Source organism: Streptomyces sp. NPDC002776 (assembly GCF_053592195.1).
This window is the reverse complement of the sequence record NZ_JBSFVG010000002.1, coordinates 1-112,857: the sequence shown is the minus strand read 5'-3', so window position 1 is coordinate 112,857 and position 112,857 is coordinate 1. Positions and strand designations below refer to the sequence as shown.

The 112,857-nt window shown below is 72.1% G+C and carries 107 protein-coding genes, 2 pseudogenes and 1 riboswitch (1 of these 110 only partly in view); of the genes and pseudogenes, 53 read left to right on the top strand and 56 right to left on the bottom strand.

Annotated elements, in window-relative coordinates; genetic code table 11:
- The 7 genes from ACWD11_RS04630 to ACWD11_RS04600 form a co-directional block, all read left to right on the top strand.
- Positions 1-342 carry the 3' end of a DUF6807 domain-containing protein gene (locus ACWD11_RS04630; RefSeq protein WP_451281857.1) on the top strand. Its footprint begins 504 nt before the window's first position, so 342 of the gene's 846 nt are visible here — the last part of the coding sequence; its start codon lies off the left edge, out of view; its stop codon occupies positions 340-342.
- Entirely contained in the window at positions 339-1,841 is a 1,503-nt protein-coding gene (locus ACWD11_RS04625) for a family 43 glycosylhydrolase (protein ID WP_451281269.1), read from the top strand. Before ACWD11_RS04630 ends, ACWD11_RS04625 begins: the two co-directional genes overlap by 4 nt.
- A gap of 33 nt (positions 1,842-1,874) precedes the next feature.
- Positions 1,875-2,936, top strand: coding sequence for a pectate lyase family protein (locus ACWD11_RS04620; protein WP_451281267.1), 1,062 nt, complete (start codon positions 1,875-1,877; stop codon positions 2,934-2,936).
- Positions 2,937-3,006: 70 nt separating this feature from the next.
- Entirely contained in the window at positions 3,007-4,350 is a 1,344-nt protein-coding gene (locus tag ACWD11_RS04615) for an ABC transporter substrate-binding protein (RefSeq protein WP_389418762.1), read from the top strand.
- Positions 4,351-4,456: 106 nt separating this feature from the next.
- Entirely contained in the window at positions 4,457-5,245 is a 789-nt protein-coding gene (locus tag ACWD11_RS04610; RefSeq protein ID WP_389418763.1) for a rhamnogalacturonan acetylesterase, read from the top strand.
- Positions 5,246-5,279: 34 nt separating this feature from the next.
- Entirely contained in the window at positions 5,280-6,596 is a 1,317-nt protein-coding gene (locus ACWD11_RS04605; protein ID WP_451281264.1) for a pectate lyase family protein, read from the top strand.
- A 59-nt stretch (positions 6,597-6,655) separates the two neighbouring features.
- Complete coding sequence (locus ACWD11_RS04600) at positions 6,656-7,786, top strand: pectinesterase family protein (protein WP_451281262.1); 1,131 nt, start codon at positions 6,656-6,658, stop codon at positions 7,784-7,786.
- Between the two features lie 92 nt (positions 7,787-7,878).
- On the opposite strand, the gene ACWD11_RS04595 is transcribed toward ACWD11_RS04600, so the two are convergent.
- From ACWD11_RS04595 to ACWD11_RS04585, 3 genes are all read right to left on the bottom strand, one after another.
- The gene (locus ACWD11_RS04595) at positions 7,879-8,709 is read right to left on the bottom strand and encodes a pectate lyase (RefSeq protein WP_451281260.1); all 831 of its coding nucleotides are present in this window, start codon (positions 8,707-8,709) and stop codon (positions 7,879-7,881) included.
- 84 nt (positions 8,710-8,793) lie between these two features.
- Entirely contained in the window at positions 8,794-9,537 is a 744-nt protein-coding gene (locus ACWD11_RS04590) for a hypothetical protein (protein ID WP_451281258.1), read from the bottom strand.
- A complete protein-coding gene (locus tag ACWD11_RS04585) occupies positions 9,534-10,100 on the bottom strand; it encodes a SigE family RNA polymerase sigma factor (protein WP_451281256.1) in 567 nt (188 codons plus the stop codon). Before ACWD11_RS04585 ends, ACWD11_RS04590 begins: the two co-directional genes overlap by 4 nt.
- Before the next feature lie 172 nt (positions 10,101-10,272).
- Between ACWD11_RS04585 and ACWD11_RS04580 the strand changes: the two genes are divergently transcribed.
- A complete protein-coding gene (locus tag ACWD11_RS04580; protein ID WP_451281254.1) occupies positions 10,273-11,724 on the top strand; it encodes an NCS2 family permease in 1,452 nt (483 codons plus the stop codon).
- 11 nt (positions 11,725-11,735) lie between these two features.
- Here the strand turns inward: ACWD11_RS04580 and ACWD11_RS04575 are convergent, their stop codons facing one another.
- From ACWD11_RS04575 to ACWD11_RS04555, 5 genes are all read right to left on the bottom strand, one after another.
- Entirely contained in the window at positions 11,736-13,187 is a 1,452-nt protein-coding gene (locus ACWD11_RS04575; protein WP_451281252.1) for a peptidoglycan D,D-transpeptidase FtsI family protein, read from the bottom strand.
- 82 nt (positions 13,188-13,269) lie between these two features.
- The gene (locus tag ACWD11_RS04570) at positions 13,270-13,926 is read right to left on the bottom strand and encodes a response regulator transcription factor (RefSeq protein WP_451281250.1); all 657 of its coding nucleotides are present in this window, start codon (positions 13,924-13,926) and stop codon (positions 13,270-13,272) included.
- Positions 13,923-15,182 (bottom strand): sensor histidine kinase, encoded by a 1,260-nt coding sequence (locus ACWD11_RS04565; protein WP_451281248.1) that lies wholly within the window; start codon positions 15,180-15,182, stop codon positions 13,923-13,925. Before ACWD11_RS04565 ends, ACWD11_RS04570 begins: the two co-directional genes overlap by 4 nt.
- A complete protein-coding gene (locus ACWD11_RS04560; RefSeq protein ID WP_451281247.1) occupies positions 15,179-16,162 on the bottom strand; it encodes a hypothetical protein in 984 nt (327 codons plus the stop codon). Before ACWD11_RS04560 ends, ACWD11_RS04565 begins: the two co-directional genes overlap by 4 nt.
- 86 nt (positions 16,163-16,248) lie before the next feature.
- Positions 16,249-17,022 carry an IclR family transcriptional regulator gene (locus ACWD11_RS04555; protein WP_389418774.1) on the bottom strand — a complete coding sequence of 258 codons (774 nt, stop codon included), beginning with the start codon at positions 17,020-17,022 and terminating at the stop codon, positions 16,249-16,251.
- A 131-nt stretch (positions 17,023-17,153) separates the two neighbouring features.
- Here ACWD11_RS04555 and ACWD11_RS04550 point away from each other — a divergent pair, with 131 nt between their 5' ends.
- Together ACWD11_RS04550 and ACWD11_RS04545 are read left to right on the top strand one after the other, a co-directional pair.
- The gene (locus ACWD11_RS04550) at positions 17,154-18,683 is read left to right on the top strand and encodes an aldehyde dehydrogenase (NADP(+)) (RefSeq protein WP_389418775.1); all 1,530 of its coding nucleotides are present in this window, start codon (positions 17,154-17,156) and stop codon (positions 18,681-18,683) included.
- A 4-nt stretch (positions 18,684-18,687) separates the two neighbouring features.
- Entirely contained in the window at positions 18,688-19,296 is a 609-nt protein-coding gene (locus tag ACWD11_RS04545) for a DUF1349 domain-containing protein (RefSeq protein WP_389418776.1), read from the top strand.
- Here ACWD11_RS04545 and ACWD11_RS04540 read toward each other — a convergent pair.
- Positions 19,262-20,635 carry an MFS transporter gene (locus ACWD11_RS04540; RefSeq protein ID WP_451281244.1) on the bottom strand — a complete coding sequence of 458 codons (1,374 nt, stop codon included), beginning with the start codon at positions 20,633-20,635 and terminating at the stop codon, positions 19,262-19,264. The genes ACWD11_RS04545 and ACWD11_RS04540 overlap by 35 nt on opposite strands.
- A 70-nt stretch (positions 20,636-20,705) precedes the next feature.
- Between ACWD11_RS04540 and ACWD11_RS04535 the strand changes: the two genes are divergently transcribed.
- From ACWD11_RS04535 to ACWD11_RS04525, 3 genes are all read left to right on the top strand, one after another.
- Positions 20,706-21,677 (top strand): GlxA family transcriptional regulator, encoded by a 972-nt coding sequence (locus ACWD11_RS04535; protein ID WP_451122440.1) that lies wholly within the window; start codon positions 20,706-20,708, stop codon positions 21,675-21,677.
- A 63-nt stretch (positions 21,678-21,740) separates the two neighbouring features.
- Positions 21,741-22,454 (top strand): DsbA family oxidoreductase, encoded by a 714-nt coding sequence (locus ACWD11_RS04530; protein ID WP_389418779.1) that lies wholly within the window; start codon positions 21,741-21,743, stop codon positions 22,452-22,454.
- A 96-nt stretch (positions 22,455-22,550) separates the two neighbouring features.
- Positions 22,551-23,603 (top strand): aminotransferase class V-fold PLP-dependent enzyme, encoded by a 1,053-nt coding sequence (locus tag ACWD11_RS04525; protein ID WP_451281241.1) that lies wholly within the window; start codon positions 22,551-22,553, stop codon positions 23,601-23,603.
- A gap of 82 nt (positions 23,604-23,685) precedes the next feature.
- Here ACWD11_RS04525 and thpD read toward each other — a convergent pair whose 3' ends face one another.
- The 5 genes from thpD to ACWD11_RS04500 form a co-directional block, all read right to left on the bottom strand.
- Positions 23,686-24,582: an ectoine hydroxylase gene (thpD, locus tag ACWD11_RS04520; protein ID WP_451281855.1), complete on the bottom strand. Its 897-nt coding sequence runs from the start codon at positions 24,580-24,582 to the stop codon at positions 23,686-23,688.
- Positions 24,583-24,594: 12 nt separating this feature from the next.
- Positions 24,595-24,999, bottom strand: coding sequence for an ectoine synthase (locus ACWD11_RS04515; protein ID WP_451281239.1), 405 nt, complete (start codon positions 24,997-24,999; stop codon positions 24,595-24,597).
- A 19-nt stretch (positions 25,000-25,018) separates the two neighbouring features.
- Positions 25,019-26,290, bottom strand: a complete 1,272-nt coding sequence (gene ectB, locus ACWD11_RS04510) for a diaminobutyrate--2-oxoglutarate transaminase (RefSeq protein ID WP_389418782.1) — start codon at positions 26,288-26,290, stop codon at positions 25,019-25,021.
- A 29-nt stretch (positions 26,291-26,319) separates the two neighbouring features.
- Positions 26,320-26,826 carry a diaminobutyrate acetyltransferase gene (gene ectA, locus ACWD11_RS04505; protein WP_389418783.1) on the bottom strand — a complete coding sequence of 169 codons (507 nt, stop codon included), beginning with the start codon at positions 26,824-26,826 and terminating at the stop codon, positions 26,320-26,322.
- 250 nt (positions 26,827-27,076) lie between these two features.
- Positions 27,077-28,147: a pyridoxal-phosphate-dependent aminotransferase family protein gene (locus ACWD11_RS04500; protein ID WP_451281237.1), complete on the bottom strand. Its 1,071-nt coding sequence runs from the start codon at positions 28,145-28,147 to the stop codon at positions 27,077-27,079.
- Positions 28,148-28,323: 176 nt separating this feature from the next.
- Here ACWD11_RS04500 and ACWD11_RS04495 point away from each other — a divergent pair, with 176 nt between their 5' ends.
- The 5 genes from ACWD11_RS04495 (at position 28,324) to ACWD11_RS04475 (ending at position 32,957) form a co-directional block, all read left to right on the top strand.
- Complete coding sequence (locus ACWD11_RS04495; protein WP_389418785.1) at positions 28,324-29,175, top strand: transporter substrate-binding domain-containing protein; 852 nt, start codon at positions 28,324-28,326, stop codon at positions 29,173-29,175.
- Between the two features lie 4 nt (positions 29,176-29,179).
- A complete protein-coding gene (locus tag ACWD11_RS04490; RefSeq protein WP_389418786.1) occupies positions 29,180-30,013 on the top strand; it encodes an amino acid ABC transporter permease in 834 nt (277 codons plus the stop codon).
- Positions 30,010-30,801, top strand: coding sequence for an amino acid ABC transporter ATP-binding protein (locus tag ACWD11_RS04485; RefSeq protein WP_451281234.1), 792 nt, complete (start codon positions 30,010-30,012; stop codon positions 30,799-30,801). The genes ACWD11_RS04490 and ACWD11_RS04485 overlap by 4 nt, the downstream gene beginning before the upstream one ends.
- Before the next feature lie 21 nt (positions 30,802-30,822).
- On the top strand, positions 30,823-31,914 hold the full coding sequence (locus ACWD11_RS04480) for an amidohydrolase family protein (RefSeq protein WP_389418788.1): 1,092 nt from the start codon (positions 30,823-30,825) through the stop codon (positions 31,912-31,914).
- Between the two features lie 155 nt (positions 31,915-32,069).
- A complete protein-coding gene (locus tag ACWD11_RS04475) occupies positions 32,070-32,957 on the top strand; it encodes an SCO1860 family LAETG-anchored protein (RefSeq protein WP_389418789.1) in 888 nt (295 codons plus the stop codon).
- A gap of 9 nt (positions 32,958-32,966) precedes the next feature.
- Here ACWD11_RS04475 and cobC read toward each other — a convergent pair whose 3' ends face one another.
- The 6 genes from cobC to cobM are packed head-to-tail and all read right to left on the bottom strand — an operon-like array spanning position 32,967 to position 39,236.
- Positions 32,967-34,028 (bottom strand): Rv2231c family pyridoxal phosphate-dependent protein CobC, encoded by a 1,062-nt coding sequence (gene cobC / locus ACWD11_RS04470; protein ID WP_451281231.1) that lies wholly within the window; start codon positions 34,026-34,028, stop codon positions 32,967-32,969.
- Entirely contained in the window at positions 34,018-34,938 is a 921-nt protein-coding gene (locus ACWD11_RS04465; RefSeq protein ID WP_451281229.1) for a sirohydrochlorin chelatase, read from the bottom strand. Before ACWD11_RS04465 ends, cobC begins: the two co-directional genes overlap by 11 nt.
- Positions 34,935-35,522, bottom strand: a complete 588-nt coding sequence (locus ACWD11_RS04460; RefSeq protein ID WP_389418792.1) for a precorrin-8X methylmutase — start codon at positions 35,520-35,522, stop codon at positions 34,935-34,937. Before ACWD11_RS04460 ends, ACWD11_RS04465 begins: the two co-directional genes overlap by 4 nt.
- Positions 35,519-37,192, bottom strand: coding sequence for a precorrin-3B C(17)-methyltransferase (cobJ, locus tag ACWD11_RS04455; RefSeq protein ID WP_451281227.1), 1,674 nt, complete (start codon positions 37,190-37,192; stop codon positions 35,519-35,521). Before cobJ ends, ACWD11_RS04460 begins: the two co-directional genes overlap by 4 nt.
- Positions 37,189-38,421: a precorrin-6y C5,15-methyltransferase (decarboxylating) subunit CbiE gene (cbiE, locus tag ACWD11_RS04450; RefSeq protein WP_389418794.1), complete on the bottom strand. Its 1,233-nt coding sequence runs from the start codon at positions 38,419-38,421 to the stop codon at positions 37,189-37,191. Before cbiE ends, cobJ begins: the two co-directional genes overlap by 4 nt.
- Positions 38,418-39,236 carry a precorrin-4 C(11)-methyltransferase gene (gene cobM, locus ACWD11_RS04445; RefSeq protein ID WP_389418795.1) on the bottom strand — a complete coding sequence of 273 codons (819 nt, stop codon included), beginning with the start codon at positions 39,234-39,236 and terminating at the stop codon, positions 38,418-38,420. Before cobM ends, cbiE begins: the two co-directional genes overlap by 4 nt.
- A 119-nt stretch (positions 39,237-39,355) precedes the next feature.
- Here cobM and ACWD11_RS04440 point away from each other — a divergent pair, with 119 nt between their 5' ends.
- Entirely contained in the window at positions 39,356-40,084 is a 729-nt protein-coding gene (locus ACWD11_RS04440; protein ID WP_389418796.1) for a ZIP family metal transporter, read from the top strand.
- A gap of 17 nt (positions 40,085-40,101) precedes the next feature.
- Here the strand turns inward: ACWD11_RS04440 and cobI are convergent, their stop codons facing one another.
- The 9 genes from cobI to ACWD11_RS04395 form a co-directional block, all read right to left on the bottom strand.
- Positions 40,102-40,848 carry a precorrin-2 C(20)-methyltransferase gene (gene cobI, locus ACWD11_RS04435; protein WP_389418797.1) on the bottom strand — a complete coding sequence of 249 codons (747 nt, stop codon included), beginning with the start codon at positions 40,846-40,848 and terminating at the stop codon, positions 40,102-40,104.
- Positions 40,833-42,182: a cobyrinate a,c-diamide synthase gene (locus ACWD11_RS04430; RefSeq protein ID WP_389418798.1), complete on the bottom strand. Its 1,350-nt coding sequence runs from the start codon at positions 42,180-42,182 to the stop codon at positions 40,833-40,835. The genes cobI and ACWD11_RS04430 overlap by 16 nt, the downstream gene beginning before the upstream one ends.
- Positions 42,182-42,781, bottom strand: a complete 600-nt coding sequence (gene cobO, locus ACWD11_RS04425; RefSeq protein WP_389418799.1) for a cob(I)yrinic acid a,c-diamide adenosyltransferase — start codon at positions 42,779-42,781, stop codon at positions 42,182-42,184. The genes ACWD11_RS04430 and cobO overlap by 1 nt, the downstream gene beginning before the upstream one ends.
- On the bottom strand, positions 42,781-44,769 hold the full coding sequence (locus ACWD11_RS04420) for a putative cobaltochelatase (protein ID WP_451281223.1): 1,989 nt from the start codon (positions 44,767-44,769) through the stop codon (positions 42,781-42,783). Before ACWD11_RS04420 ends, cobO begins: the two co-directional genes overlap by 1 nt.
- Positions 44,766-48,419, bottom strand: a complete 3,654-nt coding sequence (cobN, locus tag ACWD11_RS04415) for a cobaltochelatase subunit CobN (RefSeq protein ID WP_451281221.1) — start codon at positions 48,417-48,419, stop codon at positions 44,766-44,768. The genes ACWD11_RS04420 and cobN overlap by 4 nt, the downstream gene beginning before the upstream one ends.
- The gene (locus ACWD11_RS04410; RefSeq protein WP_389418802.1) at positions 48,416-49,927 is read right to left on the bottom strand and encodes a cobyric acid synthase; all 1,512 of its coding nucleotides are present in this window, start codon (positions 49,925-49,927) and stop codon (positions 48,416-48,418) included. Before ACWD11_RS04410 ends, cobN begins: the two co-directional genes overlap by 4 nt.
- On the bottom strand, positions 49,924-50,865 hold the full coding sequence (locus ACWD11_RS04405) for a cobalamin biosynthesis protein (protein WP_451281218.1): 942 nt from the start codon (positions 50,863-50,865) through the stop codon (positions 49,924-49,926). The genes ACWD11_RS04410 and ACWD11_RS04405 overlap by 4 nt, the downstream gene beginning before the upstream one ends.
- A gap of 122 nt (positions 50,866-50,987) precedes the next feature.
- Positions 50,988-51,127, bottom strand: a riboswitch (cobalamin riboswitch).
- A 207-nt stretch (positions 51,128-51,334) separates the two neighbouring features.
- The gene (locus ACWD11_RS04400) at positions 51,335-51,556 is read right to left on the bottom strand and encodes a hypothetical protein (protein WP_389418804.1); all 222 of its coding nucleotides are present in this window, start codon (positions 51,554-51,556) and stop codon (positions 51,335-51,337) included.
- A gap of 31 nt (positions 51,557-51,587) precedes the next feature.
- Positions 51,588-52,820, bottom strand: a complete 1,233-nt coding sequence (locus ACWD11_RS04395) for an inorganic phosphate transporter (protein ID WP_389418805.1) — start codon at positions 52,818-52,820, stop codon at positions 51,588-51,590.
- 252 nt (positions 52,821-53,072) lie between these two features.
- Between ACWD11_RS04395 and ACWD11_RS04390 the strand changes: the two genes are divergently transcribed.
- The 3 genes from ACWD11_RS04390 (at position 53,073) to ACWD11_RS04380 (ending at position 57,308) form a co-directional block, all read left to right on the top strand.
- Positions 53,073-53,774 carry a class II aldolase/adducin family protein gene (locus ACWD11_RS04390; RefSeq protein ID WP_451281216.1) on the top strand — a complete coding sequence of 234 codons (702 nt, stop codon included), beginning with the start codon at positions 53,073-53,075 and terminating at the stop codon, positions 53,772-53,774.
- A gap of 833 nt (positions 53,775-54,607) precedes the next feature.
- Entirely contained in the window at positions 54,608-55,735 is a 1,128-nt protein-coding gene (locus ACWD11_RS04385; protein ID WP_451281214.1) for an alpha/beta hydrolase family protein, read from the top strand.
- A 172-nt stretch (positions 55,736-55,907) separates the two neighbouring features.
- Positions 55,908-57,308 carry a hypothetical protein gene (locus tag ACWD11_RS04380; protein ID WP_389418808.1) on the top strand — a complete coding sequence of 467 codons (1,401 nt, stop codon included), beginning with the start codon at positions 55,908-55,910 and terminating at the stop codon, positions 57,306-57,308.
- Here ACWD11_RS04380 and ACWD11_RS04375 read toward each other — a convergent pair.
- On the bottom strand, positions 57,305-57,718 hold the full coding sequence (locus tag ACWD11_RS04375) for a VOC family protein (RefSeq protein WP_389418809.1): 414 nt from the start codon (positions 57,716-57,718) through the stop codon (positions 57,305-57,307). The two genes, ACWD11_RS04380 and ACWD11_RS04375, sit on opposite strands and share 4 nt — an antisense overlap.
- 100 nt (positions 57,719-57,818) lie before the next feature.
- A complete protein-coding gene (ypfJ, locus tag ACWD11_RS04370) occupies positions 57,819-58,709 on the bottom strand; it encodes a KPN_02809 family neutral zinc metallopeptidase (protein WP_389418811.1) in 891 nt (296 codons plus the stop codon).
- Between the two features lie 181 nt (positions 58,710-58,890).
- Here ypfJ and ACWD11_RS04365 point away from each other — a divergent pair, with 181 nt between their 5' ends.
- The 4 genes from ACWD11_RS04365 to ACWD11_RS04350 all read left to right on the top strand — a co-directional run bounded on the left by ACWD11_RS04365 (position 58,891) and on the right by ACWD11_RS04350 (position 62,748).
- A complete protein-coding gene (locus tag ACWD11_RS04365) occupies positions 58,891-59,604 on the top strand; it encodes a PQQ-binding-like beta-propeller repeat protein (protein WP_389418812.1) in 714 nt (237 codons plus the stop codon).
- Between the two features lie 91 nt (positions 59,605-59,695).
- Positions 59,696-61,294: an ABC-F family ATP-binding cassette domain-containing protein gene (locus ACWD11_RS04360; RefSeq protein WP_389418813.1), complete on the top strand. Its 1,599-nt coding sequence runs from the start codon at positions 59,696-59,698 to the stop codon at positions 61,292-61,294.
- 335 nt (positions 61,295-61,629) lie between these two features.
- Positions 61,630-61,848 carry a helix-turn-helix domain-containing protein gene (locus ACWD11_RS04355; protein ID WP_019758351.1) on the top strand — a complete coding sequence of 73 codons (219 nt, stop codon included), beginning with the start codon at positions 61,630-61,632 and terminating at the stop codon, positions 61,846-61,848.
- 108 nt (positions 61,849-61,956) lie between these two features.
- Positions 61,957-62,748 carry an enoyl-CoA hydratase/isomerase family protein gene (locus ACWD11_RS04350; protein WP_451281210.1) on the top strand — a complete coding sequence of 264 codons (792 nt, stop codon included), beginning with the start codon at positions 61,957-61,959 and terminating at the stop codon, positions 62,746-62,748.
- Between the two features lie 4 nt (positions 62,749-62,752).
- Here ACWD11_RS04350 and ACWD11_RS04345 read toward each other — a convergent pair whose 3' ends face one another.
- The gene (locus tag ACWD11_RS04345) at positions 62,753-63,475 is read right to left on the bottom strand and encodes a nucleopolyhedrovirus P10 family protein (RefSeq protein ID WP_451281208.1); all 723 of its coding nucleotides are present in this window, start codon (positions 63,473-63,475) and stop codon (positions 62,753-62,755) included.
- Positions 63,476-63,563: 88 nt separating this feature from the next.
- Between ACWD11_RS04345 and ACWD11_RS04340 the strand changes: the two genes are divergently transcribed.
- The 5 genes from ACWD11_RS04340 to amaP are packed head-to-tail and all read left to right on the top strand — an operon-like array spanning position 63,564 to position 65,895.
- Positions 63,564-64,040, top strand: coding sequence for an Asp23/Gls24 family envelope stress response protein (locus tag ACWD11_RS04340; RefSeq protein ID WP_389418816.1), 477 nt, complete (start codon positions 63,564-63,566; stop codon positions 64,038-64,040).
- A 31-nt stretch (positions 64,041-64,071) separates the two neighbouring features.
- Positions 64,072-64,263, top strand: coding sequence for a hypothetical protein (locus ACWD11_RS04335; protein ID WP_389418817.1), 192 nt, complete (start codon positions 64,072-64,074; stop codon positions 64,261-64,263).
- 5 nt (positions 64,264-64,268) lie between these two features.
- Positions 64,269-64,637 (top strand): Asp23/Gls24 family envelope stress response protein, encoded by a 369-nt coding sequence (locus tag ACWD11_RS04330; RefSeq protein WP_389418818.1) that lies wholly within the window; start codon positions 64,269-64,271, stop codon positions 64,635-64,637.
- Complete coding sequence (locus ACWD11_RS04325; RefSeq protein ID WP_389418819.1) at positions 64,634-65,311, top strand: DUF6286 domain-containing protein; 678 nt, start codon at positions 64,634-64,636, stop codon at positions 65,309-65,311. The genes ACWD11_RS04330 and ACWD11_RS04325 overlap by 4 nt, the downstream gene beginning before the upstream one ends.
- Positions 65,312-65,316: 5 nt before the next feature.
- Entirely contained in the window at positions 65,317-65,895 is a 579-nt protein-coding gene (gene amaP, locus ACWD11_RS04320) for an alkaline shock response membrane anchor protein AmaP (protein ID WP_389418820.1), read from the top strand.
- Between the two features lie 33 nt (positions 65,896-65,928).
- On the opposite strand, the gene ACWD11_RS04315 is transcribed toward amaP, so the two are convergent.
- The 5 genes from ACWD11_RS04315 to ACWD11_RS04295 form a co-directional block, all read right to left on the bottom strand.
- On the bottom strand, positions 65,929-66,684 hold the full coding sequence (locus ACWD11_RS04315) for an SDR family oxidoreductase (protein ID WP_451281205.1): 756 nt from the start codon (positions 66,682-66,684) through the stop codon (positions 65,929-65,931).
- A 5-nt stretch (positions 66,685-66,689) separates the two neighbouring features.
- Entirely contained in the window at positions 66,690-68,471 is a 1,782-nt protein-coding gene (locus tag ACWD11_RS04310; protein ID WP_389418822.1) for a glycoside hydrolase family 15 protein, read from the bottom strand.
- 64 nt (positions 68,472-68,535) lie between these two features.
- Positions 68,536-69,333, bottom strand: coding sequence for an SURF1 family cytochrome oxidase biogenesis protein (locus ACWD11_RS04305; RefSeq protein ID WP_451281203.1), 798 nt, complete (start codon positions 69,331-69,333; stop codon positions 68,536-68,538).
- 49 nt (positions 69,334-69,382) lie between these two features.
- A complete protein-coding gene (locus tag ACWD11_RS04300) occupies positions 69,383-69,616 on the bottom strand; it encodes a hypothetical protein (protein WP_389418824.1) in 234 nt (77 codons plus the stop codon).
- 79 nt (positions 69,617-69,695) lie between these two features.
- On the bottom strand, positions 69,696-70,682 hold the full coding sequence (locus tag ACWD11_RS04295) for a DEDDh family exonuclease (protein ID WP_451281200.1): 987 nt from the start codon (positions 70,680-70,682) through the stop codon (positions 69,696-69,698).
- Between the two features lie 253 nt (positions 70,683-70,935).
- Between ACWD11_RS04295 and ACWD11_RS04290 the strand changes: the two genes are divergently transcribed.
- The 3 genes and pseudogenes from ACWD11_RS04290 (at position 70,936) to ACWD11_RS04280 (ending at position 73,518) form a co-directional block, all read left to right on the top strand.
- Positions 70,936-71,796, top strand: a complete 861-nt coding sequence (locus ACWD11_RS04290; RefSeq protein ID WP_389418826.1) for a sterol desaturase family protein — start codon at positions 70,936-70,938, stop codon at positions 71,794-71,796.
- Complete coding sequence (locus tag ACWD11_RS04285) at positions 71,793-72,452, top strand: lysoplasmalogenase (RefSeq protein ID WP_451281198.1); 660 nt, start codon at positions 71,793-71,795, stop codon at positions 72,450-72,452. The genes ACWD11_RS04290 and ACWD11_RS04285 overlap by 4 nt, the downstream gene beginning before the upstream one ends.
- A 22-nt stretch (positions 72,453-72,474) precedes the next feature.
- A pseudogene (locus ACWD11_RS04280) lies at positions 72,475-73,518 on the top strand (alcohol dehydrogenase catalytic domain-containing protein).
- 25 nt (positions 73,519-73,543) lie between these two features.
- Here ACWD11_RS04280 and ACWD11_RS04275 read toward each other — a convergent pair.
- The 4 genes from ACWD11_RS04275 to ACWD11_RS04260 form a co-directional block, all read right to left on the bottom strand.
- Complete coding sequence (locus ACWD11_RS04275; RefSeq protein ID WP_451281196.1) at positions 73,544-74,542, bottom strand: CopD family protein; 999 nt, start codon at positions 74,540-74,542, stop codon at positions 73,544-73,546.
- A gap of 100 nt (positions 74,543-74,642) precedes the next feature.
- The gene (locus tag ACWD11_RS04270; RefSeq protein ID WP_451281194.1) at positions 74,643-75,992 is read right to left on the bottom strand and encodes a CoA transferase; all 1,350 of its coding nucleotides are present in this window, start codon (positions 75,990-75,992) and stop codon (positions 74,643-74,645) included.
- Between the two features lie 111 nt (positions 75,993-76,103).
- Positions 76,104-77,600, bottom strand: a complete 1,497-nt coding sequence (locus tag ACWD11_RS04265; protein ID WP_451281192.1) for a S8 family peptidase — start codon at positions 77,598-77,600, stop codon at positions 76,104-76,106.
- Between the two features lie 25 nt (positions 77,601-77,625).
- Complete coding sequence (locus tag ACWD11_RS04260) at positions 77,626-79,152, bottom strand: S8 family serine peptidase (protein ID WP_389418831.1); 1,527 nt, start codon at positions 79,150-79,152, stop codon at positions 77,626-77,628.
- Between the two features lie 303 nt (positions 79,153-79,455).
- On the opposite strand from ACWD11_RS04260, the gene ACWD11_RS04255 reads away from it, so the two are divergent.
- The 3 genes from ACWD11_RS04255 (at position 79,456) to moaA (ending at position 82,568) form a co-directional block, all read left to right on the top strand.
- On the top strand, positions 79,456-79,812 hold the full coding sequence (locus tag ACWD11_RS04255; RefSeq protein ID WP_451281190.1) for a DUF485 domain-containing protein: 357 nt from the start codon (positions 79,456-79,458) through the stop codon (positions 79,810-79,812).
- A complete protein-coding gene (locus tag ACWD11_RS04250; RefSeq protein WP_451281188.1) occupies positions 79,809-81,431 on the top strand; it encodes a solute symporter family protein in 1,623 nt (540 codons plus the stop codon). The genes ACWD11_RS04255 and ACWD11_RS04250 overlap by 4 nt, the downstream gene beginning before the upstream one ends.
- Positions 81,432-81,578: 147 nt before the next feature.
- Positions 81,579-82,568: a GTP 3',8-cyclase MoaA gene (moaA, locus tag ACWD11_RS04245; RefSeq protein ID WP_451281186.1), complete on the top strand. Its 990-nt coding sequence runs from the start codon at positions 81,579-81,581 to the stop codon at positions 82,566-82,568.
- Positions 82,569-82,572: 4 nt separating this feature from the next.
- On the opposite strand, the gene ACWD11_RS04240 is transcribed toward moaA, so the two are convergent.
- Both ACWD11_RS04240 and ACWD11_RS04235 read right to left on the bottom strand, forming a co-directional pair.
- The gene (locus ACWD11_RS04240) at positions 82,573-82,791 is read right to left on the bottom strand and encodes a hypothetical protein (RefSeq protein ID WP_389418835.1); all 219 of its coding nucleotides are present in this window, start codon (positions 82,789-82,791) and stop codon (positions 82,573-82,575) included.
- Positions 82,792-83,013: 222 nt separating this feature from the next.
- On the bottom strand, positions 83,014-83,412 hold the full coding sequence (locus tag ACWD11_RS04235) for a DUF3099 domain-containing protein (protein ID WP_389418836.1): 399 nt from the start codon (positions 83,410-83,412) through the stop codon (positions 83,014-83,016).
- A 245-nt stretch (positions 83,413-83,657) separates the two neighbouring features.
- Between ACWD11_RS04235 and ACWD11_RS04230 the strand changes: the two genes are divergently transcribed.
- Entirely contained in the window at positions 83,658-83,936 is a 279-nt protein-coding gene (locus tag ACWD11_RS04230) for a GlsB/YeaQ/YmgE family stress response membrane protein (RefSeq protein ID WP_389418837.1), read from the top strand.
- Between the two features lie 54 nt (positions 83,937-83,990).
- Here the strand turns inward: ACWD11_RS04230 and tyrS are convergent, their stop codons facing one another.
- The 3 genes from tyrS to ACWD11_RS04215 are packed head-to-tail and all read right to left on the bottom strand — an operon-like array spanning position 83,991 to position 88,230.
- The gene (tyrS, locus tag ACWD11_RS04225) at positions 83,991-85,259 is read right to left on the bottom strand and encodes a tyrosine--tRNA ligase (protein ID WP_389418838.1); all 1,269 of its coding nucleotides are present in this window, start codon (positions 85,257-85,259) and stop codon (positions 83,991-83,993) included.
- Positions 85,260-85,315: 56 nt separating this feature from the next.
- On the bottom strand, positions 85,316-86,710 hold the full coding sequence (locus ACWD11_RS04220) for a metallopeptidase TldD-related protein (RefSeq protein WP_389418839.1): 1,395 nt from the start codon (positions 86,708-86,710) through the stop codon (positions 85,316-85,318).
- Positions 86,707-88,230 (bottom strand): TldD/PmbA family protein, encoded by a 1,524-nt coding sequence (locus tag ACWD11_RS04215; protein WP_451281183.1) that lies wholly within the window; start codon positions 88,228-88,230, stop codon positions 86,707-86,709. The genes ACWD11_RS04220 and ACWD11_RS04215 overlap by 4 nt, the downstream gene beginning before the upstream one ends.
- A 243-nt stretch (positions 88,231-88,473) precedes the next feature.
- On the opposite strand from ACWD11_RS04215, the gene fabG reads away from it, so the two are divergent.
- The 3 genes from fabG to ACWD11_RS04200 all read left to right on the top strand — a co-directional run bounded on the left by fabG (position 88,474) and on the right by ACWD11_RS04200 (position 90,465).
- The gene (gene fabG / locus ACWD11_RS04210) at positions 88,474-89,178 is read left to right on the top strand and encodes a 3-oxoacyl-[acyl-carrier-protein] reductase (RefSeq protein ID WP_389418841.1); all 705 of its coding nucleotides are present in this window, start codon (positions 88,474-88,476) and stop codon (positions 89,176-89,178) included.
- Positions 89,179-89,183: 5 nt separating this feature from the next.
- Positions 89,184-89,951, top strand: a complete 768-nt coding sequence (gene fabI, locus ACWD11_RS04205) for an enoyl-ACP reductase FabI (RefSeq protein ID WP_389418842.1) — start codon at positions 89,184-89,186, stop codon at positions 89,949-89,951.
- Positions 89,952-90,138: 187 nt separating this feature from the next.
- A complete protein-coding gene (locus ACWD11_RS04200; protein WP_389418843.1) occupies positions 90,139-90,465 on the top strand; it encodes a hypothetical protein in 327 nt (108 codons plus the stop codon).
- On the opposite strand, the gene ACWD11_RS04195 is transcribed toward ACWD11_RS04200, so the two are convergent.
- Positions 90,446-91,135, bottom strand: a complete 690-nt coding sequence (locus ACWD11_RS04195; RefSeq protein ID WP_451281180.1) for a FadR/GntR family transcriptional regulator — start codon at positions 91,133-91,135, stop codon at positions 90,446-90,448. The genes ACWD11_RS04200 and ACWD11_RS04195 overlap by 20 nt on opposite strands.
- A gap of 70 nt (positions 91,136-91,205) precedes the next feature.
- Between ACWD11_RS04195 and ACWD11_RS04190 the strand changes: the two genes are divergently transcribed.
- The 4 genes from ACWD11_RS04190 (at position 91,206) to ACWD11_RS04175 (ending at position 93,837) form a co-directional block, all read left to right on the top strand.
- A complete protein-coding gene (locus tag ACWD11_RS04190) occupies positions 91,206-92,693 on the top strand; it encodes an MFS transporter (RefSeq protein WP_451281178.1) in 1,488 nt (495 codons plus the stop codon).
- A 49-nt stretch (positions 92,694-92,742) separates the two neighbouring features.
- Complete coding sequence (locus ACWD11_RS04185; RefSeq protein WP_284048361.1) at positions 92,743-92,862, top strand: SGM_5486 family transporter-associated protein; 120 nt, start codon at positions 92,743-92,745, stop codon at positions 92,860-92,862.
- 184 nt (positions 92,863-93,046) lie between these two features.
- Positions 93,047-93,253 (top strand): hypothetical protein, encoded by a 207-nt coding sequence (locus ACWD11_RS04180; RefSeq protein WP_451281176.1) that lies wholly within the window; start codon positions 93,047-93,049, stop codon positions 93,251-93,253.
- A 65-nt stretch (positions 93,254-93,318) separates the two neighbouring features.
- The gene (locus ACWD11_RS04175) at positions 93,319-93,837 is read left to right on the top strand and encodes a SixA phosphatase family protein (protein ID WP_451281174.1); all 519 of its coding nucleotides are present in this window, start codon (positions 93,319-93,321) and stop codon (positions 93,835-93,837) included.
- A gap of 54 nt (positions 93,838-93,891) precedes the next feature.
- Here the strand turns inward: ACWD11_RS04175 and serB are convergent, their stop codons facing one another.
- Positions 93,892-95,100 carry a phosphoserine phosphatase SerB gene (gene serB / locus ACWD11_RS04170; RefSeq protein WP_389418848.1) on the bottom strand — a complete coding sequence of 403 codons (1,209 nt, stop codon included), beginning with the start codon at positions 95,098-95,100 and terminating at the stop codon, positions 93,892-93,894.
- Between the two features lie 1,555 nt (positions 95,101-96,655).
- A pseudogene (locus ACWD11_RS04165) lies at positions 96,656-98,069 on the bottom strand (streptophobe family protein); the annotation flags it as partial.
- A 240-nt stretch (positions 98,070-98,309) separates the two neighbouring features.
- On the opposite strand from ACWD11_RS04165, the gene ACWD11_RS04160 reads away from it, so the two are divergent.
- Positions 98,310-100,826: an ABC transporter ATP-binding protein/permease gene (locus ACWD11_RS04160; RefSeq protein ID WP_389418849.1), complete on the top strand. Its 2,517-nt coding sequence runs from the start codon at positions 98,310-98,312 to the stop codon at positions 100,824-100,826.
- Positions 100,827-100,904: 78 nt separating this feature from the next.
- Here ACWD11_RS04160 and ACWD11_RS04155 read toward each other — a convergent pair whose 3' ends face one another.
- The 3 genes from ACWD11_RS04155 to ACWD11_RS04145 form a co-directional block, all read right to left on the bottom strand.
- Entirely contained in the window at positions 100,905-101,651 is a 747-nt protein-coding gene (locus ACWD11_RS04155) for a transglycosylase SLT domain-containing protein (RefSeq protein ID WP_389418850.1), read from the bottom strand.
- A gap of 298 nt (positions 101,652-101,949) precedes the next feature.
- Positions 101,950-103,035, bottom strand: a complete 1,086-nt coding sequence (locus tag ACWD11_RS04150; protein WP_451281171.1) for an S-adenosylmethionine:tRNA ribosyltransferase-isomerase — start codon at positions 103,033-103,035, stop codon at positions 101,950-101,952.
- Positions 103,032-103,730, bottom strand: a complete 699-nt coding sequence (locus ACWD11_RS04145) for an SDR family NAD(P)-dependent oxidoreductase (protein ID WP_451281169.1) — start codon at positions 103,728-103,730, stop codon at positions 103,032-103,034. Before ACWD11_RS04145 ends, ACWD11_RS04150 begins: the two co-directional genes overlap by 4 nt.
- Before the next feature lie 199 nt (positions 103,731-103,929).
- Between ACWD11_RS04145 and ACWD11_RS04140 the strand changes: the two genes are divergently transcribed.
- The 3 genes from ACWD11_RS04140 (at position 103,930) to chpE (ending at position 106,113) form a co-directional block, all read left to right on the top strand.
- The gene (locus ACWD11_RS04140) at positions 103,930-105,075 is read left to right on the top strand and encodes a GAF domain-containing sensor histidine kinase (RefSeq protein WP_389418853.1); all 1,146 of its coding nucleotides are present in this window, start codon (positions 103,930-103,932) and stop codon (positions 105,073-105,075) included.
- The gene (locus ACWD11_RS04135; RefSeq protein ID WP_389418854.1) at positions 105,068-105,709 is read left to right on the top strand and encodes a response regulator; all 642 of its coding nucleotides are present in this window, start codon (positions 105,068-105,070) and stop codon (positions 105,707-105,709) included. The genes ACWD11_RS04140 and ACWD11_RS04135 overlap by 8 nt, the downstream gene beginning before the upstream one ends.
- 155 nt (positions 105,710-105,864) lie before the next feature.
- On the top strand, positions 105,865-106,113 hold the full coding sequence (chpE, locus tag ACWD11_RS04130) for a chaplin ChpE (protein ID WP_389418855.1): 249 nt from the start codon (positions 105,865-105,867) through the stop codon (positions 106,111-106,113).
- Positions 106,114-106,251: 138 nt separating this feature from the next.
- Here the strand turns inward: chpE and ACWD11_RS04125 are convergent, their stop codons facing one another.
- The gene (locus ACWD11_RS04125) at positions 106,252-107,040 is read right to left on the bottom strand and encodes a hypothetical protein (protein WP_451281165.1); all 789 of its coding nucleotides are present in this window, start codon (positions 107,038-107,040) and stop codon (positions 106,252-106,254) included.
- Positions 107,041-107,177: 137 nt separating this feature from the next.
- On the opposite strand from ACWD11_RS04125, the gene ACWD11_RS04120 reads away from it, so the two are divergent.
- The 3 genes from ACWD11_RS04120 (at position 107,178) to ACWD11_RS04110 (ending at position 109,555) form a co-directional block, all read left to right on the top strand.
- Complete coding sequence (locus tag ACWD11_RS04120) at positions 107,178-107,969, top strand: ABC transporter ATP-binding protein (RefSeq protein WP_389418857.1); 792 nt, start codon at positions 107,178-107,180, stop codon at positions 107,967-107,969.
- Positions 107,970-108,023: 54 nt separating this feature from the next.
- The gene (locus tag ACWD11_RS04115) at positions 108,024-108,455 is read left to right on the top strand and encodes an NfeD family protein (protein WP_389418858.1); all 432 of its coding nucleotides are present in this window, start codon (positions 108,024-108,026) and stop codon (positions 108,453-108,455) included.
- A gap of 155 nt (positions 108,456-108,610) precedes the next feature.
- A complete protein-coding gene (locus tag ACWD11_RS04110) occupies positions 108,611-109,555 on the top strand; it encodes an SPFH domain-containing protein (protein WP_389418859.1) in 945 nt (314 codons plus the stop codon).
- A 124-nt stretch (positions 109,556-109,679) separates the two neighbouring features.
- Here ACWD11_RS04110 and ACWD11_RS04105 read toward each other — a convergent pair whose 3' ends face one another.
- The 3 genes from ACWD11_RS04105 to ACWD11_RS04095 form a co-directional block, all read right to left on the bottom strand.
- Positions 109,680-110,186, bottom strand: a complete 507-nt coding sequence (locus tag ACWD11_RS04105) for an HNH endonuclease (protein WP_451281162.1) — start codon at positions 110,184-110,186, stop codon at positions 109,680-109,682.
- Positions 110,187-110,332: 146 nt separating this feature from the next.
- The gene (locus tag ACWD11_RS04100) at positions 110,333-110,872 is read right to left on the bottom strand and encodes a YbhB/YbcL family Raf kinase inhibitor-like protein (RefSeq protein WP_389418861.1); all 540 of its coding nucleotides are present in this window, start codon (positions 110,870-110,872) and stop codon (positions 110,333-110,335) included.
- Positions 110,873-110,912: 40 nt separating this feature from the next.
- Positions 110,913-111,695 carry a sporulation protein gene (locus tag ACWD11_RS04095; protein ID WP_389418862.1) on the bottom strand — a complete coding sequence of 261 codons (783 nt, stop codon included), beginning with the start codon at positions 111,693-111,695 and terminating at the stop codon, positions 110,913-110,915.
- A 138-nt stretch (positions 111,696-111,833) separates the two neighbouring features.
- Between ACWD11_RS04095 and ACWD11_RS04090 the strand changes: the two genes are divergently transcribed.
- A complete protein-coding gene (locus ACWD11_RS04090) occupies positions 111,834-112,484 on the top strand; it encodes a DNA-3-methyladenine glycosylase (protein ID WP_451281159.1) in 651 nt (216 codons plus the stop codon).
- Positions 112,485-112,857 lie beyond the last annotated feature (373 nt).

Sequence of the window (112,857 nt, the reverse complement as noted above, 5' to 3'; positions counted from 1 at the left end):
GGCTTCTTCTGGCGGGCCCGCAAGGAGGCCTCCGCTCCCGACGTCCTCACTCCCGACGCCGAGGGCGAGGAGCGGGCGCACGGCAGCCGCGCCGACTGGGTCGCCCTCGTCGGCTCCTGCTGGACGCTGGTGTTCGCGGGAGCCACCGAACGGACCCGCCAGGACCCGTGGTTCGTACGGACCGTCGAGTACCCGGGGGTCGGTTCCTCGCTCGCCCACCGCGACCGGCTGCCGGTCACCCCCGGCGACACCGTCGTGCGCCGGATCGTCACCGTGGTCGCCGACGGCCGCCTGGACCGGGAAGCGGCGGCGGCCCTCGTCAAGAAGGCGGTGAGCCAGTGACGACGTACACGAACCCGATCCTCGACGCGGACTGGTCCGACCCGGACGTGCTGCGTGTCGGCGACGACTTCTACCTGACCGCCTCCAGCTTCGGCCGCGTCCCCGGACTGCCGCTGCTGCACTCCCGCGACCTGGTCAACTGGACCCTGGTCGGGCACGCCCTGGACCGCCTGGAACCGGCGGCCGAGTTCCGCACCCCACGGCACGACTGCGGGGTCTGGGCACCCTCCCTGCGCCATCACGCCGGCCGCTTCTGGATCTTCTGGGGCGACCCCGACCAGGGCATCTACCAGGTCAACGCCCCCGCGATCCGCGGCCCGTGGAGCCGCCCGCACCTGCTCAAGGCGGGCAAGGGCCTGATCGACCCCTGTCCGCTGTGGGACGAGGAGACCGGCGAGGCCTATCTGGTGCACGCCTGGGCCAAGTCCCGCTCCGGCGTCAAGAACCGGCTCACCGGCCACCGGATGCACCCCGACGGCACCGAACTCCTCGACGAGGGCAAGGTCATCGTCGACGGCGACCGCATCCCCGGCTGGTTCACCCTGGAGGGCCCCAAGCTCTACCGGCACGACGGCTGGTTCTGGATCCTCGCCCCCGCCGGGGGAGTGGAGACCGGCTGGCAGGGCGCCTTCCGCTCCCGCGGCTTCTTCGGCCCGTACGAGGAGAAGATCGTCCTCGAACAGAAGGACACCGGCGTCAACGGCCCCCACCAGGGCGGCTGGGTGCGCACCCGGTCCGGCGAGGACTGGTTCGTCCACTTCCAGCAGCGCGGCGCCTACGGCCGGGTCGTGCACCTCCAGCCGATGCGCTGGGGCCCCGACGGCTGGCCGGCGCTCGGCGCCGACGGCGCCCCCGTCGCCGTGCACCGCAGGCCCGACCTGCCGCCGCAGCCGCCCGCCGCGCCCGCCACCGACGACGACTTCCCCGGCGGCCGGCACGGCCGGCAGTGGCAGTGGACGGCCAATCCCCGCGAGGGCTGGTCCACCCAGCACTCCGCGGACGGGCTCCGGCTCACCTGCGTCCGCTCGGCCGACGCGCACGACCTGCGCAAACTGCCGAACGTCCTCACCCAGCGGCTGCCCGGCAGGCCGGCCACCGTCGAGGTCGGCCTGCGCCTGGACAGCGAGGAGCCGGGGGCGCGGGCCGGGCTCGCGGTCCTCGGGGACGCGTTCGGCTGGATCGGCCTGCAGCGCGGCACCGACGGCAGCGTCCACCTCGTCCACCGCTTCGCCGAGGCCGTCGCCGAACGCGAACGCGACGCGGGCCACCCCCGCCCGGCCCCCGAGGGCCGCGCCCGGCTGCGGATCGAGATCACCTCCGGCGCCCGCTGCCGCTTCCTGTACGACGTCGGGGACGGCTGGACGCCGTCCGGTCCCGTCTTCGCCGCCACGCCCTGGCGCTGGGTCGGCGCCCTGCTCGGCCTGTTCGCCCTCGCGCCCACCGGCCAGGGGCACGCCGGGGCGGCGACCTTCACGCACTTCACGGTCACCGCCTCGTAACCCACCTCCTCCGTACGCCTGTTGGGAGCCGCAATGACGCACCTCCGTGGCAAGCGCTTGCCCGGGGCGGGCAGCACCCTGGCCGCCGTCCTGGGACTGGTCGCCGCCCTCGGGCTGGGGGCGGTCGGCGAGGCGGACGCCGGGTCCGCCCCCGGCGCGGCGGCCGACCGCTTCGCCGACCGCCCGCACGGGTTCGCCTCCCTGGCGGGGGGCACCTCCGGCGGGTCCGGCGGCAAGGTCGTCACGGTCACCGACCAGGCGTCGCTGGCCAGGTACGCGGCGGCGGCCGAGCCGTACGTCATCCGCGTCCGGGGCACGATCACCGCCGAGCCGTTCGGGGCGGTCATCGAGGTCGCTTCCGACAAGACCATCGTCGGGGCCGGCCGCAGCGGCGAGCTGGTCCAGGGCGAGCTGCACCTCGCTCCCGGCACCCACAACGTGATCATCCGCAATCTGACGATCCGTGACTCGGCGGTCGAGGGCGACTGGGACTGCAAGAACACCGACTTCGACGGCATCCAGATGGACACCGTCCACCACGTCTGGGTCGACCACAACCGCTTCTCGAACATCTGCGACGGACAGCTCGACATCCGCAAGGACAGCGAGTACGTGACCGTCTCCTACAACCGGTTCGAGAACAACAACAAGACCTTCGGCCTCGGTTGGACCACCAACCTCAGGACCCAGATCACCATCGACCACAACTGGTTCGCCCACACCAAGCAGCGCAACCCGTCCGTGGACAACGCCGCCTACGCGCATCTGTACAACAACTACCTGACCGCGCAGGCGGATCCGGGCGACCCGGTGTGGACCTACGGCAACTGGTCCCGCGGCCGGACCCGGATGGTCATCGAGAACAGCTACTACCAGGACGTCCAGCACCCCTACCAGGCCGACGCCACGGCCGAGCTGGTGCAGCGCGGATCGATCCTGAGGAACACCACCGGACGCCATGACACCCGGGGCGCCGCCTTCGAGCCGCGGGAGTTCTACGACTACCGGCTCGACCCGGCCGCCGCCGTGCCCGCGCTGGTGCAGCGCTTCTCGGGGCCGCAGGAGCACATCGGCCGGGCCCGCCCCGCCCAATGACCCCACTCATCGCCCCCACTGACCCCCACCACCGCATGTCCCGCAGGATCCAGAAGAAGAGAGCCGACCAATGAAGATCAGCATCCGTAGAAGCAGGCGCGCCGCCATAGCCGTCGCCCTGGGCTCCGTGCTCGCCCTGACCGCCACCGCCTGCGGCGACGACGGCAGTGGCAGCGGCGGGGACAAGGGTTCCGAGGGCTCCGGCAAGGGCGAGATCGTCTTCTGGGACAACAACGGCGGTGTGCGCACCGACATCTGGAAGGAGATCATCGCCGACTTCGAGAAGGCGAACCCCGACATCGACGTCGAGTACGTCCCGATCGCCGCCACCGAGGTGCAGTCCAAGTACGACACCGCCATCCAGGGCGGCGGACTGCCCGACGTCGGCGGTGTCGGCGCGGCGATGCTCGCCGGGATCGCCGCGCAGGACGCGCTGGAGCCCGTGGAGACCCGGCTCGCCGAGTCCGCCCTGAACGGCAAGCTCAACGAGGACATGGTCGAGTCGGTGAAGGTGGCCGGCGGCTCCGAGGAGCACATGTACTCCATCCCCACCTCCGCCAACAACGGCGTTCTGTACTACCGGACCGACCTGTTCAAGAAGGCCGGCCTGGAGGAGCCGACGAGCTGGGACGCCTTCTACGAGGCCGCCGAGAAGCTCACGGACTCGGGCAAGAACGAGTTCGGGTACACCATCCGCGGTGGCGCGGGGTCGATCGCGCAGGCGCTGGACGTGATGTACGGACAGAGCGGGATCACCTCGTTCTGGGAGGGCGACAAGACCACCGTCAACGACCCGAAGAACGTGGAGGCGCTGGAGAAGTACGCGGGCCTCTACAAGAAGGTCACTCCGGCCGCCGACCTCAACAACGACTTCACCAAGATGGTCGCCCAGTGGGACTCCGGCACCATCGGCATGCTCCACCACAACCTGGGCTCCTACCAGGACCATGTGAAGGCGCTCGGGGTCGACAAGTTCCGCGGCATCCCGCAGCCGGTCGGCTCCACCGGCAAGCGGGTCCAGGTGTCCAACCCGGTGGACGGGCTGGGCCTGTTCAAGAGCTCCAAGAACAAGGACGCGGCCTGGAAGTTCATCGAGTTCGCGGCGTCGCACGAGGCGAACTCGAAGTGGAACGAGTCGGCGGGTGCGATTCCGTCGAACACGGAGGCGGCGAAGGACGCGTGGATCAGTGAGGCGGAGCCCACGAAGCTGGCCGCCGCCTCGTTGAACGACGGGTCCACGACCATCGTTCAGCTTCCCTACTACCTGCCGGACTGGAACACCATTTCCAAGGCCGACAACGAGCCGAACTTCCAGAAGGTGCTGCTCGGGAAGATGAGCGCGAAGGACTTCCTGGACACGATCGCCGAGCAGCTCAATGCGGCTCAGGCCGAGTGGAACGAGCAGAAGTCCTGACAACCCGGGGGTCGTTGAGCGTGGGGGGCTGCCGGTCGGTTGTGGCCGGTCGCGCAGTTCCCCGCGCCCCTGAGGAGTCCCCTTCCGTTGCCTGTAAGGAGATGGTGTGTCACTTTCCCGTAGGCAGGTCGCCGGTGCTGTCGTCGCCGCCGTGCCTCTCGGCTTCGGTACGGCTCACGCCGGTGAGCGGCGCGGGCGTACCGTCTTCATCGCCGGGGATTCCACCGCCGCCCAGAAATACGCGGACGCCGCGCCCGAGACCGGGTGGGGAATGGCTCTTCCCTTCTTTCTCCACAAAGGGCTCGCTGTCGCCAATCACGCGGTGAACGGGCGCAGTTCGAAGAGTTTCGTCGACGAGGGCCGGCTCGATGTCGTTCTCGGGGCCATCCGGCCCGGGGACCTGCTGGTGATCCAGTTCGCGCACAACGACGAGAAGGCCACGGACCCGGCGCGCTACACCGAGCCCTGGACGACGTACCAGGACTATCTGCGGCTGTACATCGAGGGTGCCCGTTCCCGGGGTGCCCGGCCCGTGCTCGCCACCGCGGTGGAGCGGCGGCGGTTCGACGCTCAGGGCAACGCCCGGCCCAGCCACGGCGACTACCCGGCCGCCATGCGCTCGCTCGCCGAGGAGGAGCGGGTCCCCCTGCTCGACATCCAGGCGCGGTCGCTGGAGTTGTGGCAGTCGCTGGGGGCCGAGGAGACCAAGAAGTACTTCAACTGGACCGCCACCGAGCAGGACAACACCCACTTCAACCCGCCCGGGGCCATCGAGGTGGCGCGGCTCGTGGCGCGGGAGTCGCTGCGGACGCGGGTGTTGCGTCCGCAGGATCTGCGGCGGCTGGACGAGGTGATCCCGCAGTCCTGGATCACCTGGCCGGACGCCGCTGCCTGACCGTACCTCCACGCTCAGAGAAGAGAGCCGCATCATGAACGCATACAAGTGGCATGGGCATGCCATGAAGAGGGCCGCCGTGCTGGCCGGCTGTGTCTCGCTCGTCCTCGGGGTCACCGGTGCCGGGACCGCTCAGGCGGGGCCGGCCCGTGACCTCGCGCGGGAGGTGCTCCCCGCCGGGGACGGCTGGGCGTCCGAGGGCGCGGGGGCCACCGGCGGGTCGGCCGCCGACGCCGCGCACGTCTACACCGTGACCACCTGGGCGGAGTTCAGGGCCGCCCTCGCGGACGGCGGCACCGCGCCCCGGATCATCAAGGTCAAGGGCATGCTCGACGCCGTCTCCGAGGGCTGCGACGCCCTCGCCGCCGAGGGGTACGACTTTGAGGAGTACCTCGCCGACTACGACCCCGCGGTGTGGGGCAACGACACCCCGGTCAGCGGCGAGCAGGAGGACCTGCGGGCCGCCTCCGCCGCCAACCAGGACAGGATGATCAAGGCGAGCGTGCCGTCCGACACCACCATCGTGGGCGTCGGCCGGAACTCCGGGATCCGGGGCGGCAGCCTGCAGATCCGGGGCGTCGACAATGTGATCGTCCGGAACCTCACCATCGAGGCCCCGCTCGACTGCTTCCCGCAGTGGGACCCGACGGACGACAACAGGACCGGCGCCTGGAACTCCGAGTACGACGGTGTCGTCGTCTACGGCTCCACCCATGTGTGGATCGACCACAACACGCTCACCGACGGGCGCTATCCCGACAGCTCCCTGCCGGAGTACTTCGGCAAGGTCTACCAGCAGCACGACGGCCTGGTGGACGTGGTGCGCGGCGCCAACCACGTGACGGTGTCCTGGAACTCGTTCGAGGACCACGACAAGACCATGCTGATCGGCAACAGTGACGGCGCGGGCTCCACCGACTCCGGCAAGCTCAAGGTCACCCTCCACCACAACCGCTTCGAAGGCATCGTGGAGCGGGCGCCGCGCGTCCGGTTCGGGCAGGTCGACTCGTACAACAACCACTTCGTGGTGACCGCCGGCCAGAAGTTCGGCTATGTCTTCGGCATCGGCGCCTCCTCCCAGCTGTACGCCACCCACAACGCCTTCTCGCTGGCGCCCGGGGTGAGCACCGGCAAGGTGCTGAAGAAGTGGAGCGAGGCCCCTCTCACCGCCGCGCACAACTACGTCAACGGCAAGCTCACCGACCTGATCGCCGTCCACAACGCGGAGATCCCCGGCGAGACCCTCCAGTCCGGGGCGGGATGGACGCCCACGCTGCGGACCCGGGTCGACCACCCCCGGGCGGTCCCGGGCATCGTCGACCACCGCGCGGGTGCCGGCCGCATCTGCTGACCTGTCGCGGGGACCGGGGCCCGGCCCCGGCCCCCGTCCGCCTGTGAAGGAGCACCCGCATGCCCTCGCCCCACCTCCGACCGCCCTTCTCCCGCAGGGGATTCCTCCTGGCGAGCGCCGGAGCGAGCGCCGCCCTCGGGCTCGCCGCGGCCCCCGCGCGGGCCACCGCCCCGGGCCGCCCGTTCGGCCGGTACGGCTCACCGGCCGCCCGCCTCACCCCGAGCACGCTCTACGTCGACCCGCGCGGCCGCGGTGACTTCACCACCGTCCAGGCCGCCGTGCACGCCACCACCGGCAGCGGCTGGATCCTCGTCCTCGCACCCGGCACCTACCGGGAGACCGTGAGCGTCGACCCCACCCGCACCGAGATGACCTGGCTCGGCGCGGGCGACGACCCCCGGGACGTCGTCATCGTCTACGACAACGCCGCCGGCACGCCGAAGCCCGACGGCTCCGGCACCTACGGCACCACGGGATCGGCCACCACCACCGTGCGCGCCGACGGATTCACCGCCCGCCGCATCACCTTCGCCAACGACTGGCTGCGCGCCGACCACCCCGGGATGAGCGGCACCCAGGCCGTCGCCATCAAGGTGACCGGCGACCGCTCCGCCTTCCACCACTGCCGTTTCCTCGGCCACCAGGACACCCTGTACGCCGACACCAACGCGCTGACCGTCTTCGCCCGGCAGTACTTCGCGCACTGCTACGCCGAGGGCGACGTCGACTTCGTCTTCGGCCGGGCGACGGCCGTCTTCGAGCACTGCCACTTCCGCACGCTGACCCGCACCGACCTGGCCTCCGCACCGTACGGCTTCGTCTTCGCGCCCTCTACGGCGGGCGCCAACCCGCGCGGCTACCTGGTCACCCGGGGCCGGATCACCAGCGAGGCCCCGGACGCCTACTACAAGCTGGCCCGCCCCTGGGTGCCCAGCTCCGACCGCACCGCCCGTCCCATGCTGACCGTCCGGGAGACCTGGCTCGGCCCCGGCATCGACGCGGCGGCGCCCTACGCGAACATGTCGGACGCCTACCCGTGGCAAAACCAGCGGTTCGCCGAGTACCGCAACACCGGCCCCGGGGCGGAGATCACCGTGCCCGCCGACCGCCCCCAGCTCTCCGCCGAACAGGCCGCTTCGGCGACCCGGGCGGCCTACCTCGGGGACTGGCGGCCGTGGCGCACGGACTGACCCAACGGCACAAGGAACGCCCCCGCCGGTCGTCACCGGCGGGGGCGTTCCGCTGCTGACCGAGGGGGGCTCAGGTCAGCAGGTCCATGGGGTTACTGGTACGTGATGTCAGACGCCGTGAAGCGGCACGACGTTGCGTCCGGGCCCACACCGAGCTGGGTCGGCTCGGCACCGGTGTTGTTGCCCTTGAAGCGGACACACGTCTTGATCTTCTTGGAACTGTCGCCGTGGATGCGGACCTTGCGCAGCGCCGCCGTGTCCCCGTAGTTGGTGTTGATGCCCACGATGGAGTTCATCGGCGCGGTGACATCCACGTCGCTGATGATGACCGTGCGCTTGTACTGCGTGGAGCAGTTGCCGCAACTGCGCACCAGCTTGCCGGAGTTCGCCACCTGGAACTTGCTCACGACCAGCTTGCCGGCGCCGTTGAACTGGAGAACCTTGTCCGAGGCGTTCCTCGCGCCGCCGCCGTACACCGTGTACACGGCGGAGGCGGACTTGCCCTTGAAGGTGGCCGCGTCCTCGCCGACGTCCAGCCACCACACGTTCTGCAGCGTGCAGGAGCCCAGGCAGTGCACGCCGTCCGCGGCCGGGTTCCCGATGATCACGTTCTTCAGGACCGCGCCGTCGGCGAGCTGGAACACCGGGTCCTGGCCCTCGTCCTGGCTGTCGCCGCCGAGCGCGCCGCTGCCGTAGAACTTCTTGTAGCCGCCGTCGTAGGTGCCCGAGACCTTGATGGTGCCGGTCACGGCCTGGCTGCCCTTGGCCGTCGGCCAAGGGGACGCGGCGCCGGCGGTGGACAGCATCGTCGTGGTGACGATCGCCGCGCCGGTGATGCCGAGGGCGGAGGCTCCGGCGATCACCGCTCGCCGCTTGGTGACCTTGCGGCGGTGGCGGACGCGCTGTTCAGCTGGTGCAGTCATGCTCGTTCCTTGCGTGGGGAGAGGTGTCTTGCGCTACCTGGTCGCCACCGGCCGGGAAAGGGTTGCCACGCTTCCGGAAATTTCTTATGAGCGCGGCGCGAAGTCGCCCGCCACGGTGAACTCCTGGTCTCCCGCGCGGGCCGTCGCCGCGTAGTCGTCGTCCTTCGCGTCCCGTCCGCCGCGTTCATGGTCGTACTGCCCCGCGAACACCCACTCGCCCGGCGGGACGGTACGGCCGTCCTTGAGCCGCCAGGTGTAGACGAGGAAGCCGTCCCGCTCGGCGACCGTCAGCGCGAAGTCGTCCTCGGGCAGTGACCGCCAGGCGCCGGTGGAGGTGACCCCGCCGGTCTGCGCGACCGTCAACTCGACAGTCAGCGCGGCAAGTTGGCGGCCGGTTTTCAGGGTCACATTGCTCTGGGCCCAGAACTCGTTGCTGTGCGGGTCGACCGAGCCGTCCGACCAGAGCGGCCCGTCCTCCTCCGTCGGATCCGCGGGCGGAGCCGGGGGGAGGGGGGCGCGGCTCGTCGCGTCCGGTGACGGCGTGGGCGTGGGCGAAGTGGCCACCGTCTGCTGCGCGGTGTCCTCCTTGACGGCCGACGCCACCGCGTAGCCGCCGACGGCCAGCACACCCGCGACCGCGGCCGTGGCACCGGCCACCCGCATCCAGCCGAACACCGGCGGACGGGTCGCCCGGTGTTCGGGACGGGCCTCTTCGGCCATGCCGCGTTCGATCCGGGCGAGGATGCGCTCGCGGTCCGGCTCGTGCGCCCCGGCCGCCTCGAGCAGCCGGGCGCGCAGCTCGTCGTGCACGTCCCGCCGCATCGTCATCGGTCCCTTCCCGCGGCGTCACCGGTCCGCGCCATCGCCGCGTGCATCCTGAGCGGTGCCGCCTGGGGGCCCAGCAGCCGCTGGAGTTCCGCCATGCCCTTCGAGGTCTGGCTCTTCACCGTACCCACCGAGACACCGAGGGTCAGGGCGGTGTCCTTCTCCGAGAGGTCGAAGGCGTGCCGCAGCACCACACAGGCGCGTTTGCGGAACGGCAGTCTACGCAGCGCCTCCTGCACATCGACCACGCCGGCCACGTCGGGGTTCTCGGCCCGCTCCTCGCGCTGCGACCAGAACAGGGCGACCCGGCGCCGCTCGCGCACCGCGCCGCGGATCCGGGTCCGGGCCAGGTTGGCGACCACGCCCCGGGCGTAGGCGACGGGGTGGTCGGCGGCGCGGACCCGGTCCCAGCGGTGCCACAGCGCCAGCAGGGCATCCGCCGCGAGATCGTCGGCGGCGTCCGCCTCACCCGTCAACAGATGGGCCAGGCGGGACAGTTCGGCGTAGTGGCGTTCGAAGAAGGCATGGAACTCCACGGAGGCGGCGTCGTCGACGACTGTGCCCACGACCTCTCCTGACGGTGTCTCTGTATTCGTACGGAACTTCGAACACTGTATGGCATGCCGCACATGAGCAGGCCGATTCCGTAACACGGGGAAAACCTGCACCGGGTTCGACACGGGAACAATCCAGCCAGCATCCGCACACCGATCATTCAGGCACCGAGGAGCCGCAGTCATGTCCGAGACCCAGCAGGCCGTCGACCGGCCGGAGGGCACGCCTCCCCCCGTGAGCAGCGTCGACCGCTTCTTCAAGATCTCCGAACGAGGGTCCACGCTCGGCCGGGAGATACGCGGCGGATTCGCCACGTTCTTCACGATGGCCTACATCCTTGTCCTGAATCCGATCATCCTCGGCAGCGCGAAGGACAAGTTCGGCGAGACCCTCGACCCGGCCCAGCTCACCACCGCCACCGCTCTGGTGGCCGCCGTCATGACGATCATCATGGGCGTCGGCGGCAATCTCCCCCTCGCGCTCGCCGCGGGCCTCGGCCTGAACGCCGTCGTCGCCTTCCAGATCGCCCCGTTGATGAGCTGGGACGACGCGATGGGCCTAGTCGTCCTCGAGGGCCTGCTGATCTGCGTCCTGGTGGTCACCGGGTTGCGCGAGGCGGTCATGCACGCCATCCCGCAACCGCTCAAGCAGGCGATCAGCGTCGGCATCGGCCTGTTCATCGCCTTCATCGGCTTCGTCGACGCCGGGTTCGTCAGCCGGATCCCGGACGCGGCGAACACCACGGTTCCGGTGCAGCTCGGGGGCACCGGCAGCCTCACCGGCTGGCCGATCCTGGTCTTCTGCCTCGGCGTGCTGCTGACGATCGGCCTGCTCGCCCGCAAGGTCAAGGGCGCGATCCTGATCAGCATCGTGGTCATGACGCTGGTCGCGCTCGTCATCAACTCCCTGGCCGACGTCAAGAGCTGGGGCCTGACCACGCCCGAGTGGCCCGAGAAGCTGGTCGACACCCCCGACTTCGGGCTGCTCGGCCAGTTCAGCCTGTTCGGCGCGTTCAGTGAGACCACCGTCATCACCGTCGTGCTGCTCGTCTTCACGCTGGTGCTGTCCGACTTCTTCGACACCATGGGCACGGTCGTCGGCATCAGCGCCGAGGCGAACCTGCTGGACGAGGAGGGCAAGGTCCCCGGCCTCGGCCGGGTCCTGCTCATCGACGGCGCGGCGGCGGTCGCGGGCGGCGCGGCGTCCGCGTCCTCCGCGACCTCCTACATCGAGTCGGCGGCCGGCGTCGGCGAGGGCTCGCGAACGGGCTTCTCGAACCTGGTCACCGGCGGCCTGTTCACCCTCGCCCTCTTCCTGACCCCGCTGCTCACCATCGTCCCGCTCCAGGCCGCGGCACCCGCCCTGGTCGCGGTCGGGTTCCTGATGATGACGCAGGTCAAGCACATCGACTGGGACAGGTACGAGATCGCGATCCCGGCCTTCCTGACCATCGCCGTGATGCCGTTCACCTACTCCATCACCAACGGCATCGGGGCCGGCTTCGTCGCCTACGTCGTCATCAAGGCGGTGCTGGGCCGGGCGAAGGAGGTGCACTGGCTGCTGTGGGGCACCTCGGCGCTGTTCCTCGTCTACTTCGCCATCGACCCCATCGAGCAGATCCTCGGCGTCAAGTAGCGCGGCCCGCCTCAGTTCTCGAGCGCGGCCTGCATCATCGCCCTCGCCACCGGCGCCGCCAGCCCGTTGCCACTGACCTCGGAGCGGGCGGCGTCGGACTGCTCCACCAGCACCGCCACGGCGACCTGCTGGTCACCGGCGGTCGCGTACGAGGTGAACCAGGCGTACGGCGTCTCGCTGTTGTTCTCGCCGCGCTGGGCCGTACCCGTCTTGCCGCCCACCGTCGCGCCGGAGATCCGCGCGTTGGTGCCCGTGCCCTCGGAGACCACCGTCTCCATCGCCGACCGCAGCTGCTTGGCCGTCGAGGCGCTCACGATCCGCTCGGTGTCCGCGTCGGAGTCGTAGTCCCGCAGGACGTCCCCGCCGCCGTCGGTCACCTGCGCCACCATGTGCGGCGAGACCAGCTTGCCGCCGTTGGCGAGGGCCGCCGACACCATGGCCATCTGCAGCGGGGTGGCCGTGACGTCGAACTGGCCGATGCCCGTCAGCGCGGTCTGCGCCTCGTCCATGCCGGAGGGGTACACGCTGGCGTACGCCCGCACCGGCACGTCCTGCGCGTCGTCGTTGAAGCCGAACTTCTCGGCCGTCGCCCGCACCTTGTCCTGGCCCAGGTCGTAGGCCATCTTCGCGAAGACGTTGTTGCACGAGTACTGGAGCGCCACCCGGATCGAGGCGTTCTCGCAGGGCGCCGACTTGTTCTCGTTCTCCAGCACGGTGACCGTGCCCGGCAGCGTGTACGGGTCCGGGCTGTCCGTCTCCTCGTCGACCGAGGAATACAGCCCGTCCTCCAGCGCGGCCGCCGCCACGACCAGCTTGAACGTCGAACCCGGCGCCACCGGCTGCCGCAGCGCGCGGTTGGTCAGCGGCTTGTCGGCGTCCTTGGTGAGCTGCTTCCAGGCCGCCCCGGCGGTGTTGGCGTCCGTCAGCGACGAGGGGTCGTACGACGGGGTCGACGCGACCGCCAGGATCCTGCCGGTGGCCGGGTCGATCGCGACCGCGGCCCCCTTCTTGTCGCCGAGCGCGTCGTAGGCCGCCCGCTGCACCTCGGGGTCGATCGTGGTGACGACGTTGCCCGGCTCGGCCCGCTGGTCGGTGACGGTGTCCAGCACGGTCCGCAGCCGGCTGTCGGTGCCGTTGAGGACGTCCTGGTAGATGCCCTCCAGCTGGGTCGGCGCATACGCCTGCGAGGCATAGCCCGTCACCGCGGCGTACAGCTCGCCGTCGGTGTACGTGCGCTTGTACGCGAGGTCGCTGCCCTTCGTCCGCGCCGAGCCGGTGATCGCCTCCCCGGCCACGATGATGTTCCCGAGCGGTGCCGCGTACGTCTCGATCGCGTTCCGCCGGTTGTCCGTGTCGTCCGCGAGTGCCCGGCCCTCGTAGAACTGCACCCAGGTGGCCCTGACCAGCAGGGCCAGCACCATGAGCAGGGTGAAGACCGATGCGCGCCTGATCGTCTTGTTCATTGCACCCGTCAGGACGAGCGAAAGGGGGCACATCGTTCCCCGGTGGCATTTTTCTCATCGGGCGTTCATGAAAACCGGGCGTTCATGAGAACCGGGAGTTCATGAGACCGGCCTCGTACGCCGCGATCACCGCCTGGGTGCGGTCCCGGGTGCCGGTCTTCGCCAGGACGGCCGCCACATGCGACTTCACGGTGGCCGGACCGACCGCCATGCGCTCGGCGATCTCCGCGTTGGTCAGCCCGCCCGCCATCAGCCGCAGCACCTCGCTCTCCCGGCCGGTGAGCCGCGCCACCCAGGGCGGCGGCGCCGGGTACGCGCGCGCGTGCTCGGCCGCGAGGGTGCGTACGGCCGCCGGGAACAGCAGGGTGTCGCTGCGCGCGACCAGCCGTACCGTCTGCGCCAGCGTGTCGGCGTCGGACCACTTGAGCAGGAACCCGGCGGCTCCGGCGCGCAGGGCGTCGTAGACGTAGGAGTCGTTCTCGAAGGTGGTGACCACGACGATCCTCGGCGGCTCGGCGAGGGTGGCGAGGATCTGCTCGGTGGCGCGGATGCCGTCGGTCTCCGGCATCCGGACGTCCATCAGGACGACGTCCGGGGTCAGCTCCCGGACGACGGACACCGCCTCGGCGCCGGTCGCCGCCTCGCCGACGACCTCCAGGTCCGGCTCGGCGGAGAGGATGGCGCGCAGGGCGGTGCGGACCATGAACTCGTCGTCGGCGACGACGATACGGATCGTCATGCGGGTCCCTTCAGGGGCAGTCCTACGTGCAGTCGCCACACCCCGTGCGCGGCGCCCGCCTCCACCGTCCCGCCGAGCAGCCGGGCACGGTCGGCGATGCCGCGCAGGCCGTGCCCGCCGCCGGGACGGCAGGCGGAGGTGGAGGTGGAGGTGGCTGAGACGGGATTCTCCAAGGTGATCTCCAGGTGTCCGCAGGTCACCGCGATCCGCAGCAGCACGGGCCTGCCCGCGTGCTTGAGGGCGTTGCTCAGGCCCTCCTGCACGATGCGGTAGGCCTCGCGGGACAGGACGGGCGGCAGGCTCTCCGGGTCGGCGTCGATCGTCGCGGTCACCCGCAGCCCGGACGCCCTCGTGCGGTGCAGCAGTCCGTCCAGATCGGCGGCGAGGGTGGGCGCGGGTGCCGTGCCGGGCGCGTCGCCCTCCCGCAACACCCCCAGGAAGGCGTCGAGTTCACCGACCGTGCGCCGGGTGGTCTCCTCGATCGCGGTGAGCGCCGCACGGACGAACTCCGGGTCGCGGTCGAGCAGTCGGCGGGCCGCGCTCGCCTGGAGCGTGACCGCGCTCAGCGCGTGACCCACGGAATCGTGCAGCTCGCGCGCGAGCCGGTTGCGTACGGCGAGATCGGCGGCGCGCGCCTCGGCCGCCGCGAGCCGGTCCTCGGGGGTGGGCCCGAGCAGCGCCGGGGCCCACCGGGCGAGCAGACCGCCCGCGACGGCCGCGCACGCCGCGAGCGCCACCAGGCAGGCCGCCCCCGCGACCGGCATGAGCGCCAGCACCCAGCCCCGGTCCAGGGCCTCGGGCAGGCCGAGCAGGTCGTCGCGGACCACGGCGACGACCGGCAGGGCGATCAGCGTGGCGGCGAACGGCGGCAGCGCCAGCGACATCCCCGAGACGATCCCGCCGAGGCCCAGATGCAGCGTGAACCAGGCCGCCGCGCGCCCCCTGGCGGCCCGGCCCCGGGCGGGGGAGGAGGAGAGCCGCTCCGCGCCGACCCCGCACAGCGAGCGCACCGCCCCCGCCTCCAGCGGACGGGTGAGCGGGAACAGCGCCGCGGTGAGCGCGGCCAGCGGCAGCGCGACGGCGAACGACAGCAGCTGCGCGAGGAGATCGGCGAACACATAGCGGGCGTGCACGGCCGGGCCGACGACGATCTGGCCGACGAAGACGTACGGCATGGCGAGCGCGCCGCCGAGGATCAGATGGATCCACCGCCGGCGCGTCCGCCGCCCGAGCAGGAACCGGGCGAACTCCCTCACGTGCGGCGCCGGGGGAGGACGGCGGCCCGCCGCGCGAGGAAGTGGGCCCCTACGACCGCCACCAGGACGCCGGTGAGCATCCGGCCGGCGTAGGCGAGGTGCATCGGCCCGGTCACGGACCCGGGGTCGATCAGGGAGGCCAGGGTGAGCCACGCTCCCCAGCAGGCCGCGGCGGCGGAACCGACCCAGGCCAGGGCGAGCGGGACACGGACGGGCAGCACCGGGACGCCCCGGAAGGCGAGCAGCAGGGCGCCGCCCACGGCCGCGAGGAGGAAGAGGGCGTCCAGCGCCTGGAGGACGTGGAAGTCGGCGGTGCGGGCCTTGTCCGGTCCGGCGCCGACCCCGCAGGCCCACAGCAGGTGCAGGGTGAGCGGGACCAGGGCGACCGCGGCGGCCGCCACCGCGCCGACCCGCTGGACGGTGCCGACACGGGCGCGGGGCAGCTCCCACACCCGGCCCCGCCACAGGTGGCCCCAGCGGTCGCGGGCGTACAGCGCGAACAGGGTCCCGAGCGCCAGCCCCTGCACGATGAATCCGCCGTACACCACCGCGAACACCCAGTCGTGGAGGAAGGGTTCGCCTCCGGTGTCCCCCGCGGAGTTCACGGTGCCGCCGCCCAGCTTCACCAGGAGCTGGAGCGGGAACCCGGTCATGATCGGCGCGAGCAGCCCGGTGGCGACCCACAGGGGCACCACCAGCAGCCAGGCCGGTACCCGCAGCCCCCAGGGCCGGGTCAGCACCAGCGCGAGCACGATGACACAGGCGTCCATCAGCAGCGTGACGCCGTTGGCGACGGCCACCGCGGCCCGGTGCTCCAGCAGGGAGCTGCCCTCGGGGATCCCGGTCTCGCTGCCCGCGAGCCACGCGGCCTTCAGCCCGAGGTACGGCAGACAGGACACGATCGCGACGGCGCGCAGCAGCACACGCCGCCCGGAGGGATCGAGGGCGCCGGCGGGCCGGGCGAGGAGTGACTGCGTCATGCGTACACGCTCTCGCGGAACCCGCCGCCGGCACGTCCTGCCCAGCGACGATCCCACTCCGCCTGACGGGGGAGAAGGGGCTCGGCCTAGAGCCGGCGCGTGGCCAGGGTCAGCCGGTCGCGGGCGTCGAACAGGGCGTCCTTGACCAGCTGTTCGTGGGCCGGGGTCAGCCGGGCCACCGGGACCGAGCAGCTGATCGCGTCGCGGGCCGGGGTGCGGTAGGGGATCGCCACGCCGAAGCAGCGCAGGCCCAGGGTGTTCTCCTCGCGGTCCACGGCGAAGCCCTGCTCGCGGACCTGGCGGAGCTCCTCGATGAGCCGCTCGCGGTCCGTGATCGTGTTCTCGGTCAGCGCCGGAAGGGTCTCGGGGAGCATCTTGCGGACCTGCTCGTCGGTGAAGGTGCTGAGCAGCGCCTTGCCGAGGGAGGTCGAGTGGGCGGGCAGCCGGCGGCCCACGCGGGTGAAGGGGCGCAGGTAGTGCTGGGACTGGCGGGTGGCCAGGTAGACCACGTTCGTGCCGTCCAGGCGCGCCAGGTGGATGGTCTCGGTGGTGTCGTCCGACAGCCGGTCCAGCGTCGGCCGCGCCGCCGCCACCACCTCGTCGCCGTCGATGTACGAGGTGCCGACCAGCAGCGCCCGCACCCCGATGCCGTACCGCGTGCCCGTCGCGTCGGTCTCCACCCAGCCCAGCTCCACCAGGGTCCGCAGCAGCATGTACAGGCTGGACTTGGGGTAGCCGACGGCCTCCTGGACCGCGGCGAGGGAGTGCATGCCGGGGCGTCCGGCGAAGTACTCGAGCAGTTCAACCGTCCGCACGGCGGACTTGACCTGCGCCCCGCCCCCCGTCTCGCCTGCCGACATCGTGCTTGACCCCTTCGTTCGGCGGGAAATAGTCTCGCAAGCATATTCACCATGCGGGACAGCGTTCAGTATATCGAACAACCCTGGTGAATGACCCCCGTACTGCGGCAATACATGTGGAGGGACCCGCGGTGGCAGCAGCACCAGTCTGGAGTGTCGACCCCCGAACCGGGAAGCAGCGCGAGCAGGTTGCGGTGGAGGCCACAGCCCAGGAGGTGGACGCCGCCGTCCGCGCCGCGCAGGAGGCGCGCGGCGCCCTCGCCGACCGGACGGTCCGCGCGGCCTTCCTGCGCACCGCCGCGGACCGGCTCCAGGACGCCAAGGACCGGCTCGTCGAGGCCGCCGACGCCGAGACCGCGCTCGGCCCGGTCCGGCTGACCGGCGAACTCGCCCGCACCTGCTACCAGCTGCGCGCCTTCGCGGACATCGTGGACGAGGGCGCCTTCCTGGACATCGTCATCAACCACCCCGACGACACCGCGACCCCGCCCGTCCCGGACCTGCGCCGCTACAAGGTGCCGCTCGGCGTCGTCGCCGTCTACTCCGCCTCCAACTTCCCCTTCGCCTTCTCGGTCGCGGGCGGCGACACGGCGAGCGCCCTCGCCGCCGGCTGCCCGGTGGTCGTCAAGGCCCACCCCGACCACCCGGCCCTGTCCGAGCTGGTCGCCCAGGTCCTGCGGGACGCCGCCGCCGAGCACGGCATCCCCGAGGGAGTCCTCGGCCTGGTCCACGGCTTCGAGGCGGGCGTCGAGCTGATCAAGCACCCGCTGGTCTCCGCGGCCGGTTTCACCGGTTCGGTACGCGGCGGGCGGGCCCTCTTCGACGCGGCGGCGGCCCGGCCGGTGCCGATCCCGTTCCACGGCGAGCTGGGCTCGCTGAACCCCGTGCTCATCACGGAGGCCGCCGCGGCCGAGCGGCCCGACGCCATCGGTACCGGGCTCGCGGGCTCGATGACCATGGGCGTGGGCCAGTTCTGCGTGAAGCCGGGGCTGGTGCTCGCGCCGGCCGGTGACGCCGGGGACCAGCTGGTCAAATCCCTCACGGACGCCGTGAGCGGCGTCGACGCCGGGGTCCTGCTCGACCACCGGATGCGGGACAACTTCGTCGCCGGGGTCGCCGAGCGCGCCGAACTGCCCGAGGTGACCTCCCCGGTGGCCCCGGGGGCGGGCGGCGAGCACACGGTGAGCCCGGGCTTCCTGACCGTCCCGGCGGCCCGGCTGGCCCAGGAAGGGGCGCACGACCTGCTGCTGGAGGAGTGCTTCGGGCCCGTCACCGTCGTCGTGCGCTACACGGACGAGTCCGAGGCCAAGGCGGTGCTGTCGCGGCTGCCCGGCAACCTGACGGCGACCGTCCATCTGTCCTCGGAGGAGGCCGCCGGTCAGGGCCGCGGCCCCGAACTGCTCGCGGAACTCACGCCGTTGGCGGGGCGCGTGCTGGTGAACGGCTGGCCGACGGGCGTCGCCGTGGCCCCCGCCCAGCATCACGGCGGCCCCTACCCGGCCACGACCTCCACGTCGACCTCGGTGGGCGGTACGGCCATCGAGCGGTGGCTGCGCCCGGTCGCCTACCAGGGCGCGCCCGAGGCACTGCTGCCGCCGGAACTGAGGGACGGCAATCCGCTGGGACTGCCGCGCAGGTTCAACGGCCGTCTGGAACGCTAGGACGATGGAACTGAAACTCCCCGAACTGCCCTTCCCGCTGCGCACCTACGGCCCCGACGGCCACTGGTCCTACGAGGACGGGGTCCTCACCGGATGGGCCGGCGCAGGGCAGGACCGGTTCGTGCCGCCCACCGGTGACGCACTGGACCCGGCCACCGACGCGCCCCGCCTGCTCGGGGCGCCCGAGGGGGAGTTCCAGCTCATCGCCCGGGTGACCGTCGGGTTCGCCGGTGCCTTCGACGCCGGGGTGCTGTACGTCCACGTCGGCGAGCGGGCCTGGGCGAAGCTCTGCCTGGAGAACTCCCCGGACGTGCCCACCGTCTGCACGGTGGTCACCCGGGGACACTCCGACGACGCCAACTCCTTCACCGTGGAGGGGAGTTCGGTGTGGCTCCGGGTCAGCCGCACCGGACGTGCCTTCGCCTTCCACGCCTCCCGCGACGGCGAACGGTGGACCTTCGTCCGGCTGTTCACGCTCGCCGACGAGCAGGAGACCGGCGCGGCCCTCGTCGGCTTCATGACCCAGTCGCCGCTCGGCGAGGGCTGCGTCGTGACGTACGACCACATCGCCTTCCGGCCTACCTGGCCGCGCGATCTGCGAGACGGAAGCTGAGCACGAAGGTCACCGCGAGCAGCCCCGCGCTGATGCCGACGGCCAGCCGCATCCCGGTCACGAAACCGTCGGAGATCAGCGCCCCGAAGACCGCGATCCCGAGCGCTCCGGACACCTGACGCGCCGCGTTCAGGACACCGGCCGTCAGACCCGCCCGCTCCGCCGGCACGGCGTCCATCATCGCCGCGGTCAGCGACGGCACCGTGAGCGCGCAGCCCAGCGCCATGGGGACCAGCAGCACCGCCAGCAGACCCGGCGGCGTGTCGGCGTCGACGTACAGCAGGAGGAGCAGTCCCGCGACGGCCAGGCCCTGGCCCAGCAGCATGGGCAGGCGGGTGCCGTGGCGGCTCGCGAGCTTGCCCGCGATCACGTTCGTCCCCGCGATCAGGCCGGTCATCGGCAGGAACAGCAGACCCGTGTGGAGCGCGCTCAGCCCCTGGACCTGCTGAAAGAAGAGCGAGAAGACGAAGACCATGCTGTAGAAGGCGACGCTGATCGCCGCTCCCGCCGCGACCGCCGCGGTCACCGCCCGGTTGCGGAACAGGGCGAGCGGCACGACCGGATGCGGATGGCGCGCCTCGATGCGCAGGAACGCCGCCGCCGACACCACGGCCACCCCCAGCGCGGCCCAGCCCACCGTGCCGCCCTCGATCACCGCGAACGCCAGCGAGGTCAGCGCCAGCGCCGCCGTCACCTGGCCCGGGACGTCCAGCGGCGCCGGACGGCGGTCGGAGCGGGGGGCCCGGCGGAGCAGGACCACGATCAGCAGGCCCACCGGCAGGTTCACGAAGAAGATCCCCCGCCAGTCGAGGGCCGTCGTCAGCGCCCCGCCCACCACCGGGCCGAGCGCCACCGCCACCGAACCGCCCGCCGCCCACGCGGCCACCGCCCGGGCCCGCCCCGCGGTGTCGGGGTACGCCTGCCGCACCAGCGACAGCGAGGCCGGGAGCACGACCGCCGCCGCCATGCCCTGCGCCACCCGCGCGCCGAGCAGCACCGGGAGGTTCGGGGCCAGGCCGCAGGCGACCGAGGCCAGCGTGAACACCGCGGTGCCGAGGGCATACGCCCGGCTCGCGCCCACCCGGTCGGAGAAGGCACCGGTGGAGAGCATCAGCGCGGCGAGGGGCAGCATGTACGCGTCCACCACCCACTGCAGTCCCGACATGCCGCTGCCGAAGGAGTCGCCGATCGCGGGCAGGGCGACGTTCACCACGGAGGCGTCGAGGCAGATCAGCCCGAAGCCGAGGAGCGCCGCGGTGAGGGTAAGCGCGGGAGAGGGCCGCTCGAGGTGCGACGGGGTGCCGGTGCCCGTCGGTCCGGCGGTCTGCTTCGTTGACATGCCCCCATCCTGCGGATCTTGGGCGGCGTACAGTAGTGGCCCGAATGCCATACGTCCGGAGGTTCTGGCCATGCACCGCGTCGCCGTCATCGCTCCCTTCCGGGTGTCGATGTTCAACCTCGCCATCCCGGAACTGTTCTTCGAACGGACGCTCGTCGACGGCGCGCCCGGGTACGAGGTGACCGTCTGCACCCCGGAACCGGGGACCATCGTCACGACCGGCGGCCTGGACCTGCACGTCGGCCGAGGTCTGGAGGTCCTCGACGACGCCGACACCGTGCTCGTCGCCGGCACCGGGGAGCGGTTCGCGCCCGAGCCGCGCACCGTCGCCGCCGTCCGCCGGGCCGCGGCCGCCGGCAAGCGCGTCGCCTCCATCTGCAGCGGCGCCTTCGTGCTCGCCGAGGCCGGACTGCTCGACGGGCGCAGCGCCACCACCTACTGGCAACTGACCCGGGAACTGCGCGAGCGCTACCCGGCGCTCGACGTGCAGGGCGACGTGCTGTACGTGCAGGACGGCCAGATCCTCACCGCGTCCGGCTACGCGGCCGGTATCGACATGTGCCTGCACATCATCCGCACCGACTACGGCGCCGCCGTCGCCAACGAGGTGGCCCGCCTCGCCCTGGTCGCGCCGGTCCGGCCCGGCGGGCAGACCCAGTTCACCCAGACCCCGCTGCCGCCCGAGCGCGGCACCGCCTGCGCCGACACCCGGGCCTGGGCCATGCGCAACCTCGACAAGCCGCTCACCCTCACCGACCTGGCCCGGCACGCGGGGGTGAGCGTGCGCACCCTCAGCCGCCGGTTCCACGCCGAGAGCGGGGTGAGCCCGCTGCAGTGGCTGCTCCACCAGCGCGTCGAGCGGGCCCGGGAACTGCTGGAGACCACCACGCTGGCGATGGACCAGGTGGCCCGCGCCTGCGGCCTGGGCACCGCCGACTCGCTCCGCGCCCACCTGGTCCGCCGTACCGGACTGACCCCGAGCGCCTACCGGGCCCAGTTCAGCCGCCTCGGGACGGCCCAGGGAATGAACCCGGCCGCTTGAACGTTCACATACTTTCGCGGAGGGTGTCTCCGCGCCCGCCCGAACCGGAGAGAGCCGAGAACCATGCGCGTCGAGATCTGGAGCGACATCGCCTGCCCCTGGTGCTACGTGGGCAAGGCCCGCTTCGAGAAGGCGCTCGCGGCCTTCCCGCACCACGACCGGGTCGAGGTCGTGCACCGCTCCTTCGAGCTGGACCCGAACCGCGCCAAGGACGACACCGGCCCGGTGGTCCCGATGCTCGCGAAGAAGTACGGCATCAGCGAGGCGCAGGCCCAGGCCGCGGAGGACAACCTCGGCACCCAGGCCGCCGCCGAGGGTCTCGCCTACCGCACCCGCGGCCGCGACCACGGCAGCACCTTCGACATGCACCGCCTGCTGCACTTCGCCAGGGAACACGGCCGCCAGGGCGAGCTGATCCAGGCCCTGTACGAGGCGAACTTCGCCGAGGAGGACTCCGTCTTCGGCGACGACGAGCGGCTCGTACGGCTGGCCGCCGCCGCCGGTCTCGACGCGGACGGCGCACGCACGGTGCTCGCCGACCCCACCGCCTATGCCGACGACGTCCGCGCCGACGAGCGCGAGGCCGCCCGGCTCGGCGCGACCGGTGTCCCCTTCTTCGTCATCGACCGCACGTACGGCATCTCCGGCGCACAGCCCGCCGAGGTCTTCACCCAGGCCCTCACCCAGGCGTGGGGCGAGCGCTCCCCGCTGACCCTGATCGACCAGGGCGGGGCCGAGGCCTGCGGGCCCGACGGCTGCGCGGTGCCGCAGAGCTGAAAAGCGCAGGTCGGGCCGGACCTATAAGGACCGCTTAGCGAAACCACGTAAATATTCGCAATGGACGGGGAGTTCCAGGGGCCGCAGAGTGGTCCCATGGAGACCTTCGAGAGCCTCGTCCGTGCCGAGTTCGCCCCGGAGCACACCTTCCTCAACACTGCGAGCAACGGCCTCCTGCCGGCCCGCACCGTCACCGCCGTACAGGAGGCCCTGCGGATGCGGGCCGAAGGGCTGCCGATCGGCTCCCTCTACGAGGACGCGGAGCGCGTCCGGGCCGCGTTCGCCCGGCTGGCCGGGGTGCCGGTCGAGCGGGTCGCGATGGGGGCCTCGGTCGCCGAGTACGGCGGGCTGATCGCGGCCTCGCTGCCCGCCGGAGCCGAAGTCCTCACCGCTGAGGCCGACTTCGCCTCCCTGGTGAATCCCTTCCACATGCGCGGCGACCTCAAGGTGCGGGCCGTGCCGCTGGAGCGGATCGCCGAGTCGGTTCGGCCGGGCACCGCGCTCGTCGCGGTCAGCGCGGTCCAGTCCGCCGACGGGCGCCTCGCCGACCTGACCGCGGTACGCGAGGCGGCCGGTACGCACGGCGCCCGGACCTATGTCGACGCCTCCCAGTCCGCGGGCTGGCTGCCCATGGAGGCCGGCTCCTACGACTTCCTCGCCGCCGTCGGCTTCAAGTGGCTGATGGGCCCGCACGGGAACGCCTTCTTCGTCACCCCCGAGGACTTCGGCGGTCTGACCCCGCTGCTCGCGGGCTGGGTCGCGGGCGAGCTGCCCTGGGAGAGCTGCTACGGCCCGGTCCAGGAACTCGCCCACTCCGCACGCCGGTTCGACGTCAGTCCCTCGCTCCTGACCTACGCCGGCCTGGCCGCGTCCCTCTCCCTCATCGAGGAGCTCGGCATCGACGCCGTGCACACCCACGACGTCGCCCTCGCCGACCGCTTCCGCTCCGGCCTCGCCGACCTCGGCCACACCCCGCTCCCGTCCCCGGGCTCGGCGATCGTCTCGGTCCCGCAACTCGGCCACCGCCAGGCGGAGTTGAGCGAGGCGGGCATCGAGGTCTCCAACCGCGCGGGCAACCTGCGCGCCGCCTTCCACCTCTACAACACCCCTACCGACGTGGACCGCCTGCTGACGGCTCTCTCGTCCTGACGGGTGCCACAGGCGACGCGGCCGTCTCCGGAACGTACGGGAGACGGCCGCGTCGACGGCGTGGCGGTGATGCGGGGCGGGACTACTTCACCGGTGTGAAGTCCCGGGCGCCGATGAACTCCGGCCGCCGTACCGGCGCCGCGAACGGCTCGACCGCCTTGTTCTCCACGCTGTTGAACACGATGAAGACGTTGCTGCGCGGGAACGGCGTGATGTTGTCACCCGAACCGTGCATGCAGTTGCAGTCGAACCAGGTCGCCGAACCGGCCCGGCCGGTGAACAGCCGGATGCCGTGCTGGGCGGCCAGCGAGGTCAGCGCCTCGTCCGAGGGCGTGCCCGCGTCCTGCATCTGCAGGGACTTCTTGTAGTTGTCCTTCGGCGTGGCCCCCGCGCAGCCGAGGAACGTCTTGTGCGACCCCGGCATGATCATGAGTCCGCCGTTGGTGTCGTAGTTCTCGGTCAGCGCGATCGAGACGGACACGGTACGCATGTTCGGCAGGCCGTCCTCGGCGTGCCAGGTCTCGAAGTCCGAGTGCCAGTAGAAGCCGCTGGCGCCGAACCCGGGCTTGACGTTGATCCGGGACTGGTGGACGTACACGTCCGAGCCGAGCAGCTGCCGGGCCCGCCCGACGACCCGCTCGTCGCGCACCAGCCGGGCGAACACCTCGCTGATCCTGTGCACCTCGAAGACCGACCGGATCTCCTTGGACTGCGGCTCGATGATCGAGCGTTCGTCGGCGCGGATCTCCGGGTCGGTGACCAGCCGCTCCAGCTCCTGCCGGTAGACGGCGACCTCGTCGTCGGTGATGAGCTGGTCGACGGCGAGGAAGCCGTCGCGCTCGTACGCCTGGAGGTCCGGGTCCGAGATCGGTCCCGGTGTGCCGGGCGGGGACCAGACGACCGGGTCGCGGCGGGGGGTCGTCACCTCGGTGGCGCCTCGGCTCGGGTACAGGTCGGTCATCTCAGTCGTCTCGGTCATCGTCATGATGCGTCACACCTCCTCGTCCTCGGTGAGCAGCGGATACACGCCGTTCTCGTCGTGGTCCTCCCGGCCGGTCACCGGCGGGTTGAAGACACAGAGGCAGCGGAAGTCCTGCTTCACCCGCAGCGTGTGCCTCTCGTGGCCGTCCAGGAGGTACATGGTCCCGGGCGTGATCGAGTGGGTCAGCCCGGACTCGTGATCGGTCAGTTCGGCCTCGCCCTCGACGCAGACGACCGCCTCGATGTGGTTCGCGTACCACATCGACGTCTCCGTCCCCGCGTAGAGGATCGTCTCGTGCAGCGAGAAGCCGACCCGCTCCTTGGCGAGGACGATGCGTTTGCTCTCCCATGTGCCGGACGCGGCCTTCACATGCCGGTCGGTGCCTTCGATGTCCTTGAACGAACGGACGATCACGGTTCTGGACGCCTCCTGATCAGATGGTTTCTCGTACGGACCGGGCGAGGACGCTCAGGCCCTCGTCCAGCTCCTCGGGGGTGATGGTGAGGGCGGGCAGCAGCTTGACGACCTCGCTCTCGGGGCCGGACGTCTCGATGAGCAGCCCGAGTTCGAAGGCGCGCCGCGCGATGCGCTCGGCACGGGCCTTCTCGTGGAACTCCAGGCCCCACACCAGGCCGCGGCCCCGGTACTCCTTCACATCGGCGAGGTTCTCCTCGGTGATGGAGATCAGCGCCTGCTCGACCTGCTCACCGCGGGTCCGGGTCTGCTTCTCCATCGCCGAGCCGTCGGCCCAGTAGGTCTCCAGGGCGGCGGTGGCGGTGACGAAGGCGGGGTTGTTGCCGCGGAAGGTGCCGTTGTGCTCGCCCGGCTCCCAGATGTCCAGCTCCGGCTTGAACAGGCAGAGCGACATGGGCAGTCCGTAGCCGCTGATGGACTTGGACACGGTGACGATGTCCGGGGTGATGCCCGCCTCCTCGAAGGAGAAGAAGGCACCGGTACGGCCGCATCCCATCTGGATGTCGTCCACGATCAGCAGCATGTCCTGGCGCTCGCACAGCCCGGCGAGCGCGCGCAGCCACTCCGCGCGGGCGACGTTGATGCCGCCCTCGCCCTGCACGGTCTCCACGATCACCGCGGCCGGCTTGTTGAGCCCGGAGCCCTGGTCCTCCAGCAGCCGCTCGAACCACAGGAAGTCGGGGACCTGGCCGTCGAAGTAGTTGTCGAACGGCATGGGCGTGCCGTGCACCAGCGGGACACCGGCGCCGGCCCGCTTGAAGGCGTTGCCGGTGACGGCGAGCGAGCCCAGCGACATGCCGTGGAAGGCGTTGGTGAACGAGACGATGGCCTCGCGCCCCTTCACCTTCCGCGCCAGCTTCAGCGCGGACTCCACGGCGTTGGTGCCCGTCGGCCCCGGGAACATGACCTTGTACGGCAGATCGCGCGGCCGCAGCACCAGGTCCTGGAAGGTCTGCAGGAAGGCCCGCTTGGCGGTGGTCGACATGTCGAGCCCGTGCGTGACGCCGTCGCGCTCCAGGTAGTCGAGCAGCGCCCGTTTCAGGACCGGGTTGTTGTGCCCGTAGTTCAGTGATCCGGCGCCGGCGAAGAAGTCCAGGTACTCGTGGCCGTCCTCGTCGTACATACGGCTGCCGCGCGCACGGTCGAAGACGGTGGGCCAGCCTCGGCAGTAGCTGCGCACCTCGGACTCCAGGGTCTGGAAGACGCTGAGGTCGGGCTGGGTGATGGTCACGACGAATCGCTCCTCGATGCGTGGGGGGTTCAGTGGGGGAGGGGACCGATGCGGTACAGGACTTCCGGGTCGTGCGGCCCGTCGGGGAACAGGCCCGTCTCGAACAGCACCTCGCGCTCCAGTGCGGCGCCGTGCCGTTCGGCGAACGAGGTGAACAGCCGCTCGGAGGCGGTGTTGCCGGGTGTGATGGTGGTCTCGACGCGGGTGACGCCGTACTCGCCGCCGACCCGGGCGACCAGACCGTCGAGCAGGGCGGCGGCGAGACCGCGTCCGCGGTACGCGTCGTCCACCGCCACCTGCCAGACGAGCAGGGTGTGCGGACGGTCCGGCCGTACGTAGCCGGTGACGAAGCCGACCGGCTGCCCGTGCTCGTCGCGGGCGACCGCCGAGGTGCCGGCGAAGTCGCGGCACCACAGCAGATAGCTGTAGGACGAGTTCAGGTCGAGGGCTTTGGAGTCCCGGGCGATCCGCCACAGCGCGGCGCCGTCGGCCACCGTCGGCCGGTCGATTTGCAGGTCTGCTTGTGCGGCAGTCATGCGAATTGAACTTACCGATGGCAATTGAAAAATGCATGGCCGTGCGGGGTTCCATGGCGTGGCCGGATATGTTATCCGCGCGAGGAGGGAAACACCCGATTTGCCCGAGAGAAAAACCGCAAAAGGGACGCGATGTGTAACGCGTCACAACCGTTTAACCTGCACGAAATCTTTGCGTTTAGCTCAAAAAAAACAGGGCAGAAGAGAACGGTAAGCTGCCCGTGAAAAAGAATTCAGAATTACCTTGAATTCAGCATTCGGTAACTCGGTGGATGTCCTCGTGCGTCATTGCGGCCTCCAGCGCCGCCAGGCACCGCCGTACCGTTTCCGGGGTCGCGTCCGTGCCGTAGTGGCTCACCCGGATCATCTCCTTGGCCAGCGCGCCCCCGCCCGCGGCGAGCGGCAGCGTGGGGTCCAGGCTCAGGGCCCTGGCCACCACCCCCGAGGCGTCCACCCCGGACGGGGTCCGCAGGGTCGTCGCGACCGGCGCCGCCTCCGCCGCCCGGTGCACGTACGGCTCCAGCCCGCCGCCCAGGGCGACCGCACCCGCACGGGTCGCCGCCGCGGCCGCCGCGTGCCGGGCCATCACCGTGTCCAGGCCCTCCGCCTCGATGCGCTCCACGCACGCGTCCAGCGCCAGCATCTCCAGCTGGGCCGGGGCGTGCAGCAGGGCGCGGCGGCCGCCGTCGATCCACCTCTCCTTCCAGTCCAGCAAGGAGAGGTACGAGCGGCGCGGGGCCTGGGCGTTCGCGGCCATCCGCGCCCACGCCCGCTCGCTCACCGACACCGCCGACACTCCCGCCGGGCCGCCCATCGCCTTCTGCGCCCCGATCACGCACAGGTCGACGCCCCACGCGTCCGGCAGCACCGGTTCCGCGCCGATCGACGCCACCGCGTCCAGGTAGAACAGGGCGCCGTGCGCGCGGACGACCTCCCCGATCTCCGCCACCGGGTTGGTGTTGCCCGTCGCCGCCTCCGCGTGGACCAGGGAGACGAAGTCGATCTCCGGGTGCTCGGTGAAGGCCTCGGAGATCTGCGCGGCCGTGACCGCCGTGTGGAAGGGCACCGCCAGATCGATCACCGTGGCGCCGCAGTCCCGCAGCCAGTCGCCGAAGGTCTGCCCGTAGGGGCCGGTGATCACGTTGAGGGCGGTCGTGCCGGGGCCCGCGGCGCCGCGGATCGCGCCCTCCAGCGGGAGCAGCGCCTCGCCCTGCATGATCACGACGTCCTGCCGGGTGTCCAGCAGCCGCGCCACCCGGTCCTCGATCGAGGCGAACTGCGCTGCGCTCAGCGGGGCGAGATCCAGGAAGGGGTGGGTCACGGCGGTGCTCTCTTCTCGGTCATGAGGGTCGACGGAGTCGAGCGTAGTGCCCGACCCGAGGGGCCTCTGCTCCCGACTTCTTAGGCCGAACGCCCCGGCAGCCATGGGTTTGTTTTGAGGGACTCAAACTTCTCCTTATAATCGGAACGCACAGTTCCCGTACAGGAGGCTCCCCCGTGAAGACGACCTTCGGGCGCCGGACCCGCATTCTGGCCGCCACCACCGCGACGGCCGGGCTGGTGCTCGTGGCCGGCTGCTCCTCGGACGACGACGGCGGCAGCGGCACCAAGACCGCCGCCGGCGGTGTCGAGCTCGTCAAGGCGGGCCGGCTCACCACCTGCACCCACCTGCCCTACCCGCCCTTCCAGTCGGAGATCGACGGCAAGGTGCAGGGCTTCGACGTCTCGCTCATCGACCTGGTCGCGGACGACCTGGGCGTCAAGCAGGCGATCGTCGACCAGCCCTTCGAGAACTTCAAGACCGGTGGGTCCCTCAACGCCGGCCAGTGCGACCTCGCCGCCGCCGGCATGACCATCACCGAGGAGCGCAAGAAGAACGTCGACTTCTCGGACCCGTACTTCGAGGCCACCCAGGCCGTCCTCGCCGACAAGGACAGCGGCGTCGCGTCCTTCGCGGACCTCAAGGGCAAGAAGGTCGGCGCCCAGGCGCAGACCACGGGTGAGGACTACGCCAAGAGCCAGGGCCTGGACCCGGTCTCCTTCGAGTCCTCCGACGCCGTCCTCAACGGCCTGCGCACCGGCCAGGTCGACGCCGTCGTCATCGACTACCCGGTCGTGCAGGGCTGGCTGAAGGACAAGGCCAACGCCGACGCCTTCGAGGTCGCCGAGCAGATCAACACCGGTGAGCAGTACGGCTTCACGGTGAAGAAGGGCAACGCCGAGCTCCTCGCCGCGATCAACAAGGCGCTCGCCGACGCCAAGGCCGACGGCGCGTACAAGGAGATCTACGAGAAGTGGATCGGCCCGTACGACGAGTCCGCCGCCTCGCCGTCCGCGTCGGCGTCCTGACCCCATGGCCGATTCGGACGTACAGCTGCAGCCCAAGAAAACGGGACTGACCCGGCGTCAGAAGCGCAAGCTGTCCCAGGGCATCCAGTACCTCGTCTTCGTCGCGGCCGTGATCGCCTTCGCGCTCGCGGCCGACTGGGACCGTCTGCAGAACCAGTTCGCGCAGGCGGACATCGCCGAGCAGATGTTCCCGGAGATCATCACGCTGGCGCTGAAGAACACCGTGCTGTACACCCTGTCCGGCTTCGCCTTCGGACTGGTCCTCGGCATGGTGATCGCGCTGATGCGGCTGTCGTCCGTGGGCCCGTACCGCTGGTTCGCCGGGGTGTACATCGAGATCTTCCGGGGCCTGCCCGCCCTGCTGATCTTCATCTTCATCGGGGTGGCCGTGCCGCTGGCCTTCCCGGGCACGGAGATCCCCGGCGGCACCTACGGCAAGGTCGCGCTCGCGCTCGGCCTGGTCGCGGCCGCCTACATGGCCGAGACGATCCGCGCGGGCATCCAGGCGGTGCCCAAGGGGCAGCTGGAGGCGGCCCGTTCGCTGGGCTTCTCGCCCGCCCGCGCGATGGTCTCGATCGTCCTCCCGCAGGCGTTCCGGATCATCCTGCCGCCGCTGACCAACGAGCTGGTGCTGCTCTTCAAGGACTCCTCGCTGGTGCTGTTCCTCGGTGTCACCCTGGAGGAGCGCGAGCTGTCCAAGTACGGCCGTGACCTGGCCAGCACCACCGCCAACTCCACGCCGATCCTGGTCGCGGGCCTGTGCTACCTGCTGGTCACGATCCCGCTCGGCTTCGTCGTGCGCCGCATGGAGGCCAAGGCCCAGGAGGCCGTGAAGTGAGTCGTCCCGAGATCCGCGTCAAGGGCCTGCACAAGTCCTTCGGCGACAACGAGGTGCTGCGCGGCATCGACCTGGAGATCCGGCAGGGCGAGGTCGTCTGTGTCATCGGCCCGTCCGGCTCCGGCAAGTCGACGCTGCTGCGGTGCGTCAACCTGCTGGAGGAGCCGACCCGGGGCCAGGTCTTCGTCGGCGGTACCGAACTCACCGACCCGGACGTGGACATCGACGCCGTCCGCCGCCGTATCGGCATGGTCTTCCAGCAGTTCAACCTCTTCCCGCATCTGACGGTGACCGAGAACCTCACGCTGCCGCAGCGCCGGGTGCTCCGGCGCGGCAAGGCGCAGGCTGCCGAGGTCGCCGCCGAGAACCTGGCGCGGGTCGGCCTCGCGGAGAAGGCGGACGCCTACCCGTCCTCCCTCTCCGGCGGCCAGCAGCAGCGGGTGGCCATCGCCCGTTCGCTGGCCATGGGCCCCGAGGTGATGCTCTTCGACGAGCCGACCTCGGCGCTCGACCCGGAGCTGGTCGGCGATGTCCTGGCGGTCATGCGCATGCTGGCCGACGAGGGCATGACGATGATGGTCGTCACCCACGAGATGACCTTCGCCCGCGAGGTCGCCGACCGGGTCGTCTTCATGGACGGCGGAGTGATCGTCGAGGACGGCACCCCCGCCCAGGTCATCGGCAGCCCCCGCCACGAACGCACCCGCCACTTCCTGTCCCGCCTGCTCGACCCGGCGATGGCCGAGGTGGAGGAGGAGAACTCGGACCAGGTGGGCACGTCCGAGTAGCGGCTGACTAATGTGCGGTGCATGAGCGATCACGCGGTGCTGCACGTGCGAGGCCGGGTCCTGGCCGGGCCCGACGACGTCCGGGACGAGCTGTGGGTCATCGACGGCCGGATCTCCTACGACCGCCCCACGGCCGCCCAGGACATCCGTACCGTCGACGGCTGGGCCCTGCCCGGCCTCGTCGACGCGCACTGCCACGTCGGGCTCGGCGCGCACGGCCCGGTGGACCGGGACACCGCCGAGCAGCAGGCGCTGACCGACCGCGGGACCGGCACCCTGCTCATCCGGGACGCGGGCTCCCCCTCCGACACCCGCTGGACCGACGACCGCGAGGACCTCCCGAAGATCATCCGGGCGGGCCGGCACATCGCCCGTACCCGCCGCTACATCCGCGGCTACGCCCACGAGATCGAGCCGCACGACCTGGTCGCCCACGTCGCCCGGGAGGCCCGCCGCGGCGACGGCTGGGTGAAGCTGGTCGGCGACTGGATCGACCGCGACCTCGGCGACCTCGCCCCCAGCTGGCCGCGCGAGGCGGCCGAGGCGGCCATCGCCGAGGCCCACCGCCTCGGCGCCCGCGTCACCGCGCACTGCTTCGCCGAGAACTCCCTGCGGGACCTGGTGGAGGCGGGCATCGACTGCGTCGAGCATGCCACCGGGCTGACCGACGAGCTGATCCCGCTCTTCGCCGAGCGCGGCGTCGCCATCGTGCCGACCCTGGTCAACATCGCGACCTTCCCCAAGCTCGCCGACGGCGGCGAAGCCAAGTTCCCCCGCTGGTCGGCCCATATGCGCCGACTCCACGAACGCCGCTACGACACCGTCCGCGGCGCCTACGACGCCGGCATCCCCGTCTTCGTCGGCACCGACGCCGGGGGCACCCTGCCGCACGGCCTGGTCGCCGCCGAGGTCGAGGAACTGGTCACCGCCGGCATCCCGCCCCTCCAGGCGCTCTCGGCGGCCACATGGGGCGCACGGCGCTGGCTCGGACGCCCCGGCCTCGACGAAGGAGCGCCGGCGGACCTGGTGGTGTACGAGACGGACCCGAGGGCCGATGTACGGGTGCTGGCCGCGCCGCGGCGGATCGTGCTGAACGGCCGGGTCGTGGGATGACCGGGTGACGGTGGTGAACGTGCGTGCCCAGGGATTCGAAGATGTGCACGGAGCACTCACGTTGGAGTGAACCCTCGCCGGCTTGCTGACGGCCACCCGTGCGCGCGCCCATCCTTACGGGGTCCCAAGCATGTCTCTCTGGGGGTCCCACCACCTTGAACGGCAACAACTTCCGCATGCCCGCACGCCGTTTCGCAACCGTCGCGGCGGCCACGGCCCTCGCCGCCGGACCAGCGGCACTGGCCGGCGCGGGCTCCGCGCACGCGACCGGCGACCAGGGCCGGGCGAGCGCCGTCGTGCTGCGCACCGGGCTCGACGTGTCCCTGCTCAACAAGACCGTGAACATCCCGCTCGCGGTCTCCCTCAACGAGGTCCAGGCACCGCACAGCGACGAACGGACCACGCTCACCGCCCGGTTGGACGGCGTGAACGGCGGACAGCCGTTCAGCGTGCTGCGCGCCGACGTGGCCTCGGCGAAGGCCACGGTCACCGACACCAAGGCCGAGGGCCGCACCCACCTCGCGCAGGCCAGGATCCACGTCCCGGGGCTGCCCCTGCTCTCCCTGATCGAACTGGAGGGCGTCACTTCCGAGGCGACCTGCGAGGCCGGGAAGGCTCCGGCGGCGACCTCCAACCTGCTCGGCGCGGTGACCGTCCTCGGCAAGAAGGTCACCGTGACCACCGGCGGCACCACCGACGTCCAGGTGCCCGGCGTCGGCGAGGTCCGCCTGGACCTGTCCAGGACGCAGACGACCTCCCGTACGGCCGCCGCCACCGCCCTCGAACTCACCGTGTCCGTCAACCCGTTGAAGCTGAACGTGGCCGAGGTGACCGGCACGGTCACCCTGGCGAAGGCCACCTGTGAGACACCCGCGGTCCGCAGCGAGGCACCCGGGATCGAACCGCAGGGCGCCCCGGTCGAGGAGGCGGGCCTCGCCGAGACCGGCGGCAACTCCATGACCCCGTACCTCGCGGGCGGCGCGCTCGTCCTGCTCACCGCGGGCGGGGGAGCGGTGGCCCTGTCCCGCCGCGGCAAGGGCTGAACCGCACCTTCACCCCTGTGTGGGCACCAGAGCCCGCTCCAGCGCCCGGAGGAAGGAGTCCGCCGTCGCCCGGTCCCGCACCGCCAGGCGCAGCCACTCCTCGTCCAGGCCCGGGAAGGTGTCCCCGCGGCGCACCGCGAAGCCCAGCTCGCGCAGCCCTCCTCGTACGGCCGCCGCCCCCGGCAGCCGTACGAGGACGAAGGGGCCCTCCGCCGGTTCCGTCAGGCGAAGGCCCGCGGAGGTGAACTCCCGCAGGCCCGCGACGAGATGGGCCCGGTCGGCGGTGATGCGGTGGGCGGCGTGGGCCGCCTCGGCCAGGGCCCGCGGCTCCACGCACGCCTCCGCCGCGGCCAGCGCCGGGGTGGACACCGGCCACAGCGGCTGCGCCCGCTCCAGTTCCGCGATCGTCTCCGGGGCGGCGAGGACGTAGCCGATGCGCAGCCCGGCCAGGCCCCAGGTCTTGGTCAAGCTGCGCAGGACGACCAGACCCGGCACGTCCGTACGTCCGGCGAGCGCCTCCCGCTCGCCCGGGACCGCGTCCATGAACGCCTCGTCCACGACCAACGTCCGCCCCGGGCGGGCCAGTTCGGCGAGGGACGAGGCCGGGTGCAGCACCGATGTCGGGTTCGTCGGATTGCCGACGACCACCAGGTCGGCGTCCCCGGGGACGGCCGCCGGGTCGAGCCGGAAGCCGTCCTCCGCCCGCAGCAGCACCCGGTCCACCGTGTGCCCGGCATCCCGCAGCGCCGCCTCCGGCTCGGTGAACTGCGGATGCACCACCACCGGCCGGCGGACCTTCAGGGCGCGCGCCAGCAGCACGAACGCCTCGGCGGCGCCCGCCGTCAGCAGCACCCGCTCCACCGGCAGCCCGTGCCGCGCCGCCACCGCCGCCCGCGCGGCCCGCCCGTCCGGGTAGGCCGCCAGCGAGCCGAGCGAGCCGGCGATCCGCTCCCGCAGCCAGGGCGGCGGGGTGTCGGCGCGGACGTTCACCGCCAGGTCGACCAGCGCCGAGCCGTCGTCCCGGACCTCGGCGTCCCCGTGGTGCCGCAGATCGTGGCCCTCAGTGCGCATGGGAGTGGGCCCCGTGGTGGTGGCCGTGATGGTGGTGGTGGCCGTCGTCGTCCGGGTGGAAGTGCGGCTGCTGCGGCAGCCCCACCTTGTCCTCGAACCCGGGCAGCGCGATCCGGTACACGCAGGAGTCGCAGTTCATCCGCAGATCACCCTTGACGGCCTCCGCGTACCGCTCCATGACCAGATCCAGCAGCTCCGGCTCCGGGCCGATCACCTCGGCCGAGCGCACCTCGACCTCCGGGTGCGCGGCCGCCCACCCCTCGGTCTGCTGCTTCACCCGGTCCGGCAGGATCCCGGTGAACAGGAAGTACGGCAGCACCACGATCCGCCGCGCGCCGAGCTTCGCGCACCGGTCCAGGCCGCTCGGCACGTCCGGCGCCGCCAGCGACACGAACGCCGTCTCCACGCCCGCGTACCCGCGCCCCTCCCACAGCAGCCGGGCCGCCTTCAGCACCTCGGCGTTGGCGTCCGGGTCCGTCGACCCGCGCCCCACCAGCAGCACCGTGACGTCCTTCCGGCCTTGCGGATCGCGCCCGCCGAGCGCTTCGTCGAGCCGCCGCTCCAGCACGTTCAGCAGCGCGGGGTGCGGGCCGAGCGGGCGGCCGTAGGTGTAGGAGATGCCGGGGTGGCGCTCCTTCTCGCGGGCCAGCGCCGCCGGGATGTCGCCCTTGGCGTGCCCGGCGGAAACCAGCATCAGCGGCACCGCGGCGAACCGGCGCACGCCCCGCTCCACCAGCTCGGCGACGGCGTCGCCCAGCGGCGGCGGGGACAGCTCGATGAAACCGCCCGCGACGGGCAGTTCGGGGTGGCGGCGGCCCAGCTCCCGTACGAAGTCGCGGAACGCCTCGGCCCCGGCATCGTCCCGGGTGCCATGGCCGGCGATGAGCAGCGCGGGCGGGGGGGTGGTCACGGTTTCTCCTCGGGTGAAGTGGGGTGGTACAGCAGGGCGTTCAGCGCCGCGGACGCGACGGCCGAACCGCCCTTCTCGGACACGTTGCTGACCGCGGGCAGCCCGCTCTCGCGCAACGCGGCCTTGGACTCGACAGCGCCGACGAAACCGACGGGCAGGCCGATGACGAGTGCGGGGGCGGCGTCCAGGGTCAGCAGCTCCTCCAGGGCGGTCGGCGCGTTGCCGATCACCCAGAGGGCGCCGGGCCCGACCTGCTCGTACGCCAGCCGGATGCCGTGGGCCGAACGGGTCAGACCCGGCCCGGCCACCCCGTCCCTGAGCCGGCACACGGTCTCGCGCCGGGTGATCCCGGCCCCGACCATCTCCACGTCCACGACCACGGGCGCACCCGCGTGCAGCGCGGCATGGGCCCGCGCGAGGTGGGCCTCGTCCATGACGAGGTCGGCCGCGTACTCCAGGTCGGCCGCGGAGTGGATGACCCGTTCCACGACCGCCCGGGTCAGCGGCGGGAAGTGCGAGGTGTCCAGCCGGGCGCGCAGCCGCCGGTAGGACTCCTCCTCGATCGGATGGACGACTCGGTTCACTTCGGGTCCTCCTGCGCGGCCTGCCAGCGGTAGCCGCGCGGCGTCACCATGCGCCCCGCGATGGTCCGGGTCGCGGTGTTGCCCACGGTCACCACCGTCATCATGTCGACCGTCGCCGGGTCCAGTTCCCCGAGCGTGGTCACCCGGGCCGCCTCGTCGGGGCGGGAGGCGTTGCGCACGACACCGACGGGCGTCGTCGGCTCCCGGTGCCCGGCGAGGATCGCCAGCGCCTTCGGCAGCTGCCAGTCCCGGCCGCGCGAGCGGGGGTTGTAGAAGGTGACCACGAGGTCCGACTCGGCCGCCGCCCGCACCCGCCGCTCGATGATCTCCCACGGTGTGTGCAGGTCGGACAGGCTGATCGAGACATGGTCGTGGCCGAGCGGAGCCCCGAGGATCGCCCCGGCCGCCAGCGCGGCGGTGACCCCGGGCACGCCGATCACCTCGATGTCGTCGCTCGCCTCCGCCAGCGCGGGCGAGGCCATGGCGTACACCCCGGCGTCCCCGCTGCCGATCAGCGCGACGGCATGCCCCTGCCGGGCCTCGGCCACCGCCGTCCGGGCCCGCTCCTCCTCGGCCCCGAGCCCCGACTCCAGCACCCGGGTGCCGGGGCGGAGCAGATCGCGGATCTGGTCGACGTACTGGTCGAGCCCGACGAGCACTGCGGCGCGCCGCAGTTCGGCCTTCGCGCGCGGGGTGAGCAGGTCCCGGGCGCCGGGTCCGAGCCCGACGACCGCGAGCCGGCCGCGCGCGGGACGCCGTACGACCGCACAGGTCGCCATCGCCGACTTCCGCTTGGGCACGAGGAGTTCACCGCCCTCCCGCAGCGCCGACGCCTCGGCGACGGACGGCGTGCCCACGGCGGCCAAGGGGGCGGCCGAGGGGTTGGGGACCTCGACGGCCGCCAGTTCCGACGCCGGGTAGGTGACCAGCGGGACGCCGAGCCGCTCGGCCGCCGCGACGATGCCGGGCTCCCCGGCCTTGGCGTCCACGGTGGCGAGCCGGGCCACCGAATGGACCGACAGGCCCTCCAGCGAGCCGTGGATCAGCTCCAGGATCTCCTCCACCGGTGCCCCCTTCGAGGCGCCGACGCCGACGACGAGGGACGGCGGGCGCAGGACGACCTCGCGCTCGGCGGGGTCGACGGCACGGTCGGTCACCCGGACCGTGTACGCGCCCTCGCCGGAGACCTTCAGCGCGGGCAGCGGCCACGCCGACTCCGCCTTCAGGGCGACCGGTTCACCGTCCAGCAGGGCCCGCGAGACCGCGGCGACATCGCCCTCCACCGGGAAGCCGAGCGTGTCGAGACCGGGCAGACCGACGGCATCGGTCGCCGTCGTCACCACCGGCCGCGCCCCCAGCACCGCGGCGACCTCGCCGGCGAGGTCATTGGCGCCGCCCCCGTGGCCGCCGACCAGCGACACGGCGAACCGCCTGCCCTCGTCGACGCAGACCACGCCCGGGTCGGTCCTTTTGTCGCCGAGCAGCGGCGCGACCAGACGCACCACCGCCCCGGTGGCCAGGAAGCACACGAGCTGCTCGCACTCCGCGAACGCGGCCCGTACGGCGTCCGCCACGGGACCCTCGTACACGCGCGTCCGGTCCGGCCAGGCCGCGGCCAGCCGGTCCCGCGCAGCCGCCCCCGCCGCGGTGGCGGAAATGAGGCCGATCACTGAGCAACTCCTTCACGAGAAAGGGGCGTTCGCACACCCCAGAGCAGAAATACGGGATTGGTCGCCGCCAGCCGGGACACGTCCCCCGGCAGCGGCGCGAGCCGCGAGGACTGCAGCAGCACCCCGTCGCAGTCGAACCCCGCCCCGGTCAGCGCCGCCCGCACGGCCGGCACCCGGTCCAGCGCCGCCATGGCGACCACCACGGCCCGCCGGGCCCGCCGGGCACAGGCGGTCACAATGGCGGGCAGCTCCCGCCCCCCGCCCCCGATGAACACGGCGTCCGGATCGTCGAGATCGGACAGCACCGTCGGCGCGGCCCCGTGCACGGCCCGTACGTCGACCCCGTGCGCGGCCGCGTTGGCGCGGATCCGCTCGATGCCGTCCCGGGTCTTCTCCACCGCGGTGACGGCGGCGCCGAGCCGCGCGCACTCCACGGCCACCGAACCCGAGCCCGCGCCGACGTCCCAGACCAGATCGCCGAGCCGGGGCCCGAGCCTGGCCAGCGCCAGCGCCCGCACCTCGAACTTGGTGATCATGGAGTCCCGGTGGGTGAACTCCGTCTCGTCCAGCGCCCATCCGGCGGGCCCGACAGGCGGACCGGCGACCGTCCGCACCGGTCCCAGCAGCCGCGTCTCGTCCAGGCACAGGACGACACTCACCGCCGTACCCCAGTCGCGGGCCGCGGCCTCGGCCGGCGTGACCCGCTCGACGCGCTCCTCGGCGGTGCCCAGCGCCGAGGCGACGAGCAGGACCCGCGCCTCGCACCTGAGGGCCGCGCCCAGTTCGGCGGGGCCGGAACCGGGACCCGTCAGCACGGCCACCTTCGGCCGCGCCCGGCACACGTTGACGGCCGTCCGCAGCTCCCGCCCGTGCGCGCTGACCACGACGGCGTCGTCCCAGGGCACCCCGGCCCGCGCGAACGCCGCGGCCACGGACGAGACACCGGGCCGCACCTCCAGCGCACCGGACCCGAACCGCTCGGCCAGCACCCGCACGATCCCGAAGAACCCCGGGTCGCCGGAGGCCAGCACGACCACCCGGTCCGACTTCTCCAGATGCCGCTCGATGACGTCCAGCGCCGGTGCCAGCGGACCGAGGACGACCCGCTCGGCATCGGCGGGGACGGCGGCGGCATCGAGGTGCCGCCGCCCGCCGACGACGAGCCGCGCCCCGGCCAGCACCTCGGCGGGAACCGGCGCCCCCGTCCCCGTACCGACGACCGTGATCACGTACTCGCCCCCCGCTCGCGCAGCGCACGACGGGCCTCCGGGTCCGCCTTGCGGAAGCCGTGGAAGTGACCGGGGTGGTAGAGGTGCGAGCGGGTGCCGTGCGCGGAGAGCGCCGGGCCGACCAGGAAGAGGGTGTGCTTCCAGAGCTTGTGCTCCTTCACGGTCTCCTCCAGCGTGCCCACCGTGCACCGCACGATCAGCTCCTCCGGCCAGGTGGCCTGGTAGGCGACCACGACCGGGGTCTCGGTCGGATAGCCGCCCTCCAGCAGCTCCCGCACCAGCTGCCCGCTGCGGGCCGCGGACAGGAAGATCGCCATAGTGGTGCCGTGCTTGGCGAACTCCCGCACCTCCTCACCGGGCGGCATCGGCGTCTTGCCGCCGCCGAGCCGGGTCAGCACGACGGACTGCGCCACCTCCGGAATGGTCAGCTCGCGCTGGGCGAGCGCGGCGACCGCGGAGAAGGCGGAGACACCGGGAATCACCTCGGTCGCGATCCCGATCCGGGCACACCGGTCGAGCTGCTCCTGCGTACCGCCCCACAGGGCGGGGTCCCCGGAGTGGATCCGGGCGACCCGCAGCCCTTCGTCCCGGGCCCGCTCGTACACCGTGACGACGTCCTCCAGGGACATGGCCGCCGAGTCGAGGATCTCCGCGTCCGCACGCGCGTGCTGCAGGACCTCCGCCTGGACCAGGCTGGCGGCCCAGATCACCACGTCGGCCTCGGCGATGGCACGCGCGGCACGGAACGTCAGCAGATCGGCGGCGCCGGGGCCGGCACCGACGAAGGTCACCTTGCCGGCGGGGGCATCGGCCATGGGGATCGGTCCTCTCGGGTTTGCGGGGGAAGCGGTGGGGATGGGACGGGCCGGAAAAGTCAGTGGGCAAGCGGGCGTCGGACCCGCACGGACGCGTGCCGATCGGATAGCAAGGCCCTATGGCGGTCTTCGTAGCGCTCGGCGCGTTCCTGATGACGCTGGCCGGCGGCTGGACGGCGCAACGCGTCACCGACCGCCGTCACCTGGTGCTGGGCCTGGCCGGCGGCCTGATGCTCGGCGTGGTCGGCCTGGACCTGCTCCCGGAAGCACTGGACGCGGCCGGCGAGGAGATCCACGGCGTACCGGCCGCCCTGCTCCTCTTCGTGGCCGGTTTCCTCCTGGCCCACCTGGTGGAACGGCTGCTGGCCGCCCGTCAGGCCGCGCACGGCGCCGAGGAGAAGGACGGGCGCGCCCCCGAGGTGGGCCTCACCGCGGCCGCGGCGATGGTCGGCCACAGCGCCATGGACGGCGTGGCCATCGGCGCGGCCTTCCAGATCGGCGACGGCATGGGCGCGGCGGTCGCCGTCGCCGTCATCGCCCACGACTTCGCGGACGGCTTCAACACGTACACGATCACCAGCCTGTACGGCAACGCCCGCCGCAGAGCCCTCGCGATGCTGTTCGCCGACGCGGTCGCGCCCGTGGCGGGCGCCGCGTCCACGCTCTTCGTGGACATCCCTGAGGGCCTGCTCGGCGCCTATCTCGGGCTGTTCGGCGGCGCCCTGCTCTACCTCGCGGCGGCGGAGATCCTGCCCGAGGCCCACCACGAGCATCCGGCCGGCTCGACGCTGCTGTGCACGATCGCGGGGGTGGTGTTCATCTGGCTGGTGGTCGGCGTGGCCGGCTGACCGCGGCCCGGGACCGCTCACAGCTTCCCGCCCCGCCCGCCGTCGCGCCGGGCGGGCGCGATGAGCGTGGAGAGGTACGGCAGCGGCGCCCCGTCGAGGTCGGCGGCGGGCCGGATGGACTCCTCGGGCAGCCCGAGCGCGGCACCCCACACGGCGTCGCCGATCCGCCCGGTCTCCCGCAGCGCCTCGGCGACCTCGGCGGCCTGCCGCCCGAACTTGTAGGCGACGACCGTGCCGGGCCCGGCCAGGGCGTCCTTGAGCACGGCGGCACCGGCGGTGACCGGAACGAGGGTCAGCGGCTCGGTGCCCTCGGTGAGCACGGCACCGGAGCGGGCGGCGAGATCCTGCATCGCGGTGATGCCCGGCACGGTCTCCACGGCCGTGTCCGGCAGCAGTTCCCCGATGGTCAGGGCGAGATACGTGAAGGTGGAGTACACGTTGGGATCGCCGATGGTGGCGAAGGCGACGACGGAGTGCTGGCGCAGCAGCCGCGCCACGCGCTCCCCGGCGGCGTCCCAGGCGTCCTCCCGCCGCTTGCGGTCGCTGCGCTCGTTGAGTGCGAACACCACCCGTACGACCTTGTCCTCGGGCACGTAGTGCAGCACGGTCGCCTCGGCGCGCCCCCGCTCCCCGGTGTCCAGGACGGGCACCACGACGACATCGGCGGCCCGCAGAGCGTTGACACCCTTGACGGTCACCAGCTCGGGATCGCCGGGGCCCACCCCGACTCCGATCAGCCTGCTGCTGCTCATGACGTCCGGCACCTCTCCACGAACCGACGGGCGACACCGGGCCGGGACGCCCAGTGCGTGTGCAGATAACTGGCGTGCACACCGCGCTGTACAAAACCTTCGACGCGACGCTCCGGGGCGCGCACGCCCCACGCGGGGTCCGCCCCCGCCCCCGGCTCCACGACGGTCCGGTGGAACTCGTGCCCCCGCATCCGGGTCCCGGCGACGGCGAGCGAACTGTCACTCACCGCCACGGCATCCCGGTACCCGAGGGTGAGCCGCTCCGACATCCGCGCCTCGGCATCGAGGATCCCGCACATCGGCAGCCCGTCGAGCTCCCGGCACAGATAGAGCAGCCCGGCGCATTCGGCGGCGACGGGAGCGCCGCTCAGGGCGAGCTCGGTGACGGCCTTGCGCAGGGGCTCATTGGCGGACAGCTCGGCCGCGTACACCTCCGGGAACCCGCCCCCGATGACCAGACCCCGGGTCCCGTCGGGCAGTTGCTCGTCCCGCAGCGGATCGAAGGGGACGACATCGGCACCGGCGGCGGTGAGCAGTTCCGCGTGTTCCGCGTAGGAGAAGGTGAACGCGGGCCCGCCGGCGAGGGCGACCGTCACCCGTTCAGTCCGTCCGGCGCCCTCATCCGGAGACCAAGCGGCACCCGACACCGCCCCCGCACTACGCGCCAGCGCCAGCAACCCCTCCAGATCACACCCCGCGGCCACCTGCGCCGCCATCGCGGCGACCGCCTCCACCGCCGCCGGACGCCGCTCGGCAACCGGCACCAATCCCAGGTGCCGAGAAGGCGTGTCCACCTGCGCGACCCGCCGCAGCACCCCCAGCACGGGCACCCCGACCGACTCCAGCGCCTCCCGCAGCAACCCCTCGTGCCGATCCGACGCGACCTTGTTCAGGATCACGCCCCCGACCCGGACCTCCGGATCCCACGACACGAACCCGTGCACCAGCGCCGCGACGGACCGCGACTGCGAGGACGCGTCCACCACCAGCACCACCGGCGCCCGCAACACCTTCGCCACCTGGGCGGTGGACGCCAGTTCACCCTCGCCCGCGGCCCCGTCGTACAGCCCCATCACGCCCTCGACCACGGCGAGGTCACATCCGCGCGCCCCGTGCAGGAACAGCGGCCCGACCAGCTCGGGCCCGCACAGATACGCGTCGAGATTGCGCCCCGTCCGCCCGGTCGCGAGCGCGTGATACCCGGGATCGATGTAGTCGGGCCCCACCTTGTGCGCGGACACGGCAAGCCCGCGCGCGGCGAACGCGGCCATCAGCCCGGTGGCGACGGTGGTCTTGCCGCTGCCGGAGGCCGGCGCGGCGATGACCAGACGGGGGACCGCGGACATCACCACTCGATGCCCCTCTGCCCCTTCTGCCCGGCGTCCATCGGATGCTTCACCTTGGACATGTCGGTCACGAGATCGGCGAGGTCGACGAGCTTTCCGGGAGCGTTCCGCCCGGTGATCACCACATGCTGGGTCCCGGGCCGGTCGCGCAGCACGTCGACGACCTCATCGGTGTCGACCCACCCCCAGTGCATCGGGTACGCGAACTCGTCGAGCACGTACAGCCGGTACGTCTCGGCCGCCAGGTCCCGCTTGACCTGCTCCCAGCCCTCCCGCGCCTTCTCCTCGTTGTCCATCTGGGCGTCGCGCTGCACCCACGACCAGCCCTCGCCCATCTTGTGCCAGTCGACGGACCCGCCCTCACCACTGGCACCGAGCACCCGCAGCGCGTTCTCCTCGCCGACCTTCCACTTGGCCGACTTCACGAACTGGAACACCCCGATCGGCCACCCCTGGTTCCAGGCGCGCAGCGCGAGCCCGAAAGCGGCGGTCGACTTGCCCTTCCCGATGCCCGTGTGGACCACGACCAACGGCCGGTTACGCCGCTGACGCGTCGTCAGCCCGTCGTCCGGAATCACACTCGGCTGCCCCTGAGGCATTACGCGGCCCTCCTCTGTACGTCCTTGACCAGCCCGGCGATGGAGTCGGCCCGCAACTCGTCCAGCGTCACGGCCGTACCCCCCAGCTCCCCGGCCAACTGCCCGGCGAGACCGAGCCGTACGGGCCCCGACTCGCAGTCCACGACGACCGACGCGATCCCCTCGGCCGCGAACAGCCGAGCCGCCCGACCGGCCAGCGCGACCGGCTCCGGCCCACCGGTGGCGCGTCCGTCGGTCACGACCACGAGCAGCGCCCGCCGGGCGGGATCCCGCAGCCGCTCCACCCGCAGCACGTCATGCGCCTTCAGCAGCCCGGCGGCGAGCGGCGTACGCCCACCCGTGGGCAACGACTCCAGCCGGCCCGCGGCCGCGTCCACGGACGAGGTCGGCGGCAGTGCCACCTCCGCGGCCGAGCCCCGGAAGGTCACCAACCCCACCTTGTCCCGCCGCTGGTAGGCGTCCAGCAGCAGCGACAGCACGGCCCCCTTCACCGCGGCCATCCGCTGCCGGGCCGCCATCGACCCGGACGCGTCGACCACGAACAGCACGAGATTGGACTCGCGGCCCTCCCGCACCGCCTGCCGCAGATCGTCCCGCCGCACCAGGAGCCCGGCTCCCGTGCGCCCCCGCGCCCTCTGATGCGGCGCGGCGGCCTGCACGGTGGCCGCCAGGTGCAGCTTGGTCAGCGCGCCCCGGGGCCGCCGCGCACCCGTCGTCCGCCCCTGCTCGGTACGCGCCCGCGAACGCCGCCCGGCGGCACCCTCGCCGATGCCGGGCACGTTCAGCACCTTGGTACGGAACGGCTCGGAGGGGCGTACGGCGGACTGCTCGCCCGCGCCCGAGGGCTGCGGCTCGCCGCCCTCCCCGGCCTCGGGGGGCGCACCCGCGTCCCCGCCCTCCGGGCCCTCGTCGGGCTCCGGCGCGCCACCGCCGCCCCCGCCCGGGCCGTCCGGACCGGGATCGGGATCGTCGTCCTCCCCGGCGAACTCCTCCAGCGTCTGATCCAGCTTGTCCTCGTCGAGTCCCGGCGCGTCGAAGGGGTTGCGCCGCCGGCGGTGCGGCAGCGCGAGCAGCGCGGCCTGCCGTACGTCCTCGGCCAGCACCTCCGTCCGCCCGGCCCACGCGGCCAGCGCGGTGGCGGTGCGCGCCATCACGATGTCGGCGCGCATCCCGTCCACCTCGAAGGCGGCACAGGTCGCCGCGATCTGCCGGAGCGCCCCGTCCCCGAGCCGCACCGACGGCAACAACTCCCGCGCGGCGACGATCCGTTGCCGTACCGCCGTCTCCTCGTCCGCCCAACGGGCCGCGAAGCCGCCCGGATCGTCGTCGTAGGCGAGCCGCCGCCGGACCACCTCCACCCGCTGGTCGGGCTCCCGGGAGGCGGCGACCTCGACGGTCAGCCCGAACCGGTCGAGGAGCTGCGGCCGCAGCTCGCCCTCCTCCGGGTTCATGGTCCCGACGAGCAGGAACTTCGAGGCGTGCCGTACGGAGACACCCTCCCGCTCCACGTACGACGCGCCCATCGCCGCCGCGTCGAGCAGCAGGTCGACCAGGTGGTCGTGGAGGAGGTTGACCTCGTCGACGTAGAGGATCCCGCGGTGCGCGTCGGCCAGCAGGCCCGGCTCGAAGGCCTTCACGCCCTCGGCGAGCGCCCGCTCGATGTCCAGAGCGCCCACCAGCCGGTCCTCGGAGGCCCCGACGGGCAGTTCGACCATGCGGGCGGGCCGGGCGGTACCGGGCCCGGCCTCGTGCGGCCCGTCCGGGCAGGCCGGGTCGGGCCGCCCCGGATCACAGGAGAACCGGCACCCGGGCACGACGGCCACCTCGGGCAGCAGCGCCGACAGCGCGCGTACCGCCGTCGACTTGGCGGTGCCTTTCTCACCGCGCACCAGCACACCGCCGACGGCCGGGGACACGGCGTTCAGCAGCAGCGCGAGCCGCAGATCGTCCTGGCCGACAACGGCCGTGAACGGGAAGGGGGTGGTCACTGGTCGCCCTCCAAGTCGCCTTCCAGCTCCAGATACGTGGCCCGCAGCCGCTCCAGCGTCTCCGCGTCCGGCTCCGCCCACAGCCCGCGGTCGGCGGCCTCCAGCAGCCGCTCGGTGATCCCGCGCAGCGCCCAGGGGTTGGACTTCTTCATGAAGTCCCGGTTCTCCGGGTCGAAGACGTACTCGGTGCTGAGCTTCTCGTACATCCAGTCGTCCACCACGCCCGCCGTGGCGTCGTAGCCGAAGAGGTAGTCCACGGTCGCCGCCATCTCGAAGGCGCCCTTGTAGCCGTGCCGGCGCATCGCCGCCATCCAGCGCGGGTTGACCACGCGGGCCCGGAAGACGCGGTGCGTCTCCTCGCCCAGCGTGCGGGTCTTCACCTGGTCGGGGGTGGCGGAGTCGCCGACGTACGCCTCGGGGGACGCGCCCGTCAGATGGCGCACCATGGCCACCATGCCGCCGTGGTACTGGAAGTAGTCGTCCGCGTCGACGAGGTCGTGCTCACGGGTGTCGACGTTCTTCGCGGCGACCGCGATCCGCCTGAACGCCGTCTCCATGTCCCCGCGCGCCGCCCGCCCGTCGAGCCCGCGCCCGTAGGCGTAGCCGCCCCACACCGCGTACACCTCGGCGAGGTCGGCGTCGGAGCGCCAGTTGCGGGCGTCGATCAGCGGCAGCAGACCGGCGCCGTACGCGCCCGGCTTGGAGCCGAAGACGCGTGCCGTCGCCCGCCGCCGGTCCCCGTGCTCGGCGGTGTCCTCCTCCACGTGTTTGCGGACGTAGTTGGACTCGGCGGGCTCCGCCAGCTCGGCCACCGCCCGTACCGCGTCGTCGATCAGCGCGACCACATGCGGGAACGCGTCCCGGAAGAACCCGGAGATCCGGACGGTGACGTCGATGCGCGGCCGTCCCAGCTCCGGCAACGGCACCACCTCGAACCCGGTCACCCGGCGCGAGGCGTCGTCCCACACCGGGCGGCAGCCCAGCAGCGCCAGGATCTCCGCGATGTCGTCGCCCTGGGTGCGCATCGCGGACGTGCCCCACACCGTGAGCCCGACGGACTTCGGGTACTCCCCGGTGTCCTGGAGGTAGCGGGCCACCAGCGAGTCGGCGAGGGACTGGCCGACCTCCCAACTCAGCCGGGACGGAATGGCCTTGGGGTCGACCGAGTAGAAGTTGCGGCCGGTCGGCAGGACGTTCACCAGACCGCGGGTCGGCGACCCGGACGGGCCCGCCGGGACGTAACCGCCGTCCAGGGCCCGCAGGATGTGCCCGATCTCGTCGGTCGTCCGCGCGAGCCGCGGCACGACCTCGTCGCAGGCGAACTCCAGCACGGCGACGGCCTCGGGCAGTTCGGTGCCGAGCACCTCGCGCACGAGAGCGGGGACCGCGGCGGCCTCCCAGTCCCGCTCCTCCATGCCCTCCGCCACCCGGCGGCACAGCTGCTCCAGCAGATCGATCGCGTCGGCGGCCGTACGCGCGGGCCCCTCCACCAGGTCCGACAGCTCCACCGGCACCTTCAGCGGCGCGCCCGGCTCGGCCAGCAACTCCTTCTCGCTGAGCCCGAAATGGGCCGCGAAGGACGCCCTGAGCCCGGGCAGCGCGTTCGCCTTCCCGCCCCACACCTGCGCGGCGCGCAACACGGCGAGCACCAGGTTCACCCGCGGCTCACCGACCGGACCGCCGCCGAGGATGTGCAGGCCGTCACGGATCTGTACGTCCTTGATCTCGCACAGATAGCCGTCGATGTGCATGACGAACTCGTCGAACTCCGTGTCGTCCGGCTGCTCGTCGACATGCAGGTCGTGATGGAGCTCGGCCGCCTTCACCAGCGTCCAGATCTGCGCGCGCACGGCCGGCGCCTTCGTCGGGTCCAGGTCGGAGACGAGCGCGTACTCGTCGAGCAGCTGCTCCAGCTTCGCCAGGTCACCGTAGGTGTCCGCGCGCGCCATCGGCGGTACGAGGTGGTCGACGACCGTGGCGTGGCCGCGCCGCTTGGCCTGGGTGCCCTCGCCGGGGTCATTGACGATGAAGGGGTAGATGAGGGGGAGTTCACCGAGTACGGCGTCCGGCGCGCAGCCTCCGCTCAGCCCGAGCCCCTTGCCCGGCAGCCACTCCATCGTGCCGTGCTTGCCCATGTGGACGATCGCGTCGGCGCCGAACGAGTTCTCCAGCCAGCGGTAGGCCGCCATGTAGTGGTGGGACGGCGGCATGTCCGGGTCGTGGTAGATCGCGATCGGGTTCTCGCCGAAGCCGCGCGGCGGCTGGATCATGACCACGACGTTCCCGAACTGCAGGGAGGCGAGCACGATGTCGTCCCCGTCGACGTACAGCGAGCCCGGCGGCTCGCCCCACGCCTCCAGCATGGCGTCCCTGAGCTGCGGGTCGAGCCGGTCGAACCACGCCCGGTAGTCCGCCAGCGGCACTCGCGCGGGCGCGGAGGCCAGCTGCTCCTCGGTCAGCCACTCGACGTCATGGCCGCCGGCCTCGATGAGCCGGTGGATCAACTCGTCGCCCTCGGACGGGTATTCCGTCACCCCGTACCCGGCTTCCTTCAGCGCGTCCAGGACCCGCACCGCCGAGACGGGCGTGTCGAGACCGACCGCGTTGCCGACCCGGGAGTGCTTGGTCGGGTAGGCCGTGAAGACGAGCGCCAGCTTCTTCTCGGCGTTCGGCTTGTGCCGCAACCGCGCGTGCCGTACGGCGATTCCGGCGACGCGCGCGGCCCGCTCGGGGTCGGCGACGTACACCGGGACGTCGTCGGGGCCCTGCTCCTTGAAGGAGAACGGCACGGTGATCAGCCGGCCGTCGAACTCCGGGATCGCGACCTGCATGGCCGCGTCCATGGGGGAGAGGGCGGCGTCGGACTCGTCCCAGGCCCGGCGCGAGGAGGTCAGGCAGAGCCCTTGCAGCACGGGGATGTCGAGGTCGGCGAGGGCTCCGATGTCCCACGCCTCCTCGTCGCCGCCGGCCGATGCCTGGGAGGCGTGTGTGCCGCCGGCGGCGAGGACCGTGGCGACGAGGGCGTCGGCCCGGCCGAGGATCTCGTACAGACCCGCGTCCGCGCCGCGCAGGGAACCGCAGTACACCGGAAGGGCGTTGGCGCCGCGGGCCTCGATGGCGTCGCAGAGCGTGTCCACGAACGCGGTGTTGCCGCTGAGCTCATGGGCCCGGTAGAAGAGCACGCCGACGGTCGGGCGGCCGCTCTCCTGCGTGCGGGAGCCATGGACGCCGTACTCCGGCATCTGCTGCGGCTCCAGGAACCCCTCGCCGGTCAGCAGCACCGTGTCGGAGAGGAACCGGGCGAGTTCGGTGAGGTTGGCGGAGCCGCCCTCGACGAGGTACCGCAGCGCCTCGGCGACCACACCGGCGGGCACCGACGACTCGGCCATCAACTCGGCGTCCGGGACGCTCTCCCCGCCCAGCAGCACCGTCGGGATGCCGGACGCCTTCAGCGCGGCGAGCCCGTCCTCCCAGGCGCGCTTGCCGCCGAGCAGCCGGACGACGGCGATGTCGGCGCCCGCGATGAGCGCGGGCAGTTCCGCGGCGACGTCCACGCGGGTCGGGTTGCCGATCCGGTAGGAGGCGCCGGACGCGGCCCTGGCCGCCAGCAGATCCGTGTCGGCGGTCGACAACAACAACACTGTGCTCATGCGGGCGCTCCCGGTGGAATGAAAGGCAGTCCTTGCGGCGCGCCCGACTCGATGAGCCGCCAGAGCGCGTCGGTGTCCGCGTGCTGTTCGATCAGATCGCCCAGCCGGTCCAGCTGTTCCTCGCGCAGCGCGGCGAAGGAGGTGTCGGGGGCCGGTACGAAGCGGCGGCCCGCGGCGGCCGCTACCTCCCGCAGGAACGCCCGGCGGAAACCGTCCGACTCCAGCGAGCCGTGCCAGTGCGTGCCCCAGGTCTGCCCGACCCGGCAGCCGTCTAGGAAGGGCTCGCCGCCCGCGACGGAAGCGACCCCGTGGTGGATCTCGTACCCCTCGACCCGCTCGCCGAGGGCTTCCCCCACCGGCCGGGTGAGGGTCTTCTCGCGCGCGAACCGCACCCGTACGGGCAGGACGCCGAGCCCTTCGACGCGGCCCCTGCGGCTCTCCACGTCGTCCTCGATGTGCTCGCCGAGCACCTGGAAGCCGCCGCAGATGCCGAGCACGGGCCGCTGTTCGGCGGCCCTGCGCACGAGGGCGTCGGCGAGCCCCCGCGCGCGCAGCCACTCCAGCGCCTTCACCGTGCCCCGGGTCCCGGGGACCACGACGAGGTCGGCGTCGGCCAGTTCCTCCGGCCGGTCCACGAACCGCACGACGACACCCGGCTCGGCGGCCAGCGCGTCGACGTCGGTGAAGTTGGACATGAGCGGGACCGCGCAGACGGCCACCCGCAGCACGTCCGCGCCGACGGGCGGGGCGACCACGGACTCCCGCACGGTCCCGCGCAGGGAGACGCGCAGTCCGTCCTCCTCGTCGATGCCGAGCCCGTGCCGGAAGGGCAGGACGCCGTACGTGCGGCGCCCGGTGAGGTCGTGCAGCATGTCGAGGCCGGGTTCCAGCAGCGAGACGTCACCGCGGAACTTGTTGACCAGGAACCCGGCGACGAGTTCCTGGTCCTCCCGGGAGAGGAGCGCCACCGTCCCGAAGAAGGAGGCGAAGACGCCCCCGCGGTCGATGTCACCCACCACCAGCACGGGCAGCCCGGCGCGGCGCGCGACGCCCATGTTGACGATGTCGGTGCGCCGCAGATTGATCTCGGCCGGCGAACCGGCCCCCTCGCAGATCACGGCGTCATACGTGCCCCGCAGCTCGGCGAGGCAGTCGAGCACGGTCCCGAGGAGCTGCTGCTGCCGCCCGCCGTGATAGCCGCGCGCGCTCAACTCGCCCACCGGCTTGCCCATGAGCACGACCTGACTGCTCTGCTCGCCGCCCGGCTTGAGCAGCACCGGGTTCATCAGCGCGGTCGGTTCGACGCGGCAGGCCTGCGCCTGCATGGCCTGCGCCCGGCCGATCTCGGCGCCCTCGCGGGTGACGAAGGAGTTCAGCGACATGTTCTGCGCCTTGAAGGGCGCGACCTTCACCCCCTGCCGGACCAGCCAGCGGCAGATCCCGGCGGTGACGACACTCTTGCCGGCGTCGGAGGTGGTACCGGCGACCAGGAGACCTCCGCCGTTCATGACCGCCTCCCCGCCACGACGCGGCGCGCGACGACGCTGACCGCCAGCGCCAGCCAGCTCACCCGCCGGGACAGCCGTACGGCCCGTTCGATGTCCCCGACCTCCACAGCACGCCCTTCCCCGTTCAGCACCGGCCGGTGCTCGATCCGTCCGCTGTACGACAAGGTCCCCCCGAGCCGCACCCCCAGCGCCCCCGCGAACGACGCCTCCACGGGCCCGGCGTTGGGGCTCGGATGCCGCGCCGCGTCAGCCCGCCAGGCCCGCACCGCACCTCGGGGATCGCCTCCGGCGACGGCGGCGAGTACGGCGGTCAGCCGCGCCCCGGGCCACCCGGCGACGTCGTCGAGGCGGGCGGAGGCCCAGCCGTAGCGCCGGTAACGGGGCGACTTGTGGCCGACCATGGCGTCGAGGGTGTTCACCGCCCGGAACCCGAGGAGCCCCGGCACCGAGCCCACGGCCCCCCACACCAGTGCTCCCACGACGGCGTCGGAGGTGTTCTCGGCGACGGACTCCACCACCGCCCGCGCGATCCCGTCGGCGTCCAGCGCCTGCGGATCCCGCCCGCACAGATGCGGCAGCCGCGCCCGCGCCGCCTCGACGTCCCCCGCCCGCAGCGCCCGCCCGACGGTCCGTGCCTCCCGCCCGAGCGAAGTCCCCCCGACCACCGCCCAGGTGGCGGCAGCGGTCAGCGCGACGGAAGCGGCGGGGGAGCGGCGTACCGCACGGGAGGCGAGCGCACCCACGGCGACGGCGCCACCGGCGCACACGGCGGTGTGCAGCGCGCCCCGGCCCCGGTCGTCCCGCCACAGCCGCCGTTCCACGGCGCTCGCGGCCCGCCCGAACACGGCGACCGGATGCCCGCGGCGGGGATCGCCGAGGATCAGGTCACCGAGGAGGCCGGCGGCGGCGCCGTACGCGAAGACGCGATCGGCCCGCATCGGCTCAGCCGGCCGACGGGTCGGCCGGAACCCCGGCGTCGGGGGTCGTGCATCTCGGAGCCTGTGTCAGACGGCAGCCGCGCATGGCGATATGTCCTCACTCAGGGTGTCCACGCCCTGGTTCGACTAGACCGGCGGTGAGAGTTCCTGGCTCCCGGGGCTTCCTACCCCGGTGACAGTGGCGGGACCGCGCCGGAATCGCACCGGCTTCCTCTCCTGCCGCCGTAAATGGCTCCGGCAGTCCACCACGGGCCCGGAACAGCCGTCAACTTGCTGTTGACCTGCGAGAGGAGAGTGTGCTGAGGCCCACACCGGGTCCGGCCGGGCGGGGTTGGCCCCTGGGGTCACCCGCCCCCGGCCGACTGCCCGCAAGTGCCTTGCGCGACCGCGCGCGTACGCGAAAGCGCCCTGCCCCGAACACCCCGTAAGGGGCACCGGAACAGGGCGCGAGCCCGTCGCGCGAGGCGCGTCAGACCACGATCAGATAGATCCCGTACGCCACAGCCGCCGCGCACGCCGCGAAACACGCGTACGCGCCGGTGACCGCCAGTCCCGCGGAGCCCCCCTGCTCCGCGGCCCGCTCGCGCCGCGTCAGACCCGCGATGCCGAGGGTGAACAGGGCCACCAGGGCCACGGTGACCACGAGGCTGACGCCGAAGACGGAGCCGAGAGCCGCCCAGTCGATCTTCATGATGCTGCTTCCTTGAGTATCCGGTCGGGGGTCAGACGCGGGCCGACGGCGTCGGGCCCCCGGCCGGGGCCGGGATCGTCGCCGCGAGCTCCTCGGTCACCGGGCCGGCGGGCGGCGGCGTGACGGCCGCCATCGCCGTGGTCACGACACCCGCGGGCTCCTCGGTCTCGTTGACGTTGGTGTGGTCGACGATCTCGCGGCGGGACACCTTCCAGATGGCCGCGCTGGAGCCGACCAGGAACACCGCCACGACCGCCGTGCCCCAGGGGCCGAAGTTCGTGACCCACTCGGCCAGCGCACCGACGAGCGCCGCGGCCGGCAGCGTCAGGCCCCACGCGACGAACATCCGCGTCGCCGTGGACCAGCGGACGACGCCGCCCTTGCGGCCGAGGCCCGCGCCCATCACCGCACCGGAGACGGAGTGCGTGGTGGAGAGGGAGAAACCGAGGTGGGAGGAGGCCAGGATGACCGTCGCCGCGCTGGTCTGGGCGGCGAAGCCCTGCTGCGGCTGGAGGTCGGTCAGGCCCTTGCCCATGGTGCGGATGATCCGCCAGCCACCGAGGTAGGTGCCGAGCGCGATGGCCACGCCCGCGGAGAGGATGACCCACATCGGCGGGTCCGAGTCGGGCGCCAGGGTGCCGCCGGCGACGAGGGCGAGGGTGATGATGCCCATCGTCTTCTGCGCGTCGTTGGTGCCGTGGGCGAGGGAGACCAGGCCGGCGGAGGCGATCTGGCCGGCGCGGTAGCCCTTCTCGGAGGACTGGCTGCCGTCGGCCTTCTTGCCCAGGGAGTACATCAGCTTCGTCGCGAGCATCGCCGCGAGGCCCGCGACCAGCGGGGCGGCGATCGCCGGGATGAGGACCTTGGTGACGAGCACGTCGCCGTGGACCGCGCCGACGCCCGCCGAGGCGATGGTCGCGCCGATCAGGCCGCCCATGAGGGCGTGCGAGGAGCTGGAGGGCAGACCGACCAGCCAGGTCAGCAGATTCCAGAGGATCGCCCCGACCAGCGCGGCGAAGATGACCTCGGGACGGATGCCGGTCTCGTCCACGAGACCTTTGGAGATCGTGTTGGCGACCTCCACGGAGAGGAACGCGCCGACAAGGTTCAGCACGGCGGACATGGCCACCGCGACCTTGGGCTTGAGGGCACCGGTCGAGATGGTCGTGGCCATCGCATTGGCGGTGTCGTGAAAACCGTTCGTGAAATCGAACGCGAGTGCGGTTATTACCACAATCGCGAGGATCAGCGAGAAGTTTTCCATTTACCCAGGCAATCGTTCGAGGTCATTGGCTGGACGAACGTAAGTAACCTGAGTGAACGGAAGGTGAACTGGGGTGAGCTACGGGGTGTCTGAACAAGGCGTTCCGTCTTGCGTCGGTTCCATGCGGCTCCGCAGGCTTCAGGCGCCCCAAGGGCCGGGAGCCCCGGGCGACCTTCCGGAGCGGGCTCAGGGGCCGTGAAAGAGATCCTGGTCACCCCTGAAGCCGGGCGCGTCGGCTGGCAGGATCGCCGCATGGCTGAGCAGCGAGAGAACCGGCGGGGCGCGGGGGAGTCATGGCCGGAGCGCGTGCGCCCCGAGGAGGCGCGCGCGTGGCAGGAACTGGTCGCGACGGCCCGCCGGACCGTGTCCGACGGTCTGGTGGTGGGCACGTCCGGGAACGTCTCGGTACGCGTCGGTGACACGGTCCTGGTCACCCCCACGGGGGTGCCGTACGACCGGCTCACGCCCGAGGACGTGACGGGCGTCGACCTGTCCGGGCGCCGGGTCCTCGGAAAGCTGCGGCCCACGAGCGAGCTGCCCATGCATCTCGCCGTCTACGGCGCCACCGGCGCCCGCGCGATCGTCCACACACACGCCGTGCACGCCACGGCCGTCTCGACGCTGGTCCAGGAGGTCCCGGCGATCCACTACATCACCGCGGACCTCGGCGGCCCCGTCCGGGTCGCCCCGTATGCGACGTACGGCACCGAGGAACTGGCCGAGAACATGCTCCGGGCCCTGACCGACCGCACCGCCTGCCTCCTGCAGAACCACGGCACCCTGGCCTACGGCGCCACCCTGACCCAGGCCTACGACCGCACGGCCCAGCTGGAGTGGATGTGCCGAGTCTGGCTCACGGCGTCCTCGATACCGGGCCTGTCCCCCTCCCTGCTGTCCGCCGAACAACTGACGGAGGTGAGGGAGAGGCTGCGGGGCTACGGCCAGCAGTCCTGACCCGGCGGCCCTCGGGCCCGCGCGCTACCCCGCTGGCGGTGCCGGGGGTCCTCCGCCTCGCGCGTCCGCTGTTCCGTTGTCCGAGAGGCATGTCGTCCGTCCCGCTGACCGCCGCCTGCGCCCACCGTCCCGCTGGCGGTGGCGCGTGCGCGTCGCCCTGCTGGCGTGGCCCGGTCCGGTGTCCCGTCGGCCGTGAGGCATGTCGTCCGTTCCGCTGACCGGCGCCCGCGTCCACCGTCCCGCTGGCGGTGACCCGCGTCGGCCCTCCCGCCGGCGGTGACGCGCGCCCGCCGCCTCGCTGGCGTGACGCCGGTCCGCCGTCCCGCTGACCGGCGCCTGTGTCCTCCGTCCACTGGTAGTTACGCGCGTCCGCCGCCCTGCTGGCGTGGCGCGGGTCCGCAGTCCCGTTGGCCGTGACGCATGTCCGCCGTTCCGACGACCGGTGCCTGCATCCGCCGTCCCGCTGGCGGTGACGCGCGCTCGCCGTTCCGCTGTCCCGTTGGCCGTGACGCATGTCCGCCGTTCCGCTGACCGTCGCCCGCCCCCGCCGTCCCGCTGGCCGTGACCCGCGTTTGCCCTCCCGCTGCCGTGACGCGGATCCGCCGCTCCGCTGACCGTCACGCGCGTCCGCTCTCCCGCTGACGGCGCCCGCGTCTGCCCTCCCGCTGGCCGCCCCCCCCGCCCACCCTTGCCGCCCCCGCGTCCGCCCACCCCTGCCGCCGCCGCGTCCGCCCACCCCTGCCGTCTCGCCCCCCTAACCGTCTCGACCCCCTAACCGCCCCGCCCCCGCCCTCCCACTGGCCGTACGCGGGGTCCGCCAGGACACTGGTGGCGTGCGCACTGTCACCGCGACGGCCGCTGCCGTCACCATGGCCCTGGCCGCCGGCGCGGCAAGCGTGGCCGCCGGGCGACTCGCCAGCGATGCCGCGCTCAAGGCGCCCCCCGGCAGGCCCCTGCCCACCGAACCCCGGCTCACGGTGCACGGCACGGCGGCCGGCCAGATCTCGCTCACCCGCGACCTGGCCTCCCTGCGCCCCGGCGTCTACGGCCTCGGCGGCGACGGCTCGCACGCGGTCGTGGGCCCCGTCCTCGGCACCGCGACCCACACCGCCGACACGGTCGTCCGCCGCCTGGAACGCGTCACCCACGGCACCCTCAGCCCCGGCGACCGGGTCTGGCTCACCCCCAACCTCCACGTCGGCGACCCCCGCGCCGCACTCGGCCTCGACCACGCCGACGTCGACATCCCCGGCGAACTCGGCCCGCTGCCCGCCTGGTTCGTGCCCGGCGCCCGCCCCACCTGGATCATCGCGGTGCACGGTCTCGGCACCACCCGCGAACTCGCCATGAACGTCATGGAGTCCCTCACCGCCCGCCACTTCCCGGTCCTCGCCCTCGGCTACCGCGGCGACCTGGGGGCGCCCCGTTCCCCGGACGGCCTGAACCACCTCGGCGAGACCGAGTGGCGCGACCTGGACGCGGCACTCCGCTACGCCGTGCGCTACGGAGCCCGGCAGTTCGTCCTGCTCGGCTGGTCCACCGGCGCCACGATGGCCCTGCGCGCCGCCGCCCGCTCCGGGCTGCGCGACCGGATCTCGGGACTCGTCCTGGACTCCCCGGTGCTCAGCTGGGAGGCGACCCTGCGCGCCCTCGCCGCCGCCCGCCGCGCCCCGGGCGCCCTGCTCCCCCTCGCGGTCCGCGCCGCCCAGGGCCGCACGGGCCTGTACGGCGACCGCGCCGCCCCCGACGAGATCAGCTACCGGCTCAGTGTGCCGACCCTGATCTTCCACGGCCCCGACGACATCGTCGCCCCCTGGACCCCTTCCCGCCGCCTGGCCGACGCCCACCCCGGCCTGGTGAGCCTCCACACCGTCAAGCGCGCCCCGCACGGAGCCATGTGGAACGCGGACCCCAGGGCCTACGAGGAAACCCTGCGCCGCTTCCTGACCCCTCTCATGTGAGCGCCCCGGACGACGGCCACCCCGGACCGGTCCCACCGGTTCCGTTTAACCCGGTACAACTGGCCTGTTCTCGGTCCTCCGTCGCCCGCCGGACCCCGTGCGTTGGCCATCCCCGTCGCCCCTCGTGACATTCCGTTTGGGTTTTCGGACCGTCAACCGGAAGACTGCACCCGTGACGTCCCGTATCCCGCGCGACTCCAGGCTTCGACTCGTCCGCCCGCGACCCCTGGCCGCCGCCCCCAGAGCTGTGAACCAACGGCGCCCACGCCGCCCCGCCCCCCGCCCTCCCGAGGGCACCCCGGCCCCCGCGGAGCTGGCCAGAATGGCGCGCTCCGGCCTGGCCGCGGCGGCCCGGGTCGCGCACTGGGCCGACGTCGCCCTGCGCCCCGGCCGCGACGGCGCCCACCCTGACAGCAAGGGCACCCTCTCCGACGCGAGCGCCGAACGGGCCGCGGCCGAACTGGACCTGACCGTCGCTCAGGTCCGCGCGGACTGGGACACCGCACGCCTCGCCGGTCTGATCGAGGTGCACGGCGACAGCGCGCGCCCCGGCTGGCGGCTGCGCGCATGGCACCGCGACGACAGCGCCGTACTGCGCGGCTGGGTCGCCCTCTTCGACGCCTGGTCGCTCGCCCACCCGGAGCCCGCCGACCACGAGCCCGCCGCGGTCGCCGAGGTCGTCTCGGCCATGCCCCAGGTGCTCTCCTTCCTCCAGCTGTCCGCCGGCCCGGTGCCGGTGGCGCAACTCCTCGACCTGCTGGAACAGCGCGTCACCGAACTGCGCACCGAGCGCTGCGAGATCCCCTACGGCCCGCAGCCCGAGCCGGACCGCGCCGCCCCCGCCGAGGACACCCCGCTCGCCCCGCTCCTGGACTGGGCCCTGCACGCCCTCGCCTCGGTCGGCGCCCTCACCTACGGCGACGGCCAGGCCACCTTGACTCCGCTCGGCAGCTGGGCGGTCTGGGTCAAGCTGGAGCAGATCTGCGTCGCCGCGCAGAGCCCCGCCGGGAACATCGAGCAGGCGGCCGAGGACATGCTCCGCGGCTGCGCCCAGCTCCGCCCGAACGCCGCCCGTGCCGAGTACCGCGCCTGGCTGGCGGCCCGCCCGGTCGGCAGCGCGGTCACCGAGCTGATCGACGCCGCCCGCGGCGAGGACGCCCTGCTGCGCGGCCTCGCCTTCGAGGCGCTGCGCGTGGTGGGCGCCCCCGCCGAGCCCGACGTACGGTCCGTGGCCGAGGAACCGGCCCTCAGGCCGTACGCGCTGCTGTGGCTGGCCGAGCACGACGGGGTGGACCCCGAGGACGCCCATGAGGTCCTCACCCGCGAAGAGGCCACCTGGCTCTGGGTCGACACCGCCGCCGCGGTCGCCGACCACGGCGAGGCCCCCATGCTCGTGCGCCACCTGGAGTCCGCGCTGCAGCCGACGGTCCCCGCCCTGCTGGACGAGGTACGCGCCGTCGGCCACCCGCGCACGGTCCAGGTCCTGGTCGCCCTCGCGGCCGCCCACCCCGACCCGGCCCTGGCCAAGGCGGTCCGCCGCGCCGCCTTCCAGGTCCACACGGGCGGGAACTAACCCCCGATCTCCGGCGTGTACGTGCCGAAGCTCCAGATGTTGCCCTCGGTGTCCCGGGCGATGTAGTCCCGGGAGCCGTAGTCCTGGTCCGTCGGGGGCATCAGGACCTCCACGCCGTGCTCCACGGCGCGCCGGTGGTGGGCGTCGACGTCGTCCACCACGACGTACACCCCGGCCGGGCCCGCGCCCTTCATCGCCGTGTCGAAGACACCGCCGCTGCCCTTCGAGCCGACCATGACCGCGCCGTTGCCCTGGGTCAGCTCGGCGTGCAGCACCGTGCCGTCCTCGCCCTCGTACATCGTCAGCTCGGTGAAGCCGAGTGCTTCCGTGAGCTGCCTGACGCCCGCCTTCGCGTCCGCGTACAGCACCGTCGGAAAGATGCTCGGACGCCCGCCCTCCGTGCCTGCCATGTCGCTCACTCCCTCGAGATCACTCACGCAACCGCACGATCACTGCCGGAAATGTCACCTGTCGTCCAGTCTCGCAGCGCCCACTGACAACGCCCCGCGCTCACCGGAAGGTGTCGCACCGGGCCATGTCCCCGCTGTCGAAGCCCTGCCGGAACCACTGCTGCCGCTGCGCCGCCGACCCGTGCGTCCAGGACTCCGGCGTCACCCGGCCCTGGAAGCGTTCCTGGATCCGGTCGTCGCCCACGGCCGCCGCGGCGTCCAGGCCGTCCCGGATGTCGGCGTCGGTGAGGCTGGTGATCAGCGGCCGCCCGGTCGACTCGTCCTTCGTCGTGGTCGCGTGGTGCGCCCACACACCCGCGTAGCAGTCGGCCTGGAGCTCCACCCGGACCGCGTTGCTGTCCGCCCCGGTCCGCCCGTCCCGCGACCGGTCGAGCGTGCCCGTCAGGTCCTGCACGTGGTGCCCGTACTCGTGCGCCACCACGTACGCCTGCGCGAACGGCCCGCCGCCGGCGCCGAACGTCGTACGCAGTTCGTCGAAGAACCCGAGGTCGAGATAGACCTTGCGGTCGCCGGGACAGTAGAACGGCCCGACCGCGCTGGTCGCCGACCCGCACGCGGTGCCGACCTGTCCGCTGAAGAACACCGTCGCCGAGCGCGCGTACGCCCCGCCGCGCCGCGTGAACTCCTCGTCCCAGTAGTCCTGCACGCTGTTGACCACGGCCACGATGCGGCAGTCGTCCCGGGTGTTCGCGTCCTGCCCGGTCCGGCAGGACTGCTGGACCTGCGCCAGGCCCGACGCCGTGCCCGAGGGCTGCTCGGACCCGTCGGTCAGCCCCAGCTGGTCGGGGCCGACCCCGAAGAACAGCGCCAGCACCAGCGTCAGCAGACCGGCGATCCCGCCCCCTACGGTGGCCCGCCCGCCGGGCACCCGCCTGCCCCGCACGTCCTGCACCTCCGAGGTGTCCAGCCGGGCATCGTCGTCGAACTGCATGGAACCCACACCCTCCGCCTAGGCCGGACCTTCATCCTCGCCCGCTCCCGCACCCGGGGCGCCGACCACGCACCCGAACGGGCGACGCCCTCCGGCGCCACCCACGGCCCGCCGGTCCACCCGCCCCCCGCCTGGCTACGCTCTGCGCCTGACCTGTGGGAGAGCGCAAGGGAGGGGCGTCATGGCCGTGCTGGACGCGACGCCGGCCCGCCCAGGCGCCCGGCGCGCGTCCGGTCCCGCCCCTCCCGTCTTCCCCGCCCTGCTCGCCGTAGCCCTCGCGGTCGTCCTGCTCGCGGCGGCCCACCATCTGCGCCCCGCGCCCTACGGAGAGCGCCTCACCGTCCACGCGCGCGTGGCGCACGCGAGCGTGCCGCGCACCCAGGGGGCGGCCGTCGAGGCCCATGACGCGGCCGGCGGCGCCCTCCTGTGGCGGCACACCCGCGCCGGCCGCCACCCCCTGGCCGTGCTCCCCGCGCGCGGGGACACCGTGGCCCTCTGGGACGACGGTCTGGTCACCGCCACCGACGGCCGCACCGTCCGCTGGCACCGCGCCCTGCCCGCCGCCGCCGACTGGCTCCCCGCCCACGGCGGCACCGGCGTCCTGCGCCCCCTGGGCCGCGCCATGCTCGCCGTCGTCACCCCGCACCGCGTCACCGCGTACCGCCTGCGCGATGGCGATCTGCGCTGGGTGCTCCCGGCGCGCGAGGGGTGCGCCTTCGCCCCCGCGCGTGCCGTACGTCACGGCCGGACACTGCTCCTGGCCCAGCCGTGCCCGGGGGCCGCGTGGACGTCCCAGCTCATCGCCGTGGACGACCTGGGCCGGGTCACTCCGCACCGCCGACCGCTCGGCAATGACGCCCTCGGCGGCCGAAAACCGCTTGCACGGCCCCGTTAGACTGGCCTCATGGCCATTCTCCTCGCGCATTAGACGGCGGGAACGTCCTCAGCCGCCCATCCCGCCAACGACCCCGCCCTGGAGTCTGTCCGTGATCTCCGCCACCGGCATCGAGCTGCGCGCCGGCGCCCGCGTCCTCATCGAGTCCGCCACCTTCCGCGTCGCCAAGGGCGACCGCATCGGTCTGGTCGGCCGTAACGGCGCCGGCAAGACCACCCTCACCAAGTGCCTCGCCGGTGAGGGCATCCCCGCCGGCGGTGCCATCACCCGGTCCGGTGAGGTCGGCTACCTCCCGCAGGACCCGCGCACCGGCGACCTCGACGTGCTCGCCCGCGACCGCATCCTCTCCGCGCGCGGCCTGGACACCCTGATCCGCAAGATGCGGGAGAACGAGCAGCGCATCGCGAACGGCTCGGGCGCCACCCGCGAGAAGGCGCTCAAGCAGTACGAGCGCCAGGAGACCGAGTTCCTCACCAAGGGCGGGTACTCCGCCGAGGCCGAGGCCTCCACCATCGCCGCCGCGCTCAACCTGCCCGACCGCGTGCTCGGCCAGCCGCTGCACACGCTCTCCGGCGGTCAGCGTCGCCGTGTCGAACTCGCCCGCATCCTGTTCTCGGACGCGGACACCCTGCTGCTCGACGAGCCGACGAACCACCTCGACGCGGACTCGATCGTCTGGCTGCGCGACTACCTGAAGACCTACCGCGGCGGCTTCATCGTGATCTCCCACGACGTCGACCTGGTCGAGACGGTCGTCAACAAGGTCTTCTACCTGGATGCCAACCGCGCCCAGATCGACGTCTACAACATGGGCTGGAAGCTCTACCAGCAGCAGCGCGAGGCCGACGAGAAGCGCCGCAAGCGCGAGCGGCAGAACGCCGAGAAGAAGGCCTCCGCGCTCCACTCGCAGGCCGACAAGATGCGCGCCAAGGCCACCAAGACCGTCGCCGCGCAGAACATGGCCCGCCGGGCGGACAAGCTGCTGGCCGGTCTCGAGGCCGAGCGGAAGGCCGACAAGGTCGCCAAGCTGCGCTTCCCGGAGCCGTCCCCGTGCGGCAAGACCCCGCTGATGGCGGAGGGGCTGTCCAAGTCGTACGGCTCCCTGGAGATCTTCACCGATGTCGACCTCGCCATCGACAAGGGCTCCCGCGTCGTCATCCTGGGCTTGAACGGTGCCGGCAAGACGACCCTGCTCCGGCTCCTGGGCGGCGCCGAGAAGCCCGACACCGGCCAGGTCATCGAGGGCCACGGCCTCAAGCTCGGCTACTACGCGCAGGAGCACGAGACCCTCGACCCGGAGCGCACGGTCCTGGAGAACATGCGCTCCGCCGCCCCCGACCTGGACCTCGTCGAGGTCCGCAAGACGCTCGGCTCGTTCCTGTTCTCCGGCGACGACGTCGACAAGCCGGCCGGTGTCCTCTCCGGTGGCGAGAAGACCCGTCTGGCGCTCGCCACCCTCGTGGTCAGCTCGGCGAACGTGCTGCTGCTGGACGAGCCGACCAACAACCTCGACCCGGCCAGCCGCGAGGAGATCCTCGGCGCGCTGCGCACCTACAAGGGCGCGGTCGTCCTGGTCACCCACGACGAGGGCGCGGTCGAGGCGCTCCAGCCGGAGCGCATCATCCTGCTGCCCGACGGTGTCGAGGACCTGTGGGGCGCCGACTACGCGGATCTCGTCGCCCTGGCTTGATCGAATGGCTGATCCACTGCGTATGGATCATTCGGCCGATCCGTGATCCATCATCTGTGTGAGATCTCCTCGTACCGGGGTGTGTCCTACACGGATTTTCCGGCCGAGTCCTTTGTCGACAAGGGCTCGGCCGTCGCGCGTCCCTGACCTGCCGCTTCGCGGAACAACCCGTTCGGCGGTACGAACCCGCCGTCACGGAATCATCGGTTCCTCTTGTGTGGACCTGCTCCTGTCGTCACATCCATGTCTCACGGACCTTGCCGAATGGGTGGCCATCAGGCCCGGGAGGGGTGATCATGAGGGGACCAGAGCGCACTTCCCATGAGGAGGACCGGGTGGCCGAGACTCTGAAGAAGGGCAGCCGGGTAACCGGCGCCGCGCGCGACAAGCTCGCGGCAGACCTGAAGAAGAAGTACGACTCCGGTGCGAGCATCCGGGCGCTGGCCGAGGAGACCGGCCGCTCGTATGGCTTCGTGCACCGGATGCTCAGTGAGTCGGGCGTCACGCTGCGTGGGCGTGGCGGGGCGACCCGCGGCAAGAAGGCCGCGGGCTGACCTCCGGGCAGCCCACCGGCTTCGATGGTGGCCACCCGGTCGGTCGGTTGACCGGCCGGGTGGTTACTGTGCAGTCACTTAAGCGACCGCACCCATCGGAGGCGCCCCATGGCTTCGCTCGACCCGGCTCTCGACAAGGACGGCGTACGACTCACCGTCGATGACGCAGTCGCCACGGTGACGCTGACCAACCCCGCCAAGCGCAACGCGCAGAGCCCCGCTCTGTGGCGCGCGCTGGCCGAGGCCGGTCGGCTGCTGCCCGGATCCGTCCGGGTCGTGGTGCTGCGGGCCGAGGGCAAGTCCTTCTCGGCCGGACTCGACCGGCAGGCGTTCACGCCGGAGGGCTTCGACGGTGAGCCGTCGTTCATCGATCTCGCGCGCGGCGGCGACGCCGAGCTCGACGCGACGATCGCCGAGTACCAGGAGGCGTTCACCTGGTGGCGGCGCAGCGACCTCGTGTCCATCGCCGCCGTCCAGGGCCATGCCATCGGGGCGGGCTTCCAGCTCGCGCTCGCCTGTGACCTGCGCGTCGTCGCGGACGACGTGCAGTTCGCCATGCGCGAGACCAGCCTCGGCCTGGTGCCCGACCTGACCGGCACCCACCCCTTGGTGGGCCTCGTCGGCTACGCCCGGGCGCTGGAGATCTGCGCCACCGGGCGCTTCGTCACGGCCGAGGAGTCCGTCAGCACCGGCCTGGCCAACATCGCCGTCCCCGCGGACCAGCTCGACGACGCGGTGCGCGACCTCGCCGCCGCCCTGCTGGCCGCCCCCCGGGACGCGGTCATCGAGACCAAGGCACTCCTGCGCGGGGCGGCCGACCGCACCTACGAGGAGCAGCGCGTCGCCGAACGCGCCGCCCAGGCGCGCCGGCTGCGGGACCTGGCGGGCGTGGGCGAGTGACCCCTCACCCGGCGACGGCGGTGATCAGGACCGCCACCGTCGGGTGATCCGGCACCGCCTGCGCCACCTGGGTGCGGACCGCACGGGCCACCTCCACGGCCCGGTGGTCCGCCCGTACCGCGATCTCCACCCGGACATGACGGGCCGACAGGGCGGCCTCGGCGGGCCGGTCCTCGAAGTGCACCGGCCGGCCGAGGCCGCCCAGGATGCCGGTCAGCCCCGCCACCCCCGGCACCGCGAGCGCGGCCGCGGCGGCGCGGGCCTCGTCGCCCTCACCGGGCTCCCGGGCCGACGGAGCCTCCCGCGGCGGTACCGGAGCGGACTGCGCCCCCTCGTCCAGCAGCGCCGTCACCCGTAGATCCACCTCCGTCACCGCCAGCCCCAGCCGCCGGTCCGCCGCCTGAGCCAGCGCCCCGCGCAGCCGGTCCGCCACCGCGGGCAGCGGCTCCGCCGCCGTAGCCGCGAAGTCCGCCGTCACCCGCAGCGCGCCGGGCGGCAGCGCGCTCGGCGGCGCCGGAACCACAGGCTCCTGCGTCTCGCCGGGATCGGCGAGCGCGATCCTGAGCGCGCCGAGACGCACCCCCGGCAACTCGTGCGCCGCGCTGCGCAGCGCCTCCGCGGCCGCCTCCTCGGCGATCCACGCGCCGTCACGTGGCCCGCCCAACGGCAGCAGCCTGCCGAGCCCCAACTGCTGCCGCACCGTCCGCGCCCATCCGTCCACCGTCATTACTCCAGCCTGCCGCATCCCCGGGGCGAAATGACGCAACCCCGCTTACGGTGGACGAAGAAGGACGAACCGAAAGGGACGTGCGGCGATGAGTGACATGACGCAGAGGGCCGAGGTCGAACAGGAGTCGGCCGGACAGACCCGCAGGACCGTCAAGCGCGGTGGCGGTGACCCGGGGAGCCGGGGCCGGACCACGATCGCCGACGGCGTGGTGGAGAAGATCGCGGGACTCGCGGCGCGTGACGTCGTCGGAGTGCACGCCATGGGCAGCGGGATGAGCCGCACCTTCGGCGCGGTACGGGACCGGGTGCCGGGCGGTGCCTCGAAGTCCGTCACGCGCGGGGTGAAGGCCGAGGTGGGCGAGGTGCAGACCGCGCTCGACCTGGAGATCGTCGTCGACTACGGCGTGGCGATCTCCGACGTGGCCCGGGCCGTGCGGGAGAACGTCGTCTCCGCGGTGGAACGGATGACCGGCCTGGAAGTGGTCGAGGTCAACATCGCGGTGAGCGACGTGAAACTGCCCGACGAGGAGGACGAAGAGGAACCGGAGCCCCGGCTCCAGTGACCGGCCACCCCACTGCTGAAGGGAGCGCACCATGAGCATGGCCGTCGTCGGCATGATCGCCGGCATGGCGCTGGGCTTCGCCGGGTATTTCGGCGGCTTCGGTGCCTTCCTGCTGGTGGCCGCCCTGGGCGCCACCGGGTTCGTCGTGGGCCGGTTCCTCGAAGGGGACCTGGAACTCGGCGACTTCTTCCGCACCCGTGACGACCGGCGCGACCGGCGGTGACGTAGGTGACCGTGCACTCCGGTGACGTGGACAGATCCCGGGCCGTCGTGCCGCCGGGCGAGCGCGGCGCCACCCGGATCGCCGACCGGGTGGTGGTGAAGATCGCCTCGCAGGCGGCCCGCGAGGCCCTGGGCCCGCTGCCCGCGGACGTGTCGCCCCCGCACGCGGGAGCCGTCGTCCATCACGACACGGCCCGCCTGCGCCTGCATCTCGAACTCGACTACCCCACCGACATCGGCGCCCGCTGCGCCGCCGTGCGTCGTCATGTCGCCGAGCGGGTACGCGCGTTGGTGGGCATGGAGGTGCCGGAGGTCGTCGTCCACGTGGAGCGGCTGCACCCGGTACACGGCGCGGCACAGGGGAGGACGCGATGAGCGAGCCCCAGGGCTCCGAGGGCATGACACGACCACTGCCGGTCCTCGAGAAGACCGGCACCGACCCGCTCGGACCGGACGCGTCCGCGGCCGGCTCCGACCCACCGCCCGTCCTGGGCGGCAAGGACGCCGCGAACGGCCGCTTCTGGTCCACCCGCCGGGTCACGGCCGCGATCGTCGCCCTGCTGCTCCTGGCCCTGGTCGGCCTGTTCCTCTACGACATCGCCGCCGTGCGCGCCGACCGGCCCGCCATGGCCTGGCGCCGGGACCTGGCCGACCAGCTCGCCGAGCGCCCCCTCGACGACATCCGGGTGCTGATCGGCGCGGGCGTCGCCACGGCCCTCGGCCTGTGGCTGCTCTGGCTGGCCGCCACACCCGGCCTGCGGTCCCTGCTGCCGATGCGCCGCACCCACCCCGACGTGCGCGGCGCACTGGACCGTCAGGCCGCCGCGCTGGTGCTCCGCGACCGGGCCATGGAGATCGCCGGTGTGCAGTCGGCCCGGGTCCGCATGCGCCGCAAGCGGGCCGACGTCCGCGCGGTCTCCCACTTCCGGGACCTGGACGACGTACGCGCCGACCTCGACGGCGCGCTCGCCGACGCCGTGAACGGCCTCGGCCTGTCCCGGCCGCCCGCCCTGTCGGTGCGGGTGCAGCGACCCGGACGGAAGGGGTGAGCGCGATGCTCAGGACCGTCAACCGCGTCCTGCTCGGCCTCGTCGGCCTGCTCCTGGTCGTCCTCGGCGGCTCCGTGCTCGCCGTGGGCCTCGGTCTGAACCCGCCGTCCTGGTGGATCCACGACGGCCGGGACGACGTCCTGCTCAGCGACTCCGAGCGGACCCGCTGGCAGGACGAGGGCTGGTGGTGGCCGGCGGTCATCGCCGCGCTGGCGGTGCTGCTCCTGCTGCTCCTGTGGTGGCTGACCGCGGTGCTGCGGCGTCGTCGGCTCGCCGAGGTCCTGGTCGACACCGGCGACGGCGAGGGCGCGCTGCTGCGGGGCCGCGCCCTGGAGGGCGTACTGGTGAGCGACGCGGAGTCGATGGACGGGGTCCACCGGGCGCACACCCGGCTGACCGGCCGCAGGAGCGCCCCCGGGGCCCGCGTACGGCTGCTGCTGGAACCGCATGTGGACCCGGGCACGACCCTGACCGACCTCACGGCCGGGCCCCTCACCCACGCACGCCAGTCGGCGGGACTGGCGGAGCTTCCGGCGGAGGTCAGGCTGAAGGCGGCCAAGCACCGCGCGGAGCGGGTCAGTTGAACCGGACCCGCTCCCTCGGAGCGCCCTCCGCGGCTAGAACCCGTGCCGCAGGCCGCCGTCCACCGGGACCATGATGCCGGTCAGGTACGAGGCGGCCGGGGAGAGCAGGAACGCGCCGGTCCGGCCGAACTCCTCCGGCCTCCCGTAGCGCCGCAGCGGGATCCGCGTCTCGGCGGCCGCGCGCGTCGCCTCCGGGTCCGCGGATATCCCGTCCAGCTCGCGCACCCGGTCCGTGTCGATGCGCCCCGGCAGCAGCCCCACGACCCGGATCCCGCGCGGTCCCAGCTCGTCCGCGAGGGACTTGGCGAACCCGGCGAGGCCGGGCCGCAGTCCGTTCGAGATGGTCAGGCCCGGAATCGGCTCGTGCACGGACCCGGACAGCACGAAGCCGATGACACCGCCCGCCTCCAGCTCGGCCGCCGCCGCCCGGGCCAGCCGCACCGCGCCGAGGAACACCGACTCGAACGCCGCCTGCCACTGCTCGTCGGTGTTGTCGGCGACGAAGCCGGGCGCCGGGCCGCCGACGCTGACGAGGACACCGTCGAAGCCGCCGAAGTGCTCGCGCGCGGCGGCGATCAGCCGGGCGGGCGTCTCCGGGTCGGCGTTGCCCGCGGCGACCCCGACCGCGTCCGGGCCCAGCGCGGACGCGGCCTCGGCGACCGTCGTCTCGTCCCGCCCCGAAATGATCACCTTCGCGCCCTCGGCGACCAGCTCCCGCGCGGTGGCGTTGCCCAGCCCACGCGTCGCTCCGGTGACGACGTACACCCGGTCCTTCAGTCCAAGATCCATGCCCCCTATCCTGCCTCCTCCGTCCCGAACAGGGCGAGGGCGGTGTTCACCAGGCCGATGTGGCTGAACGCCTGCGGGAAGTTGCCCAGCTGGACACCGGCCACGGGGTCGTACTCCTCGGCCAGCAGCCCGACGTCGTTGCCGAGCACCACGAGCCGTTCGAACAACTCCCTGGCCTCCTTGCCGCGGCCGATCATGTGCAGGGCGTCCGCCAGCCAGAACGAGCACGCCAGGAAGGTGCCCTCGCTGCCCGGCAGTCCGTCGGCCGTCTCCTCGGGGCTGTAGCGGCGCAGGAAGCCGCCGTGGCACAGCTCGTCGCGGACCGCGTCGATGGTGCCGATCACCCGGGGGTCGTCCGGCGGCAGAAAGCCCACGCGCGGGATCAGCAGCAGCGAGGCGTCCAGCTCGCGCGAGCCGTAGTACTGGGTGAAGGTGTTCCGCTCGGGGTCGTAGCCCTTCTCGCACACCTCCCGGTGCACCTCGTCGCGCAACGCGCGCCAGGCGTCCACGTCGCCCTCCAGATGGGGGTCGCGCTCCACCGCGCGCACCGCGCGGTCGGCGGCCACCCACACCATCACCTTGGAGTGGACGAACTGCCTGCGGCCCCCGCGCACCTCCCACAACCCCTCGTCGGGCTGCCGCCACGCGCTGCACAGGAAGTCCATCAGCGCGATCTGCAGCGCCCACATCTGCGGGTTGGAGGGCAGGCCCGAACTGCGGGCCAGCGACAGCGAGTCCATGACCTCGCCGTACACGTCGAGCTGGACCTGCTTCACGGCCTCGTTGCCGATCCGTACCGGCCCGGAGTCGGCGAAGCCGGCCAGCCACGGCAGCTCCATCTCGGGCAGCCGGCGCTCACCCGCCACGCCGTACATGATCTGCAGGTCCGCCGGGTCGCCCGCGACCGCCCGCAGCAGCCAGTTCCGCCAGGCCTCGGCCTCCTCCTGGTACCCGGCGGCCAGGAGCGCGCCGAGGGTGAGGGTGGAGTCCCGCAGCCAGCAGTAGCGGTAGTCCCAGTTGCGTACTCCGCCCAGCTCCTCCGGGAGCGAGGTGGTGGGGGCGGCGACGATGCCGCCGGTGGGGGCGTAGGTGAGCGCCTTCAGGGTGATCAGGGAGCGGACCACGGCGTCCCGGTGCGGGCCGTCGTAGCGGCAGTGGGCCGCCCAGGCCTGCCAGTCGGAGACGCTGGTGGCCAGCGATGCGTAGGGGTCGACGAGCGCGGGGCGTGGTTCGTGCGAGGGGTGCCAGGTCAGCACGAACGCCACCGACTCGCCCTCGGCGACGGTGAACTCCGAGTACGTGCAGTGGTCGGCGCCCCAGGTGCGCACCTGCGGTTCGCTGCGCAGCCACACCGAGTCCGGGCCCGCCACGGCGACCCGGTGGCCGTCGGAGCGGCGTATCCAGGGGGTGATCGAGCCGTAGTCGAAGCGCAGCCGGAGCGTGCTGCGGACGGTGACCTCGCCGCGCAGGCCCTCGACGATGCGGACGAGGTCGGGCGCGCGGTCCCGTTGGGGCATCAGGTCGGTGACGCGGACGGCGCCTTGATCGGTCTCCCATTCGGTGTCCAGGACAAGGGTGTCCGGTCGGTAGGCGCGGCGGGTGCACCGCTCGGCGCCGGTGGGGGCGATCCGCCAGTGGCCGTTCTCCTCGTCGCCGAGCAGCCGGGCGAAGCAGGCGGCGGAGTCGAAGCGGGGCAGGCACAGCCAGTCCACGGAGCCGTCCGTGCCGACCAGGGCAGCCGTCTGTTCGTCGCCGATGAGCGCGTAGTCCTCGATACGGGGATGCACGGGGAGCGGGTTCCCGGCAGGAAGGACGCGCAATCTTGCGCTGTGGTCATTCCGGCCGGACGGCTCACACCGCCGCGGGCTCGCTCCGCGCGGCGGGCTGCCCGGTCTCGCGCGCCCGGCGGTCGCGCAGCTCGCGGCGGACCAGGATCACCCAGCCGACCGGGACGCCCGCGGCGAACAGCCACCACTGGACGGCGTAGGCGTAGTTCAGCGCGGCGTCCTCCTTGCCGGGCTTGCCGAGCTGCTGCGGGGTGCCGCCCTTCGGGGCCGGTCCGGTCTGCACGAGGTAACCGCCGAGCACCCGGGCGTCGAGGCGGCGCGCCTCCTGCGCGCTGTTGATCAGCATGATCTGGCGGTCGGGCAGGCCCTGGAGGTCCTTGATGCCGCTCGCCTCGGTCGTCTCGTCGGGCATCAGCCGGCCGGTGACGGTGAGCTCGCCGCCCGGCGGGGCGGGCACCTCCGGGAACGCGCTCTGGCTCGCCGCCCGGTCGGCGGGGATCCAGCCCCGGTTGACCAGCAGCACCTTGCCGTCGCGCAGCACGAACGGGGTGAGCACGTGGTAGCCGACCTCGTCGTCGGCGTTGGTGCGGCGGCGGACGACGACCTCGTCGTCGGTGTCGAAGTGCCCGGTGGCGGTGACGGTGCGGTACCGCTCGTTCCTGGTGACGGCGTGCCCGGGGGAGGTCAGCCGCTCGACGGGTACCGGCTTCGCGGCCAGCGAGTCGGAGACCAGCTGGTTGCGGGCGGTGCGCTCGTCGTAGCGGTGCATCTGCCAGATGCCCAGCCTGATCATCGTGGGGATGAGCAGCACGGCGACCAGCGTGAGGATCACCCACTGCCGGGACAACAGGAAGCGGTACACCCCACGACCGTACAACTCGGTCGTGGGGTGCGTTCAGGCGGGTACCGGGTCACACCTTGTCGATGATGCCCGCCTTTCCCTCCGCGCGGGCGCAGTGGGCACCGCAGTACCAGTGGCCCTCGACCTCGACGCCCTGCCCGATGATCTGGACGCGGCAGTGCTCGCAGATGGGGGCCATGCGATGGATCGCACAGGCGAAGCAGTCGAAGACATGCACCGCGCCCTGCGCACGAATCTCGAAGGACATCCCGTAGTCATTGCCGCAAACTTCGCATCTCGCCATGCGCCACAGGGTGGGCCGTCGGGGCGGTGCGAGCGAGTGGGCGCCGGGCGAGTCGCACCGCAATCACCCATCCGTACGGTCACTGCTCGGGTGCCGACTCCACATCGGCGAGCAGCTGCCCGAACGCCGCCTCGTCCACCACGGGGGTGCCGTACTGCCGGGCCTTGACCACCTTGGAGGTGCCCGAGTCCGGGTCGTTGGTGACGAGCAGGCTGGTCAGCCGGGAGATGCTGGTGGCGACATGGAGTCCGGCCTCGACCGCCCGGTCCTCCAGCAGGTCGCGCTCGACGGAGGTGTCGCCGGAGAAGGCGATCCGCATGCCCTGTTTGAGCCTTTTGCCCTCTTCATAGCGCCCTGGGTTGGGATAGGGGCAGGCGGGCCTTTTGCGGGCGGGGCGCCAACTGGTCGGCCGGTAGCCGCCGTAGCTGCCCTGCTGCTGCCGCGGCACGGCCCGGTCCGTCCACTCGGTCAGCGGCCGGCACTCGTGCAGGGGAAGCCGTACGCCGCCCTCGGCCGCGGCCTTCAGGCTCGGCCGGAACGCCTCCGCCAGCACGCGCGCGTCGTCCAGCGCGTGGTGCGCGCGCTGCTGGACGACGCCGAAGTGCGCGGCCAGCGACTCCAGCTTGTGGTTGGGCAGCGGCAGAGCCAGTTCCTTGGAGAGCGCGATGGTGCACAGCCGCTGCCGCACCGGCGCCTCGCACCGGGCGCGTGCGTACTCGCGGGCGATCATCTGCCAGTCGAAGACGGCGTTGTGCGCGACGAGCACCCGGTCCGCCAGGCGGGCGGAGAACTCCTCGGCGATCTCGGGGAAGAGGGGCGCGCCCTCCAGTACGTCGCTCGTCAGACCGTGGATCCACACCGGGCCCGGGTCGCGCTCGGGGTTGACCAGCGTGTACCAGTGGTCCTCGACCTCGCCGCGCGCGTCCAGCCGGTAGACGGCCGCGGAGATGATCCGGTCGTCCCGGGCCAGCCCGGTGGTCTCCACGTCAACGACCGCGTATCCCTGCGGATACGCGGCCGGCCACCCGGCGGGCGCGGACGCTGCGGTCGTACGGTCTTCGAGCATGGTCACTGAGGATACGGGCCGGGACTGACAGTCCCCTCCCGCGGCCCCGAGTCGCCACCCCGTCAGGTGCCCTGCCCCGCCCGTCCGTTCGAGGACCGGCCGGGGGAGCGCGTCAAGTCCCGTGCCGCGCGGGGCCGTCCGGAAGAGGGGTGCCCCTTTGGCGGAGATCGCCAACAAGTAAGCGCGTACCCCAGGTAATACTTGTGAGTAACAACGTCTAGCCGTGGGCGACCAGCGGTTCTACCGTGCCAGCATGCCGAACCTGCCCGATGTCGTGCTGTGGTCGATACCCGCCTTCGTCCTGCTCACCGTGGTCGAGATGATCAGCGTCCGCCTCCATCCCGACGAGGAGGCCGCGGGGTACGAGACGAAGGACGCCGCGACCAGCCTCGGTATGGGGCTCGGCAGTCTGTTCTTCGACTTCCTGTGGAAGATCCCGATCGTCGCGATCTACACGGCGGTCTACGAACTGACGCCGCTGCGGGTGCCCGTGCTGTGGTGGACCATCCCGTTGCTGCTGCTCGCGCAGGACTTCTTCTACTACTGGTCCCACCGCGGCCACCACGTCGTGCGGATCCTGTGGGCCTGCCACGTCGTGCACCACTCCAGCAAGAAGTTCAACCTCACCACCGCACTGCGCCAGCCCTGGACCTCCCTGACCGTCTGGCCGTTCTACGTCCCCCTGATCGCCTGCGGTGTGCACCCGGCCGCGCTCGCCTTCTGCTCCTCGGCGAACCTCGTCTACCAGTTCTGGATCCACACCGAGCGCATCGACAAGATGCCCCGGTGGTTCGAGTTCGTGTTCAACACGCCCTCTCACCACCGCGTCCACCACGCCTCCCAGGGCGGCTACCTGGACCGCAACTTCGGCGGCATCCTCATCGTCTGGGACCGGTTGTTCCGCTCCTTCGTCGCCGAGACCGAGCGTCCAGTCTTCGGGCTGACCAAGAACATCGACACGTACAACCCGGTGAAGGTCGCCACCCACGAGTACGTCTCCATCGCCAAGGACCTCAAGGCGGCACGCCGTTGGCGGGACCGGGCCGGGCTCCTGCTGCGCGGCCCCGGCTGGCGGCCCGCCCCGGAACCCGCGCGGGAGAGCGTGTCGGCGTGAGGCCCGTTCTCCTGGCGGCCTTCGCTCTGGCCGCCCTCGTCGACCTGGGCTCCCTCGCCGCCGGCTTCGACCCCGGGCACCTGGTCGCCAAGCCGCTGCTGATGCCGCTGCTCGCCGGGTACGCCGCCCTGTCCCGGGCGCCCCGGCTGCTCGTCGCCGCCCTGCTGTTCGGCTGGGGCGGCGACGTCCTGCTGCTGTCCGACGCCGAGCCCGCCTTCCTCGCCGGCATGGGCTCCTTCGCCGCCGGGCACGTCTGCTACCTGCTGCTGTTCCAGGGGCGCGGGGGCCACCAGCCGTTCCTGCTCGCCGGGTACAGCGTCGCCCTCACCACCACCGTCGCCACGCTCTGGCCCGCCCTTCCGGCCGACCTGCGCGTCCCGGTCGCCGGCTACAGCCTGCTGCTCACGGCCATGGCCTACCGCGCGGGCAGCCGGTTCGGCCTTGTCACCGGGCTCGGCGGCGCGCTGTTCATGCTCTCCGACACCCTCATCGCGACCGGCGTCGCCGAGTGGTCCCAGCCGCCCCGGCCGGACCTGTGGATCATGCTCACCTATATCGCGGCGCAGGTCCTGCTCGTCACGGGCACACTCAGAGCGTTCGAAGCGCGTGCGTACCCGGCGGCGACGTACGGGGAGGTGCGCTCGACCACCCCCTGAGCGCTCTCACGCCCCGTTCGACATGTGGGTGGCGGACGTACCCGACCCGGTCGTCCAACTGCCCACCGACGCCGTGATCCGGGTGCTGCGCGCCTGCATTTGCGGCAGCGACCTGTGGGCCTACCGCGGCGAGGCGGGCCGGCAGCCCGGCCAGCGGACCGGGCACGAGTTCCTCGGCGTCGTCGAGGAGACCGGCCCGGAGGTCTCCGGCGTGCGGACCGGCGATCTGGTCGTCGCGCCCTTCATGTGGTCCGACGGCGTCTGCGACTACTGCCGGGAGGGCCTGACCACCTCCTGCGAGCACGGCGGCTTCTGGGGCTCCGTCGGCTACGACGGCGGCCAGGGCGAGGCGGTGCGCGTGCCCTTCGCCGACGGCACCCTCGTCCGGCTGCCCTAGGAGGCGGCCTCCGACGAGCGGCTGCTGACCGCCCTGCTCACCCTGTCCGACGTGCTGGGCACCGGCCACCACGCCGCCCTCGCCGCGGGCGCCCGGCCGGGGGCCACGGTCGCCGTGGTCGGTGACGGCGCCGTCGGCCTGTGTGCGGTGCTCGCCGCCAAGCGGCTGGGCGCCGAGCGGATCGTCGCGCTCGGCCGCCATCAGGTCCGCACCGACCTCGCCCGCCGCTTCGGCGACACCGACGTCGTCGCCGAGCGCGGCGAGGCCGCGGTCGACGCCGTCCGCGAACTCGCCCGCGGCCAGGGCGCGCACGCCGTCGTCGAGGCGGTCGGTACCGAGCTGTCCATGCGTCCTGCCGTGAAACATCACCTGTGACGGCGGCGGCATCGGCTTCGTCGGTGTGCCGCACGGCTGGGGGTCCCCCCAGGCCCTTTGGGCACTGGGGGAGGGACCGGACTCGACCTCGGCGTCATGTTCGACCGGAACATCGCCCCGCGCGGCGGTGTCGCGCCGGTCCGCGCCTACATCCCCGAGCTGCTGCCCGACATCCTGGACGGCACCATCGACCCCTCACCGGTCTTCGACCTGACGGTCGGTCTGGAGGGCGTGCCCGACGGCTACCGGGCGATGGACGAGCGGGTGGCGCTCAAGGTCATGGTCGCCATCTGAGTCATGGTCAGCATCTCCGTCATGGTCACCATCTGATCGGCACCGGCAACGCGGTCAGCAGCCCCGACACCGCCACCACCACCCCCAGCGCGACGACCTCCACGCGCGCGGGGGCGCAGGCCGTGAGCGGGTCGGCGGCCCGGCTCAGCCGGATCCGCGCCCACAGGGCGAGCCCGGCGACGGCGGCCACCAGCAGCACCTTGGCGAGCAGCACGCGGCCGTACGCCGTCGCCGTCAACTGCTCGACGACCGTCTCGGGCGGCATGCGGCGCAGCGAACTGCACACCCCGGTCGCGGTGATGACGGCGAGCAGGACGGCCGCCACGCGCGCGTAGAGCCCGAGCAGCGCCGCCCCGGACGGCGGACCGCCCCGTAGGCTCCGCAGGACGTGCAGCAGTCCGCCCGCCCACAGCGCCGCACAGATCAGATGGACCAGCGTCAGACCGGAACCGGTGAGCGGGGACTGCTCGGTCACCGGATGCGCGCGCAGCGCCTCGGCGACGACGACCGCGGCCAGCGGCCAGAGCTGGGTGCCGGGCCGCCGGGACAGCGCGCACAGCCCGGCCACGGCGAAGGCGTTGACCTCCAGCAGCGCGAGCTTGCCGTCGCGGGTGGCGTACAGGCCGCCGACGTCGAGGTCGGAGAGGCTGTCCGGCACGAGGTTGCCGGTGGAGACGACGGAGGCCAGCCCCAGGGCGGCGAGGAAACCCGCGCCTGCCGCCCAGGGCGCCCAGCTGCGGGGCGGCGGGGGAGTACCGGGTACGGAACGGGCCAGCCGGTTCACGAACAGTTCGCCGACCGGGACGCACAGGGCCGCGAACAGCACCGTCCGCAGCAGCGCGATGCCGCCGGTGCCGGGGGCCGCGGCCTCCCCGGTGCCGTGCAGTGCCGGGGACGGCCCGAGCAGCGGTATCAGCGCCCCCAGGGCCACCAGCACGAGGACGGCCACGGCTCGGCCGGTGCCGGGGCCGCGCCGGGACTCGCTCGCGTCGGCAACCTCCGACGTGGGTCTTATCAAGGTCACCTCAAGATCTTCACCAGTCCTCCCAGAACCGGGCAAGCGCTGGAAAACAACTGGCGGTACGGCATTCCGCCCATGGGTACGTTTCCGGACGGTCCGCATCTCAGCTCCAGGCCGCCGGATCGGCCCCCGGCGTGCCGGGCGGGCGTGCCCAGTCACCGGGCCCGCCCAGGTAGGCCACCGGCGGCAGGGCGTACCGCAGCCGCCCGAGCGTACTGTCCCTCTCGGCCAGCCAGGGCTCCGGCCCCCCGTACGCCGCCCCGCCCGTCCCGCCCGCGTCGATTTCGCAGGTCAGCCACAGCGCGGTGCGCGCCAGCGACAGCCGTACGACCCTGCTGCCGCCGTCGTCGGCCTGCTCGGTCAGGGCGCGCAGCACGGCCGCCGCGAGCAGGTACCCGGTGCCGTGGTCGAGCGCCTGCGCGGGCAGCGCGCCCGGCCGCCGCGCCGAGCCCTCCGTGACGGCGATGCCGGTCGCCGCCTGGACCAGGCTGTCGAACCCGCGCCGCCGTCCCCAGGGCCCGGACGCGCCCCACGCCGACACCTGCGCCACGACGACCCCGGGCCGGCGCTCCGCCAGCGCCTCGGGGGCGAGCCCGAACCGGTCCAGGGCGCCCGGCCGGTACCCGGTGACGACCACGTCGGCGCCGGCCAGCAACTCCTCGAAGGCGCGCCGGTCCGCCCGCAGGTCCAGCGTGGCGGACCGCTTGCCGAACCCCGTGTCCGCGTGCTGGTCGGGCAGTTCGGGGTACTGCGGCGGATCGACGCGCAGCACGTCCGCGCCGAGCAGGGCGAGGGTGCGGGTGCCGACCGGGCCCGCGATGACCCGGGTGAGGTCCAGGACCCGGATCCCGTCCAGCGGGAGCGCCGGACCGGCCGACGGGAGCACCCGCGCGGGGGCCTGGTCCAGCCGCTCCCGCTCCACCAGGGGACGCCCGGCCACCGCGCGTGCCTGCGGATGCGCCGCCCACTCCCCGGGCGTCCGTACCGCCACCGCGAGGCCGCCCGCCGCGTACACGGCCTCCTCGACGTCCGCCGCGGACCGCTCCGCGAGGGCCGCCTCGACGGAGTCCGGCCGGCCCAGCGCCGCCAGCAATCGCTCCCTGTGGTGGGGATAGTTGGCGTGCGTGCGCACCCAGCCGTCCGCCGTCCGCCAGAACCGTGACAGGGGTGCGAAGGTGACCGGCGCCCGGCCATTGATCAACAGATGCCGTTCGCTCACGAACGCCGTGCCGACGGCACCGTCGTCCACCCGGGCCTCCGGCACCTCCCGCAGCCGGGCCCGCCGCGCACCTAGCTCCGCGGCGGCCAGCGCACACGCGCCGACACACCCGCGCGCCAACTGCCGTACGGGAAGCCTTCCCTGGAGGACCCCGGTCCGGCCGACGGTCGACACCCGCGGCAGAAGCGCGGGATCGCCGCCCGTCGCGGCCCAGGCGTAGTCGATGGAGTCCATGACTGCACTATGCGGTATTGACTCGATCAATATGTGCAGCGGATCTCTCTCCCCACGCGCGCGAAAGGGCCGGACGGTGGCTCCGTCCGGCCCTTCGCTGGCGGGTGTCCGCTACTTGGTCACCGCGTCCAGGGCGTCCGTCATGCCCCAGCCGTAGAACCCGTTGCGGTTCTTCGAGCCCTCGCACACCGCGTCGATCTTGCCGTCGCCGTCGATGTCGTACGGGTCCGTGCACGCCGTGGCGTCGGCCTGGGCGTACAGCAGCGCCTTGACCGCGGCCGGAGGCGCCCACGGGTGCGTCGACTTGATGAGCGCGGCGACGCCCGCGACATGCGGCGACGCCATCGACGTACCGGCCATGTAGCCCCAGCGTCCGCCGGGCAGCGTGCCCAGGATCAGGCCGCTGGTGGCCGGCGGGGCCGGGGTCTGGAAGCGGGTCGAGTCGCCGCCGGGCGCGGCGATGTCGATCACGCCGAGACCGTGGTTGGAGAAGGACGACTTGATGCCCTTCGCACCGGTCGACGCCACCGTCACCACACCCGGCAACTGGGTCGGTATGTCCAGGCACTCGGAGGGGTCGATCACCCGCTCCGAGGGCGTGCCGTCGTTCGGGGAGACCGGGTCGGTGATCTCGTCGGCCGCGAGGTCGTAGTTCTCGTTGCCGGCCGCCGCGACGTTGACCGCGCCCTTCTTCTCCGCGTACCGCGAGGCCCGGGTGATGGCGTCGACGAGCGCCTTCTGGTCCGGGTCGTTCTTGCAGTTGAAGTACCAGGGGTCGGTGTAATAGCTGTTGTTCGTCACGTCGACCCCGTGCTCGGCCGCCCACACGAAGCCGCACACCACGGCCTCCGTGTAGAAGTACCCGGCGGTCGTCGACACCTTGATGCCGGAGACCTTCACCCCGGGCGCGACACCGGTCATGCCGACGCCGTTCTTGGCGGCGGCGATCTCACCGGCCACGTGCGTGCCGTGCGCGCTCTCCGTCGGGCCGGGCCGCCAGGCGCCATCGGTGGTGTCCGGCTTGCCCGTCACGCAGTTGACCGACGCCTCGCGGTCGAAGTTGGGCGCGAGGTCGGGGTGGGTGTCGTCGACGCCGGTGTCGATCACCGCGACGGTGACGTCCCGGCTGCCCAGCGACTTCTCGTGCGCCTGGTCCGCCTTGATGGCGGGCAGGTCCCACTGGAGGGGCTGGAGCGGGTCCTGGCCCTCGGCCGCCTCGACGGCCGTGGCCTCGGCGGTGCTGAGCACCTTCGGCGTGCCGACGTCCGTCGTGGACTGCGCGGGCAGCGGCGCGTTGCGGGTGTTGCCGGCCGAGGCCACCCCCGGCACCGTGCGCAGCGTCCGGGCGAAGTCGGGGTTCGCCGAGTGGACGACGACCACACCGATCTGGTCGTACGAGGTCACGATCGTGCCGCCGGCCTCGGCGATGGCCCGCTCCACGCGTGGTGAAGGGCCGTGCCCGGGCTGGACGTTGACGACATAGCTGAGCGAGGTCGCGTCCGGCTCGGCCGCCGCCGACACGTTCGGCAGCAGGGCGAGCGCCGTCGCCATGGCCATCCCGGCGGGGACGGCCAGCGCGCGGCGGGAGCGCGGGAAATGCGCTGTCATGGTGTCAGTTTCTCCCGTCCGTGGCCTACTTGACCGCGCGCAGCGCGTTGACGATGCCGAAGCCGTAGAAGCCGTTCACGCGCGTGCCGCCCTCGCACACCGCGTCCTGCGTGCCGTCGCCGTTCTGGTCGTAGGACTCGGGGCAGCCGGGGTTGTCCGCCTGCGCCTTCAGCATCGCCTGGAGCGCGGCGCCGTTCGCCCACGGGTGCTTGGACTTCAGCAGCGCGGCCACGCCGGCGGCGTGCGGCGAGGCCATCGAGGTGCCCTGGAGGAAGGCGTACTGCCCATTGGGCATGGTCGACAGGATGCGGCCGTTCTTCGAAGGCGTGTCGGGTATCTGGTACAGCCGGTCACCGCCCGGCGCCGCGACGTCGACGACGCCCCTGCCGTACGAGGAGTAGTACGACTTGAGGTTCTGCACGCCCGTCGCGCTGACCGTGACGACACCCGGCAGCTGGGTCGGCAGGTCGTAGCACTCGTGCGGGTCGATCGTGCGCTCCACCGGGGTGGAGTCGTCGGGGCTGGAGTCGTCGACGATCGCGTCCGCGTCCAGGTCGTGGTTGGAGTTGCCCGCCGAGGCCAGGTGCAGCGTGCCCTTGCGCTGGGCGTACAGCTGGGCCCGGTTGACCGCGTCGACGATGGCCCGCTGGTCGGGGTCGTCCATGCAGTTGTACAGCCACGGGTCCACGTAGTAGCTGTTGTTCGTGATCTCGACGCCGTGGTCGGCGGCGAACACGAAGGCGCACACCACGCTCTCCGGGTAGAACAGCCCGTTGTCCGGGTCGCTCACCTTGATGCCGGAGACCTTGACGCCCGGGGCCACGCCCGCGACGCCGATGCCGTTGCGGGCCGCGGCGATCTCGCCCGCGACATGCGTGCCGTGGTAGTCGTCCACGGTGTACGGCCGCCAGGCGCCCTCACTGGTGTCCGCGACACCGCCGACGCAGTTGGCGGACTGGGACTTGGAGAAGTTCGGCGCGAGGTCCGGGTGGGTGTCGTCGACGCCGGTGTCGATGACCGCGACGGTCACCTTGCTGCTGCCGGGGTTGATCTTCGCTGCCTCGTCGGCGCCGATGGCGCGCAGGTCCCACTGGTCGGCCTCGAGCGGCTCGCTGTCGGGAGCGGCGGCGGCCGCCGTCTTCGCGGCCTGGGCGTCCGTGAGGAATTCCGCGGCGCCCTGGTCCGTGGTGCCGGCGGCGGTCAGCGGCGCCGTACGCGTCGCACCCGCCGACTGCACTCCGCGCACCTGGCGCAGCTGCTTGCCGAAGTCCGGGTTGGCGGAGTGGGCGACGATCACCCCGATCTTGTCGTACGACGCCACGACGGTCCCCCCGGCCGTGGCGACGGCCTTCTTCACCGACTCGATGGTCCGGCGGTCCGTCGTGGTGTTCACGACGTAGGCCAGGTTCGGCGCGTCCGCGGCCTGCGCGGCGGTGGTCTCCGCGAGCGGGGCGGCCGTCGCGCCGGCCGGCAGGAAGCCGAGCGAGGCGGTCAGCGACAGCACGACGGGGACGGCCAGCGCGAGCCGGCGTCTGGAAGGCAGATGAGCCATGGGATCTCCACATCATCCGGAAACGAAACCGGCCCGAGACACAGGTGGCGTTCGGGCAGGTACATGACGGGCGTGCAGGGCGAAACTATCTCCCCGTCTCGCTGGCCAGCAATGACCTACAGCCGATGAGTTCGGAAAGAAGTCCGCGGGGTTGAACCGGTCCTCGCGTGGCGCCGTGACGTTGAACAGGGGGCGCGAGCACGATCGAGCTCCCTGCCCACCGCTGAGAACAGAGCCGTCATGTCCGTACCGCACCCGTCCCCGTCCACCGCCGCACCAGCGCCCGTACCGCGAGGAGACTCCGTGGCCGCCGACGCACCGCCCCCCTCGAAAGAGCAGCACCGACTTCCCTCGATCGAGGAGTTCACCGCGGTGCAGCAGAGCGCGGAGTTCGCCGAACTGCGCCGCTCCTACCGCTCCTTCGCCTTTCCGCTGACCGTCGCCTTCATCGCCTGGTACCTGCTGTACGTCCTGCTGTCGATCTACGCCGGCGACTTCATGGGCACCAAGCTGTTCGGCAACATCAACGTGGCCCTCGCCCTCGGCCTCGCCCAGTTCCTCACCACGTTCCTCATCGCCTGGTGGTACGCGCGGCACGCCGCCGCCAAGCTCGACCCCAAGGCCGACGCGATCAAGTCCCGGATGGAGGGCGGCGCATGAGCACCGCGCAGATGTTCCTCGCGGCCGACCCGGCCAGCGAGCACCGCACGCTGATCATCAGCCTCTTCGCGGTCTTCGTCGTCGCGACCCTCGGCATCACCGTGTGGGCGGGCCGCCAGACCAAGGACGCCAACGACTTCTACGCGGGCGGCCGCCAGTTCACCGGCTTCCAGAACGGCCTCGCCGTCTCCGGCGACTACATGTCCGCCGCGTCCTTCCTCGGCATCGCGGGCGCCATCGCCCTGTTCGGCTACGACGGCTTCCTCTACTCCATCGGCTTCCTGGTCGCCTGGCTCATCGCGCTGCTCCTGGTCGCCGAGCCGCTGCGCAACTCCGGCCGCTACACCATGGGCGACGTCCTCGCCTACCGGATGCGCCAGCGCCCGGTCCGCACGGCGGCCGGTACTTCCACGATCGTGGTGTCGATCTTCTACCTGCTGGCGCAGATGGCCGGCGCGGGCGTCCTGGTCTCCCTGCTGATGGGCATCACCAGCGACGCCGGCAAGGTCGTCATCGTCGCCCTGGTCGGCGTCCTGATGATCATGTACGTCACCATCGGCGGCATGAAGGGCACCACCTGGGTCCAGATGGTCAAGGCCGTGCTGCTGATGACCGGCGCCCTGCTGCTGACCTTCCTGGTCCTGCTGAAGTTCGACTTCAACGTCTCCGACCTGCTCGGCGCCGCCTCCGACCGGAGCGGCAAGGGCGCGGCCTTCCTGGAGCCCGGCCTGAAGTACGGCGTCAGCGGCACCAGCAAGCTGGACTTCGTCTCGCTCGGCATCGCGCTGATCCTCGGCACCGCCGGCCTGCCGCACATCCTGATCCGCTTCTACACCGTGCCCACCTCCAAGGCCGCCCGTAAGTCCGTGATCTGGGCGATCGGCCTGATCGGCTCCTTCTACCTGATGACCCTCGCGCTCGGCTTCGGCGCCGCCGCGCTGATCTCACAGGAGGAGATCACCAGCTCCAACAAGGCGGGCAACACGGCGGCCCCGCTGCTCGCGCTGCATCTGGGCGGCGTCGACTCCAACTGGGGCGCCATCCTGCTCGCCACCATCTCCGCGGTCGCCTTCGCCACCATCCTCGCGGTGGTCGCGGGCCTGACGCTGGCCTCGTCCTCGTCGTTCGCCCACGACATCTACGCCAACGTCATCAAGAAGGGGAAGGCCACCGACAAGGAGGAGGTCCGCGCCGCCCGCTGGGCGACCGTCGGCATTGGCGTCGTCTCCATCGCGCTGGGCGCCCTGGCCCGCGACCTGAACGTGGCCGGCCTCGTCGCCCTGGCCTTCGCGGTCGCCGCCTCCGCCAACCTGCCGACGATCCTCTACAGCCTCTTCTGGAAGCGGTTCACCACCCAGGGCGCCCTGTGGTCGATCTACGGCGGCCTGACCACCGCGGTCGGCCTGGTGCTGTTCTCGCCGGTCGTCTCCGGCAAGCCCACCTCGATGTTCCCGGACGTCGACTTCCACTGGTTCCCGCTGGAGAACCCCGGCATCATCTCGATCCCGGTCGGCTTCCTGCTGGGCATCATCGGCACCTACCTGTCCAAGGAGGAGCCGGACAAGGGCAAGTACGCCGAGCTGGAGGTCCGGTCCCTGACCGGCACCGGCGCCCACTGAGCACGCCTCCCCGCGCGGCCGCGTCGTAGATCCCTACGACGCGGCCGCGTCTTACCTCGTGGGATCGGGCCCTGTCGTTGTCGGTGCGGTCACGTAGGCTCGCAAGTGACGCAACATGAGTGCTCCGCGACGAGGGAGGGGGCCCACGTGCTCATCGACACCTACGGCCGGGTCGCCACCGACCTGCGCGTCTCACTGACCGACCGGTGCAATCTGCGCTGCACCTACTGCATGCCCGAGGAGGGCCTGCAGTGGCTGGCCAAGCCCGACCTCCTCACGGACGACGAGATCGTCCGCCTGATCGACATCGCGGTCACCTCCCTCGGCATCGCGGAGGTCCGCTTCACCGGTGGCGAGCCCCTGCTCCGCCCCGGCCTGGTCGGCATCGTCGAGCGCGTCGGCGCCCTCACCCCCCGCCCCCAGATGTCCCTCACCACCAACGGCATCGGCCTCAAGCGCACCGCGAAGGCCCTGAAGGCCGCCGGTCTGGACCGGGTCAATGTCTCCCTGGACACCCTGCGCCCGGACGTCTTCAAGACCCTGACCCGCCGCGACCGGCACCGGGACGTCCTGGAAGGGCTGGAGGCCGCCCGCGACGCGGAGCTGACCCCCGTCAAGGTCAACTCCGTGCTGATGCCGGGGCTGAACGACGACGAGGCCCCCGACCTGCTGGCCTGGGCCGTCGAGCACGACTACGAACTGCGCTTCATCGAGCAGATGCCCCTGGACGCCCAGCACGGCTGGAAGCGCGACGGCATGATCACCGCGGGCGACATCCTGACCTCCCTGCGCACCCGCTTCGAGCTGACCGAGGAGGGCTCCGAGGAGCGCGGCTCGGCCCCGGCGGAGCGCTGGCTCGTCGACGGCGGACCGCACCGCGTCGGTGTCATCGCCTCCGTCACCCGGCCGTTCTGCTCGGCCTGCGACCGCACCCGCCTCACCGCCGACGGCCAGGTCCGCACCTGTCTGTTCGCCCGCGAGGAGACGGACCTGCGCGGCGCCCTGCGCTCCGGCGCCCCCGACGAGGAGATCGCCCGGATCTGGCGGCTGGCGATGTGGGGCAAGAAGGCGGGAGCGGGCCTGGACGACCCGAGCTTCGTCCAGCCGGACCGCCCGATGTCGGCGATCGGCGGCTGAAACTTTACGGTGCCCCGGGCTCTTCCCACTCGGCGAACGGCACCACGTCCTTCAGGAACCCCCGCACCCCCAGAAACTGGGAGAGATGCTCCCGGTGCTCCTCGCAGGCGAGCCAGGTCTTCCGCCGCTCCGGCGTATGGAGCTTGGGGTTGTTCCAGGCCAGCACCCATATCGCGGCCGCACGGCAGCCCTTGGCGGAGCAGATGGGGGTCTCGTCACTCACGGATTCGTCTCACAGAAGTCAACAAAAGGCGACGCCGAGCAGCCACGGGGGGAGCTGCCCGGCGTCGGTCCGTCGCTCCGACGGGGGATGCGGAGCGCCTACGAAGTATGTCATGGGTCACCCGCGGCCCGGCACCGGAACAGCACTATTGATCTGAGCTTTTCTTGAGCTTGGTGCGGAGGTGGCTTCCGTTTGTCAGCCCCTCGCCAAGGTCATTTCCGGTCATGTCTTCCGCTGTGTTTCGTCCGCCGGACCCGGTGCCGGATCGGGGACCGCATCGTCCGGGACGGGTTCCGCGAAGGGCACGCCGGGACCCGGCCCGGCGATCATCGGACGCGGCGGCGCGACCACGAAAGTGGAAGGGAGCGACGGCGCGTTCTCCCGCCCGGCGTTGGCGATCACCACCGCGATGTACGGCATGACCACGCCGAGCACCAACGCCACGACGGCCACGTGCCGTTCGACGTTCCACAGGGTCGCGGCCAGGATCACCGACAGCGTACGGATCAACATCGAGATGACGTACCGGCGCTGCCGGCCTCGTACGTCCTCTTGGAGGCTCGTCCTGGCTCCGGTGATCCGGAATACCTGGGTGCTGCCCCCGTCGTGCTGCTTCCGCATCACATTCCACCATCCGCCCGCATCGGACTCTCCCCTGCCCGCACCCGGACGGCCACCGGCCGGGAGGCCGGGCCCGGACACCCTCCACGGTACGCCTGGCCTGCGCCGCCTACGAGACCGGGGCACCTTCCGCCCGGGTGACGGACCTCAGCCGTCCCGCGTACGGCCGCACCCGACATGCGGCGTAGGCGGGGCGGCCCGAGACTGGGCGTAATGCTCACGTCGAGCCGTACAAGGAGGCAGCCATGGGCTGGTTGTGGGCCATCATCGTGGGACTCGTGCTGGGGCTGATCGCCAAGGCGATCCTGCCCGGCAAGCAGCACAGTCCCCTCTGGCTGACCACGATCTTCGGCATGCTCGGTGCCATCGTCGGCAACGCCCTCGCCCGCGCGATGGGGGTCGAGGAGACCGCCGGCATCGACTGGAGCCGGCACATCTTCCAGCTCGTTGCCGCGCTCATCATCGTGGGTGTGGGGGACATGGTCTACATGGCCACCCTGGGCAAGAAGAAACAGCGGACCTGAGCCGCGCACGACGAAGGGGCGGCCCTCCCGTGGAGAGCCGCCCCTTCGGAGTGCCTAGGCTCCGGTGACCTCGACCGCGGCGAGGTTCTTCTTGCCCCGGCGCAGCACCAGCCACCGTCCGTGCAGCAGATCCTCCGCCGCCGGTACGGCGTCCTCGGCGGTGACCTTCGCGTTGTTCACGTAGGCCCCGCCCTCCTTGATCGTCCGCCGCGCCGCCGACTTGCTCGCCACCAGCTCGACCTCGGCGAACAGATCGACCACCGGCGCCAGCTCCGCGACCTTGATGTGCGGCACCTCCGACAGCGCCGCCGCCAGCGTCCGGTCGTCCAGCTCCGTGAGCTCGCCCTGCCCGAAGAGAGCACGGCTCGCGGCGATCACGGCCGCCGTCTGGTCGGCGCCGTGCACCAGCGTCGTCAGCTCCTCGGCCAGCGCCCGCTGCGCGGCCCGGGCCTGCGGCCGCTCCTCGGTCTGCTTCTCCAGCTCCTCCAGCTCCTCGCGGGACCGGAAGGACAGGATGCGCAGGTACGTCGAGATATCCCGGTCGTCCACATTGAGCCAGAACTGGTAGAACGCGTACGGCGTCGTCATCTCGGGGTCGAGCCAGACGGCGCCGCCCTCGGTCTTGCCGAACTTGGTGCCGTCCGCCTTGACCATCAGCGGGGTCGCCACGCAGTGCACCTGGGCCTCGGGCTCCAGCCGGTGGATCAGGTCCAGACCCGCCGTGAGGTTGCCCCACTGGTCGCTGCCGCCCTGCTGGAGGGTGCAGCCGTACCGGCGGTACAGCTCGAGGAAGTCCATGCCCTGGAGCAGCTGGTAGCTGAACTCGGTGTAGCTGATGCCCTCCTGGGACTCCAGGCGCCGGGCGACCGAGTCCTTGGTCAGCATCTTGTTGACACGGAAGTGCTTGCCGATGTCGCGCAGGAACTCGATGGCCGACATCCCGGCCGTCCAGTCCAGGTTGTTGACCATCACCGCGGCGTTCTCGCCCTCGAAGGACAGGAACGGCTCGATCTGCGCGCGCAGCCGGGTCACCCAGTTCGCCACCGTCTCCGGGTCGTTCAGGGTGCGCTCGGCCGTCGGACGCGGGTCACCGATCTGGCCGGTGGCCCCGCCGACCAGGGCCAGCGGACGCAGGCCCGCCTGCTGGAGCCGGCGCATGGTGAGGACCTGCACCAGGTGACCGACGTGCAGACTGGCCGCGGTCGGGTCGAACCCGCAATAGAACGTGACGGGACCGTCCGCGAGCGCCTTGCGCAAAGCGTCCTCGTCAGTGGACAGGGCCCACAGGCCACGCCACTTCAGCTCGTCGACGATGTCCGTCACGGTTCTCGTATCTCCTTGGAAGTGCTGCTCGAAAGTGCTGCGGGTCGGGTACGAGGTTATACGCCCTGACTGACAGAGCTCATATTGAAGTCGGGCACCCTCAGCGCCGGCATCGCGGCCCTGGTGAACCAGTCGCTCCACTCCCTGGGCAGCGTCTTCTCCGTGCGCCCGGCCTCGGTGGCCCGGCCCAGCAGGTCCACCGGCGACTCGTTGAACCGGAAGTTGTTGACCTCGCCGGTCACCTCGCCGTTCTCCACCAGGTACACGCCGTCCCGGGTCAAACCGGTGAGCAGCAGCGTCGCCGGATCGACCTCGCGGATGTACCACAGGCAGGTCAGCAGCAGCCCGCGCTCGGTAGCGGCGACCATCTCCTCCAGCGAGCGCTCGCCGCCGCCGTCCAGGATCAGGTTGTCGATCCCCGGCGCCACCGGCAGCCCGGTCAGGCCCGCGCTGTGCCGGCTGGTCAGCAGGTGCCGCAGCTCGCCCTCGTGGACCCACTCGGTGGCCGTGAGCGGCAGTCCGTTGTCGAACACCGACGTGTCGCCCCCGGAGGAGTGCGCCAGCACGAAGGGCGCCGCCTCCAGGCCCGGCTCGTTCGGGTCGCTGCGCAGGGTCAGCGGCAGCTCGGTCAGCCTGTCGCCGACCCGGGTGCCGCCGCCGGGCCGGGAGAACACCGTGCGGCCCTCGACCGCGTCCCGGCCCGACGCCGACCACATCTGGTAGATCAGCAGATCCGCGACGGCGGTCGGCGGCAGCAGCGTCTCGTACCGCCCGGCGGGCAGCGCCACCTTGCGTTCGGCCCAGCCGAGGCGTACGGCCAGTTCGGCGTCGAGCGCCGCGGGGTCGACGTCCTTGAAGTCACGGGTGGAGTGGCCGGCCCAGGCCGAGCGGGTGCGGTCCGGGGACTTGGCGTTCAGCTCCAGCGTCCCGTTCGGCTGGTCATGGCGCAGGCGCAGCCCCGTCGACGTACCGACGTAGGACGAGACCAGCTCATGGTTGGCGAAGCCGTACAGCTCGCGTCCGCCCGCACGCGCGCGTGCGAAGGCCTCACCGAGCGCCGGGGCGAAGTCGGCGAACACCGCGGAGGAGGTCTCGGCCGGCGCGTCCGTGAAGTCCGGCGCCGTCGGTACGCCGGTGACCAGCGGCTGCGCGTCCTCGGCGGGACCGGCGCCGCGCGCGGCGGCCTCGGCGGCCCGGACCAGGGGCTCCAGCTCGTCCGGCGTCACCGCGGAGCGGGACACCACCCCCGAGGCCGTGCCCTCCTTGCCGTCGACGGTGGCGACGACCGTGAGCGTGCGCCCGCGCGTGACGCCGTTGGTGGTCAGCGCGTTGCCCGCCCAGCGCAGATTGGCGGTGGACTGCTCGTCGGCGATGACGACACAGCCGTCCGCGCGCGACAGCTCCAGGGCCCGCTCGACGATCTCGTGCGGCTTGTTCGTACGAGGACTCATCGACCGGCCTCCTGGGTGGTGTTGAGGATGTTGACGCTGCGGAACAGGGCGGACGGGCAGCCGTGCGACACCGCGGCCACCTGCCCCGGCTGGGCCTTGCCGCAGTTGAAGGCACCGCCCAGGACATAGGTCCCCGGGCCGCCGACGGCCGCCATGGAGCCCCAGAAGTCGGTGGTGGTCGCCTGGTAGGCGACGTCCCGGAGCTGGCCGGCGATGCGGCCGTTCTCGATCCGGAAGAAGCGCTGGCCGGTGAACTGGAAGTTGTAGCGCTGCATGTCGATGGACCAGGACCGGTCCCCGACGACGTAGATCCCGCGGTCGACGCCGCCGATGAGATCCTCGGTGGACATCCCGGCCGGGTCCGGCTGGAGCGAGACGTTGGCCATGCGCTGCACCGGGACATGGGCGGGGGAGTCGGCGAAGGCGCAGCCGTTGGACCGCTCGAACCCGGTCAGCCTCGCGATCCGCCGGTCCAGCTGGTAGCCGACCAGGGTGCCGTCCTTCACCAGGTCCCAGGTCTGGGCCTCGACGCCCTCGTCGTCGTAGCCGATGGTCGCCAGGCCGTGCTCGGCGGTGCGGTCGCCGGTGACGTTCATCAGCTCCGAGCCGTACCTGAGCTTGCCGAGCTGGTCGAAGGTGGCGAAGGAGGTGCCGGCGTAGGCGGCCTCGTAGCCGAGCGCCCGGTCCAGCTCGGTGGCGTGCCCGATGGACTCGTGGATGGTCAGCCACAGGTTGGACGGGTCGACGACCAGGTCGTACACGCCCGCCTCGACGCTCGGCGCGCGCATCTTCTCGGCGAGCAGCTCGGGGATCTGCGCGAGCTCGCTCTCCCAGTCCCAGCCGGTGCCCCGCAGATACTCCCAGCCGCGTCCGGTGGGCGGCGCGATGGTGCGCATCGAGTCGAACTCGCCGCTGGACTCGTCGACCGACACGGCGGTCAGCTGCGGGTGCAGCCGGACGCGCTGCTGGGTGGTCACCGTCCCGGCGGTGTCGGCGTAGAACTTGTTCTCGTGCACGGTGAGCAAGGAGGCGTCGACATGGTTCACCCCGTCCGCCGCCAGCAGCCGGGAGCTCCATTCGGCGAGCAGCCCGGACTTCTCCTCGTCGGGCACGGTGAACGGGTCGATCTCGTACGACGAGATCCACGCCCGGTCGGCGTGCACCGGCTCGTCCGCCAGCTCCACCCGCTCCTCGGAGCCGGCCGCCTTGATGACCTGCGCGGACAGCTTCGCCATCGCCACGGCCTGGGCGGCGACCCGGGCCGCCGCGTCCATGCTCAGATCGACGCCGGAGGCGAAGCCCCAGGTCCCGCCGTGCACCACGCGCACCGCGTAGCCGAGGTCGGTGGTGTCCGAGGAGCCCGCCGGCTTGGCGTCCCGGAGGCGCCAGGACGCGCTGCGCACCCGCTCGAACCGGAAGTCCGCGTGCTCGGCGCCGAGGGCACGCGCGCGTGCCAGCGCGGCGTCCGCCAGAGCGCGCAGGGGTAGTGCCGTGAAGGACTCGTCGATGGTATGAGGCACCTGGGTCTCTTCCTGTCGCCGTTACCGTGGTCGCTCCGATCATGTCGCGCGGGCCGGTCCGAGGACCACACGTTTGCCGCCCGTGGCCGGTTCGGTTCTGTAGGGATCCGACAGTGACGCCGACGCGCCACTGTCGGTGCCCGCTTGTCCCCATGAGCTTCGGGACCGATAGGTTTTCGGGGAAGCCGCCTGTCATCCAGGTGTTCGGGCGGGTTGTCAGACCGCTATCGAAAGGGTGATCCGTTGAGCCGCTCGGTTCTCGTCACCGGAGGCAACCGGGGCATCGGCCTCGCCATCGCCCGTGCATTCGCCGACGCCGGCGACAAGGTCGCCGTCACCTACCGCTCGGGTGAGCCCCCGAAGGGCTTCCTCGCCGTCAAGTGCGACATCACCGACACCGAGCAGGTGGAGCAGGCCTACAAGGAGATCGAGGCCGAGCACGGCCCGGTCGAGGTCCTCGTCGCCAACGCCGGCGTCACCAAGGACCAGCTGCTGATGCGCATGTCCGAGGAGGACTTCGCCTCGGTCGTCGACACCAACCTCACCGGCACCTTCCGGGTCGTCAAGCGCGCCAACCGGGGCATGCTGCGGGCCAAGAAGGGCCGCGTGGTGCTGATCTCGTCGGTGGTCGGACTGCTCGGCTCCGCGGGGCAGTCGAACTACGCCGCCTCCAAGGCCGCGCTGGTCGGCTTCGCGCGTTCCCTCGCCCGTGAGCTGGGGTCGCGCAACATCACTTTCAACGTCGTCGCGCCCGGCTTCGTGGACACCGACATGACCAAGGTGCTCACCGACGAGCAGCGCGCGGCCATCGTGTCGCAGGTCCCGCTCGGCAGGTACGCGCAGCCGGAGGAGATCGCCGCGACGGTGCGGTTCCTCGCCTCGGACGACGCCTCGTACATCACTGGAGCCGTCATTCCCGTTGACGGCGGACTGGGAATGGGTCACTGATCACCATGAGCGGAATTCTCGAGGGCAAGCGCGTCCTGATCAGCGGTGTGCTGATGGAGTCCTCCATCGCCTTCCACGCCGCCAAGCTGGCCCAGGAGCAGGGCGCCGAGATCATTCTCACCGCGTTCCCCCGGCCCACGCTGACCGAGCGCATCGCCAAGAAGCTCCCCAAGCCCACCAAGGTCATCGAGCTCGACGTCACCGACGACGAGCACCTCGGGCGGCTCGCGGACCTCGTCGGCGAGGAGCTCGGCGGCCTCGACGGCGTCGTGCACTCCATCGGCTTCGCGCCCCAGGACGCCCTCGGCGGCAACTTCCTGAACACCCCGTTCGAGTCGGTCGCCACGGCCATGCACGTCTCGGCGTACTCCCTGAAGTCGCTGACCACGGCCTGCCTGCCGCTGATGCAGAACGGCGGCTCGGTCGTCGGCCTCACCTTCGACGCCCAGTACGCCTGGCCGCAGTACGACTGGATGGGCCCGGCCAAGGCCGCTCTGGAGGCCACCAGCCGCTACCTCGCGCGTGACCTGGGCAAGCAGAACATCCGCTGCAATCTCATCTCCGCGGGTCCGCTCGCCTCCATGGCCGCCAAGTCCATCCCGGGCTTCGGCGAGCTGGCCGCCGTGTGGGACGACCGCTCCCCGCTGGAATGGGACCTGAAGGACCCGGAGCCGGCCGGCAAGGGCATCGTCGCCCTGCTGAGCGACTGGTTCCCGAAGACCACGGGCGAGATCATCCACGTCGACGGTGGTCTGCACGCCATCGGCGCGTAACGCCGCCGCTCGGCCTCGGCCGACCCCTGAGGGCCCCGCACCCGACCGGTGCGGGGCCCTCGGCACGTGGTGCCGGTGTCGCTCGTTCGGCCTATCCGGCCGGGCGGGGCCCCACCCGGACGGGGCACTCTGGATTACGCCTTCACCACGCGTTTTCCTCGTCAGCACGGCCGAGGAGGTCCCTCTTGTGCGTCTGCCCCGCAGCCTCGCCCCAGTGACCGTCGCCGTAGCTCTCCTGGTGTCCCTGCCGTACGAGGCGACACCGCAGGCTCGCGAACCGGAGCCCTTCGGCTCCGAGTGCCGCACGCGCGTGCAGGGCTCCCACGTGATCGCCTACTGCCACAACCCCTACGCCGACATGGACCGCGTACGGCTGCACATCGAGTGCAGCCGGTGGTGGGACCTCGACACCGACAGCTCCCCGGTCGACACCGGCCCGGCGGCGACCGTACGGCTCACCGGGCGCTGCTGGAAGGAGGTCCGCTCGGCGTGGGTCAGCCACCAGCAGCGCTGAACCGGCCCGGACGGCACTGGAACGGATAGCCGGCCGCCTCCCGGGCCGCGGTCGTCGCGTCGCCCGCGCGGATCGCGTCCAGCAGCCGCGCGTGGTCCATGTACGTCTCCGGCGTCAGCTCCTCGCCGACGTCCTCACGCAGCCAGTCCCGCAACACCTCGCCCAGGTCCGCGTACATGGCCGTCATCGCGTCGTTGTGGGACGCGGCCACCACCGCCAGGTGGAAGGTGGCGTCGGCCGTCACGAACGCCTCCGCGTCGCCCGACGCCCAGGCCTCCTCACGCCGGAGCAGCAGCGCGTCGAGCTGCTTGAGGTCCTTCTCGGTGCGCCGCCCGGCGGCCAGCTTCGCCGCCCCCGACTCCAGCGTGGAGCGCAGCTCGGCGATGTGCCGCGGGTCGGCGTCGGCGAAGCGGCGGTGCATCACCCCGGCCAGCTCACTGGTCGCCACGACATAGGTGCCCGAGCCCTGGCGGATGTCCAGCAGGCCGTTGTGGGCGAGGGCGCGGACGGCCTCCCGGACCGTGTTGCGAGCGACTCCCAGCTGCGCGACCAGCTCCGGCTCGGTCGGGATGCGGGAGCCGACCGGCCACTCGCCGGAGGTGATCTGGTGCCGCAGCGCGGCGATGACCTGCTCGGACAGGGCGGAGCGGCGTTGCTGGCTCAGGGGCATGGCACACCTTCGCATGGGACGGGCGGCCGGCCCAGGCCGGAGGTTGGACAAGCATTCATCCCATGATTCTATGATGGGTGACATGGCAAGCGAGGAAACCCGGACGACGAAACCCGCCATCGTACGCAGTTCGGCCCAGCCGGCCGACGCCTCCCCGGTGCCCACGCGCGCGTGGACGACACGTCTGATCGTCCTCGGCATCGTGCTGGCCGCGCTGAACCTCCGCCCCGCGATCACCAGCTTCGGCGCCCTCCTCGAAGAGGTCCGGGACGGACTCGGCATGAGCGGCAGCATGGCCGGGCTGCTCACCTCCGTGCCCCCGCTGTGCTTCGCGCTCTTCGGCGTCATGGCGCCCCGCCTCGCGCGCCGCTTCGGCCTAGGTGCCGTCGTCTGCGCGGGCATGATCGCCATCACGGCCGGTCTGCTGATCCGCCCCTACGCGGGCAGCACGCCCGCCTTCCTGGCCGCCAGCGCCCTCGCCCTGATGGGCATCGCGGTCAGCAACGTCCTGATGCCGGTCATCGTCAAGCGCTGGTTCCCGGACCGCGTCGGCTCCATGACGGGCCTGTACTCGATGGCCCTCGCCCTCGGCACCTCGGCCGCGGCGGCGGTCACGGTGCCGATGACGGACGCGCTCGGCGGGAACTGGCAGACCGGGCTCGCGGTGTGGGCGGCCCTGGCGGCGGCGGCCGTCCTGCCCTGGCTCCCGTTCGTACGGGACCGGCGGGCGCCGGGGGCGGACGAACAGGCGGGCGGGCGCGGAGGGGCGCCCGCGCGTGGGGAAGTGGGCGGGCGTGGGGGAGCGGCCCGGCGTGGGGAAGCGGCCGGGCGTGGTGAGGCATCCGCGCGTGGGGAGTCGGCCACCCGGGAGGAGGCGCCCGTACGGCAGGGGGCATCCGCTGGCGATGGGGCGGCCGGGCGGGCGGGAGCGCTCGCCCACAAGGACGCACGCCCGCGTGCGGAGGTGCCCGCGCTGCGGATCACGCGTAGCCGTACCGCCTGGGCGCTCGCCGTGTTCTTCGGGCTCCAGGCCACCGCCGCCTACATCACGATGGGCTGGATGCCGCAGATCTTCCGGGACGCGGGCGTGCCCGCGAGCACCGCCGGGCTGCTGCTGGCCGTCACCATGGTGATGGGCGTGCCGCTGGCCTTCGTCATCCCGCGCGTGGCCACCCGCCTGCCGCACCAGGGGCCGATCGCCCTCGTGCTCGGCGTCTGCGGGCTCGCCGGATACGCCGGCCTGTACTTCGCGCCCGCCGCCGGAGCCTGGGCCTGGGCCGTGCTGCTCGGCATCTCCAACTGCGCCTTCCCGCTGGCCCTGACCATGGTCGGGATGCGGGCCAGGACCGGCGCGGGCGTCGCCCAGCTGTCGGCCTTCGCGCAGAGCACCGGCTATCTGATCTCCATCCCCGGCCCGCTCCTGGTCGGCGTGCTCTACCAGCACAGCGGCGGCTGGGGCCTGCCGATCGCGCTGATGACCGCCCTGATGATCCCGCAGATGGCGGTGGGCGTCCTCGCCGGGCGCAACCGCACGGTCGAGGACGAGGCCACCCGCTGAGCCGCACCCCGCGGGCCCGCTCCCGGGCGGCGGGTGCGAGACTTGCCCCATGTCGCCAGTGCTCGACCCGAACCCGCAGAACGGCCAGAAGAAGATGCTCCTCGTCTTCGGCTCGTTCCTCGCCATCTTCGTGATCATCGCCGTCATCGCGACGATCGCCTCGCCGTGAGCCAGGGCCCGCCGCCGGCCCATGGTGGGGGTAGCCCCCCATCCCCTAGGGGGCGAGTGTCAGGGTCAACTGGGTGGATCACCGGATGGGTTGAGTGCCGCGGATTCCGTAGCTTCGAGATGTGACCGCGAGACGCGGACCACGGAGCAGGTTCCCGGCCACTCGACGACCCGCGGAGGCACCCATGTCGGCCCCTACGCAGACTGCGCCCCACTCGGCACGCCGCGGTGGCGTCGACATCCGGCTGCCCTGGTGGGCCCTGGCCCTGCCCGTGCTCGCCTTCGTCACCCTGCTGGTGCTGATACTCGATCCGGCCGAGGCGCACGCCGCGACCGCAGACCCCGCGATCACCCAGCTCTTCGAGCGCGTACAGCAGCTGATGGCTCGCTGAACAGCGACGCGGTCGCCCGCCAACTCCTGGCGCCGCGTGGCGTGTTTCATGCGAAGCTGGGACTCATGAGCGTCGCAGAATCCCGCAGGATCGTCCTCTTCCGGCATGCGAAAGCCGACTGGCCCCAGGTGACCGACCATGAGCGGCCGCTCGCCGAGCGGGGCCGGATGGACGCCGCCGTCGCCGGACGCAAGCTCGCCGACACCGGTGTCCCCTTCGACCTGGCCCTGTGCTCCACGGCGACCCGGACCCGCGAGACCTGGAAGCTCGCCGTCCACGAGTTCCCGCACCGGCCGAAAACGGTTTACGAGGAGCGGATCTACGAGGCCTCGCCGGGCGAGCTGATCGCCGTGCTCAACGAGACGCCGGACGAAGTGCGCAGCGCCGTCCTCATCGGCCACAACCCTGGTGTCCAGGGGCTGGCGGAGGTCCTGGCCGGGTCCGCCGAGGAGGACGCCCGCACCCGGATGGACCGCCGCGGCTTCCCGGCCGCCGCCTTCGCCGTGCTGAGCTTCACCGGGCCCTGGAAGGCCCTGGAACCGGGCGTGGCCGAGCTGCTCGACTACTGGGCACCCTCGGAGTGACCCCGTCCGCGGGGGAGGGGCCCGGTGCCGGGCCCCTCTCGCCGTGCCGGGGACTCAGTCCTCGTCGTGCATGTCGGCGGCCTCGACCTCTTCGCGGGTGACGCCCAGCAGATAGAGCACCGTGTCGAGGAACGGCACGTTCACCGCGGTGTGCGCGGCCTCCCGCACCACCGGCTTGGCGTTGAAGGCGACCCCGAGACCGGCCGCGTTCAGCATGTCCAGATCGTTGGCGCCGTCACCGATCGCCACGGTCTGCGCCAGCGGTACGCCCGCCTCGGCGGCGAAGCGGCGCAGCAGGCGGGCCTTGCCCGCGCGGTCCACGATCTCGCCGGTCACCTTGCCCGTCAGCCTGCCGTCGATGATCTCCAAGGTGTTGGCCTGGGCGAAGTCCAGCCCGAGCCGGTCCTTGAGATCGTCCGTGACCTGGGTGAAACCGCCGGAGACCACGCCGACTTGGTAGCCGAGCCGCTTCAGCGTACGGATCAGGGTGCGGGCGCCCGGCGTCAGCCGTACCTCGCTGCGCACCTTGTCCACGACGGAGGCGTCGAGCCCTTCCAGCAGGGCCACACGCGCGTGCAGAGACTGCTCGAAGTCCAGCTCTCCGCGCATCGCCGCCGCCGTCACCTCGGCGACCTTGTCCTCGCAGCCCGCGTGCGCGGCGAAGAGCTCGATCACCTCGTCCTGGATGAGCGTGGAGTCCACGTCCATCACGACCAGGCGCTGCGCCCGCCGGTGCAGGCCCGCCGCGACCACCGCGACATCCACGCCGAGCTGCGCGGCCTCGGTCACCAGAGCGGTCCGCAGCGGCTCGGTCTCCACGCCGGACACCGCGAACTCGACGGCCGTCACGGGGTACTTGGCGAGCCGGAAGATACGGTCGATGTTGCCGCCTGCGTGGGTGATCTTCGCGGCGATGGCGGCCGTGGCCTCCGCGGTGAGCGGATGCCCGAGCACGGTGACCAGGGAGCGGCCGAGTCCGCGCGGGCGGTTGTCGCCGAGCCCCGAGATGATCTCGGCCTGCATCTTCAGCGACTCCGCCCAGCTGTGGACGGTGGCCCGCAGATCCCCTTCGAGACCGCGGGGCGGCTCGGTCACGAGCGCGCACAGCACGATCCGGCCACGGGTGACGACCTGCTCGATGTCGACCACGTCGACGGAATAGGCGGCGAGGGTGTCGAAGAGTCCGGCCGTGATGCCCGGCCTGTCCTTCCCGAAGATCTTGACGAGAAGGGTGGGGACGTCAGAGGTCTGCGAAGCGCTCATGATGTCTCCACCGTATCCGGCACCCAGTGCCTCCCGCCCCCGAGGTCCGCCTGCCGGACACGGAACACTGGGCGTCGGCCTGATGACCCAGACGTAACCCGCCGCCGACGCGGCGGGGCGACCGGGGCGGCGGCCCACGTCTCACATCGGCGGTGGAGGAGAGCGAACCGGGGCCGACCTAGGACAACCGACGCCCGGACCCGGCGGCGGAGGCGGGGGCCCCTCGCCAAAGCAGTCCGAGGACGACCGGCGCCCCGGACGCGACGGGGGAACACGCCTTCCGCGTCGGCCACGCCTCAACGGCGTCCCTTGGGCCCCCTCGGCGGCGCGGGTGGTGGCGGAGGAGGCGGGGGTGGCCCCTCGCCGGAGCCGTCCGAGGACGAACGGCGCCCGGGCTTCGGCGGCGGACCGATCGGCCGGACCACGGTGGGTGCGCCGTACACGTCGTCGCCGCTCCGACCGGCCTGCTCGGGCACCGCCCCCTCCGGGCGCGCGTCCTCCGGCTCCCGTAGCTCTCCGGGGGCCCGCAGGTACGGATTGGTGTCGGGATTGGGCGGCCGATACGGCACTCCGGGCGTGTACGGCCCGTCCCCGGGCGCCCCGCGGACCTGTCCAGGCGTGCCGGTTGCCGGCCCGGGGCTTCCGCTTGCCTGGCCAGGCGTTCCGGCTGCCTGTTCCGGTGCCGTGGCGGCTCGCCCGCCCGGCCCGTCCGCTCGCCCGGCCGCCCGGTCCGTCTGCCTAGGCGGCCCACTTGTCTGCCCGCTTGCCCAGCCCGCCTGCCAGGTAGGCGCGCCGCTCTGCCCAGGAGTCCTGCCCGCCTGCCGGGAAGATCCGCGTGCCTGATCAGATGCCCCCGACGTCCCACCCGCGTGTCCGGCCGCCCCGCCCACCTGCCCTGGCGCCCCGCCCGCGTCCCAGGCCGGCCCGCCCACAGGCCCGGCCGCCCGCCCGGGCGTCCCGCTTTCCTCCCAGGTAGGCCCGCTCGTCTGCCCGGCCGCCGCGTCCGCCTGCCAGGAAGGTCCCCCCTCCTGGCTGGCCGCTGCGCCTGCCTGCCCGTGCGCCCCGCCCTCCTGGCTGGCCGCTGCGCCTGCCTGCCCGTGCGCCCCGCCCTCCTGGCTGGCCGCTATGCCCGCCTGCCCGTGCGCCCCGCCCTCCTGGCTGGCCGCTGCGCCCGCCTGCCCATGCGTCCCCCTGGATTGCCCGGCCGCCGCGCCCGCCTGCCCATGCGCCCCGCTCGCCTCCCCGGCCGCTGCGTCCGCCTGCCAGGAAGACCCGCCCTCCTGCCCGGCCGCCGTGCCTGCCTGCCCATGCGCCCCGCTCCCTAGCCCGACCGCAGTGCCCGCCTGCCCCGCCCCTGCGCCCGTCTGCCCATGCGCCCAGCCCCCCTCCCGCACAGGCTCGCCCCCCTGCCAACGCCCCTCGTCGGCCCTCCACAACCACCCCGAGTCCGCCCCGTGAACAGCCCCCGAGTCCGCCCCGTGAACAGCCCCCGAGTCCGCCCCGTGAACAGCCCCCGAGTCCGCCCCGTGAACAGCCCCCGCGTCCACCCCCCGAACAGCCCCCGCACCCCCCACCCCCAAGTCACCCAGTGCCAAAGGCGCCGCCCCTTGCCCCGCCGCCCCCGTGGCGTGGGCCGTCAGGGCCCCCGTCGCTCCCGCCCCCGCTCCCCACGCCGCGCCCAGCAGCAGTGCCGCCCCCAGCTGCCCGTGCAGTTCGACGGTCGCGTCGAAGGCGTCGACCCCGAGTACCGCCAGGGACGCGTCGACGGAGACCTCCGTCAGCCAGGCCAGCAGCGGCAGCGCCAGCGCCGTCACGATGCCGAGCCGCAGTGCGCACCGACCCGCGAAACCGAGGGCGCCGGAACCCCGTACCACCGGCGTCCGTACCGCCGTGAGCACCCCCGCCAGCAGCATCGCCATCGCCGCCGCCACCCCCAGCAGCCACACCCGTCCGTCCAGTTCCGCCAGCCGCCCCAGCGTCACGGCGCGGTCGGAGTCGACCAGCAGGTCGTCCAGCGGGTCCGGCAGGAACTGCGCCAGGGGACCGGCGGCCTCGCCGTCCCACGGCACGAACAGGCCGATCGGGATGCCCAGCCACACCCCGTTCGGCGCCCCGAGCAGCGCGGCGCCCGCGATCCGCTTGGGGTTGTCGTCGCCGATCAGCGCGTACGCCGCCGCCGCGAACCCCGCGAGGACCGCCATCAGCAGAACCCCCACCAGGGTGGACACCGCGGGCCGCACCACGCGGTGCAGGGCCGTCCAGCCGGCCGGCAGGGGAGTGCGCCGCGACGCCAGCAGCGCGATCAGCAGGATCCCCGCCGACCAGCACGCGCCGCCGAGCAGCGTCGATGCCGTGTCCACCGAGAAGCCGACGGCCGCCTCCGCGTCGATCAGGTCCCCGATCTGGTCGGGCAGCAGCCCTCCGATGTCCCCGACGTCCCCGAGCCCGGGAATCTCGACACCGCCCCCGCCTCCGCCCCCGCCGCCGGGCAGCTCGTCGAGTCCGAGCGCGCTCCCGTCGAAGGTGATGACGTCGTCCCCCGCCCAGGCCAGCCCGCCCAGCATCGCCACGGACAGCGCGACCACCGCGCCCGCGCGCGCGGCGAGTTCGGCCGGCGCGATCACAACTCCCGCCGCGCGCAAGGACCGTAGGAAGAACCACGACAGGAGCAGCGCGCCGATCAGGCTCACGCCCAGTGGCGTGATGTCGATGGCGGTCGTCGCCTCCGCCCCCGTAAGACCGAATGCGGACACATCACCCGAAGGCGTCACCGAACCGCCCGCCGCGAGCGCCACGACCGCCGCGGTCATCGGGCCCAGCGAGCCCGCCGTGTCCGCCTCCAGCAGGCGCAGACCCAGCGCGGCGGTACCCGCCATCCCGATCAACGCCCAGCTCACCGCGGCGACCGCGGACAGCAGGACGTCCGCCCACGGCACCTTCGTGCTCTCGGCGTTCCTCGACGCGCTCATGGCAGACCCCCCGATCCGCGCAGCGGCGAACTCGCCGCGCATGTCCCCCTCGCGTGGATTACCACTCTCCGGCCCGGTTTCCACCCCGTCAACGGAACCGGTCGATGCGTATGTGCGTGGTCTTCACAAGGCCCGACTTTCGGTCAGGGGGCCGAGCCTGAAATAGTTCCCGACGATGTTCGCCATCCCTAGACTCCCTCTGATGGGGGTAACTCGGGGGACTACTCAGTGGGGCATGGAGTGCCGGAACTCGTACTGGAATTGAATGGACAAACCTGGACGCTCGATCCGTCCAGGACATACACCCTCGGACGGGATCCGCAGGGTGACATCGTGCTGGACGACGCCAGGGTCTCCTGGCGGCATGCCACGATCAGCTGGAGCGGCCGCAGTTGGGCCATTGAGGACCACGGCTCCACCAACGGCACGTTCGTGCAGGGCCAGCGCATCCACCAGCTGGAACTCGGTCCCGGCTCGTCCGTGCACCTGGGCAACGCGACCGACGGCCCGCGCCTGAGCCTGACCGGCGCCGGCGTGTCCGTGCCGAAGGCGCAGGCCCAGCAGCAGCCGTACGCCGCCCAGGGCGCGAACCCGGGCTGGGCCCAGCAGGCGCCGCCGCAGCAGCAGGCCCCGGGGGCCGGCTGGCAGCAGCCCCAGCAGGGCGCGCCGAGCATTCCGCAGCAGCAGGGCCCCGGCGTCGGCGCGGGGGCGCCGCCGGTCTACGGCGACCGCAGCCCGACCACGTTCCACCAGTTCGCCGTCGGCCGGGTGATGCGCATCGGCCGTGCCCTGGAGAACGAGCTGGTCGTCTCCGACCTCCAGGTCTCCCGGCACCACGCCGAGTTCCACTCGACGCCCGACGGCCGGATGGAGATCCGTGACCTGGGGTCGCACAACGGCACCTACGTCAACGGCCAGCCGATCGCCAAGGGCGGTTCACAGCTCCTCGGCCCGGCCGACATCGTCGGCGTCGGCCACTCCACGTACCGGATCGTCGGCGACCGCCTCGAGGAGTTCGTCGACACCGGTGAGGTCTCCTTCTCGGCCCGCCACCTGACGGTCACCGTCGACGGCGGCAAGCAGATCCTCAAGGACGTCTCCTTCGGCGTCCCCGAGAAGTCGCTGGTCGCGGTCATCGGCCCGTCCGGATCCGGCAAGTCGACGCTGCTCAAGGCGCTCACCGGCTACCGCCCGGCCAACCAGGGCGATGTCCTCTACGACAACCGCAACCTCTACAAGCAGTTCGCCGAGCTGCGCCAGCGCATCGGTCTGGTCCCGCAGGACGACATCCTGCACAAGGAGCTGACCGTCAAGAAGGCCCTCAAGTACGCGGCCAAGCTGCGCTTCCCCGCCGACACCACCACGGCCGAGCGCGAGGCCCGGATCGACGAGGTGCTGCGCGAGCTGAAGCTGGACATCCACAAGGAGAAGAAGGTCACCTCCCTCTCCGGTGGCCAGCGCAAGCGCGTCTCGGTGGCCCTGGAGCTGCTCACCAAGCCGTCGCTGATCTTCCTGGACGAGCCCACCTCGGGCCTCGACCCGGGCATGGACCGCGATGTCATGCAGCTGCTGCGCGGCCTGGCCGACGACGGCCGTACGGTCCTCGTCGTCACCCACTCCGTGGCCGAGCTGGCGATCTGCGACAAGCTCCTGGTGATGGCGCCGGGCGGCGCGGTCGCCTACTTCGGCCCGCCCGAGGAGGCGCTGAACTTCTTCGGCTACGACACCTGGGCCGACGTCTTCTCCGCCTTCGAGAACTACCGCGACTACGACTGGGCGGGCCGCTGGAAGGGCTCGCAGCACTACCAGATGTACGCCGCGGACATCGACGCGGTCGCCCCGCAGTCCGTACACATGCCGTCGGCCCAGGCGATGCGCCCGCCCAAGCCGCAGGGCTGGGGTTCGCAGCTGCTGACCCTGGTGCGCCGCTATGTGTCGGTGATCGCCTCCGACAAGGGCTTCCTGGCCCTGACGGTGATCCTGCCGGCCGTGCTCGGTGCGGTCAGCCTGCTCATCGACCCGGACAAGGACCTGCTGGTCCGGCAGGTGAACCCGGGGACCGGCATGCCCGTCCCGAACGGCACGGCCACCACGGTCCTGCTGATCCTCGCGGTCGGCGCGTGCTTCGCGGGAGCCGCCAACTCCGTCCGTGAGCTGATCAAGGAACGGGTGATCTACGAGCGGGAGCGGGCCACCGGTCTGTCGCGCTCGGCGTACCTGATGTCCAAGGTGATCGTGCTCGGCACCATCACCGTGCTCCAGGGCCTGATGGTCGGCGCCATCGGCTTCTCCAGCCGGACCATTCCCGACGAGGCGCTGATCCTCGGCGAGGGCAAGACCGCGGTCCTGCTGGAACTGTCCATCCCGATCATGGGCCTGGGCTTCACGTCGATGATGTTCGGCCTGGTCATCTCCTCGCTGGTGAAGACCGCCGAGAAGACCATGCCGCTGCTGGTGATGTTCGCGATCGTCCAGGTCGTGTTCACCGGCTGCCTGTTCGCCCTGCACGGCAGCCCCGGCGTCAACGAGTTCTCGTACCTGATGCCGTCCCGCTGGGCGGTCGCCGCCGCGGGCGCCACGCTGGACTTCAACAACATCAGCCCGCCCAAGGAGAAGGGCGACACCGACCCGCTGTGGGACCACACGGTCGGCGCCTACAGCCTCGACATGATCGCCCTGATCGTGCTCGGCGTGATCTGCGGCATCCTGGTGGCCCGCTTCCTGCGCCGCCACGAGCCCGAGGTCATGCGCAAGTAACTCCCGTACGACCCCGAAGGGCGGCACCCGTCAGGAGGTGCCGCCCTTCGGCGTTCCGTACCGAGGCCCGCGCCGGCCTCAGTACGCGCTGTTGACGTTGTCGATCGAGCCGTAGCGGTCGGCAGCGTAGTTGGCGGCGGCGGTCAGGTTGGCCACCGGGTCGTACTGGCTCCAGGCGGTGCCGGGGACGTGGTAGGCGTCGAAGGTCGGCTTGATGACCTGCAGCAGGCCGATCGACGGGACGCCGTTCTGGGCGTTGATGTCCCAGTTGTTGATCGCGTTCGGGTTGCCCGAGGACTCCCGGATGATGTTGCGGTGCAGGCCGTGGTAGGTGCCGGGGATGTTGTGCTTGTCCATGATGTCCAGCGCCTCCTTGATCCAGCCGTCAAGGTTGTTGGCGTAGGTCTTCTTCGCGGCGACCGGCTTGGCCTGGGGGCGGGCGGCGGACCGGCTCGCGGCTTCCTTGGCCTTGCGGGCCTGCTCGGCCTTCTTCTTGGCGGCGGCCTCGGCGGCGGCCTTCTTCTGGGCCTCCGCCTTCTTCTTCGCGGCGGCGTCGGCGGCGGCCTTCTTCTTGGCCGCGATGGCCTCGGCCTTCAGGCTGGCGCTCGCGAGCTGGTCGGTGACGCTGGCCTTGACGTCCTTGATCTGCTCGGTCTTGAAGGCGACCTGGGCAGCGGCGGGCTCGGCGGTCGTCGTGGTCTGCGCATTGCCCGGCACCGCGGAGAAGGCGAGGGCGGCGGCGCCGAGCGTGGCGACACCTGCGAGCGCGATCTTGTGCTGCCTGGTCACCGCACGACGACCAGGGGTGGGGATGTTCTTGGGCATGGCGGGGAGACCTCTTCGAGTAGCGCGGAGGTCGCTCGCTGTCCGGCGGGGGACACGGGTGCTTCCGGCACAAACGCCGCGGGCGGACCCACGGCGTTGAGCGACGGGAGCCATTGTTAGCGGCCGCAAAATGCCCAGGCAAAGGTGTGACGTACGATCCCCGATAGTGGATCAGGTAAGGGCAAATCAGGACAGACAGGAATGTCTTTCCCGCTCACGTGGGGGCCGTTTATCTCCTATGTGCCTTCGTACGTGATCTGGGCCCTATGTGCGGCCTCACATCCGCCGGGTGGCAACCTCACCGGGAGTTGCTGGAGCAATGCTCTGGGTGAGGGTTCTCCGCCGGAAGGAGGAGATGCACGTCCCCGAACTCGTGCCACAGGTAGCGCCCGCGCAGCGCCTCCTCGTACCCACGGCCGATCGCCGCCCGCCCCGCGACCGCCTCCAGCATCAGCAGATGCGAGGCCTCCGGCTCGTGCAGCCCCGTCAGCAGCCCGTCCACCACCCGCACCCCGCGCTCCGGGGTGACCACGAGATCCGCCCACCCCGCACGCGCGCGTACCGCCCCGTCCGCGCCCACCGCCGATTCCACGGCCCGCACCGCGGTCGTCCCCACCGCGATCACCCGCCCCTCACCGGCCCGCACGGCGTTGATCAGCCGGGCCGAGGACTCCGGCACCGCGAACCGCTCCGGATACGGCGGCTCGTGCGCCTCCGCCGAGGCCACCCCGGTGTGCAGGGTGACCGGCGCGAACCGCACCCCCCGGCTCACCAGCTCCGCCACCGTCCGCGCCGTGAAGGGCCGCGCGGCACTCGGCATCTCCGCACTGCCGGACCCGTCCGCCGACTCCAGCGCGAACACCGTTTGGTACGCCGACAGCGGCTGATCGCGTTCCGTATAGGAGTAACGGATGGGCCGCCCGTGCTCCCGCAGCATCCCCAGCACCCCGGGACCGGACGCCCGGACCCACCACAGCCGCGCACCGTCCGCGCTCAGCGGCTCCTCGAACATCAGCCGCACTCCGCCCGGCAACCGCACCCGCGCGCCCGCCGGACCGCCCGCACGCGCACGCGTGGTGCCGTTGCCGTCCGGATCCCGCAGCTCGACCGCCCACCGCCCGTCGTCCCCGCGCGTGGAGAAGTGCACCACCACACGCGCGTGCCCGATCTCCCCGTCCACCGCTGCGGCCAGCGTCGGCGAGGTGTTCACCACCAGCAGGTCCCCGGCCCGCAGCAACCCGGGCAGCTCCCGGAACACGTGATGGGCCGGCTCCGTCCCCCGCGACACCAGCAGCCGCACCGAGTCCCGCCCGCGCCCGGGCTCCCGCTGCTCGGCCGGCACCCGCGCCGACAGCTCCGGCGGCACCCGCACCGCCAGCGTCATCGCCGACCCGCCGACAGCGCCGACGCCGCGTACCGCCCGCTGCCCGGCCGCTCGTCCAGCAGCCGCAGAAACGCCGGCACCACACTCCCCGGCGCCGGCCGCTCCCCGTCGTCGTCCGGTACGGCCGCCGCGTACAGGTCGGTGGCCATCTCCCCGGGATCCACCGCCCACACCCGCAGCCCGGGCTCCTCCGCGCCGAGCACCGCCGCCAGGTGGTCGAGTGCCGCCTTGGACGCCCCGTAGCCGCCCCACGTCTCGTACGCCTCGGCCGCGGCGTCCGAGCTGACCGTGACGACCGTGCCGGCCCGGGACGCGCGCAGCAGCGGCAGCGCCTCCTGGACCAGGCCCAGCGCGGCGACCGTGTTCACCTCCAGCGCCCGCCGCAGCCCCTTCAGGGGCAGCTCCTCCAGCCGTACGAGCGGCTCGGCGCCCAGCGCGCTCGCGTTGTGCACCAGCAGATCGACACCGCCCAGCTTCCAGGCCGTGGCCACCAGCGCCGCCCGGTGCCCGGCGTCCGTGACATCCCCGGCCAGCGCCTCCACGCGCGTGCCGTGCTCGGAGACGACCGCCGCCGTCTCCTTCAGCACCCCCTCGGTGCGCGCGTCGAGCACCAGATCCCAGCCCCGCGCGGCCAGGGCCTCGGCCAGCGCCCGCCCCAGCCCTTTCGAGGCCCCCGTGATGATCGCTACCGGCATGACACGTCTCCTCCCAGATCGATGTGCCATCAACCTAGGAACGGGCCCGCCCGGACCGCCTCGGACGCGAGCCGCAGAGCGCCGGGTCCCTTTGACGGGCGGCCTGCGCCCGGGGACCCGAGACCTAGGGCCACCGGCCTAGGCGGGGGCGGCCACAGGTCCGATCCGCACTGTCACACCCCGCCGGTACCGTGAGGACATGAATCAAGGTCCAGGGTCCGGTTTGGCGGCGGTGAGCTCCGCGCTGCTGGCCATGAGCAGGCATCTTGAGGTGCGCGATGTCCTCAAGACGATCGTCGCCTCGGCCCGCGAACTGCTCGACGCGCAGTACGCCGCCCTCGGCGTCCCGGACGACCACGGCGGCTTCGCCCAGTTCGTGGTCGACGGCGTCAGCGACGAGCAGTGGAAGGCCATCGGTCCCCTCCCGCGCCAGCACGGCATCCTGGCCTCGATGCTGCACGAGGCCAAGCCCGAGCGCCTCGCCGACGTCCGCAAGGACCCCCGCTTCGAGGGCTGGCCCTCCGCCCACCCGGACATGTCCGACTTCCTGGGCCTGCCGATCCGCGACGGCGACGAGGTCATCGGCGCGCTGTTCCTGGCCAACAAGCGGTGCGCCAAGCCCGAGGGCGCCTGCGGCTTCACCGCGCAGGACGAGGAACTCCTCGCGATCCTGGCCCAGCACGCGGCCATCGCCCTGACCAACGCCCGCCTGTACGAACGCAGCCGCGAACTGACCATCGCCGAGGAGCGCTCCCGCCTCGCCCACGAACTGCACGACGCGGTGAGCCAGAAGCTGTTCTCCCTGCGCCTGACCGCACAGGCCGCGACGGCCCTCGTCGACCGCGACCCGGCCCGCGCCAAGGGCGAGCTCCAGCAGGTGGCCGTGCTCGCCGCGGAGGCCGCGGACGAACTGCGCGCCGCCGTGGTGGAGCTGCGCCCCGCGGCCCTCGACGAGGACGGCCTGGTGGCCACCCTGCGCACCCACGTCCAGGTCCTGGACCGCGCCCACGGCGCCCGCGTGACCTTCGACGGCCGCGGGGTGCGAGCACTGCCCGCCGCGCAGGAGGAGGCCCTGCTGCGGGTCGCCCAGGAGGCCCTGCACAACGCGCTGCGCCACTCGGGCGCGGACACCGTCGACGTGACCCTGCACCGCTCCGGCGCCGGAGCCGTGCTGCGGGTGACGGACAACGGCAGCGGCTTCGACCCGAAGACCGTCCGCCGCGCGGGCCGCCATCTCGGTCTGGTCTCCATGCGGGACCGGACCAGCGGGGTCGGCGGCACACTCACCGTGGAATCGGCGCCCGGCAAGGGCACCACGATCGAGATGGAGGTCCCCGGTGGCTGACCCGATCAAGGTACTGCTCGTCGACGACCACCAGGTCGTCCGCCGGGGCCTGCGCACGTTCCTCGAAGTACAGGACGACATCGAGGTCGTGGGCGAGGCGTCCGACGGGGCCGAGGGAGTCGCCCGCGCCGAGGAGCTGCGGCCCGACGTCGTCCTCATGGACGTCAAGATGCCGGGCATGGACGGCGTCGACGCCCTGCGCAAGCTCCGCGAGCTGGACAACCCCGCGCGCGTGCTGATCGTCACCAGCTTCACCGAGCAGCGCACCGTGGTCCCGGCCCTGCGCGCCGGAGCCGCCGGTTACGTCTACAAGGACGTCGATCCCGACGCCCTGGCCGGCGCCATCCGCTCCGTCCACGCCGGGCACATCCTGCTCCAGCCCGAGGTCGCCGGGGCCCTGCTGTCCCAGGAGGAATCCGGCCCCGGCCAGGGCAGAGCCGGTTCGCTGACCGACCGGGAGCGCGAGGTGCTCGGGCTGATAGCGGACGGCCGCTCCAACCGGGAGATAGCCCGTGCGCTGGTCCTCTCCGAGAAGACGGTGAAGACCCATGTGTCGAACATCCTGATGAAGCTCGACCTGGCGGACCGCACCCAGGCGGCCCTGTGGGCGGTACGGCATGGTGTGGCCGGATAAGGGCGCGGCGCACGGCAATACGGAGGGTTCCGCTCCGGACTGAGATTCATACCGTCGTGGGAATGTCCCCCGGATGGCCGCATCCTTCGTGGATCTCCGCCGTTCTCCATGCGTGCCGCGGCGACTGCCGCGGTGATCGCTAGGAGGGGTCAGAAGTGAAGAACCTGAAGAAGGCAGCGGCCGTGACGATGGTGGCCGGCGGACTGATCGCCGCCGGGGCCGGGATGGCCTCCGCCACCGACGGCGGGGCGCTGGCCGACGGCAAGGCCGTGGGCTCCCCGGGCGTCGGCTCGGGCAACGTCGTCCAGGCCCCGGTCCACGTCCCGGTCAACGCGGTCGGCAACAGCGTGACCGTGATCGGCGCGCTGAACCCGGCCTTCGGCAACCTGGGCGTCAATCACTGACCTGCGCGCCGCGAGGCGGCCAGCGACTCCGGCCTCCCGGCTCGCCCGGGAGGCCGTTTCCGCTGCCGGCTCGGAGCGGCGGTGCGACACGGCTGCGGACTCCGACCAGCGGTGCCACACCGCTCACCGAGCCCTCGCTCACCGAACCCCCCGCTCCCGCTCCTCCACATACGCGTTGTACGCCGCCACCTGAGCCCGCCGTGCCGTCCGCTCCACCGGCCGCAGCGCGGCGGCCCGGGCCGCCATCTCCCCGGACGTCACCGCGGCGCCGTGGCCGTTCTCGGAGGCCAGGGTCACCAGCATCGCCACCCGCCGCGCGAGCTCCAGCACCCGCACCGCCCGCGGCGGATACCCCGGCGCCAGCGCCTCCCGCCCCCGCTCGGCCCGCGCCCGGTACGCGTCGATCGCCGCCTCGGCCACCGGCCCCGACCCGGCGACATCCAGCCGGGACAACACCTCGGTCGCCTCCCGCAGGGCCTCCGCCAGCTCCCGCTCGGCCTCACCGAGCGACGGCACATCCGCGGGGGGCGCCTCCCGTACCGGCAGCACCTGCCACACCACCTCGACGTGCACATCACCGTCGGGCCCCGCCGCGTACACCTCGGGCACGAGCCCGAACGCGGCCCCGTGACAGACCACCGCCTCCTCGGCCTCCAACGCCCGCGCGTTGAACTCCGGCGGCCCGCTCAGGCCCAGCGGATGCCCCGGTGCCGGCAACGCGACCCGCAAGCCGCTCACCCCGAGCGCCCGCAACCGCCCGAGCGCCAACGTCAGCCCGACCGGCCCGGACTCGCCCGGCAGTCCCTCCACCCGGTGCACGGCGTCGTCCCCGACGATCGCGAGCACTCCGTCATCCGGTGACACGAGTCCGGCCAAAAGGGCATTTCCCCAAGCGGCGAGGCGCCCTGAACGTGGTTCCGAGAACATGCCCCCACCCTAAGGACCGTACCGATGGAATGAAGCGCCCGACCGGTGGCGTAGATTTCGTCGAGGGGTGCGCCCACCGGCGCACGCGACCACCGAGACGCCAGACCGGTCACACTGCAAGGGGAGACAACGCGCTCATGAGCGATGTTCTGGAGCTTCAGGACGTATCCGTGGTCCGCGAGGGCCGGGCTCTGGTGGACCAGGTCTCCTGGTCGGTGAAGGAGGGCGAGCGCTGGGTCATCCTCGGCCCCAACGGCGCCGGCAAGACCACCCTCCTCAACGTCGCCTCCAGCTACCTCTTCCCGACCAAGGGCACCGCCACCGTCCTCGGCGACACCCTCGGCCGGGTCGACGTCTTCGACCTGCGCCCCCGCATCGGCATGGCCGGCATCGCCATGGCCGACAAGCTCCCCAAGCGCCAGACCGTCCTGGAGACCGTGCTCACCGCCGCCTACGGCATGACCGCGACCTGGCACGAGGACTACGACGAGGTCGACGAGCAGCGCGCCCGCGCCTTCCTCGACCGCCTCGGCATGAGCGACTACGTCGAGCGGAAGTTCGGCACCCTCTCCGAGGGCGAGCGCAAGCGCACCCTCATCGCCCGCGCCCTGATGACCGACCCCGAGCTGCTCCTCCTCGACGAGCCCGCCGCCGGCCTCGACCTCGGTGGCCGCGAGGACCTCGTACGCCGTCTCGGCCGCCTCGCCCGCGACCCCATCGCCCCGTCGATGATCATGGTCACCCACCATGTCGAGGAGATCGCCCCCGGCTTCACCCACGTCCTGATGATCCGTCAGGGCAAGGTCCTCGCCGCCGGCCCGCTGGAGCTCGAACTCACCTCCCGCAACCTCTCCCTGTGCTTCGGTCTCCCGCTCGTCGTCGAGCAGATCGGCGACCGCTGGACCGCCCAGGGCCTCCCGCTGTCCTGATCCACCCGAACTGCGCCCTGTCCGCGGCAGGTTGTACGGACCTACCATGACGATGTGAACGACATCGACGCATGGGTGTGGTGGCTCATCGGCGCGGCCGCGCTCGGAATCCCGCTCGTGATGACCGCAATGCCCGAACTCGGCCTGCTCGCCGTCGGCGCCCTGGCAGCCGCGGCCGTGGCCGGACTCGGTGGCGGAGTCGTCCTCCAGGTCCTCGTGTTCGCCGTCGTCTCGGTCGCGCTGGCCCTCGCCGTACGGCCCATCGCCGCCCGCCATCGCAGCGGGCGCCCCCAACTCATCTCCGGGGTCGAGGCGTTGAAGGGCAAACAAGCGGTCGTCCTGGAGCGCGTGGACGCCTCCGGCGGCCGGATCAAGCTCGCCGGGGAGATCTGGTCGGCCCGCTCCCTCGACGGCGGCCAGGCCTACGAAGTGGGGCAGTCGGTGGACGTGGTGGACATCGAGGGGGCCACGGCGATCGTCATGTGACCTCGCACGACGTAACCGGGAGAACACCACACGGGGCACACGACGGTCTGTCAGACTCAACCGGCAAGATCTTCAACAGACATAAGATCTGCAGCAGTTAGGATCCACAGGATCCGCGACAGCGCCGAGGCGGAGAAGGGTACGGGGAGCCGACGATGGAACCGGTCATCATCGTCTTGATCATTCTGGTGGTGTTGGTCTTCATCGCCCTGATCAAGACGATCCAAGTCATCCCACAGGCCAGCGCCGCCATCGTCGAGCGCTTCGGCCGGTACACACGGACGCTGAACGCGGGCCTCAACATCGTCGTCCCGTTCATCGACACCATCCGCAACCGCATCGACCTGCGCGAACAGGTCGTGCCCTTCCCGCCGCAGCCGGTGATCACCCAGGACAACCTGGTCGTGAACATCGACACCGTCATCTACTACCAGGTGACGGACGCCCGCGCGGCCACGTACGAAGTCGCCAGCTACATCCAGGCGATCGAGCAGCTCACCGTCACCACGCTGCGCAACATCATCGGCGGCATGGACCTGGAACGCACGCTGACCTCCCGCGAGGAGATCAATGCGGCCCTGCGCGGCGTCCTCGACGAGGCCACCGGCAAGTGGGGCATCCGCGTCAACCGCGTCGAGCTGAAGGCGATCGAACCGCCCACCTCCATCCAGGACTCGATGGAGAAGCAGATGCGCGCCGACCGCGACAAGCGCGCCGCGATCCTCACCGCCGAGGGCACCCGCCAGGCCGCGATCCTCACGGCGGAGGGCGAGAAGCAGTCCCAGATCCTGCGCGCCGAGGGCGAGGCAAAGGCAGCGGCCCTGCGCGCCGAAGGCGAGGCCCAGGCGGTCCGTACGGTCTTCGAGGCGATCCACGCCGGCGACCCGGACCAGAAGCTCCTCAGCTACCAGTACCTCCAGATGCTCCCGAAGATCGCCGAGGGCGACGCCAACAAGCTCTGGATCGTCCCCAGCGAAATCGGCGACGCCCTCAAGGGCCTGTCCGGCGCGATGGGCAACTTCGGCGGCATGGGCGGCGGTTCAGGCGGCAACTCCGGCACCAGCGGCGCGGAACGCCGAGAGAAGCCGAGCATAGACTGAGCCACGACAACGGGGTCCGCCTCCGAACAGGGCGGACCCCAACTCCCCAGGGGCGCGGGGAACTGCGCGACCAGCCACAACGCCCCCGCAGCCGCCGGACAACCGATCCCGGCAGACGCAACCGCTATGCGGCGTCCCGAGCCAACCACCCCGGCAGCGCCGAGAAGTCCTCCGCCCCCAGCGACAGCAACATCGCATCGGCCGGCGTCGGCTCGAACGGCTGCCGAAGCAACGGCATCCCCGCCTCCTCCGGAGTCCGGTTCGCCTTGCGGTGATTGTCCTCAGCGCACGAGGCCACCGTGTTCAGCCAGGTGTCCTGACCACCCTGCGACCGCGGCACCACATGGTCCACGGTCGTCGCCCGACGACCGCAGTACGCGCACCTGTGCCGGTCCCTGACCAGCACCCCCCGCCTCGACCACGGCGCTCGTCTTCGGAACGGCACCCGTACGTACCGGCACAACCGGATCACCAGGGGCGCGGGTATGTCGACCGCGGCTCCGCGCATGCGCAGTTCGGGGTGGGACTGCTCAACGACGGCCTTGTCCTGAAGCACCAGAACGACGGCTCGGTTCAACGTCACCGTCGACAGCGGCTCGAAGCTCGCGTTCAGTACCAGCGTGTCCCGCATGACCAGCCCACCTCCTGTGCGCAGCGGCCCACCCCCTGGCGGGCTGGGATCAACTCTGGCCGGGCACGCCGAGATGGACAACGAAATAAAAAGTGCCCGCCCCTGATCACTTCCAAGACCAGGGACGGGCAAACGTTCAATGAACGTCAGGCTTCGGCGGCCACTTCGTACTCACCGATGAGCTGCGCACGCGCCAGCGTGTGGAACCGCAGATTGAAACCGACCGCGGCCGGCGAGGCGTCCGCGTCCGGACCGAGCTTCTCCTGGTCCACGGCGTACACCGTGAACACATACCGGTGCGGCCCGTCCCCGGCGGGCGGCGCCGCCCCGCCGAACTCCTTCGACCCGTAGTCGTTGCGCGCCTGCACGGCACCCTCGGGCAGACCCTCGAACGTGCCGCTGCCCGCACCCGCGGGCAACTCGGTGACCGACGCCGGGATGTCGAACACCACCCAGTGCCAGAACCCGCTGCCAGTAGGGGCGTCCGGGTCGTAGCAGGTCACGGCGAAACTCTTGGTCTCCGGCGGGAAGCCCTCCCACCGCAGCTGCGGCGAGGTGTTGCCGGCCGCGTAGACCTGAGCGTCCTTGAGGGTCGCCCCCTCCGAGACGTCCTCACTCGTGACCGTGAACGAGGGCACGGGCGGATGGAAGTCATGGGGGAGCGGCCGCCTCTTGAGCTCGGTCACCTCGGTACCTCCTGATCGGAACGTTCAGTGGCCTCCGAGCCTAGGACCAGTTGCGCTTGCTGCCGACCTCGGACAGCCACTGGTTGAGGTACGCCGCCCAGTCGGTCCCCTGGAAGTCGTTCAGCCCCACCGTGAAGGACCGGAAGGTGTCGCTGCCCGCGCTGAACAGACCCGGCTTCTTGTCCATCTCCAGCACGACGTCCATCGCGCTCTGGTCCGCGACGAAGCTCAGCTCGACCTGGTTGATGCCCCGGTACTGCTGCGGCGGGAAGAACTCGATCTCCTGGTAGAACGGCAGCTTCTGCCGCGTACCGCGGATGACCCCGCGCTCCATGTCCGCGTTCTTGAAGCGGAAGCCCAGCTGGACGAACGCGTCCAGGATCGCCTTCTGCGCCGGCAGCGGGTGCACGTTGATCATGTCGAGGTCGCCGGAGTCGACCGCGCGCGCGATCTCCAGCTCGGTGGTCACACCGATGTGCATCCCGCGCAGCGGCTGCCCGTCGATCGTCGTGATCGGCGTCTCCCACGGGATCTCAAGCCCGAACGGCACCGCGTGCACGGCCTCGGCCTGGAGCTCGAAGGCCCCACCGAGCCGCACCTTGGTGAACTCGATGTCCTGCTTGTACTCCTCGTCGCCGCTCTCGACCTCGACCTTGGCCTGGAGCCCGACCGAGAGCGCCTCGATCTGCTGGCCGACCGAACCGCCCTGGATCCGCACCTCGCCCTGGACCACACCGCCGGGCACGACATTGACCTCGGTCAGCACGGTCTCGACCGAAGCCCCGCCGGACCCCAGACTCGCGAGCAGCTTCTTGAACCCCATGACTCTCCCTCTACGACGACGTCCTTGATCCCTACAAACGCGATCCGGCGGTGGCCGGTTCCTTACCCTCACCCTCGCAAGGGGGAGGGCCCCTGACCACCCCGTGACCGCCACCCGTCTGCACTACCCTCGGACGGCATGATCGCGACCCCCGACCGTACGCCGCTCCCCAGAGACTTCTTCGACCGCCCCGTCCTCGAAGTAGCCCCCGACCTCCTGGGCCGCATCCTCGTACGCTCCACCCCGGACGGTCCGATCCTCCTGCGCCTCACAGAGGTGGAGGCCTACAACGGCCCTGACGACCCCGGCTCCCACGCGTACCGCGGTCGCACCGCCCGCAACGACGTGATGTTCGGTCCGCCCGGTCATGTGTACGTCTACTTCACCTACGGCATGTGGCACTGCATGAACCTGGTCTGCGGCCCCGACGGCACGGCGAGCGCGGTCCTGCTGCGCGCCGGCGAGATCCTCGAGGGCACCGAACTGGCCCGCAGACGTCGCCTCTCGGCCCGGAATGACAAGGAACTGGCCAAAGGCCCGGCCCGCCTCGCCACCGCCCTCGGCGTGAACCGGGCCCTCGACGGTACGGACGCCTGCGCCCCGGGCGAGACCCCGCTGAGGATCCTGACGGGCACGCCGACCCCATCTGACCAGGTGCGCACCGGCCCGCGTACCGGTGTGTCCGGAGATGGGGGCAATGGCGACCTCCATCCCTGGCGCTACTGGATCGCCGACGACCCCACCGTGAGCCCCTACCGGGCCCATGTCCCGAGGCGCCGCCGAAGTTGACTCGCCCCCCGGGAGGCGCGTAACGTGGCCCGAGCCGCTGAACCGGGTACGGCAATCGCCTGCAGCCGGAGCGGCCAAACCACTACCTACGACATCCCTCAGCGGGATCGAATTTGGCGTGCCTGCACGCCTGAATTCGAAAGCGCGGAGACTCGATTATGAGTCGGACGGGGAATCGGCTAACGTAGTGAATGTCGAAAGGCCGCGAGGCCGAAAGGCAAATCCCGTCGACAGGGAATCGGAGCCGAAAGGGTCTGATAGAGTCGGAAACGCAAGACCGAAGGGAAGCCCGGAGGAAAGCCCGAGAGGGTGAGTACAAAGGAAGCGACCGTTCCTTGAGAACTCAACAGCGTGCCAAAAGTCAACGCCAGAT

Coding starts and splice junctions, on each gene's coding strand:
- ACWD11_RS04620 (WP_451281267.1), top strand. CDS start 1,875: ATGACGCACCTCCGTGGCAAGCGCTTGCCCGGGGCGGGCAGCACCCTG.
- ACWD11_RS04615 (WP_389418762.1), top strand. CDS start 3,007: ATGAAGATCAGCATCCGTAGAAGCAGGCGCGCCGCCATAGCCGTCGCC.
- ACWD11_RS04605 (WP_451281264.1), top strand. CDS start 5,280: ATGAACGCATACAAGTGGCATGGGCATGCCATGAAGAGGGCCGCCGTG.
- ACWD11_RS04600 (WP_451281262.1), top strand. CDS start 6,656: ATGCCCTCGCCCCACCTCCGACCGCCCTTCTCCCGCAGGGGATTCCTC.
- ACWD11_RS04595 (WP_451281260.1), bottom strand. CDS start 8,709: ATGACTGCACCAGCTGAACAGCGCGTCCGCCACCGCCGCAAGGTCACC.
- ACWD11_RS04590 (WP_451281258.1), bottom strand. CDS start 9,537: ATGACGATGCGGCGGGACGTGCACGACGAGCTGCGCGCCCGGCTGCTC.
- ACWD11_RS04580 (WP_451281254.1), top strand. CDS start 10,273: ATGTCCGAGACCCAGCAGGCCGTCGACCGGCCGGAGGGCACGCCTCCC.
- ACWD11_RS04575 (WP_451281252.1), bottom strand. CDS start 13,187: ATGAACAAGACGATCAGGCGCGCATCGGTCTTCACCCTGCTCATGGTG.
- ACWD11_RS04570 (WP_451281250.1), bottom strand. CDS start 13,926: ATGACGATCCGTATCGTCGTCGCCGACGACGAGTTCATGGTCCGCACC.
- ACWD11_RS04560 (WP_451281247.1), bottom strand. CDS start 16,162: ATGACGCAGTCACTCCTCGCCCGGCCCGCCGGCGCCCTCGATCCCTCC.
- ACWD11_RS04555 (WP_389418774.1), bottom strand. CDS start 17,022: ATGTCGGCAGGCGAGACGGGGGGCGGGGCGCAGGTCAAGTCCGCCGTG.
- ACWD11_RS04545 (WP_389418776.1), top strand. CDS start 18,688: ATGGAACTGAAACTCCCCGAACTGCCCTTCCCGCTGCGCACCTACGGC.
- ACWD11_RS04540 (WP_451281244.1), bottom strand. CDS start 20,635: ATGTCAACGAAGCAGACCGCCGGACCGACGGGCACCGGCACCCCGTCG.
- ACWD11_RS04535 (WP_451122440.1), top strand. CDS start 20,706: ATGCACCGCGTCGCCGTCATCGCTCCCTTCCGGGTGTCGATGTTCAAC.
- ACWD11_RS04530 (WP_389418779.1), top strand. CDS start 21,741: ATGCGCGTCGAGATCTGGAGCGACATCGCCTGCCCCTGGTGCTACGTG.
- ACWD11_RS04525 (WP_451281241.1), top strand. CDS start 22,551: ATGGAGACCTTCGAGAGCCTCGTCCGTGCCGAGTTCGCCCCGGAGCAC.
- thpD (WP_451281855.1), bottom strand. CDS start 24,582: ATGACCGAGACGACTGAGATGACCGACCTGTACCCGAGCCGAGGCGCC.
- ectA (WP_389418783.1), bottom strand. CDS start 26,826: ATGACTGCCGCACAAGCAGACCTGCAAATCGACCGGCCGACGGTGGCC.
- ACWD11_RS04490 (WP_389418786.1), top strand. CDS start 29,180: ATGGCCGATTCGGACGTACAGCTGCAGCCCAAGAAAACGGGACTGACC.
- ACWD11_RS04480 (WP_389418788.1), top strand. CDS start 30,823: ATGAGCGATCACGCGGTGCTGCACGTGCGAGGCCGGGTCCTGGCCGGG.
- cobC (WP_451281231.1), bottom strand. CDS start 34,028: ATGCGCACTGAGGGCCACGATCTGCGGCACCACGGGGACGCCGAGGTC.
- cobM (WP_389418795.1), bottom strand. CDS start 39,236: ATGGCCGATGCCCCCGCCGGCAAGGTGACCTTCGTCGGTGCCGGCCCC.
- ACWD11_RS04440 (WP_389418796.1), top strand. CDS start 39,356: ATGGCGGTCTTCGTAGCGCTCGGCGCGTTCCTGATGACGCTGGCCGGC.
- ACWD11_RS04430 (WP_389418798.1), bottom strand. CDS start 42,182: ATGTCCGCGGTCCCCCGTCTGGTCATCGCCGCGCCGGCCTCCGGCAGC.
- cobO (WP_389418799.1), bottom strand. CDS start 42,781: ATGCCTCAGGGGCAGCCGAGTGTGATTCCGGACGACGGGCTGACGACG.
- cobN (WP_451281221.1), bottom strand. CDS start 48,419: ATGAGCACAGTGTTGTTGTTGTCGACCGCCGACACGGATCTGCTGGCG.
- ACWD11_RS04410 (WP_389418802.1), bottom strand. CDS start 49,927: ATGAACGGCGGAGGTCTCCTGGTCGCCGGTACCACCTCCGACGCCGGC.
- ACWD11_RS04405 (WP_451281218.1), bottom strand. CDS start 50,865: ATGCGGGCCGATCGCGTCTTCGCGTACGGCGCCGCCGCCGGCCTCCTC.
- ACWD11_RS04400 (WP_389418804.1), bottom strand. CDS start 51,556: ATGAAGATCGACTGGGCGGCTCTCGGCTCCGTCTTCGGCGTCAGCCTC.
- ACWD11_RS04395 (WP_389418805.1), bottom strand. CDS start 52,820: ATGGAAAACTTCTCGCTGATCCTCGCGATTGTGGTAATAACCGCACTC.
- ACWD11_RS04390 (WP_451281216.1), top strand. CDS start 53,073: ATGGCTGAGCAGCGAGAGAACCGGCGGGGCGCGGGGGAGTCATGGCCG.
- ACWD11_RS04375 (WP_389418809.1), bottom strand. CDS start 57,718: ATGGCAGGCACGGAGGGCGGGCGTCCGAGCATCTTTCCGACGGTGCTG.
- ypfJ (WP_389418811.1), bottom strand. CDS start 58,709: ATGCAGTTCGACGACGATGCCCGGCTGGACACCTCGGAGGTGCAGGAC.
- ACWD11_RS04365 (WP_389418812.1), top strand. CDS start 58,891: ATGGCCGTGCTGGACGCGACGCCGGCCCGCCCAGGCGCCCGGCGCGCG.
- ACWD11_RS04350 (WP_451281210.1), top strand. CDS start 61,957: ATGGCTTCGCTCGACCCGGCTCTCGACAAGGACGGCGTACGACTCACC.
- ACWD11_RS04345 (WP_451281208.1), bottom strand. CDS start 63,475: ATGACGGTGGACGGATGGGCGCGGACGGTGCGGCAGCAGTTGGGGCTC.
- ACWD11_RS04340 (WP_389418816.1), top strand. CDS start 63,564: ATGAGTGACATGACGCAGAGGGCCGAGGTCGAACAGGAGTCGGCCGGA.
- ACWD11_RS04335 (WP_389418817.1), top strand. CDS start 64,072: ATGAGCATGGCCGTCGTCGGCATGATCGCCGGCATGGCGCTGGGCTTC.
- ACWD11_RS04325 (WP_389418819.1), top strand. CDS start 64,634: ATGAGCGAGCCCCAGGGCTCCGAGGGCATGACACGACCACTGCCGGTC.
- amaP (WP_389418820.1), top strand. CDS start 65,317: ATGCTCAGGACCGTCAACCGCGTCCTGCTCGGCCTCGTCGGCCTGCTC.
- ACWD11_RS04315 (WP_451281205.1), bottom strand. CDS start 66,684: ATGGATCTTGGACTGAAGGACCGGGTGTACGTCGTCACCGGAGCGACG.
- ACWD11_RS04300 (WP_389418824.1), bottom strand. CDS start 69,616: ATGGCGAGATGCGAAGTTTGCGGCAATGACTACGGGATGTCCTTCGAG.
- ACWD11_RS04295 (WP_451281200.1), bottom strand. CDS start 70,682: ATGCTCGAAGACCGTACGACCGCAGCGTCCGCGCCCGCCGGGTGGCCG.
- ACWD11_RS04290 (WP_389418826.1), top strand. CDS start 70,936: ATGCCGAACCTGCCCGATGTCGTGCTGTGGTCGATACCCGCCTTCGTC.
- ACWD11_RS04270 (WP_451281194.1), bottom strand. CDS start 75,992: ATGGACTCCATCGACTACGCCTGGGCCGCGACGGGCGGCGATCCCGCG.
- ACWD11_RS04265 (WP_451281192.1), bottom strand. CDS start 77,600: ATGACAGCGCATTTCCCGCGCTCCCGCCGCGCGCTGGCCGTCCCCGCC.
- ACWD11_RS04260 (WP_389418831.1), bottom strand. CDS start 79,152: ATGGCTCATCTGCCTTCCAGACGCCGGCTCGCGCTGGCCGTCCCCGTC.
- ACWD11_RS04250 (WP_451281188.1), top strand. CDS start 79,809: ATGAGCACCGCGCAGATGTTCCTCGCGGCCGACCCGGCCAGCGAGCAC.
- ACWD11_RS04235 (WP_389418836.1), bottom strand. CDS start 83,412: ATGCGGAAGCAGCACGACGGGGGCAGCACCCAGGTATTCCGGATCACC.
- ACWD11_RS04230 (WP_389418837.1), top strand. CDS start 83,658: ATGGGCTGGTTGTGGGCCATCATCGTGGGACTCGTGCTGGGGCTGATC.
- ACWD11_RS04220 (WP_389418839.1), bottom strand. CDS start 86,710: ATGAGTCCTCGTACGAACAAGCCGCACGAGATCGTCGAGCGGGCCCTG.
- fabI (WP_389418842.1), top strand. CDS start 89,184: ATGAGCGGAATTCTCGAGGGCAAGCGCGTCCTGATCAGCGGTGTGCTG.
- ACWD11_RS04195 (WP_451281180.1), bottom strand. CDS start 91,135: ATGCCCCTGAGCCAGCAACGCCGCTCCGCCCTGTCCGAGCAGGTCATC.
- ACWD11_RS04190 (WP_451281178.1), top strand. CDS start 91,206: ATGATGGGTGACATGGCAAGCGAGGAAACCCGGACGACGAAACCCGCC.
- ACWD11_RS04185 (WP_284048361.1), top strand. CDS start 92,743: ATGTCGCCAGTGCTCGACCCGAACCCGCAGAACGGCCAGAAGAAGATG.
- ACWD11_RS04180 (WP_451281176.1), top strand. CDS start 93,047: ATGTCGGCCCCTACGCAGACTGCGCCCCACTCGGCACGCCGCGGTGGC.
- ACWD11_RS04175 (WP_451281174.1), top strand. CDS start 93,319: ATGAGCGTCGCAGAATCCCGCAGGATCGTCCTCTTCCGGCATGCGAAA.
- serB (WP_389418848.1), bottom strand. CDS start 95,100: ATGAGCGCTTCGCAGACCTCTGACGTCCCCACCCTTCTCGTCAAGATC.
- ACWD11_RS04155 (WP_389418850.1), bottom strand. CDS start 101,651: ATGCCCAAGAACATCCCCACCCCTGGTCGTCGTGCGGTGACCAGGCAG.
- ACWD11_RS04150 (WP_451281171.1), bottom strand. CDS start 103,035: ATGACGCTGGCGGTGCGGGTGCCGCCGGAGCTGTCGGCGCGGGTGCCG.
- ACWD11_RS04145 (WP_451281169.1), bottom strand. CDS start 103,730: ATGCCGGTAGCGATCATCACGGGGGCCTCGAAAGGGCTGGGGCGGGCG.
- ACWD11_RS04140 (WP_389418853.1), top strand. CDS start 103,930: ATGAATCAAGGTCCAGGGTCCGGTTTGGCGGCGGTGAGCTCCGCGCTG.
- ACWD11_RS04125 (WP_451281165.1), bottom strand. CDS start 107,040: ATGTTCTCGGAACCACGTTCAGGGCGCCTCGCCGCTTGGGGAAATGCC.
- ACWD11_RS04120 (WP_389418857.1), top strand. CDS start 107,178: ATGAGCGATGTTCTGGAGCTTCAGGACGTATCCGTGGTCCGCGAGGGC.
- ACWD11_RS04110 (WP_389418859.1), top strand. CDS start 108,611: ATGGAACCGGTCATCATCGTCTTGATCATTCTGGTGGTGTTGGTCTTC.
- ACWD11_RS04105 (WP_451281162.1), bottom strand. CDS start 110,186: ATGCGGGACACGCTGGTACTGAACGCGAGCTTCGAGCCGCTGTCGACG.
- ACWD11_RS04095 (WP_389418862.1), bottom strand. CDS start 111,695: ATGGGGTTCAAGAAGCTGCTCGCGAGTCTGGGGTCCGGCGGGGCTTCG.
- ACWD11_RS04090 (WP_451281159.1), top strand. CDS start 111,834: ATGATCGCGACCCCCGACCGTACGCCGCTCCCCAGAGACTTCTTCGAC.